Source organism: Pseudomonas sp. B21-028 (assembly GCF_024749045.1).
Taxonomy (GTDB): Bacteria; Pseudomonadota; Gammaproteobacteria; order Pseudomonadales; family Pseudomonadaceae; genus Aquipseudomonas.
This window is the reverse complement of record NZ_CP087184.1, coordinates 803,870-919,212: the sequence shown is the minus strand read 5'-3', so window position 1 is coordinate 919,212 and position 115,343 is coordinate 803,870. Positions and strand designations below refer to the sequence as shown.

At 58.0% G+C, this 115,343-nt stretch carries 84 protein-coding genes, 3 tRNA genes, 1 other RNA gene and 4 pseudogenes (2 of these 92 running past the window's edge); 27 read left to right on the top strand and 65 right to left on the bottom strand.

Annotated features, from left to right (window positions below):
• Positions 1 to 11, bottom strand: partial view of a DUF6388 family protein gene (locus LOY35_RS03970; protein ID WP_258630825.1) — the 5' end (the start) only. The gene continues 295 nt to the left of window position 1, outside the view; the window shows 11 of its 306 coding nt (coding positions 1-11); the start codon lies at positions 9 to 11; the stop codon falls past the left edge of the window.
• A gap of 297 nt (positions 12 to 308) precedes the next feature.
• Between LOY35_RS03970 and LOY35_RS03965 the strand changes: the two genes are divergently transcribed.
• A complete protein-coding gene (locus tag LOY35_RS03965) occupies positions 309 to 854 on the top strand; it encodes a hypothetical protein (protein ID WP_258630823.1) in 546 nt (181 codons plus the stop codon).
• A 15-nt stretch (positions 855 to 869) separates the two neighbouring features.
• Here the strand turns inward: LOY35_RS03965 and LOY35_RS03960 are convergent.
• The 16 genes from LOY35_RS03960 to rlmE all read right to left on the bottom strand — a co-directional run bounded on the left by LOY35_RS03960 (position 870) and on the right by rlmE (position 16,390).
• A tRNA-Thr gene (locus LOY35_RS03960) sits at positions 870 to 942 on the bottom strand.
• A gap of 125 nt (positions 943 to 1,067) precedes the next feature.
• The gene (gene pnp / locus LOY35_RS03955; RefSeq protein WP_258630822.1) at positions 1,068 to 3,173 is read right to left on the bottom strand and encodes a polyribonucleotide nucleotidyltransferase; all 2,106 of its coding nucleotides are present in this window, start codon (positions 3,171 to 3,173) and stop codon (positions 1,068 to 1,070) included.
• Between the two features lie 175 nt (positions 3,174 to 3,348).
• A complete protein-coding gene (gene rpsO, locus LOY35_RS03950; protein WP_002555121.1) occupies positions 3,349 to 3,618 on the bottom strand; it encodes a 30S ribosomal protein S15 in 270 nt (89 codons plus the stop codon).
• 142 nt (positions 3,619 to 3,760) lie between these two features.
• Positions 3,761 to 4,678: a tRNA pseudouridine(55) synthase TruB gene (truB, locus tag LOY35_RS03945; protein ID WP_258630820.1), complete on the bottom strand. Its 918-nt coding sequence runs from the start codon at positions 4,676 to 4,678 to the stop codon at positions 3,761 to 3,763.
• 3 nt (positions 4,679 to 4,681) lie between these two features.
• Positions 4,682 to 5,077, bottom strand: coding sequence for a 30S ribosome-binding factor RbfA (gene rbfA, locus LOY35_RS03940; RefSeq protein WP_041024990.1), 396 nt, complete (start codon positions 5,075 to 5,077; stop codon positions 4,682 to 4,684).
• Positions 5,078 to 5,236: 159 nt separating this feature from the next.
• Positions 5,237 to 7,765 (bottom strand): translation initiation factor IF-2, encoded by a 2,529-nt coding sequence (gene infB, locus LOY35_RS03935; protein WP_258630819.1) that lies wholly within the window; start codon positions 7,763 to 7,765, stop codon positions 5,237 to 5,239.
• Between the two features lie 27 nt (positions 7,766 to 7,792).
• Positions 7,793 to 9,274 (bottom strand): transcription termination factor NusA, encoded by a 1,482-nt coding sequence (nusA, locus tag LOY35_RS03930; protein ID WP_024779944.1) that lies wholly within the window; start codon positions 9,272 to 9,274, stop codon positions 7,793 to 7,795.
• A 59-nt stretch (positions 9,275 to 9,333) separates the two neighbouring features.
• Positions 9,334 to 9,792 (bottom strand): ribosome maturation factor RimP, encoded by a 459-nt coding sequence (rimP, locus tag LOY35_RS03925; protein WP_258630818.1) that lies wholly within the window; start codon positions 9,790 to 9,792, stop codon positions 9,334 to 9,336.
• A gap of 139 nt (positions 9,793 to 9,931) precedes the next feature.
• Positions 9,932 to 10,008: transfer RNA gene (locus LOY35_RS03920), tRNA-Met, on the bottom strand.
• A 99-nt stretch (positions 10,009 to 10,107) separates the two neighbouring features.
• Positions 10,108 to 10,193: transfer RNA gene (locus LOY35_RS03915), tRNA-Leu, on the bottom strand.
• Positions 10,194 to 10,214: 21 nt separating this feature from the next.
• The gene (gene secG / locus LOY35_RS03910) at positions 10,215 to 10,598 is read right to left on the bottom strand and encodes a preprotein translocase subunit SecG (RefSeq protein ID WP_258633471.1); all 384 of its coding nucleotides are present in this window, start codon (positions 10,596 to 10,598) and stop codon (positions 10,215 to 10,217) included.
• A gap of 4 nt (positions 10,599 to 10,602) precedes the next feature.
• Positions 10,603 to 11,358 carry a triose-phosphate isomerase gene (gene tpiA, locus LOY35_RS03905; protein ID WP_258630817.1) on the bottom strand — a complete coding sequence of 252 codons (756 nt, stop codon included), beginning with the start codon at positions 11,356 to 11,358 and terminating at the stop codon, positions 10,603 to 10,605.
• A gap of 66 nt (positions 11,359 to 11,424) precedes the next feature.
• Positions 11,425 to 12,762, bottom strand: a complete 1,338-nt coding sequence (glmM, locus tag LOY35_RS03900) for a phosphoglucosamine mutase (RefSeq protein WP_258630816.1) — start codon at positions 12,760 to 12,762, stop codon at positions 11,425 to 11,427.
• A gap of 16 nt (positions 12,763 to 12,778) precedes the next feature.
• Positions 12,779 to 13,630, bottom strand: a complete 852-nt coding sequence (gene folP / locus LOY35_RS03895) for a dihydropteroate synthase (RefSeq protein WP_258630814.1) — start codon at positions 13,628 to 13,630, stop codon at positions 12,779 to 12,781.
• A gap of 8 nt (positions 13,631 to 13,638) precedes the next feature.
• The gene (gene ftsH, locus LOY35_RS03890; protein ID WP_258630813.1) at positions 13,639 to 15,549 is read right to left on the bottom strand and encodes an ATP-dependent zinc metalloprotease FtsH; all 1,911 of its coding nucleotides are present in this window, start codon (positions 15,547 to 15,549) and stop codon (positions 13,639 to 13,641) included.
• 190 nt (positions 15,550 to 15,739) lie between these two features.
• The gene (gene rlmE, locus LOY35_RS03885; protein WP_258630811.1) at positions 15,740 to 16,390 is read right to left on the bottom strand and encodes a 23S rRNA (uridine(2552)-2'-O)-methyltransferase RlmE; all 651 of its coding nucleotides are present in this window, start codon (positions 16,388 to 16,390) and stop codon (positions 15,740 to 15,742) included.
• Positions 16,391 to 16,494: 104 nt separating this feature from the next.
• Here rlmE and LOY35_RS03880 point away from each other — a divergent pair, with 104 nt between their 5' ends.
• Positions 16,495 to 16,803, top strand: a complete 309-nt coding sequence (locus tag LOY35_RS03880) for a YhbY family RNA-binding protein (protein ID WP_024779952.1) — start codon at positions 16,495 to 16,497, stop codon at positions 16,801 to 16,803.
• 10 nt (positions 16,804 to 16,813) lie between these two features.
• On the opposite strand, the gene LOY35_RS03875 is transcribed toward LOY35_RS03880, so the two are convergent.
• The 8 genes from LOY35_RS03875 to grpE form a co-directional block, all read right to left on the bottom strand.
• The gene (locus LOY35_RS03875; RefSeq protein WP_258630809.1) at positions 16,814 to 17,218 is read right to left on the bottom strand and encodes an MFS transporter; all 405 of its coding nucleotides are present in this window, start codon (positions 17,216 to 17,218) and stop codon (positions 16,814 to 16,816) included.
• A gap of 28 nt (positions 17,219 to 17,246) precedes the next feature.
• Positions 17,247 to 17,723 carry a transcription elongation factor GreA gene (gene greA / locus LOY35_RS03870; protein ID WP_024779954.1) on the bottom strand — a complete coding sequence of 159 codons (477 nt, stop codon included), beginning with the start codon at positions 17,721 to 17,723 and terminating at the stop codon, positions 17,247 to 17,249.
• A 2-nt stretch (positions 17,724 to 17,725) separates the two neighbouring features.
• Positions 17,726 to 20,947: a carbamoyl-phosphate synthase large subunit gene (gene carB, locus LOY35_RS03865; RefSeq protein ID WP_041024999.1), complete on the bottom strand. Its 3,222-nt coding sequence runs from the start codon at positions 20,945 to 20,947 to the stop codon at positions 17,726 to 17,728.
• 105 nt (positions 20,948 to 21,052) lie between these two features.
• A complete protein-coding gene (gene carA / locus LOY35_RS03860; protein ID WP_258630806.1) occupies positions 21,053 to 22,189 on the bottom strand; it encodes a glutamine-hydrolyzing carbamoyl-phosphate synthase small subunit in 1,137 nt (378 codons plus the stop codon).
• A 256-nt stretch (positions 22,190 to 22,445) separates the two neighbouring features.
• Positions 22,446 to 23,252 (bottom strand): 4-hydroxy-tetrahydrodipicolinate reductase, encoded by an 807-nt coding sequence (gene dapB, locus LOY35_RS03855; protein ID WP_024779957.1) that lies wholly within the window; start codon positions 23,250 to 23,252, stop codon positions 22,446 to 22,448.
• A gap of 9 nt (positions 23,253 to 23,261) precedes the next feature.
• Positions 23,262 to 24,386, bottom strand: coding sequence for a molecular chaperone DnaJ (dnaJ, locus tag LOY35_RS03850; RefSeq protein ID WP_041025002.1), 1,125 nt, complete (start codon positions 24,384 to 24,386; stop codon positions 23,262 to 23,264).
• A gap of 285 nt (positions 24,387 to 24,671) precedes the next feature.
• Positions 24,672 to 26,588, bottom strand: coding sequence for a molecular chaperone DnaK (gene dnaK, locus LOY35_RS03845; protein WP_139648193.1), 1,917 nt, complete (start codon positions 26,586 to 26,588; stop codon positions 24,672 to 24,674).
• A 101-nt stretch (positions 26,589 to 26,689) separates the two neighbouring features.
• Positions 26,690 to 27,256 (bottom strand): nucleotide exchange factor GrpE, encoded by a 567-nt coding sequence (gene grpE / locus LOY35_RS03840; RefSeq protein ID WP_041025004.1) that lies wholly within the window; start codon positions 27,254 to 27,256, stop codon positions 26,690 to 26,692.
• A gap of 241 nt (positions 27,257 to 27,497) precedes the next feature.
• Between grpE and recN the strand changes: the two genes are divergently transcribed.
• Complete coding sequence (gene recN, locus LOY35_RS03835) at positions 27,498 to 29,171, top strand: DNA repair protein RecN (protein ID WP_258630805.1); 1,674 nt, start codon at positions 27,498 to 27,500, stop codon at positions 29,169 to 29,171.
• 67 nt (positions 29,172 to 29,238) lie between these two features.
• Here the strand turns inward: recN and fur are convergent, their stop codons facing one another.
• Positions 29,239 to 29,643 (bottom strand): ferric iron uptake transcriptional regulator, encoded by a 405-nt coding sequence (gene fur / locus LOY35_RS03830; RefSeq protein WP_258630804.1) that lies wholly within the window; start codon positions 29,641 to 29,643, stop codon positions 29,239 to 29,241.
• A 97-nt stretch (positions 29,644 to 29,740) separates the two neighbouring features.
• Between fur and LOY35_RS03825 the strand changes: the two genes are divergently transcribed.
• Complete coding sequence (locus tag LOY35_RS03825; RefSeq protein ID WP_041025007.1) at positions 29,741 to 30,265, top strand: outer membrane protein assembly factor BamE; 525 nt, start codon at positions 29,741 to 29,743, stop codon at positions 30,263 to 30,265.
• Positions 30,266 to 30,324: 59 nt separating this feature from the next.
• On the opposite strand, the gene LOY35_RS03820 is transcribed toward LOY35_RS03825, so the two are convergent.
• The 3 genes from LOY35_RS03820 to LOY35_RS03810 are packed head-to-tail and all read right to left on the bottom strand — an operon-like array spanning position 30,325 to position 32,478.
• Positions 30,325 to 30,627: an RnfH family protein gene (locus LOY35_RS03820; RefSeq protein ID WP_258630802.1), complete on the bottom strand. Its 303-nt coding sequence runs from the start codon at positions 30,625 to 30,627 to the stop codon at positions 30,325 to 30,327.
• Complete coding sequence (locus LOY35_RS03815; protein WP_258630801.1) at positions 30,624 to 31,067, bottom strand: type II toxin-antitoxin system RatA family toxin; 444 nt, start codon at positions 31,065 to 31,067, stop codon at positions 30,624 to 30,626. Before LOY35_RS03815 ends, LOY35_RS03820 begins: the two co-directional genes overlap by 4 nt.
• Positions 31,068 to 31,074: 7 nt before the next feature.
• Positions 31,075 to 32,478, bottom strand: coding sequence for a sodium-dependent transporter (locus LOY35_RS03810; RefSeq protein WP_258630800.1), 1,404 nt, complete (start codon positions 32,476 to 32,478; stop codon positions 31,075 to 31,077).
• 118 nt (positions 32,479 to 32,596) lie between these two features.
• On the opposite strand from LOY35_RS03810, the gene smpB reads away from it, so the two are divergent.
• The gene (gene smpB / locus LOY35_RS03805) at positions 32,597 to 33,079 is read left to right on the top strand and encodes an SsrA-binding protein SmpB (RefSeq protein ID WP_041025010.1); all 483 of its coding nucleotides are present in this window, start codon (positions 32,597 to 32,599) and stop codon (positions 33,077 to 33,079) included.
• Positions 33,080 to 33,207: 128 nt separating this feature from the next.
• Here the strand turns inward: smpB and LOY35_RS03800 are convergent, their stop codons facing one another.
• A complete protein-coding gene (locus LOY35_RS03800; RefSeq protein WP_139648183.1) occupies positions 33,208 to 33,975 on the bottom strand; it encodes an FCD domain-containing protein in 768 nt (255 codons plus the stop codon).
• 263 nt (positions 33,976 to 34,238) lie between these two features.
• Here LOY35_RS03800 and LOY35_RS03795 point away from each other — a divergent pair, with 263 nt between their 5' ends.
• From LOY35_RS03795 to LOY35_RS03760, 8 genes are all read left to right on the top strand, one after another.
• Positions 34,239 to 35,933 carry a lactate permease LctP family transporter gene (locus tag LOY35_RS03795; protein ID WP_258630796.1) on the top strand — a complete coding sequence of 565 codons (1,695 nt, stop codon included), beginning with the start codon at positions 34,239 to 34,241 and terminating at the stop codon, positions 35,931 to 35,933.
• A gap of 150 nt (positions 35,934 to 36,083) precedes the next feature.
• Positions 36,084 to 36,908 carry a (Fe-S)-binding protein gene (locus LOY35_RS03790; RefSeq protein ID WP_258630794.1) on the top strand — a complete coding sequence of 275 codons (825 nt, stop codon included), beginning with the start codon at positions 36,084 to 36,086 and terminating at the stop codon, positions 36,906 to 36,908.
• Positions 36,905 to 38,362: a LutB/LldF family L-lactate oxidation iron-sulfur protein gene (locus LOY35_RS03785; RefSeq protein ID WP_258630792.1), complete on the top strand. Its 1,458-nt coding sequence runs from the start codon at positions 36,905 to 36,907 to the stop codon at positions 38,360 to 38,362. The genes LOY35_RS03790 and LOY35_RS03785 overlap by 4 nt, the downstream gene beginning before the upstream one ends.
• Positions 38,359 to 39,030 (top strand): lactate utilization protein, encoded by a 672-nt coding sequence (locus LOY35_RS03780; protein ID WP_047699380.1) that lies wholly within the window; start codon positions 38,359 to 38,361, stop codon positions 39,028 to 39,030. Before LOY35_RS03785 ends, LOY35_RS03780 begins: the two co-directional genes overlap by 4 nt.
• The gene (locus LOY35_RS03775) at positions 39,027 to 41,894 is read left to right on the top strand and encodes an FAD-binding and (Fe-S)-binding domain-containing protein (protein ID WP_258630788.1); all 2,868 of its coding nucleotides are present in this window, start codon (positions 39,027 to 39,029) and stop codon (positions 41,892 to 41,894) included. The genes LOY35_RS03780 and LOY35_RS03775 overlap by 4 nt, the downstream gene beginning before the upstream one ends.
• A gap of 95 nt (positions 41,895 to 41,989) precedes the next feature.
• Positions 41,990 to 42,271 (top strand): hypothetical protein, encoded by a 282-nt coding sequence (locus LOY35_RS03770; protein ID WP_258630786.1) that lies wholly within the window; start codon positions 41,990 to 41,992, stop codon positions 42,269 to 42,271.
• Between the two features lie 84 nt (positions 42,272 to 42,355).
• Positions 42,356 to 42,749: a transfer-messenger RNA gene (gene ssrA / locus LOY35_RS03765) on the top strand.
• A gap of 187 nt (positions 42,750 to 42,936) precedes the next feature.
• On the top strand, positions 42,937 to 44,202 hold the full coding sequence (locus LOY35_RS03760) for an integrase domain-containing protein (protein WP_258630784.1): 1,266 nt from the start codon (positions 42,937 to 42,939) through the stop codon (positions 44,200 to 44,202).
• 165 nt (positions 44,203 to 44,367) lie between these two features.
• Here the strand turns inward: LOY35_RS03760 and LOY35_RS03755 are convergent, their stop codons facing one another.
• The 5 genes from LOY35_RS03755 to LOY35_RS03735 all read right to left on the bottom strand — a co-directional run bounded on the left by LOY35_RS03755 (position 44,368) and on the right by LOY35_RS03735 (position 48,950).
• Entirely contained in the window at positions 44,368 to 44,637 is a 270-nt protein-coding gene (locus tag LOY35_RS03755; RefSeq protein ID WP_258630783.1) for a hypothetical protein, read from the bottom strand.
• Positions 44,634 to 45,614, bottom strand: a complete 981-nt coding sequence (locus tag LOY35_RS03750; protein WP_258630782.1) for an integrase domain-containing protein — start codon at positions 45,612 to 45,614, stop codon at positions 44,634 to 44,636. Before LOY35_RS03750 ends, LOY35_RS03755 begins: the two co-directional genes overlap by 4 nt.
• Positions 45,598 to 45,951, bottom strand: a complete 354-nt coding sequence (locus LOY35_RS03745) for a hypothetical protein (RefSeq protein WP_258630781.1) — start codon at positions 45,949 to 45,951, stop codon at positions 45,598 to 45,600. Before LOY35_RS03745 ends, LOY35_RS03750 begins: the two co-directional genes overlap by 17 nt.
• Entirely contained in the window at positions 45,938 to 47,344 is a 1,407-nt protein-coding gene (locus LOY35_RS03740) for a YfjI family protein (RefSeq protein WP_258630779.1), read from the bottom strand. Before LOY35_RS03740 ends, LOY35_RS03745 begins: the two co-directional genes overlap by 14 nt.
• A 1,069-nt stretch (positions 47,345 to 48,413) precedes the next feature.
• The gene (locus LOY35_RS03735; RefSeq protein ID WP_258630777.1) at positions 48,414 to 48,950 is read right to left on the bottom strand and encodes a LasR-specific antiactivator QslA; all 537 of its coding nucleotides are present in this window, start codon (positions 48,948 to 48,950) and stop codon (positions 48,414 to 48,416) included.
• Positions 48,951 to 49,495: 545 nt separating this feature from the next.
• Between LOY35_RS03735 and LOY35_RS03730 the strand changes: the two genes are divergently transcribed.
• Entirely contained in the window at positions 49,496 to 49,828 is a 333-nt protein-coding gene (locus LOY35_RS03730; RefSeq protein ID WP_258633470.1) for a hypothetical protein, read from the top strand.
• Between the two features lie 401 nt (positions 49,829 to 50,229).
• Here LOY35_RS03730 and LOY35_RS03725 read toward each other — a convergent pair whose 3' ends face one another.
• The 5 genes from LOY35_RS03725 to LOY35_RS03705 form a co-directional block, all read right to left on the bottom strand.
• Positions 50,230 to 51,039, bottom strand: a complete 810-nt coding sequence (locus tag LOY35_RS03725) for a hypothetical protein (RefSeq protein WP_258630775.1) — start codon at positions 51,037 to 51,039, stop codon at positions 50,230 to 50,232.
• Between the two features lie 2 nt (positions 51,040 to 51,041).
• Positions 51,042 to 51,923, bottom strand: a complete 882-nt coding sequence (locus tag LOY35_RS03720; protein ID WP_258630772.1) for an HAD family hydrolase — start codon at positions 51,921 to 51,923, stop codon at positions 51,042 to 51,044.
• 49 nt (positions 51,924 to 51,972) lie between these two features.
• Positions 51,973 to 53,061 (bottom strand): BsuBI/PstI family type II restriction endonuclease, encoded by a 1,089-nt coding sequence (locus tag LOY35_RS03715; RefSeq protein WP_258630769.1) that lies wholly within the window; start codon positions 53,059 to 53,061, stop codon positions 51,973 to 51,975.
• Positions 53,061 to 54,866, bottom strand: coding sequence for a class I SAM-dependent DNA methyltransferase (locus tag LOY35_RS03710; RefSeq protein ID WP_258630767.1), 1,806 nt, complete (start codon positions 54,864 to 54,866; stop codon positions 53,061 to 53,063). Before LOY35_RS03710 ends, LOY35_RS03715 begins: the two co-directional genes overlap by 1 nt.
• Positions 54,867 to 55,169: 303 nt before the next feature.
• A complete protein-coding gene (locus LOY35_RS03705) occupies positions 55,170 to 56,267 on the bottom strand; it encodes a TauD/TfdA family dioxygenase (RefSeq protein WP_258630766.1) in 1,098 nt (365 codons plus the stop codon).
• Positions 56,268 to 56,307: 40 nt separating this feature from the next.
• On the opposite strand from LOY35_RS03705, the gene LOY35_RS03700 reads away from it, so the two are divergent.
• The 3 genes and pseudogenes from LOY35_RS03700 to LOY35_RS03690 all read left to right on the top strand — a co-directional run.
• On the top strand, positions 56,308 to 57,390 hold the full coding sequence (locus LOY35_RS03700) for a hypothetical protein (protein ID WP_258630765.1): 1,083 nt from the start codon (positions 56,308 to 56,310) through the stop codon (positions 57,388 to 57,390).
• Between the two features lie 4 nt (positions 57,391 to 57,394).
• Entirely contained in the window at positions 57,395 to 60,709 is a 3,315-nt protein-coding gene (locus LOY35_RS03695; protein ID WP_258630763.1) for a UvrD-helicase domain-containing protein, read from the top strand.
• Positions 60,710 to 61,053: 344 nt separating this feature from the next.
• Positions 61,054 to 61,581, top strand: a pseudogene (locus LOY35_RS03690) (integrase arm-type DNA-binding domain-containing protein); the annotation flags it as partial.
• A 190-nt stretch (positions 61,582 to 61,771) separates the two neighbouring features.
• Here LOY35_RS03690 and LOY35_RS03685 read toward each other — a convergent pair.
• From LOY35_RS03685 to LOY35_RS03665, 5 genes and pseudogenes are all read right to left on the bottom strand, one after another.
• A complete protein-coding gene (locus tag LOY35_RS03685) occupies positions 61,772 to 62,956 on the bottom strand; it encodes a hypothetical protein (RefSeq protein ID WP_258630762.1) in 1,185 nt (394 codons plus the stop codon).
• Positions 62,957 to 63,026: 70 nt separating this feature from the next.
• Positions 63,027 to 63,529: pseudogene (locus LOY35_RS03680) on the bottom strand (lysis protein).
• Positions 63,530 to 63,584: 55 nt separating this feature from the next.
• Complete coding sequence (locus LOY35_RS03675) at positions 63,585 to 63,719, bottom strand: hypothetical protein (RefSeq protein WP_258630760.1); 135 nt, start codon at positions 63,717 to 63,719, stop codon at positions 63,585 to 63,587.
• Between the two features lie 59 nt (positions 63,720 to 63,778).
• Complete coding sequence (locus LOY35_RS03670; RefSeq protein WP_258630757.1) at positions 63,779 to 64,417, bottom strand: Wzz/FepE/Etk N-terminal domain-containing protein; 639 nt, start codon at positions 64,415 to 64,417, stop codon at positions 63,779 to 63,781.
• Positions 64,418 to 64,867: 450 nt separating this feature from the next.
• Positions 64,868 to 65,779 carry a LysR substrate-binding domain-containing protein gene (locus LOY35_RS03665; protein ID WP_258630754.1) on the bottom strand — a complete coding sequence of 304 codons (912 nt, stop codon included), beginning with the start codon at positions 65,777 to 65,779 and terminating at the stop codon, positions 64,868 to 64,870.
• A gap of 154 nt (positions 65,780 to 65,933) precedes the next feature.
• Between LOY35_RS03665 and LOY35_RS03660 the strand changes: the two genes are divergently transcribed.
• The gene (locus LOY35_RS03660; protein WP_258630752.1) at positions 65,934 to 66,347 is read left to right on the top strand and encodes a tautomerase family protein; all 414 of its coding nucleotides are present in this window, start codon (positions 65,934 to 65,936) and stop codon (positions 66,345 to 66,347) included.
• Between the two features lie 55 nt (positions 66,348 to 66,402).
• Here LOY35_RS03660 and LOY35_RS03655 read toward each other — a convergent pair whose 3' ends face one another.
• Positions 66,403 to 66,858: a helix-turn-helix domain-containing protein gene (locus LOY35_RS03655; RefSeq protein WP_258630750.1), complete on the bottom strand. Its 456-nt coding sequence runs from the start codon at positions 66,856 to 66,858 to the stop codon at positions 66,403 to 66,405.
• Between the two features lie 155 nt (positions 66,859 to 67,013).
• Here LOY35_RS03655 and LOY35_RS03650 point away from each other — a divergent pair, with 155 nt between their 5' ends.
• Together LOY35_RS03650 and LOY35_RS03645 are read left to right on the top strand one after the other, a co-directional pair.
• Complete coding sequence (locus tag LOY35_RS03650) at positions 67,014 to 68,237, top strand: MFS transporter (protein WP_258630749.1); 1,224 nt, start codon at positions 67,014 to 67,016, stop codon at positions 68,235 to 68,237.
• A gap of 31 nt (positions 68,238 to 68,268) precedes the next feature.
• Entirely contained in the window at positions 68,269 to 69,159 is an 891-nt protein-coding gene (locus LOY35_RS03645; RefSeq protein WP_258630747.1) for an EamA family transporter, read from the top strand.
• Here LOY35_RS03645 and LOY35_RS03640 read toward each other — a convergent pair.
• From LOY35_RS03640 to LOY35_RS03605, 8 genes are all read right to left on the bottom strand, one after another.
• On the bottom strand, positions 69,156 to 70,094 hold the full coding sequence (locus tag LOY35_RS03640; protein ID WP_258630745.1) for an AraC family transcriptional regulator: 939 nt from the start codon (positions 70,092 to 70,094) through the stop codon (positions 69,156 to 69,158). The two genes, LOY35_RS03645 and LOY35_RS03640, sit on opposite strands and share 4 nt — an antisense overlap.
• A gap of 21 nt (positions 70,095 to 70,115) precedes the next feature.
• Positions 70,116 to 70,949: an oxidoreductase gene (locus LOY35_RS03635; protein WP_258630742.1), complete on the bottom strand. Its 834-nt coding sequence runs from the start codon at positions 70,947 to 70,949 to the stop codon at positions 70,116 to 70,118.
• Between the two features lie 118 nt (positions 70,950 to 71,067).
• Positions 71,068 to 72,549: a leucine-rich repeat domain-containing protein gene (locus tag LOY35_RS03630; protein ID WP_258630741.1), complete on the bottom strand. Its 1,482-nt coding sequence runs from the start codon at positions 72,547 to 72,549 to the stop codon at positions 71,068 to 71,070.
• Positions 72,550 to 72,633: 84 nt separating this feature from the next.
• Entirely contained in the window at positions 72,634 to 72,975 is a 342-nt protein-coding gene (locus tag LOY35_RS03625; RefSeq protein ID WP_258630739.1) for a DUF6124 family protein, read from the bottom strand.
• Between the two features lie 361 nt (positions 72,976 to 73,336).
• Positions 73,337 to 74,293, bottom strand: coding sequence for a tetratricopeptide repeat protein (locus LOY35_RS03620; RefSeq protein WP_258630737.1), 957 nt, complete (start codon positions 74,291 to 74,293; stop codon positions 73,337 to 73,339).
• Positions 74,294 to 74,626: 333 nt separating this feature from the next.
• Positions 74,627 to 75,661: a hypothetical protein gene (locus LOY35_RS03615; protein ID WP_258630735.1), complete on the bottom strand. Its 1,035-nt coding sequence runs from the start codon at positions 75,659 to 75,661 to the stop codon at positions 74,627 to 74,629.
• A gap of 638 nt (positions 75,662 to 76,299) precedes the next feature.
• Positions 76,300 to 76,632 (bottom strand): hypothetical protein, encoded by a 333-nt coding sequence (locus LOY35_RS03610; RefSeq protein ID WP_258630731.1) that lies wholly within the window; start codon positions 76,630 to 76,632, stop codon positions 76,300 to 76,302.
• Entirely contained in the window at positions 76,629 to 81,869 is a 5,241-nt protein-coding gene (locus LOY35_RS03605) for a hemagglutinin repeat-containing protein (RefSeq protein ID WP_408981245.1), read from the bottom strand. Before LOY35_RS03605 ends, LOY35_RS03610 begins: the two co-directional genes overlap by 4 nt.
• Before the next feature lie 560 nt (positions 81,870 to 82,429).
• Between LOY35_RS03605 and LOY35_RS03600 the strand changes: the two genes are divergently transcribed.
• Complete coding sequence (locus LOY35_RS03600) at positions 82,430 to 82,702, top strand: hypothetical protein (protein WP_258630728.1); 273 nt, start codon at positions 82,430 to 82,432, stop codon at positions 82,700 to 82,702.
• Positions 82,703 to 82,750: 48 nt separating this feature from the next.
• Here the strand turns inward: LOY35_RS03600 and LOY35_RS03595 are convergent, their stop codons facing one another.
• From LOY35_RS03595 to LOY35_RS03565, 7 genes are all read right to left on the bottom strand, one after another.
• Positions 82,751 to 82,951, bottom strand: a complete 201-nt coding sequence (locus LOY35_RS03595; RefSeq protein WP_408981271.1) for a hypothetical protein — start codon at positions 82,949 to 82,951, stop codon at positions 82,751 to 82,753.
• A gap of 101 nt (positions 82,952 to 83,052) precedes the next feature.
• Positions 83,053 to 83,376: a DUF6572 domain-containing protein gene (locus LOY35_RS03590; protein ID WP_258630726.1), complete on the bottom strand. Its 324-nt coding sequence runs from the start codon at positions 83,374 to 83,376 to the stop codon at positions 83,053 to 83,055.
• A gap of 689 nt (positions 83,377 to 84,065) precedes the next feature.
• Entirely contained in the window at positions 84,066 to 84,701 is a 636-nt protein-coding gene (locus tag LOY35_RS03585) for an SMI1/KNR4 family protein (RefSeq protein ID WP_258630723.1), read from the bottom strand.
• Positions 84,702 to 84,704: 3 nt separating this feature from the next.
• Complete coding sequence (locus LOY35_RS03580; RefSeq protein ID WP_258630721.1) at positions 84,705 to 92,402, bottom strand: DUF637 domain-containing protein; 7,698 nt, start codon at positions 92,400 to 92,402, stop codon at positions 84,705 to 84,707.
• Between the two features lie 39 nt (positions 92,403 to 92,441).
• Entirely contained in the window at positions 92,442 to 94,148 is a 1,707-nt protein-coding gene (locus tag LOY35_RS03575; RefSeq protein ID WP_258630719.1) for a ShlB/FhaC/HecB family hemolysin secretion/activation protein, read from the bottom strand.
• An 858-nt stretch (positions 94,149 to 95,006) separates the two neighbouring features.
• Positions 95,007 to 95,855: a phosphatase PAP2 family protein gene (locus tag LOY35_RS03570; protein WP_258630717.1), complete on the bottom strand. Its 849-nt coding sequence runs from the start codon at positions 95,853 to 95,855 to the stop codon at positions 95,007 to 95,009.
• Between the two features lie 24 nt (positions 95,856 to 95,879).
• Complete coding sequence (locus LOY35_RS03565) at positions 95,880 to 96,551, bottom strand: histidine phosphatase family protein (RefSeq protein ID WP_258630715.1); 672 nt, start codon at positions 96,549 to 96,551, stop codon at positions 95,880 to 95,882.
• Positions 96,552 to 96,812: 261 nt separating this feature from the next.
• Here LOY35_RS03565 and LOY35_RS28505 point away from each other — a divergent pair.
• A pseudogene (locus LOY35_RS28505) lies at positions 96,813 to 97,826 on the top strand (methyl-accepting chemotaxis protein); the annotation flags it as partial.
• 42 nt (positions 97,827 to 97,868) lie between these two features.
• The gene (locus LOY35_RS28500; RefSeq protein ID WP_408981244.1) at positions 97,869 to 98,732 is read left to right on the top strand and encodes a methyl-accepting chemotaxis protein; all 864 of its coding nucleotides are present in this window, start codon (positions 97,869 to 97,871) and stop codon (positions 98,730 to 98,732) included.
• 53 nt (positions 98,733 to 98,785) lie between these two features.
• Here the strand turns inward: LOY35_RS28500 and LOY35_RS03555 are convergent, their stop codons facing one another.
• Both LOY35_RS03555 and LOY35_RS03550 read right to left on the bottom strand, forming a co-directional pair.
• Positions 98,786 to 99,205, bottom strand: a complete 420-nt coding sequence (locus LOY35_RS03555; RefSeq protein ID WP_258630711.1) for a type II toxin-antitoxin system VapC family toxin — start codon at positions 99,203 to 99,205, stop codon at positions 98,786 to 98,788.
• Complete coding sequence (locus LOY35_RS03550; protein ID WP_258630709.1) at positions 99,202 to 99,447, bottom strand: FitA-like ribbon-helix-helix domain-containing protein; 246 nt, start codon at positions 99,445 to 99,447, stop codon at positions 99,202 to 99,204. The genes LOY35_RS03555 and LOY35_RS03550 overlap by 4 nt, the downstream gene beginning before the upstream one ends.
• A 242-nt stretch (positions 99,448 to 99,689) precedes the next feature.
• Here LOY35_RS03550 and LOY35_RS03545 point away from each other — a divergent pair, with 242 nt between their 5' ends.
• From LOY35_RS03545 to LOY35_RS03530, 4 genes are read left to right on the top strand one after another with little or no spacing between them, the layout of a single operon-like run.
• On the top strand, positions 99,690 to 102,248 hold the full coding sequence (locus LOY35_RS03545) for a Tc toxin subunit A (RefSeq protein ID WP_258630708.1): 2,559 nt from the start codon (positions 99,690 to 99,692) through the stop codon (positions 102,246 to 102,248).
• Between the two features lie 32 nt (positions 102,249 to 102,280).
• Positions 102,281 to 106,858, top strand: a complete 4,578-nt coding sequence (locus LOY35_RS03540; RefSeq protein WP_258630707.1) for a neuraminidase-like domain-containing protein — start codon at positions 102,281 to 102,283, stop codon at positions 106,856 to 106,858.
• Positions 106,855 to 111,303, top strand: a complete 4,449-nt coding sequence (locus LOY35_RS03535; RefSeq protein WP_258630704.1) for a SpvB/TcaC N-terminal domain-containing protein — start codon at positions 106,855 to 106,857, stop codon at positions 111,301 to 111,303. The genes LOY35_RS03540 and LOY35_RS03535 overlap by 4 nt, the downstream gene beginning before the upstream one ends.
• Positions 111,300 to 114,071: an RHS repeat-associated core domain-containing protein gene (locus LOY35_RS03530; RefSeq protein ID WP_258630701.1), complete on the top strand. Its 2,772-nt coding sequence runs from the start codon at positions 111,300 to 111,302 to the stop codon at positions 114,069 to 114,071. The genes LOY35_RS03535 and LOY35_RS03530 overlap by 4 nt, the downstream gene beginning before the upstream one ends.
• 19 nt (positions 114,072 to 114,090) lie before the next feature.
• On the opposite strand, the pseudogene LOY35_RS03525 reads toward LOY35_RS03530, so the two are convergent.
• Positions 114,091 to 114,219, bottom strand: a pseudogene (locus LOY35_RS03525) (VOC family protein); the annotation flags it as partial.
• An 8-nt stretch (positions 114,220 to 114,227) separates the two neighbouring features.
• Positions 114,228 to 115,343, bottom strand: partial view of a D-aminoacylase gene (locus LOY35_RS03520; RefSeq protein WP_258630700.1) — the 3' portion only. The gene runs 333 nt beyond the window's last position; the window shows 1,116 of its 1,449 coding nt (coding positions 334-1,449); its start codon lies beyond the right edge, outside the window — the gene reads right to left on this strand; the stop codon is at positions 114,228 to 114,230.

The following is a 115,343-nucleotide window of genomic DNA, read 5'->3' as shown; positions in this document are numbered from 1 at the left end:
TTAGCCGTCATGTCGTTCTCGCTGATCGAAGGAATGGAAGATGGGACTGGATCATCAAGGATCTCTCTGACACAGAACCGCTGGCAGCGCGGTTTACCTGGTCCTTGGAACCATTCGTGGATCATTTGAAAACTGCTGGGCAATGCTCATGCAGGCAACGAATATAGGATGTTTTGTTGATGATTTACACGGCTCTTTACATCTGTCCCACAAAAATCTCGTCCCCTGTCAGCAGGAGGCCAAGGAACATATATCAGAACCCCCAGTCATAGCGATGTGCCACATCGGCACCTCATAAGGATTCTGTGATGCGCAGCTTTCCAACGTTACCGTCTATTCGGCTTGTTACCGCGACCCTACTGCTCGGCAGCCTGACATTGACCAGCGCCGCGCAAGCGGCTGTTGAAATCTCGTCCAGTTTTCCAGAGCCATCCGATGAGATTTCGGCCCTTCGCAGCTCCTTTGGCAACGACGTTTTCTACAAAACCGGTATCAGCATCGATAACTTGAAGGACACGCGGCAAACCGCCAAGGCCAACGCCACTGAGCTGGAAAGCCAAAAGCGCACCCTCGCCGAGCAGGCCCGCCAGATCGAAGAGCTCAAACGCAACGGCGGTTCCAGTTCCAATTCCAGCAGCCGGGAAATTGAAGAGCTCAAACGCACCGTCAAGGAACAGGAACGCGACCTGAACGACCTTGGCAAGCAAGTGGAAGAGCTCAAGCGTAATAGCGGTTCCAGCTCGGGTTCGAGCAGCAGCGAAATATCGACGTTGAAAGGAAAGATCAGCGATCAGGATCGCGAGATGGATCAGCTCAAGCGCATGGTTGAGGAGTTGAGCAGGAAGGTGAAGTAAGGAGAGAGGAGATCTTGCCCGAGACAGGAATCGAACCTGCGACCTTCGCGTTACGAGTGCGCTGCTCTACCGACTGAGCTACACGGGCGGTGAGCTAACCTAGCATCCAGTCCCGTGGCCAGGCAACCTGTGCCGCAGGGATTTTCCACACACAGCAAAACGCCCCGAACCAGTCGGGGCGTTTTGCTGTTCAGCGGTCCGGCGAAGGGGTGATTAAACGCCCGATGCCTTGGCCGCCGCCACGTCCTTGATGGACAGTTTGATACGGCCGCGGTTGTCCACGTCCAGTACCAGCACTTCCACTTCCTGGCCTTCTTTCAGGATGTCGGTCACCTTCTCGACGCGAGCATCGCTCAGCATGGAGATGTGAACCAGACCGTCCTTGCCCGGCAGGATGTTGACGAAGGCGCCGAAGTCGACGATGCGCTCGACCTTGCCGACGTAGATCTTGCCGATCTCGGCTTCGGCGGTGATGCCCAGGACGCGCTGGCGTGCTGCTTCTGCCGCTTCCTTGGTTTCGCCGAAGATCTTGATCGAACCGTCGTCTTCGATGTCGATCGAAGCCTTGGTTTCTTCGCAGATCGCACGGATGGTCGCGCCGCCTTTACCGATGACGTCACGGATCTTGTCGGTGTCGATCTTCATCGCGATCATGGTCGGAGCGTTTTCCGACAGCTCGGTGCGGGACTGACCGATCACCTGGTTCATCTGGCCGAGGATGTTCAGGCGCGCTTCCAGGGCCTGGCCCAGGGCGATTTCCATGATCTCTTCGGTAATGCCCTTGATCTTGATGTCCATCTGCAGTGCGGTTACGCCCTTGGCGGTACCGGCCACTTTGAAGTCCATGTCGCCCAGGTGGTCTTCGTCACCCAGGATGTCGGTCAGGACGGCGAATTTCTCGCCTTCCTTCACCAGGCCCATGGCGATACCGGCAACCGGTGCCTTCATCGGCACGCCAGCGTCCATCAACGCCAGGGAAGCGCCGCAGACCGAAGCCATGGAGCTCGAACCGTTGGACTCGGTGATTTCCGATACCACGCGGATGGTGTACGGGAACACGGCGGCGTCCGGCAGCATGGCCTGGACGGAACGACGGGCCAGGCGGCCGTGGCCGATTTCGCGGCGACCGGCGCCACCCATACGGCCGCACTCACCCACCGAGAACGGAGGGAAGTTGTAGTGCAGCATGAACGGGTCTTTCTTTTCGCCTTCCAGGGTGTCCAGCAGTTGCGCGTCACGGGCGGTGCCCAGTGTGGCAACGACCAGGGCCTGGGTTTCGCCACGGGTGAACAGCGCCGAACCGTGGGTCTTTGGCAGCACGCCGACTTCGATGTTCAGCGGACGTACGGTGCGGGTGTCACGACCGTCGATACGTGGCTTGCCGTTGACGATGTTCTCGCGAACGGTCCGGTATTCGATTTCACCGAAAGCAGCCTTGACGTCGGCAGCCGATGGCTGGCCTTCTTCGCCGGACAGCTTGGCAACGATCTGATCCTTCAACTCGCCCAGGCGTGCATAACGGTCGGCCTTGACGGTGATGGTGTAGGCCTGGGAAATCGCTTCGCCGAACTCGGCACGGATCGCGCCCAGCAGCTCGGTGGCTTCGGCTTGCGGAGCCCAGGTCCAGGTTGGCTTGGCGGCTTCGGCAGCCAGTTCCTTGACGGCGTTGATCACCACCTGGAACTCGTCATGGGCGAACAGCACGGCGCCCAGCATCTGGTCTTCGGTCAGTTCCTTGGCTTCGGACTCAACCATCAGCACGGCTTCGGAAGTACCGGCAACGACCATGTCCAGGCTCGAGGCTTTCAATTGCTCGTAGGTCGGGTTCAGCAGGTAGCCGGTGCTTTCATGGAACGCAACGCGGGCAGCGCCGATCGGGCCATCGAAAGGAATGCCGGAGATGGCCAGCGCAGCCGAGGTACCGATCATCGCAGCGATGTCCGGATCGGTCTTCTTGCTGGTGGAGACGACGGTGCAGACAACCTGCACTTCGTTCATGAAGCCTTCTGGGAACAGCGGACGGATCGGACGGTCGATCAGTCGGGAAGTCAGAGTTTCTTTCTCGGAAGGACGGCCTTCGCGCTTGAAGAAACCGCCAGGAATCTTACCGGCGGCGTAAGTCTTTTCCTGGTAGTGAACAGACAGAGGGAAGAAGCCCTTGCCTGGATCGGCTTGCTTGGCACCCACTACGGTCACCAATACGCTGACGTCGTCGTCAACGGTGACCAGCACTGCGCCGGAGGCCTGACGGGCGATACGGCCAGTCTCGAGGGTAACGGTCGACTGACCGAACTGGAATTTTTTGATTACCGGGTTCACGGTGTCCTACCTTCTTTGTGGCTCTTGGGGAACTTGTCTTCTTGCGAAATTCTTGGGCAGTGCGGGGAATCGGCCCAACGACTGTCCAGATAAAACTTGAGGCTGGGAGCCTGCCGGTTGCCGACGCAAAGCGCAGGCAACCGACAGACCACCAACCTCATAGCGCAATCGCTTATTAGCGACGCAGACCCAGGCGACCGATCAAGGCGCTGTAACGACTTACGTCCTTACCCTTGAGGTAATCCAGCAGCTTACGACGCTGGTTTACCATGCGGATCAGACCACGACGGGAGTGGTGGTCTTTACCGTTGGCCTTGAAGTGACCTTGCAGTTTGTTGATGTTGGCGGTCAGCAGTGCAACTTGCACTTCTGGCGAACCAGTATCACCAACAGCTTGCTGGTAGTCGGTCACGATCTGAGCTTTTTCTTCAACGCTGAGTGCCATGTGGCTTTCCTCTTGTGAGGTACCGTTTCCGGGGAAACCGTACCAACAGGCCAGGGACAGATCCCTGTATCTATAAATGAGTAGTGACCGTGCCTGTTAACAGCCACACTCGCCCGCCTGCTGTTACACTGGCGGGTTCCGGTCATTCCGACCGAATCAATCGACGCGGCGCAATGCGCCCGTCTTCGCTCACTTCACCGATACCGATGAAGCGACCGTTGTGATCCTGTACCCGGACCATGCCGAACTTCGGCGCATCCGGGGCGCGCACCGGCTGGCCGTTGAGCCAGTAGAATGCGCTGTGTTCCGAGAACTGCAACAGCGGCCAGTCCAGCAGCCCACTGTCCGATGGCATCAGGAAGCGGTCGACCGCTTCGTTGCCGCCTTCGGCATGTACCGCCTCGAGCTCCTCCAGCGTGACCGTCTGGGCCAGCGTGAAGGGGCCGGCCTGGGTCCGGCGCAACTCCGCCACGTACGCACCACAGCCGAGCTGCTCACCAATATCCTCCACCAGGGTCCGGATATAAGTGCCTTTGCTGCAATCCACGGCTAGCCGCGCAGTATTACCGGCAAAGGCCAGCAATTCCAAGCGCGCAATAGTAACAGAACGTGGTTCACGCTCCACTACTTCGCCTGCACGGGCCAGTTTGTACAAAGGTTGCCCATCACGCTTCAGGGCGGAGTACATCGGCGGTATCTGACTGATTTTCCCACGGAATCCGGGCAGCACCGCTTCGATATCAGCCTGACCAACGGTCACCGGGCGCTCGCGCAGAACCTCACCTTCGGCATCCGCCGTGGTAGTGGTCTTGCCCAGTTGCGCCAGGGTTTCATAACCCTTGTCGGAATCGAGCAGATATTGTGAGAACTTGGTCGCCTCGCCGAAGCACAGCGGCAGCACACCGGTGGCCAGCGGATCGAGGCTGCCGGTATGCCCGGCTTTCTCGGCATTGAGCAGCCAGCGAACCTTCTGCAAGGCGGCGTTGGAGGTGAACCCCAACGGCTTGTCGAGCAGGATGATGCCGCTGACGTTACGACGGATACGTTTGACCTGAGCCACCGGTTACTCCTTGGTGTCTTCGGGTTCAGCCGCGTGCTGACTGTCTTCAGCCACGGCACGCTCGATCAACGCTGACAGATGCGCGCCCCGGGCGACGCTTTCGTCGTAATGGAAATGCAGCTGTGGAACACTGCGCAGCTTCATTTCCCTGGCCAACTGCATGCGCAGGAAACCGGCGGCCGAGTTGAGCACCTTGATGCTCTGGGCGACGTCATCGGCGCCGTCCTGGCCCATCACCGTGATGAAAATCTTTGCATGACCGACGTCACGGCTGACTTCCACAGCGGTAATGGTGACCAGGCCGACACGCGGGTCTTTGACTTCGCGACGGATCAGCTGGGCCAGCTCGCGCTGCATCTGATCGCCGATTCGTTGGGTACGGCTATATTCTTTTGCCATGTCTTGCTACCTGTTACTGCCCCACGGTGAAACCCGTGAGGTCTGAAAGCGGCAAACGCCCGGCCTGACAAAAGCCAGACCGGGCGTTGCGTTTAGAGTCCGCCAGCGAAGCAGCGCATGTTCATGCGGCTACTCGATGCGGCTCTTGAAGTGCGCGAGTCAGAGGCTGCGAGCAACCTGGACCTTCTCGAAGACTTCGATCTTGTCGCCGACCTTGACGTCGTTGTAGCTCTTGACGCCAATACCGCATTCCATGCCGGCACGTACTTCGGAAGCGTCATCCTTGAAGCGACGCAGGGATTCCAGCTCGCCTTCGAAGATCACGATGTCTTCACGCAGTACACGGATCGGACGGTTACGGTGAACGACACCTTCGATCACCATGCAGCCGGCGATTGCACCGAATTTCGGCGAGCGGAACACGTCGCGAACTTCGGCCACGCCCAGGATGTTCTCTCGCACGTCGCTGCCCAACATACCGGTCAGGGCTTTCTTGACGTCTTCGATGATGTCGTAGATCACGTTGTAGTAACGCATATCCAGACCTTCCTGCTCGACGATCTTGCGAGCACCGGCATCGGCACGCACGTTGAAGCCGAACAGTACCGCGTTGGAAGCCAGTGCCAGGTTAGCGTCGCTTTCGGTGATACCACCGACACCGCCGCCGACCACGCGCACTTGCACCTCGTCGTTGCCCAGGCCGTTCAGAGCGCCCTGCAAGGCTTCCAGCGAACCACGGACGTCGGATTTGAGGACGATGTTGAGCGTCTTCTTCTCTTCCTGGCCCATGTTCTCGAAGATGTTTTCCAGCTTGCCGGCGTGAGCGCGAGCCAGTTTGACTTCGCGGAACTTACCTTGACGGAACAGAGCCACTTCACGGGCTTTCTTCTCGTCAGCCACAACGCTCATCTCGTCACCAGCGTCCGGCGTACCGTCCAGGCCGAGGATCTCGACCGGGATAGCCGGACCGGCTTCCTTGATCGGCTTGCCGTTCTCGTCGAGCATGGCGCGAACGCGGCCATAGTTCGAACCGACCAGTACCATGTCGCCCTGACGCAACGTACCGTCCTGAACCAGGACCGTGGCCACCGGACCGCGGCCCTTGTCCAGACGCGATTCAACCACGACACCACGACCAGGGGCCGATGGAGTGGCGGTCAGTTCGAGCACTTCGGCCTGCAGCAATACCGCTTCGAGCAGTTCGTCGACGCCGGTACCCATCTTCGCCGAAACCGGAACGAATGGCGTGTCGCCACCCCATTCTTCCGAGGTCACGCCGTGAACCGACAGCTCGCTGCGGATGCGATCGAGATCGGCGCCCGGCTTGTCGATCTTGTTCACCGCAACCACCAGCGGCACGCCAGCTGCCTGGGCATGCTGAACGGCTTCGATGGTCTGTGGCATCACGCCGTCGTCGGCCGCGACCACCAGGATCACGATGTCGGTCGCCTTGGCACCACGGGCACGCATGGCGGTAAACGCGGCGTGACCCGGGGTATCGAGGAAGGTGACCATGCCACGATCGGTTTCAACGTGGTACGCACCGATGTGCTGGGTGATACCGCCGGCTTCGCCAGCAGCTACCTTGGCACGACGGATGTAGTCGAGCAGCGAGGTCTTACCGTGGTCGACGTGGCCCATGACGGTCACGACCGGCGCACGAGGAACCGCTTCACCTTCGAACTTCAGGGACTCGGCCAGGGAATCTTCCAGGGCGGTGTCGCTGATCAGGGTCACTTTGTGGCCCAGTTCTTCGGCAACCAGTTGGGCAGTTTCCTGATCCAGTACCTGGTTGATGGTGGCCGGCGTACCCAGCTTGAACATGAACTTGATGATTTCGGCAGCCTTGACCGACATCTGCTGGGCCAGATCGCCCACAGTGATGGTCTCGCCGATCTTCACTTCACGCACGACAGGGCCGGTCGGGCTCTGGAAACCGTGGGCGTTGCGTTTCTTCAGCTTGGCCTTGCCGCGACCGCCACGACGGAAGCCATCGCTTTCTTCGTCGGTAGTGCGTGGAGCAACGCGTGGCGCCGGCGCCTTTTCCTTGACCGAAGCACGATGCGGAGCGTTCTTGCGCTCGCCATCGCCACCGCCACGACGGCTTTCGTCGGCACGTGGTTTGTCCGGACGACGCGGCTCGTCGCGCTTGCGAGTGTCAGCCGCAGGGGCAGGAGCTGCCTCCAGGACCGGAGCGCTTTCACGTACGGGCTCAGCCACCTGGGCAGGCGCCGCGACGGCTTCCGACGGAGCGGATTGCGCAGCGGTTGATGCAGGCTGACGACGCGCTTCTTCTTCGGCGCGGCGCTTGGCTTCTTCTTCAGCCTTCTGGCGCGCGGCATTTTCTACTGCGCGACGTTCATCCAGCTCGCGTTTGCGCTCGGCTTCGATTTCTTCCGGGCTGCGCTGCACGAAAACTTTCTTCTTGCGTACTTCCACGCTGATGCTTTTGCTACCGGCAACACGCAGGGTGCTGGTGGTTTTACGCTGCAGAGTGATCTTGCGCGGTTCTTCCACTTTCGCCTTGTGACTGCTCTTCAAGTGGGTCAGCAGGGACTGCTTCTCACTGTCGGTCACATGTTCCTCGGCGGCGGTGTGCGGCAGACCTGCCTCACGCATCTGCTGCAACAGGCGCTCTACCGGTGTTTTGACCTCATCGGCCAGTTGTTTCACCGTGACTTGCGTCATGCACTTCTCTCCTCAGGCCGCGCCTAATTACTCGAACCAGTGGGCTCGGGCGGCCATGATCAACTTGCCGGCACGATCATCGTCAATGCCGTCGATGTCGAGCAGATCGTCAATAGACTGCTCGGCCAGGTCTTCGCGGGTAATTACGCCGCGCACCGCCAGTTCCATCGCCAAATCCTTGTCCATGCCCTCAAGCGAGAGCAGGTCTTCGGCCGGATGGGCGTCTGCCAGCTTTTCCTCAGTAGCGATGGCTTTGGTCAACAAACGATCCTTGGCCCGAGCACGAAGCTCGTTGACGATGTCTTCGTCAAAGCCGTCGATGTTGAGCATTTCCTCCACCGGCACGTAGGCAATCTCTTCCAGGCTGGTAAAGCCCTCATCCACCAGTACCTGCGCCAGTTCCTCATCGACTTCGAGCTCTTCGATAAAGTTGCGCAGAATGTCACCGGTTTCAGCTTGCTGCTTGGCCTGGATGTCCGATTCGGTCATCACGTTCAGGGTCCAGCCAGTCAACTGGCTCGCCAGACGCACGTTCTGACCACCGCGACCGATGGCCTGAGCCAGATTGTCTGCGCCAACGGCGATGTCCATGGCATGGGCATCTTCGTCAACGATAATGGCCGCCACTTCTGCTGGCGACATGGCGTTGATCACGAACTGAGCCGGGTTATCGTCCCAGAGAACGATGTCCACGCGCTCACCGCCCAGTTCGCCGGATACAGCCTGGACACGTGAACCGCGCATGCCGATACAGGCACCTTGCGGGTCGATGCGCTTGTCCTTGGAGCGGACCGCGATCTTGGCACGCGATCCCGGATCACGGGAGGCAGCCATGACTTCGATCAGGCCTTCGGCGATTTCCGGTACTTCGATGCGGAACAGCTCAATCAGCATTTCCGGCGCGGTACGCGACAGAATCAGCTGCGGGCCGCGGTTCTCGGTGCGGATTTCCTTGAGCAGCGCACGCAGTCGCACGCCTACCCGGAAAGTTTCGCGAGAGATGATGTCTTCACGTGCCAACAGCGCCTCGGCGTTGTTGCCCAGGTCGACGATCACGTTGTCGCGGGTGACCTTCTTCACGGTACCGGAGATGATCTCGCCCAGTTTCTCGCGATAAGCGTCAACCACTTGCGCGCGCTCGGCTTCGCGAACCTTCTGCACAATGACCTGCTTGGCAGTCTGTGCAGCGATGCGACCAAACTCGATGGACTCGATCTTCTCTTCGACTACATCACCGACCTTGGCGCCAGGATGCGTTTCTGCAACCTTGCTCGGCCAGGTTTCGATAGCCGGATCATCCAGGTCGGCTTCCTCGACCACCGTCCAGCGACGGAAAGTTTCATAGGAACCGGTGTGGCGATTGATCTCCACACGCAAATCAACTTCGTCTTCAAACCGCTTCTTGGTAGCAGTGGCCAGAGCCAGCTCCAGCGCTTCAAAAATAACGTTAGCCGGTACGCCCTTTTCATTGGATACCGACTCAACAACCAGCAGTACTTCTTTGCTCATCGTACGCCTCGCCTTTCGCAAGCCATTGGATCCGCGGGATCCGCAGTATCTGGCACGTATCAGTCAAAACTGGGAATAATGTTGGCCTTGTCGATCATATCGATCGGCAACAGGAACTCATGGTCATCTACCTGCACCACGACGTCCTGCTCTTCTACACCGCGCAGAAGGCCTTGAAAGTTGCGTCGACCCTCAAAGGGCGAGCGCAGCTTGATCTTCACTTGTTCACCGGCAAACGAAGCGAACTGTTCAAGGCTGAACAGAGGGCGTTCCATGCCGGGCGAGGAAACCTCAAGGGTGTATTCGGAGCTGATTGGATCTTCAACATCCAGCACACCGCTGATCTGACGGCTGACGATGGCGCAATCATCCACCAACACGCCGCCTTCCTTATCGATATAAACGCGCAACAGTGAGTGGCGACCTTGAGCCGAAAACTCAATACCCCAGCATTCATAGCCAAGGGCCACGACCACCGGGGCCAACAAGGCCTGCAACTGTTCTAGCTTGCTCGACACCTGAACCCCCTCGTGCATGTTTGTGCATGCTGTGCAAATAAAAAAAAATGGGCGAATCGCCCATCCCTGAAACGCCGTCGAACAGCGGCGTTATAAAGTGTCCAGCTAACAAAAAGCCCCTTGGAAGGGGCCCTGAAACTGGTTGCGGGAGCCGGATTTGAACCGACGACCTTCGGGTTATGAGCCCGACGAGCTACCAGGCTGCTCCATCCCGCGACAAAGCTGGGGCGGAAGTATACGACCGATCCCTTACAGGGTCAATGTAACCCTTCCACCTACAGGAAAGCCCGCTATTGCGGGCTTTCCTGATTCAATTGGTACCGAGAAGGGGACTCGAACCCCTACACCCTATGGGCACAACCACCTCAAGGTTGCGTGTCTACCAATTCCACCACCTCGGCAATACAGCGTTTGAAACCTTCTTACTTCTGCTCTTGAGCTGGAGGCACGTCAGTCGCCGGGTTGGCCGACTTTTGCTCTTGAAGCACCGGAACATCATCAGAAGCCGGTTGTTGCTTTGGCGCTTCCAACACCGCCGGGCTTGGCAAACCTACTTGAGTCAGCTCATGAGCTTTCTCTTTAGCAAAGTAACCTAACCCTAAGCTGGTCAAGAAGAAACCGGCGGCAAGTATAGCAGTAAACTTACTAAGAAAGGTAGAGGAACCTTGGCTTCCGAACACAGTATTTGAAGCACCTGCACCGAAAGACGCACCAGCATCCGCACCTTTACCCTGCTGCAGCAATACCAGAGCAACTACGCCCAATGCACCCAGCAGATGAAAAACGACTACGACTGTTTCCAGCATTTTTTCAGTTTCCCGCGGCGCGACAGATCGCACCGAACTCATCTGCATTCAGGGACGCTCCACCAATGAGCCCCCCATCGATATCCGGCATGCCGAACAGTTCGACCGCATTGGCCGCCTTCACGCTGCCGCCGTATAGAAGCCGCACACCTCGTGCCACTTCAGAATTTTCTGCCGCCAACTGGGCGCGGATGGCGGCGTGCACATCCTGCGCTTGTTGCGGCGAAGCAGTCAGCCCGGTGCCAATGGCCCAGACCGGCTCGTAAGCTATGACTGCCTTTGCAAAAGCACCGACACCCAGGTCTTCGATGATGCTGCCCAGCTGACGCCCGACAACTTCAAGGGTCTTGCCGGCTTCACGCTGCTCGAGGGTCTCCCCTACGCACAACACCGGAATCAGACCGCAGGCCTGAGCCGCTGCAAACTTGCGAATCAGGGCCTTGTCCTGCTCACCCATGATCATGCGGCGCTCGGAGTGCCCGACAAGAACCAGGGAACACCCTGCATCCACCAGCTGACTTGGCGCAATTTCACCTGTCAGCGCACCTTGCATGGATTCCACCGCAGAATTCTGCGCGCCGATCGAAATCGACTTGCCCTTCAAGCCATCAACCACTTGATTGATATACAGGCAAGGCGGGAATACCGCGACATCAACACCGCTTGGCAAGGCCAGATGACGAAGGCCATTGATCAGCTCAGCGACGCTGGCGCGGGTACCGTGCATCTTCCAGTTACCAGCTACCATAGGGCGACGCATGCTGTACCTCGTCGGTCAAAGTGGGCGCAGATGTTACCCAACCGTTTCATGACTGGCAAGCCGAATTCAGGCAGAAACTTCAGTTACAAGCTTCGCCAGTTCTTCGGCATAACCGCGAACCTGTGCTTCGTCCTCGCCTTCGACCATGACACGCACCAGGGGCTCGGTACCGGACTTGCGCAACAGCACGCGCCCACGCCCCGCCATCGCCTGGGTCACGCGCTCGCTGGCCTGCTGGACCGTCGCATGCTCGATGGGGTTCGCCCCGCCACCGAAACGCACATTGATCAACACCTGCGGACATTTACGCAACGACTGGCGCGACAGTGCGAGGCTCTCGTTGCGGGCCTTGAGCGCCATCAATACCTGCAGAGCAGCAATAATTGCATCACCGGTGGTGGTGTGATCGAAGCACACGATATGACCGGAGTTCTCGCCTCCGATGACCCAGTTGCGCTCCAGCAGCTCCGAGATGACATAACGATCACCCACGTTAGCCCGCACGAATGGGATATCCAGGTCCGCTAGCGCCAACTCGAGCCCGAGGTTGCTCATCAGCGTGCCGACCACCCCGCCCTGGAGCTTGCCGCGTTCGTGCAGATCCCGTGCGATGATGAACAGCAGCTCATCGCCATCGACGACAGTCCCGGTGTGATCCACCATCAAGACCCGATCACCGTCGCCATCGAAGGCGATCCCGAGATCGGCCTGTTCGGCCAGGACCGCTGCCTGCAACGCGTCGGTATGGGTGGAACCACAGTTGTGGTTGATGTTCAACCCGTTAGGCTGGGCGGACAGCACAACCACCTCAGCGCCCAACTCGCGAAATACACTCGGAGCGACTTTATAGGTCGCACCGTGGGCGCAATCGACGACGATCTTCAACCCCGTGAAACTGGTACCGGTCGGCACGCTGCCTTTGCAGAACTCGATATAGCGACCCGAGGCATCATTGATCCGCGATACTTTGCCGATCTTGCTCGACTCAACCACCGTCATCGGTGTATCCAGCAGCTCTTCGATCATCAGCTCGACTTCGTCTGGCAACTTGGTGCCCTTGCCGGAGAAAAACTTGATGCCGTTGTCGTCATGAGGGTTATGAGAGGCACTGATCACGATACCCGCCTGTGCATGGAACGTACGCGTCAGGTAGGCAATGGCTGGTGTCGGCATCGGCCCCAGCAACATCACATCGGCGCCCGCCGAGGTCAGGCCGGCTTCGAGAGCCGACTCGAACATATAGCCGGAAATTCGCGTGTCCTTGCCGACCAACACCTTGCAGGCGCCCATCTTGCGGAACGCCATGCCGGCAGCCCAACCGAGCTTGAGCATGAAATCAGGGGTAATAGGGTATTCGCCGACCCGACCACGGATACCGTCGGTGCCAAAGTATTTCTTGCTCATAAGTGCTCCGTCATTCTTATTCGGCTGAATCTACCGCTGCGATCATCCGCACCACATCCATCGTTTCGGCCACATCATGCACCCGCAATATGCGCGCACCTTTTGTAATAGCCAGGGCCGCAAGAGCGAGACCACCAAACAGCCGCTCGCCCACCGGACGCCCCAAGGCATTGCCTATCATGCTTTTTCGCGACACCCCGACCAACAGCGGTCGACCCAGGGCGTGCAAGGCATCCATATGCTTGAACAGGCTCAGATTGTGGTCCAGGGTCTTGGCAAAGCCGAAACCGGGATCCAGCACCACCCGTTCGGCGGGAATGCCCGCCAGCGCGCACTGATTCATGCGCTCGGCCAGGAACTCGCCGACCTCCCTGGTTACATCGTCATAGTGAGGGTCGTTCTGCATGGTGCCCGGCTCGCCGAGCATGTGCATCAGACACACCGGCAACCCGGTCGCCGCCGCGGCATCCAGGGCTCCATCGCGCTGCAGGGAGCGGACATCGTTGATCAAGCCCGCTCCCAGGCGAGCCGTCTCACGTATGACCGCCGGCGTAGACGTATCGACCGAGATTATGACATCCAGTTCGCGGTGTATACGCTCGACCACCGGCGCCACTCTTTCCAGCTCCTCGACAGGCGAGACAGCCCGCGCACCCGGCCGGGTCGACTCGCCGCCGACATCGATCAGCGTCGCACCGGCTGCCACCATGGCCTCTGCATGCCGCAGAGCAGCATCGAGCTGACCATACCGGCCGCCGTCGGAAAAGGAATCGGGAGTGACATTGAGAATGCCCATGACATGCACATGGGCCAAATCAAGAACCCGGTTGCCGCAAGGCAACCGGGTCGAGGACAGAACAGAAGTCATTTCAAGCCTTAGACATCAGCAGCGGGACCGCCGATCGGTGTTTCCGGGCGCTCGCCCTGCACCGCCGGAGGCGTACCAGGAGTCCCCGTACCACCGGTCCAATCCCGTGGCTCACGGGGCGGCCGACCCGACATGATGTCATCGATCTGTTCGGCATCGATGGTTTCGTACTTCATCAGGGCATCCGCCATGGCATCGAGCTTGTCACGGTTGTCCGTGAGGATCTGCTTCGCGGTGCCGTAGCACTGGTCGATGATGCTGCGCACTTCGGAGTCGATCAGCTTGGCCGTCTCACCGGAGAAACTTGCATGCTGGCCGCCGCCGCCACGGCCGAGGAACACTTCGCCTTCTTCTTCGGCATACATCAACGGACCGAGCTTCTCGGAAAGACCCCACTTGGTCACCATGTTCCGTGCAATCTGGCTGGCGCGCATGATGTCGTTCGACGCACCGGTGGTGACACCGTCGAAGCCCAACGTCATTTCTTCGGCGATACGACCACCGTAGAGCGAACAGATCTGGCTGATCAGCGCCCGCTTGGACAGGCTGTAGCGATCTTCTTCCGGCAGGAACATGGTCACACCCAGCGCACGACCGCGGGGAATGATCGACACCTTGTAGACCGGATCATGCTCCGGCACGACGCGCCCGACGATGGCGTGACCCGCCTCGTGGTAAGCCGTGTTCTGCTTTTCCTTCTCCGACATGACCATGGATTTGCGCTCGGCGCCCATCATGATCTTGTCTTTGGCCAGTTCGAACTCTTTCATCTCCACGACGCGCTTACCAGCGCGAGCGGCGAACAGCGACGCTTCGTTGACCAGGTTCGCCAGGTCGGCACCGGAGAAACCCGGTGTGCCGCGAGCGATGACCGCTGGCGCGACATCGTCACCCATCGGCACTTTACGCATGTGGACCTTGAGGATCTGCTCACGACCGCGGATATCCGGCAGCCCCACCACGACCTGACGGTCGAAGCGGCCCGGACGCAGCAGTGCAGGGTCGAGCACGTCTGGACGGTTGGTGGCAGCAATGACGATGATGCCGTCATTCATTTCGAAACCATCCATCTCCACCAGCAACTGGTTGAGGGTCTGCTCACGCTCGTCATGACCGCCGCCCATGCCGGCGCCACGGTGGCGACCGACAGCGTCGATTTCGTCGATGAAGATGATGCAGGGCGCGTGTTTCTTGGCCTGCTCGAACATGTCGCGAACACGGCTGGCGCCTACGCCCACGAACATTTCAACGAAGTCAGAACCGGAAATAGTGAAGAACGGTACCTTCGCTTCGCCGGCAATGGCCTTGGCCAGCAGGGTCTTACCGGTACCCGGTGGGCCGACCATCAGCACACCGCGGGGGATACGACCGCCCAGGCGCTGGAATTTACCCGGATCGCGCAGGAATTCGACCAGCTCGCCCACTTCTTCCTTGGCTTCGTCGCAACCTGCGACGTCGGCCAGGGTGGTCTTCACCTGGTCTTCGGAAAGCAGCCTAGCCTTGCTCTTGCCGAAACTCATCGGGCCGCCCTTGCCGCCGGCACCACCCTGCATCTGGCGCATGAAGAACATGAACACCGCGATGATCACCAGGATCGGGAAGCTGGCCACGAGGAGCTGGGTCCAGATACTTTGTTGCTCAGGCTGCTTGCCTTCGACCACGACATGGTTATCCACCAGGTCGCCGATCAGACCATTGTCCTGGATGGCCGGACGAATGGTCTTGAAGTTGTCGCCATCGGTACGCTTGCCGGTGATGACATAGCCATCGACGGCAACGCGCTCGACCTTGCCATCCTTGACCTGCTGAATGAAGTCGGAATAGTTGAGGGTCTGCGGCTCGTTAGGGCTGGAGAAGTTGTTCATCACGGTCACAAGGACAGCGGCGATGATCAACCACAGGATCAGATTCTTTGCCATATCGTTCAATTAACTACCCTCTGAAGCTGGCTCCGCTATCGGTGCGAGCTTCGCATGATATTCACCGGCCTAACTTACTACATTACCTACGACTCTGGCAGGCGCCGTCTGTAACCCTTTGTGAAACCTGCCGCATCATTTTCGGTATACGGCGTTTGCAAGGCGAAACAAAAAAAACTATCGGCGTCTTTCAAAGACGCTCATCACTGCCCGAACCTTCTCCTCCGCGAAAACCTCGCGCCAACAGATACTGTTCGCGGGAGCGGTCACGGGACGACAATGGCTTGCGCATCTGCACCTTGTCGAACAGTTTGCGGATGCCCTTGTGGTATTCGTCGAAGCCCTCCCCCTGGAAGACCTTGATCAGAAAATCACCGCCCGGACGCAGAACCCGCCCGGCAAGATCCAGGGCCAGCTCGCTGAGAAACATCGCACGAGGCATGTCGACAGCCGCTAATCCACTCATATTGGGGGCCATATCGGAAATCACAAGGTCAACCTGTGTATTTCCGACAGCCTCCAGGATATTTGCCAGGACGGCGTCTTCCGTGAAATCACCCTGGATGAAGGTCACATCGGGGATGCTGTCCATTTCCAGGATGTCGGAAGCGATCAATCGTCCTTGACCACCGATCAGACGACTGGTCACCTGGGACCACCCGCCCGGCGCGGCGCCGAGGTCGATTACGGTCATGCCGGGACGGATCAAACGATCCTTTTCCTGGATCTCGAGCAATTTATAGCTGGCACGAGAACGATAGCCGTCCTTCTGCGCCATCTTGACGTATGGATCGTTGAAATGCTCTTTGAGCCAGTTCAGGCTAGTCTTGGAACGGGCCACAGGCCACCTCTACATAAAACGGGTCGTGATTAAGTGGGCGGTCCCGGACTCGCTCGGGTAAACTGGCCGCCGCTTTTTACAAGATCAGACGCAGGGGTCAGATTATGCCGCTCACTCAAGAGCAGAAGAAACAATACAAATCCATTGGCCACCACCTGAAACCGGTTCTGATTGTGGCGGACAACGGCTTGACTGAAGGTGTACTGGCCGAGCTGGAGCGCGCATTGAGCGATCACGAGCTGATCAAGATCAAGCTCAACATCCTCGACCGCGAAGCCCGCCTGGCTGCCATCGCAGAACTGTGCAAGACCGGCAAGGCGGACCTGGTACAGGTCATCGGTAAGATGGCATTGCTTTATCGCAAGAACTTCAGCGTCAACAAGCAGCTGTCGAACGTTCACCGCTTCAAATAATGCCAAAGGGTCAGGGGTGCGCTTCGCGCGCCCCGCCACTCCATCCAGGCACCGGCTGCAACACCAGCACCAACCCGGAAAGCCCCAGCACCACGTAGCTGAACACCCGCCATTGGCTTGCGTCCGGCCAGCCGAGACTCACCGCCAGAAACATTCCGCAGGCATACAACGACATCAGCAGCAATTGCCCACGAATGTCGCGCCATAGGCTGGCACGGCCCTCGGCCTGAACCAGCACCAAAACCTGGAATGTCACACAGACCGCTGAAAACGCCATCATCAGCGCCGTCAGCATGCCCACAATTTCGTCGATCAGCAGCGGTGCCAGGCCGATTCGGCCCAGCACCGGCAGCAGACCGATGTGCAGCAGCCAAAGGCCGCCGACCCACAGCATCTGGGCAAGCTGCCAGAGCATGGCGCCCGCACGCAGCGGGCGCCTTCGTTCAGACGTGGCGGACTTCGACAATCTCATACTCGATGACGCCACCGGGCGTCTTCACTGCCACCACATCGCCCTCTTCCTTGGCAATCAAGGCACGAGCGATCGGTGAACCGACGGAAATCTTGCCCAGCTTGATGTCAGCTTCATCCTCACCCACGATCTGGTAAGTGACGCTTTCATCTGTCTCGACGTTGGCGATTTCCACGGTGGTGCCGAAGATCACCTTGCCGGTGTGGGGGATGGTGGTGACGTCAATGATCACTGCGTTCTGCATGCGACCTTCAATGTCACGCACCCGCGCCTCGACCATGCCCTGCTCTTCACGAGCGGCATGGTATTCGGCGTTTTCCTTGAGATCGCCCAGCTCACGCGCTTCACCAATGGCCTGGCTCAAGCGCGGGCGCTCGACCTTGGTCAGGAAAGCGTGCTCTTCTTCCAGGGCCTTCGCGCCCTGAACAGTCATCGGGTACTTGGTTATGCTCATGCCTTCAATCCTGCATGTAGATCCTGCAAGCGACGGACGGTCTTCTCGGGACCGAACTTGAGCGCTTCGCAGATCGCTTCGCCCGCAGCAATGGTGGTGGTGCAGTAGATCTTGTGCTGCAGCGCATTGCGACGAATGGAGTAGGAGTCGGCGATCGACTGACGGCCTTCAGTGGTGTTGATGATCAGCGTGACTTCGTCATTCTTGATCATGTCGACCACATGCGGACGCCCTTCAGTCACCTTGTTCACGCGGCGCACTTTCAGGCCCGCCGCCTCGATCAGCCTGGCGGTACCGGCAGTGGCGACCACTTCGAAACCCAAGTTGATCAGATCACGGGCCACGCCTGCAACCAGTGGCTTGTCGTCATCACGCACGCTGATGAACGCCGTGCCGCCAGTCGGCAGGACTTCGCTGGCGCCCATCTGGGCCTTGGCGAAAGCTTCGCCAAAGGTGTCGCCAACGCCCATCACTTCACCGGTGGACTTCATCTCCGGGCCGAGGATCGGATCGACGCCAGGGAACTTGGCGAATGGGAACACGGCTTCTTTCACGCTGTAGAAGTTCGGAATGATCTCCTTGGTGAAGTTCAGTTCCGCCAGGGTCTTACCGGCCATCACGCGGGCAGCGATCATTGCCAGGGAAACACCGATGCACTTGGAGACGAACGGCACGGTCCGGGAAGCGCGCGGGTTCACTTCGATGACGTAGATGTCTTCGCCCTGAAGCGCCAACTGCACGTTCATCAGGCCGACCACACCCAGTTCCAGGGCCATTTTCTTGACCTGCTCGCGCATCTCGTCCTGGATGTGCGCCGGCAGCGAGTAAGGTGGCAGCGAGCATGCGGAGTCACCGGAGTGAACACCGGCCTGCTCGATGTGCTGCATGATCGCGCCGATCACCACGTCCTTGCCGTCGCAGACCGCATCCACGTCCATCTCGATGGCGCAGTTGAGGAAGTGGTCCAGCAGCACCGGGCTGTCGTTGGACACCTGGACCGCTTCACGCAGGTAGCGCTTGAGTTCTTCTTCCTGGTAGACGATTTCCATTGCGCGGCCGCCCAGTACATAGGACGGACGCACCACCAACGGATAACCGATCTTGGCGGCGGCACGAATCGCTTCGTCTTCGCTGCGCACAGTGGCGTTTGGCGGCTGACGCAGGTTCAGGCGCTCGACCATCTGCTGGAAGCGCTCACGGTCTTCGGCGCGGTCGATGGCGTCCGGGCTGGTACCGATGATCGGTACGCCAGCGGCTTCCAGGGCACGCGCCAGTTTCAACGGAGTCTGGCCGCCGTACTGGACGATCACGCCTTTCGGCTTCTCGACACGAACGATTTCCAGCACGTCTTCCAGCGTCACTGGTTCGAAGTACAGACGATCGGAGGTGTCATAGTCGGTGGACACGGTTTCCGGGTTGCAGTTGACCATGATGGTCTCGTACCCGTCGTCGCGCAGGGCCAGTGCGGCGTGTACGCAGCAGTAGTCGAACTCGATGCCCTGGCCGATGCGGTTGGGACCGCCGCCCAGGATCATGATCTTGTCGCGCGTCGATGGCGCGGCTTCGCACTCTTCTTCGTACGTGGAGTACAGGTAGGCAGTGTCGGTGGCGAACTCGGCCGCGCAGGTGTCGACGCGCTTGTAGACCGGGAACACTTCCAGCTTGTGGCGATGAGCGCGCAGGCTCTTCTCGGTCACACCCAGCAATTTGGCCAGGCGCTGGTCCGAGAAGCCCTTGCGCTTGAGGCGGAACATCATGTCGCGGTCGATGCTGGACATGCCCAGGGTCTTGACCTTCTCCTCTTCCTTGATCAGATCTTCGATCTGCACCAGGAACCAAGGGTCGATCATGTTCATGCCGAAGATCTGCTCCACGGTCATGCCGGCACGGAAGGCATCGGCCACGTACCAGATGCGCTCGGCGCCCGGTACGGTCAGCTCGCGCTTGAGCTCGCTCATGCTTTCCGGGTTGCTCAGGTCCAGCTTCGGATCGAGGCCGCAGACACCCACTTCCAGACCGCGAAGGGCTTTCTGCAGAGACTCCTGGAAGGTCCGGCCGATGGCCATGACTTCACCGACCGACTTCATCTGGGTGGTCAGGCGGGCGTCGGCCTTGGCGAATTTTTCGAAGGCAAAGCGTGGCAGCTTGGTGACGACGTAGTCGATGGACGGCTCGAAGGACGCCGGGGTCTTGCCACCGGTGATGTCGTTCGACAGCTCGTCCAGGGTATAACCCACGGCCAGCTTGGCGGCGACCTTGGCAATCGGGAAACCGGTGGCTTTCGAAGCCAGGGCCGACGAACGGGAAACCCGCGGGTTCATCTCGATGACCACCATGCGGCCAGTATCCGGGCAGATGCCGAACTGGACGTTGGAGCCGCCGGTTTCCACGCCGATCTCACGCAATACCGCCAGGGAGGCGTTACGCAGGATCTGGTATTCCTTGTCGGTCAGGGTCTGAGCCGGTGCGACAGTGATCGAGTCACCGGTGTGTACACCCATCGGGTCGAAGTTTTCGATGGAGCAGACGATGATGCAGTTGTCCTTTTTGTCGCGGACAACTTCCATTTCGTATTCTTTCCAGCCGATCAGGGATTCGTCGATCAGCAGTTCCTTGGTCGGCGACAGGTCCAGGCCACGGGCGCAGATTTCTTCGAACTCTTCGCGGTTGTAGGCGATGCCACCACCGGTACCGCCCATGGTGAAGGACGGACGGATGATGCACGGGAAGCCGAGCTTCTCGAGAACCGCGTTGGCCTCTTCCATGCTGTGGGCGATGCCCGAGCGTGGGCATTCCAGGCCGATGGCTTTCATCGCCTTGTCAAAGCGCGAACGATCTTCGGCCTTGTCGATGGTGTCGGCGTTGGCGCCGATCATTTCCACACCGAATTTTTCCAGGACGCCTTCGCGCTCCAGGTCCAGGGCGCAGTTCAGCGCCGTCTGGCCGCCCATGGTCGGCAACAGCGCATCGGGGCGCTCTTTCTCGATGATCTTGGCAACGGTCTGCCACTTGATCGGCTCGATGTAGGTGGCGTCGGCCATGGCCGGGTCGGTCATGATGGTGGCCGGGTTGGAGTTCACCAGGATGACGCGATAACCCTCTTCGCGCAGGGCCTTGCAGGCCTGGGCGCCGGAGTAGTCGAATTCGCAGGCCTGGCCGATCACGATCGGGCCAGCGCCGAGAATCAGGATGCTTTTTATGTCTGTACGTTTTGGCATGGGTTTGTCACTCAAATCCGCAGGTCAGTCGGCTAGGCCGTCGAACAATCTTTGAAGCGCCCGCGGGGGCCGCCGCACTCGGGGCCGCCCTCGGGCTTCACGCGGTCAGCGTCGCTTGGCCATCTCATTGATGAAGCGATCGAACAGCGGCGCCACATCGTTCGGGCCCGGGCTCGCTTCAGGGTGGCCCTGGAAGCTGAACGCGCTCTTGTCGGTGCGCTCGATGCCTTGCAGCGTACCGTCGAACAGCGACTTATGGATCGCGCGCACGTTGGCCGGCAGGGTCGCTTCATCCACTGCGAAGCCGTGGTTCTGACTGGTAATCATCACTACACCGGTGTCCAGGTCCTGGACCGGGTGGTTGGCACCGTGATGACCATGCCCCATTTTCAGGGTCTTGGCGCCCGACGCCAGAGCCAGCAGTTGGTGACCGAGGCAGATGCCGAACACCGGGATCTCGGTTTCCAGCACATCCTTGATCGCCTGGATCGCGTAGTCGCAAGGCTCAGGGTCACCCGGGCCGTTGGACAGGAACACGCCATCGGGGTTGAGGGCCAGCACGTCAGCCGCAGGGGTTTGCGCTGGCACCACGGTCACGCGGCAACCGCGCTCGACCAGCATGCGCAGGATGTTCACCTTGACGCCGTAGTCGTAGGCAACCACGTGATACGGCAGCTCGGACGCTTCGATCGTTGGGTGGCTGTCGGTCTTCAGGTTCCAGACCGAGGAACGCCACTCGTACTGCTTCTGGGTGCTGACGACTTTCGCCAGGTCCATGCCCTTGAGACCCGGGAAACCCTGGGCGGCGGCGATGGCGGCTGCTTCGGAGATATTGTCGCCGGCCATGATGCAGCCGTTCTGCGCACCCTTCTCCCGCAGGATACGGGTCAGGCGACGGGTGTCGATACCAGCGATCGCCACGACGTTGTTGGCTTTCAGGTAATCGGACAGGGACATCGTGTTACGCCAGTTGCTCGCAACCAGCGGCAGGTCGCGGATGACCAGGCCGGCAGCCCAGACGCGGTCGGACTCGGCATCTTCCGGCGTAGTGCCGGTGTTGCCGATGTGCGGATAAGTCAGGGTAACGATTTGCTGGGCGTAGGAAGGATCGGTAAGAATTTCCTGATAGCCGGTCATTGCGGTGTTAAACACCACCTCACCAACGGTCTGACCGTCGGCTCCAATGGCTTCGCCGCGAAAAATGCTGCCATCAGCAAGGGCGAGTATGGCTGGCTTAGTCAAGAAGACCTCCCGTAAATAAAGCCTGAAAGGGCGATCGCAGGTTGTAAAAAAGCGGAGTGACGTATGGACACGTCACCCCGCTTTTTTCACTGAATTATTCTGCGCGCTTTTAGTGGACACACTAAAGCTGTAGCTTACAGAAAAAGGCTTTTTTGGTCCACCGCTAATGAGCCTTAAAGACAGGGGAATGCGACAGGGCGTCGCGAAGCGGTGCAAAACGGGGTCCAGTATACCCTGAACCCCGCTCTCATTGACATCAACGCAGGTCGAGTACGTCCTGCATATCGTACAAACCAGGCTCGCGACCATCCAGCCATAGCGCGGCCCGGACAGCCCCCTTGGCGAAAGTCATCCGACTGGATGCCTTGTGGGTGATCTCCAGGCGCTCGCCCTCGGTGGCGAACAGCACCGTATGATCCCCCACCACATCACCGCCGCGTACCGTGGCGAAACCAATGGTCTCCCGCTCACGGGCACCGGTATGCCCTTCGCGCCCGTACACGGCCACGGCCTGCAGGTCGCGTCCCAGCGCATCGGCAATCACTTCACCCATGCGCAGGGCAGTCCCCGAAGGCGCGTCGATCTTGTGCCGGTGATGCGCCTCGATGATCTCGATATCGGCGTCATCCCCCAGAACCCGAGCGGTCAGGTCCAGCAACTTCAGCGACAGGTTCACACCGACACTGAAGTTCGCCGCGAACACGATCGGAATGTCCTTGCCTGCATCGGCCAGCAACTGCTTCTGCGCAGCGTCCAGCCCCGTGGTGCCGATGACCATGGCCTTGCCGTTCTTGCGGCAGATGGCTAGGTTCTTCAGCATCACTTCCGGCAAGGTGAAATCGATCAGCACATCGAACTCGTCGAGCACTTTTTCCAGGCCACCGGACATCGGCACACCGATGCGTCCCAGCGACGCCAACTCACCCGCATCGGCACCGACCAACGTGCTGTCAGGCCGAACGATGGCAGCCGTCAGGCCGGAGAGCGGCGAGCGCTGCTGCACCGCCTCCACCAACGCCTTGCCCATGCGCCCAGCGGCGCCCATCACAGCTATACGTCGCATGCGACCTCCTTACAGATCGCCGAAGAAGCGCTTCACGCCTTCGAACCAACCGGTGGTTTTCGGCGAGTGGCTGTTGTCGTCCGCCAGCGAACTGCGGAACTCTTCCAGCAACTCACGCTGGCGCCGGCTCAGGTTGACCGGCGTCTCGACCGCAACGCGGCACATCAGGTCACCCGCACCGCCACCGCGCACAGGCGCGACGCCCTTGCCACGGATCCGGAACTGCTTGCCGGTCTGCGTGCCCTCAGGAATCTTCAGCTTCACGCGGCCGTCGAGCGTCGGAATCTCCAGCTCACCACCCAACGCGGCATCGACGAAACCGATCGGCACTTCGCAGAACAGGTGCTTGCCGTCACGCTGGAAAATCGAGTGCTCACGCACGTTGATGACCACATACAGGTCGCCGGTCGGGCCGCCCTGGGCACCCGCCTCGCCTTCGCCGGACAGGCGAATGCGGTCACCGGTATCGACGCCGGCCGGCACTTTCACCGACAAGGTCTTGTATTCCTCAACGCGTCCTTCGCCATGGCAGGAATCGCATGGATCGGAAATGATCTTGCCCTGGCCATGGCAACGCGGGCAGGTCTGCTGCACCGAGAAGAAGCCCTGCTGCATGCGAACCTGACCGATACCGCCGCAGGTCGGGCAAGTGACAGGCGAGGAGCCCTTCTTGGCGCCCGAACCATCACACGGCTTGCAATTGACCAGCGTCGGCACGCGGATATTGACGGTCGTGCCACGCACCGCCTCTTCCAGGTTCAACTCCAGCGTGTAGCGCAAGTCGCTGCCACGCTGGGCGCCACCACGGGCACCGCCGCGACCGCCACCGAAGAAGTCGCTGAACACATCGCCAAAGATGTCGGAGAAGTTCTGGCCGCCAAAACCGGCACCGCCGCCACCCATGCTCGGGTCGACACCGGCATGCCCGTACTGATCGTAAGCCGCGCGCTTGCTGGAGTCGGACAGTACTTCGTAAGCCTCGTTGGCTTCCTTGAACATCTCTTCCGACGCTTTGTCGCCGGGATTACGGTCCGGGTGGTGCTTCATCGCCAGGCGACGATAGGCTTTTTTCAGATCCGCCTCGCTGGCCCCCCGCTCGACACCCAATACTTCGTAGAAATCACGCTTTGCCATTAGTCTTTGCACTCTTATAGGACGTCCGGCAAAGCCCTCCTGAGCCTCGCCCAACTCGTTGAGCCCCATACAGGCCCGGACCCAACCACGTCGATTCAACGATCCTGGTCTAAGGCGTCATACGAAAAGCAGGAGCTTTCCCGATCACGCCACCAGCATCCGAACGCTGTCGCATGCTGTAAAAATTCATGGATTCCAGACACGCCAACGCGGGAGCAAGCTCCCGCGCGGCGACATCCTACCAGCCACCGCACAAACGCAGTCAACCGGCCGACCAACAAGCGATTACTTGTGGTCTTTCACTTCTTCGAACTCAGCGTCGACGACGTCGTCGGCCTTCTCAGCCGATTCGCCTTGTTGCGCGGCGCCTTCAGCTGGCTGAGCCTGTTCGGCGTACATCTTCTGGGCCACTGGCGCGGAGACCTTGGACAGCTCTTCGATCTTCGCTTCGATGGCAGCCTTGTCGTCGCCTTTGACGGCAGCTTCCAGGGCAACCACGGCCGCTTCGATGGCAGTTTTCTCTTCAGCGGTCACTTTTTCGCCAGCATCGGCGATCATCTTGCGAGTCGAGTGCACCAAGGCATCGCCCTGGTTGCGGGCACTGGCCAGCTCTTCGAACTTGCGATCTTCCTCGGCGTTGACTTCAGCATCGCGAACCATTTGCTGAATTTCTTCCTCGGACAGGCCGGAGTTGGCCTTGATCACGATCGACTGAGTCTTGCCGGTGGCCTTGTCTTTCGCGCCGACGTGCAGGATGCCGTTGGCGTCGATGTCGAAGGTCACTTCGATTTGCGGAACGCCACGTGGCGCTGGCGGGATCTCGGCCAGGTCGAACTTGCCCAGGGACTTGTTCTGGGCAGCCTGTTTGCGCTCGCCTTGCAGGACGTGGATGGTCACGGCGCCCTGGTTGTCGTCGGCCGTCGAGAACACCTGGGATTTCTTGGTAGGAATCGTGGTGTTCTTCTCGATCAGCGCGGTCATCACGCCACCCATGGTTTCGATACCCAGGGTCAGCGGGCTGACGTCGAGCAGCAGGACGTCCTTCACATCACCGGCCAGAACGGCGCCCTGGATGGCAGCCCCCATGGCAACGGCTTCGTCAGGGTTCACGTCTTTACGTGCTTCCTTGCCGAAGAAATCGGTCACCAGCTTCTGCACCAGCGGCATACGGGTCTGACCGCCCACCAGAATCACGTCGTTGATCGAGCCAACGTCGATACCGGCGTCTTTCATCGCGATGCGGCAAGGTTCGATGGTGCGCTGAACCAGGTCTTCCACCAGCGCTTCGAGCTTGGCGCGGGAGATTTTCACGTTCAGGTGCTTAGGACCGGTGGCGTCTGCAGTGATGTACGGCAGGTTCACGTCGGTCGACTGGCTCGAGGACAGTTCGATCTTGGCTTTTTCAGCGGCTTCTTTCAGGCGCTGCATGGCCAGCGGGTCACCCTTGAGGTTCATGCCGCTTTCTTTCTTGAACTCGTCGACGAGGTAGTCGATCAGGCGGATGTCGAAGTCTTCACCACCGAGGAACGTGTCGCCGTTGGTAGCCAATACTTCGAACTGGTGCTCGCCATCGACTTCAGCGATTTCGATCACGGAAACGTCGAAAGTACCGCCACCCAGGTCATAAACGATCACGGTGTGATCGCCCTTGGCCTTGTCCATGCCATAGGCCAGGGCAGCCGCGGTCGGTTCGTTGATGATGCGTTTTACATCCAGGCCCGCGATACGGCCGGCGTCTTTGGTCGCCTGGCGCTGGCTATCGTTGAAATAGGCAGGAACGGTAATAACGGCTTCAGTCACCGCTTCGCCGAGGTAATCTTCGGCGGTTTTCTTCATTTTCTTCAGGATTTCAGCCGAGATCTGTGGCGGCGCCATTTTCTGGCCGTTCACTTCAACCCAGGCGTCGCCGTTGTCAGCCTTGGCGATCTTGTAAGGCACCATCTTGATGTCTTTCTGAACGACTTCTTCGTCGAACTTGCGACCGATCAGACGCTTCACCGCATACAGGGTGTTATGCGGATTGGTCACTGCCTGACGCTTGGCCGACTGGCCAACCAGAATCTCGCCATCGTTGGCGTACGCGATGATCGACGGCGTAGTGCGCGCGCCTTCGGCGTTCTCAATCACTTTGGCCTTGCCGTTTTCCAGCACGGAGACGCACGAGTTGGTGGTCCCCAGGTCGATACCGATAATCTTGCCCATGTTAACTCTCCCGGAACTTGGATTTTGTTGCCGCGGCAGTGGTGGCTAACCGCGGTAGCACTTAAACGCTTGACTTCTTAATGGGGCCGCTGCGCCCGATTTCAAGCCTGCTCGTCAATAGAAGGTGAAACCGGTGCGGGCGTCTTGCTGACCACGACCATGGCCGGACGCAACAGACGACCATTGAGCAGATAACCTTTCTGGAAAACCTTCAGAACGCTGTTTGGCTCGACGTCGGCACTTTCCTGCATCGCCATGGCCTGGTGATGCTCGGCGTTGAAGGGTTCGCCGTGGGGATCGATGGCTTCGAGCTGATAGCGCTTGAGGGTGTCCTGGAACATCTTCAGGGTCAGCTCGATACCTTCACGCATCGGACGAATGTTCTCGTCGTCCGGATTGGACAGCTCAAGACCGCGCTCCAGGCTGTCGATGATCGGCAGCAGGTCGCCGGCGAAGCGCTCCAGGGCGAATTTGTGAGCCTTTTCCACATCCTGCTCGGCGCGACGGCGGACGTTCTGCAGGTCGGCTGCTACACGCAACGCCTGATCCTGCGCACCGGCCAGTTGCTCTTCGAGCACTTGTACACGGGCCGCCAGATCACCACCCGAATCCTGGGAGGTCTGATTGGCCTCTTGGTTTTGCGTATCCTGCGTCTGTTCGTCAGCCATAGTTTTCTCCTCTCAACTTCGTCCGCGAGCTCGACTCGCGCTTCTGCCCCCGTATATGGGGCCGGGTTTTCCGGCTTCAAGGGGCGCCCGACGAATTAACCTTACAAAAAGCAATTGCATACCTATTACCTGCCGCGCTAAGAAATTCGCTTCATCAAGCAAATCGAGCTAAGCGAGGGCATTGTCAGCCCGAAACAAAACACTGTATAAATAACCAGACCTAACGCCTGGGAGCGGCTTTATGCTGGTGCACCTGTCCGTACACAACTACGCCATCGTCGAACACCTCGACCTCGAACTTGACCGAGGCATGAGCGTGATTACCGGTGAGACCGGTGCCGGCAAGTCGATCATGCTCGATGCCCTGGGCCTGACACTGGGTGATCGCGCCGACAGCGGCGTCGTACGCCCCGGAGCAGACAAAGCCGACATCCTGGCGACCTTCGACCTGGTCGACATCCCCGAAGCCAGCGCCTGGCTGGCCGAGCGCGACCTGGACACCGATGGGCTGTGCATCCTGCGCCGGGTCATCACCACCGAAGGCCGCTCCCGAGGCTACATCAACGGCACTCCCTGCCCCCTGGGTGACCTCAAGGCCCTCGGGGAACTGCTGATCGACATCCACAGCCAGCACGAACACCAGTCGCTGCTCAAGACCGACACCCATCGTCGCCTGCTCGATGAATATGCCGGCGCCACGGACCTGGCCCGCCAGGTCCAACTGGCGGCCCAACGCTGGCGGCAGACCCGGCAGGAGCTGGACCGGCTCTCCAACTCCGGCGACGAACAACGTGCCCGCCACCAACTGTTGAGCTACCAGCTCGAAGAGCTGGAGAACCTGGCCCTGGGGGAAAATGAACTGGAGGAGCTGGAGCAGGAACACAAGAACCTGACCAACGCCGAAACCCTGCTGGGCATCTGCCGGCAAGTCGTCGAGCAATGCAGCGAAAATGATTCGGGCAACGTACTCAATGCACTGACAGCGAGCCTGAACCGACTCTCCAGCGTGAACAATTCCGTCGGTGCCCTGAGCGAAGCAACCAACCTGCTGACCAGCGCGCAGATCCAGGTCGAAGAGGCCGTGGGGGAGCTCAACCGGTTCCTCGATCATTTCGACGCCGACCCGGCGCGCCTGCAATACCTGGAAGAGCGCCTGGACACGATCTATACCCTGGCCCGCAAACACCGCATCCAGCCCACCGACGTCATCGAACTGCAGCAGCGCCTGCTGGAAGAACTGGAAACCCTGAATGCCAATGACGAATCCATCGAGCGCCTGGGGGATGAACTGGCCTCCTATGCCCGTCATTACCAGGAGAAAGCCAAGGAGCTCAGCGAACTGCGCCGCACGGCCGCCACCGGACTGGCCAGCGCGGTGGAGCAGGAAATCCAGCGCCTGGGCATGCCGGGAGGACGCTTCACCATCGAACTGCGCCCCAACACAGGCGACGAACTTCAGCCCAACGGGCTGGAGCAGGTCGAACTGCTGGTCAGTGCCAACCCAGGGCAACCCCTCAAGGCGTTGGCAAAAGTCGCCTCCGGCGGCGAGTTGTCGCGAATCAGCCTGGCCATCCAGGTCATCACCGCGCAAACCTCACGCGTGCCGACGCTGGTATTCGACGAAGTGGACGTGGGGATTGGCGGACCGACCGCGGAAATTGTCGGCCAATTGCTACGCAGGCTGGGGGAGCGCGGCCAGGTGCTGACGGTCACTCACCTGCCTCAGGTCGCCGCACAAGGGCATCAACATCTATTTGTCCATAAAGTGCGCGGCGAAGACGCCACCCGTACCGCAGTGTCCAAGCTGAGCAAGAGCGAGCGCGTTGAAGAAGTGGCAAGGATGCTGGGAGGGATCGATCTCACCAAGGAATCCCTCGCCCACGCGAAAAAAATGGTCGTCGCGGCGAAATCCTGAAGAAGCCGGGACAATCACCCAAATGAAAGAAGGCGACCCTGAGGTCGCCTTCTTTCATTACCCACGCTTACTTTTTCTTGCGTACATGCAAGACGAGATGGTGATCGATCAGCTCGAAGCCATACTCTTCAGCAATTGCGTTCTGCAGTTTTTCGATTTCAGGACTGATGAACTCGATGACCTCACGGGTTTCCACATTTACCATGTGGTCGTGGTGCTCCCCATCCGCCAATTCGAAGACCGCATGACCGCCATCGAAATTATGGCGAGCCACGAGGCCGGCAGCCTCAAATTGGGTCAGAACACGGTAAACCGTGGCCAGACCGACGTCCTCGCCTGCTTCCATGAGGGCCTTGTAGACGTCTTCGGCACTCATGTGCCGCTGCTCAGCGGAGTCGAGCATTTGCAGAATTTTGACCCTTGGCAGTGTCACCTTGAGGCCGGCTTTGCGTAGTTCGCTATTTTCAACCATGGTCAGCTTTCTCGCGATGCTGCTTCGCAGCTTCTCTTAATGCGGGTATGATCGGCGTTTACGTTGTCCCAGCCAAGATAGTGGAAGTCGCCCACCGATGCAAAACACCAAGCTCTTGCTAACCAGTTTCACCTTCGTGGGACTGCTCGCACTCGCCGGTTGTTCATTCCCCGGGGTTTACAAAATCGACATCCAGCAGGGCAATGTCGTGACGCAGGACATGATAGACCAGTTACGCCCGGGAATGACCCGCCGGCAAGTACGGTTTATCATGGGTAACCCCCTGCTGACCGACACGTTCCACGCCGATCGCTGGGATTATCTCTACAGCTTGCAGCCTGGCGGCGGTGAGCGCCAGCAGGAGCGCATCAGCGTTATCTTCAACGCCAATGATCAACTCGTCAGCCTGTCAGGCGATTTCATGCCTGGCGTGAGTCGCGACGAGGCCATCATGGGCAAGGACAGCGGCACGACAGTCACGCCGGCCGAGAACGGCGAGAAGGCGAAACCGGAAAAACCGGTCAAGCCAGGTTCGTTGCTGGACCAGATCCAGAAGGATGTGGACAGCGTCGAAACCGTCCCCGTCCCGACGCCAGAACCGCTGGATACCACGCCGCAATAAATTGCGACATGAAAAAACCCGGCATGCCGGGTTTTTTATTGCCTGCAATCCAGGTCCGATTATTGATTCGGCTTACGGGCCTGAGCAGCCTTGGCCGCGCGCAGGCGACGGATTTCCTTCGGATCCGCCAGCAACGGCCGGTAAATCTCAAGTCGATCACCCGCCTGGACCGGCTGGCGCTCTGGATCGGCAATCACCTTGCTGAAAATCCCCACCGAACACGTGGCCAGGTCGAGCTCCGGGAATTCATCGGCAATGCCCGATGCAGCCAGCGCAGCGCGAACCGTCGTGCCTTGCGGCACTGTAAATGTCCGCAAGACCTGACGCTGGACGGTGGCATACACCACTTCAATCTCGATCAACGCTTGAGCTCGGCATTCTGCTTGGCACGCTGGCAGAACGCGTCGACCAGGGTGTTGGCCGCCTGATTGAACAACGGCCCCAGCGTGGCACGCACCAGCGGGCCCGCGTAGTCGAACGACAGATCCAGGCTGATCTTGCAGGCCTTCTCCCCCAACGGCTTGAACACCCAGATACCGTGAAGTTGGTTGAAAGGCCCTTCTTCCAGGTTCATTTCGATGGACCGACCCGGCACCAGGGTATTGCGCGTCACGAAATGCTGGCTCAACCCGCCCTTGGCGACGTTGAGGCTGGCACGCATATGGGTCTCGGAGCTCTCGAGCACCTCGGCGGACGAGCACCAGGGCAGGAACTGCGGATAACTCGCCACATCGTTGACCAGGTCGTACAGCGCCTGCGCCGGATAAGGCAGCAAGGCCGAGCGTTGAATATGTGTCGTCATGTAAGCGTCACTTCCACAGCTGGGTGGCAAACACCACGAGGATGCCGATCGGGGCCACGTAGCGCATCAGGAACAGGCTCAAGGCGAACAATACCGGGCTGCGCAGCGACAATTCATCGCGTACGGCTTCCCGGCCCATGATCCACCCTGCAAATACCACGAAACACAAACCACCCAGTGGCAGCATGATTCGTGATGTAAAGAAATCAATCACGCCGAAGAAATCCAGCCCTCCGGTTGCCCCCCATTGGTAGAGGCGGAACAGGCCGTCTTCGTTCACGAAAAACTTGGCCTGCTTCCATATATTGAAGGAAAACACCGTCCCCAGTCCCACAAACCAGCAGGTGAAGGCCAGCCAGAACGTCACCCAGCCGCGACGGATCCGGGTCCGCTCGACCAGGTAGGCCACCATGGGCTCCAGCAGGGAAATCGCCGAACTCCAGGCCGCGATGGCAACCAGGACGAAAAATATCACACCCATCACCTGGCCGAACGCCATGTTGCCGAAGGCAAAGGGCAGGCTGACGAACATCAGGCCCGGTCCCTCGCTGGGATTCAGGCCCGCCGCAAACACAATCGGAAACAACGCCATACCCGCCATCAGCGACACGAAGGTATCCAGCAGCGCGACACCGACGACCGTCCTGGTGAGGGAGGCGCTCTTGGGCATGTAGGCGCCATAGATCATGATCGAGCCAACCCCGACGCTCAGGGAGAAAAACGCATGCCCCATGGCCGGCAGCAAGCCATCCAAAACTTTCTCCGGCTTGAAGTCGAACATGAAGTGCAGGCCCTCCATGAAGTGCCCGGTGGTCATGCTGTAGCCCAGCAGCACCAGGATCATCACGAACAGCAGCGGCATCATGATCCGCAGACTGCGCTCAAGCCCCGCGACCACGCCCTTGGCGATCACCACGGCGGAAAGCAACATGAAGACCGTGTGCCAGAGCGTCAATCTCAAGGGGTCAGAAATGACACCGCCAAAGTAGGCGCCCACCTGCTCGGGCGCCACGCCTTGAAAGTCGCCGCGCCCCATGTCGATGATGTAGTCCAGCGACCAGCCACCGACCACGCTGTAGAACGACAGGATCAGCAGCGCCGTAACCATCCCGGCGAAGGCTCCCCACGACCACTTGGGTGAGTGCCCCGCCTCCCGGGCCAGCACCTTCAAGGCATTGGCCGGGCTTTGCCGGGCGCGGCGACCGATCAGGGTCTCGGCCAGCATCACCGGCGCGCCGATGAGGGCGATGCACGCCAGGAACATCAATACGAAGGCACCACCACCGTAGACGCCGACCATGTAGGGGAATTTCCATATACTACCCAGCCCCACGGCCGAGCCGGTCGCAGCGAGTATGAAGACCCAGCGGCTAGCCCAACTGCCGTGGACAGAAACCTTGTCTGTCGACATCGTGATCACGCCCAAGCGTTCAAAAAAGAGGCCGCATTGTCCGGGATTCACTCAACGTGCTCAAGCGTGCAGCTTCACCGTAGCCGACACGCACGCAACTGCCTATAATGCCGCCCCTATGGCTAAACAGAAGAAACACCCCACAGGGACCATCGCGCAAAATAAAAAGGCGCGACACGACTACTTCATCGAACAGCGTTTCGAGGCTGGCATGGTCCTGGCCGGCTGGGAAGTAAAGAGCTTGCGCGCAGGCAAGGCGCAACTGGTCGACAGCTACGTGCTGCTCAAGGATGGCGAAGCCTGGCTGCTGGGCAGCCACATCACGCCATTGACCACCGCCAGCACCCACGTGATCGCCGACCCCGTGCGCTCGCGCAAGCTGCTGCTCAACAAGCGCGAACTGGAAAAGCTCTTCGCTGCCGTACAGCAGAAAGGCTACGCCTGTGTCTGCACCTCGCTGTACTGGAGCAAGCACCTGATCAAGTGCGAGATTGCGCTGGGCAAGGGCAAGAAGGAATACGACAAGCGCGATACCGAGCGTGAGCGCGATGCCGGTCGCGAACTGCAGCGTGCGGTGCGCAACAAGGGCAAGGAAGATTAAGCCCGCACAAAATCCAATGTGGGAGCGAGCCTGCTCGCGATAGCGTATCGTCAGTCGACATCGATGTTGACCGACTCACCGCCATCGCGAGCAGGCTCGCTCCCACAGGGTTATCAAAACCCGGCTGGCTACATCCCCTTGCGCCGCTCTGCCCGCGCCACTCGCTGGACTTCCTGGCGCACCTCCTCCAACACTTCCTGCACATACAGAATATGTCGGCTGGACACTTCCCGCGCCTGCTCGGCGTGCCCGTCCATGATCGCCTGGTACAACTCCCGATGCTGGCTGATCAGCATGTCGCGGGTTTCGCTGCGCTGCTTGTACATGCCGCCGATGTTGGTCACCACATTGCGCTTGAGCAGGTCGAACAACCCACGGATGGTATGCAGCAGGACCGCGTTATGGCTGGCCTCGGCAATCGCCAGGTGGAACCGGGCGTCCGCCGCGCCCTCCTCCGCCCGACTCACTTCATCGTGGCGGGCATAGCAATCCTGCAACTCATCGAACGCCGCCGTCAGCCGCTCGCGATCCACCTCCGTGGCCCGCAACGCCGCGTAATAGGCACAGGATGCTTCCAGCGTATGCCGGAACTCCAACAAGTCGCGCTGCGCTTCGGGATTGCTTTCCAATAGCTGCAGCAGTGGATCGCTGAACGTCGAGCCCAGCGATTCCACCACGTAGTTGCCGCCGCCCTGTCGGCTGACCAGCAAGCCTTTGGCCGTCAGCTTCTGGATCGCCTCGCGCAATGAAGGACGTGAGACGCCGAACTGCTCGGCCAGGGTCCGCTCGGCCGGCAGCCGCTCGCCGGATTTCAGCGTGCCCTCAAGAATCATTCCTTCAAGCCGCTCGACAATATCGTCAGACAAACGGCGCTGACGAATCTGATCAAACCCCATAACTCGACTCTCCACGATCCCGGCAGCTCGCCGGGCTCTCTATTCTGGCCCATCCGGGCCCTGCCCACACCTACCAGAGGCCATTTAGGCAAACAGATCAGATCCGATCTGCGCCGCTTATTCGACGAAAGTTTCAGGGAGGCAAATTGACACACGACAGCCAAGGCTTTTACCCTAGCCGACAGCGCTTGTAAATTGGTATTACCAATTAACCAAAACCGCTGACCAGTGCCTGACCAACAACAATTAGGGGCTCACCCACCATGCAAACCTGGCAACAGCTTTACAGCCCGCTCGGCAGTCTCGGCTTGTCCGCACTTGCGGCCGTTATTCCCATCGTATTTTTCTTCCTGGCCCTGGCGGTGTTTCGCCTCAAGGGGCATGTGGCGGGAAGCATCACCCTGGCCTTGGCGATTGCCGTGGCAATCTTTGCCTTCAACATGCCAGCAGACATGGCCTTCGCCGCTGCCGGCTACGGTTTTGCCTATGGCCTGTGGCCCATCGCCTGGATCATCGTCGCCGCCGTCTTCTTGTACAAACTGACGGTCAAGAGCGGCCAGTTCGAGGTCATCCGCAGCTCGGTGCTGTCGATCACCGATGACCAGCGCCTGCAAGTGCTGTTGATTGGCTTTTGCTTCGGCGCCTTTCTGGAAGGTGCCGCTGGTTTCGGTGCACCCGTGGCGATTACTGCCGCGTTGCTCGTGGGCCTGGGCTTCAACCCGCTGTATGCCGCCGGCCTGTGCCTGATCGCCAACACCGCGCCCGTGGCGTTCGGCGCCCTGGGCATTCCGATTATCGTGGCCGGCCAGGTGACCGGGATCGACGCGGTCAAGATCGGCGCCATGACCGGACGCCAGTTGCCACTGCTGTCACTGTTCGTGCCGTTCTGGCTGGTATTCATGATGGATGGCCTGCGCGGCGTGCGGGAAACCTGGCCGGCGGCGCTGGTGGCAGGCTTGAGTTTCGCCATCACCCAGTACTTCACCTCCAACTTCATCGGCCCGGAACTGCCAGACATCACCTCGGCCCTGGCCAGCCTGATCTCGCTGACGTTGTTCCTGAAAGTCTGGCAGCCCAAACGCAGCGCAGGTGCACAGATTGCCGGTGCCACATCCGACGCAACGGTGATCGCCAGCGTCGGTGGTTTCGGCCAACCGCGCAGCACCGTGGCTTCGCCCTACAGCCTGGGGGAAATCATCAAAGCCTGGTCGCCCTTCCTGATCCTCACCGTGCTGGTCACGATCTGGACCTTGAAACCGTTCAAGGCAATGTTCGCCGCCGGCGGCTCGATGTACGCCTGGGTGTTCAACTTCGCCATCCCGCACCTGGATCAGATGGTGATCAAGGCTGCTCCCATCGTGATCAACCCCACCGCCATCCCGGCCGTGTTCAAACTTGATCCGATCTCGGCCACCGGCACGGCGATTTTCTTCTCCGCACTGATCTCGATGCTGGTGCTGAAAATTAGTCCAAAGACTGGTCTTACCACTTTCAAGGAGACCCTGTTTGAACTGCGCTGGCCGATCCTGTCGATTGGTATGGTGTTGGCCTTCGCCTTCGTCACGAACTACTCGGGCATGTCGTCGACCATGGCCCTGGTGCTGGCCGGCACGGGCGCGGCGTTTCCGTTCTTCTCGCCTTTCCTGGGTTGGCTGGGGGTGTTCCTGACCGGTTCCGATACCTCGTCCAACGCCCTGTTCAGTTCGCTGCAAGCCACCACCGCGCACCAGATCGGCGTCAACGACACGCTGCTCGTGGCGGCCAATACCAGTGGCGGCGTAACCGGCAAGATGATTTCGCCGCAATCGATCGCGGTGGCCTGCGCAGCCACCGGGCTGGTGGGCAAAGAGTCGGATCTGTTCCGTTTTACCCTGAAACACAGCCTATTCTTTGCAACGATCGTCGGCTTGATCACGTTGGCCCAGGCCTACTGGTTCACCGGCATGCTGGTGCACTGAGTCCTACAAGCTGCATGGAAAAAACCGACGCCGGAACACCCTCCGGCGTCCGCTATCGACAACCGGGTCTGCAAGGTTGCTGAAAGATTTGATCTCTATATTCAGCAGCCTCAGCGGACGGATAACCGGGACCACCCGGAGACACGCCTGATGAGCGAGCTTTTTTACAACGCCGTGCCGAACGCGACCCGTGTCGCCCCGCCATTGCCCGAGCCTCGGCAGTACCCCAGCGAAAAACCGCAACGGGTCTACCTGTTCGGCACCTGCGTGGTGGACCTGTTCTACCCCGAAGCCGGAATGGACGCGATCCATCTTTTGGAGCGCGAAGGAATCCGGGTGGAATATCCGCAAGGGCAAACCTGCTGCGGGCAACCGGCATACACCTCGGGCTATACCGAGCAGGCGCGGACGGTGGCGCGGGCGCAACTGGCGTTGTTTGCCGGAGACTATCCGGTGGTGGTGCCTTCGGGTTCCTGCGCCGGCATGATGCGCGAGCATTACGCCGACCTGTTCAAGGATGAGCCCGAGACGCTCAAGCAGGTCCAGGCCCTGGCTGCTCGGACCTTTGAGCTGGCCGAGTTTCTGTTGTTCGTCTGCAAGGTGCAGCTTCAGGACAGCGGCGCACCGGTGAAGATTGCGTTGCACACGTCCTGCTCGGCACGGCGTGAAATGAATACCCACCTGCACGGCCGCGCGTTGTTGGCGCAGCTACGCAATGTGGAGCGGGTCGAACACAGCCACGAAAGCGAATGCTGCGGCTTTGGTGGGACCTTCAGCGTTCGCATGCCGGATATTTCCGGCGCGATGGTGGCCGACAAGACCCGGGCGTTGAAGGAATCCGGTGCACACAAGATCGTCAGTGCCGACTGCGGCTGCCTGATGAACATCAACGGCGCACTGGAGAAACAGAAGGAGGCGCTGCGCGGCCAGCACTTGGCGAGCTTCCTCCGGCAACGTACCGGAGGTGTCGCATGAGCACGCCGACGCTGATTCCGACCGTTGAGCTGCCGGAAGATTTTCGCGCCCGCGCTCACAAAGCCCTGGGCGACACGCAATTGCGAAACAACTTTCGCAGTGCGATGGATTCACTGATGACCAAGCGGGCAACGTCCTTCAGCGATGCCCACGAAAGAGAACACCTGCGAGTGCTCGGCAATGCCGTCCGCGCCCGTGCGTTATCGAAGCTGCCCGACCTGCTCGAGCGGCTTGAAAGCAACCTGACCCGCAACGGTGTGACTGTGCACTGGGCGGAAACGGTGGACGAAGCCAACGGCATCGTCCTCTCGATCATCCGCGCTCACGAGGCGCGGCAAGTGATCAAGGGCAAATCGATGGTCAGCGAAGAGATGGAGATGAACCATTTCCTCGAGGCTCGGGACATTGAATGTCTCGAATCCGACATGGGGGAATACATCGTCCAGCTCGACCACGAGAAGCCTTCACACATCATTATGCCGGCGATCCACAAGAATGCCGGTCAGGTCGCGTCCTTGTTCCACGACAAACTCGGCGTGGAGTACACCAAGGACGTCGACCAACTCATTCAGATCGGTCGCAAGGTCTTGCGGCAGAAATTCTTCGAGGCCGACATCGGCGTGTCGGGCGTCAATTTCGCCGTCGCCGAAACCGGCACCCTGCTGCTGGTGGAAAACGAAGGCAACGGCCGGATGTCCACCACCGTGCCACCGGTGCACATCGCCGTGACCGGCATCGAAAAAGTGGTGGAGAACCTGCGCGATGTGGTGCCGCTGCTCTCGCTGCTGACTCGCTCGGCCCTCGGCCAGCCGATCACCACCTACGTCAACATGATCTCCGGCCCGCGCAAGGCCGACGAACTGGACGGACCCCAGGAAGTGCACCTGGTGCTGCTGGACAACGGTCGCAGCCAGGCGTTTGCCGACAGCGAATTGCGCCAGACCCTGAACTGCATCCGCTGCGGGGCCTGCATGAATCATTGCCCGGTCTACACCCGAATCGGCGGTCATGCCTACGGCGAGGTCTACCCGGGGCCTATCGGAAAAATCATCACGCCGCACATGGTCGGCCTCGCCAAAGTGCCGGATCACCCGAGCGCCTCCTCACTGTGTGGCGCCTGCGGTGAAGTGTGCCCGGTGAAGATCCCGATCCCAGCCCTGCTGCGACGCCTGCGGGAAGAAAACGTCAAGGCGCCGGACAGCCCGAATCAAGTGATGCGCGGCCAGGGCAGCAAATATTCGCCCAAGGAACGCTTCATCTGGAATGCCTGGGCCCGGCTCAACAGCTCGCCACGGCTGTATCGGTTGTTCGGCTTTCTCGCCACGCGCCTACGCGCCCTGACGCCCAGCAACGTCGGCCCCTGGACCCAGAACCACAGCGCCCCCAAACCCGCCGCCCGCTCGCTGCACGACCTGGCCCGCGAACACCTGAAAGCCCAGGGAGACCACCGATGAGCGCCAGGGACAATATCCTCGCCAAGCTGCGTAAAAGCCTGACCGGCACCACCCCGGTTGCCGACCATTTCGACGTCGATCTGGTCACGCAAACCTACCGCTACGCGCCCGAAGAACGCATCCCGCAGTTGCGCAAGCTGATGGAAGCGGTGCACACCGAAATCCACCTGACGTCGGGTGAAGGCTGGACAGCGCTGCTGGCACAGTTGCTGCGCGACCGGCAATTGCCGAGCCTGCTGATTGCTCCAACCACGGCGCACGGGCAAAAAATTACACAATTCTGGGCGAATAATCCTGACCTGCCGGCCCTCAAGGCCTACAACAGGCCGGTCGAGGAATGGAAAGCCGAGCTGTTCAACGACACCCCGGCCAGCCTGACCGGAACCCTCGGTGCCATCGCCGCGACCGGCAGCCTGATTCTGTGGCCAACGCGAGAAGAACCACGGCTGATGAGCCTGGTGCCACCCGTACATTTTGCCCTGCTCAAGGCCAGCGAGATCCGCGATAACTTCTATGAAGTGCAGCAGGAATTCGAATGGGCCCAGGGCATGCCTACCAACGCGCTGCTGGTGTCAGGCCCTTCGAAAACCGCCGACATCGAACAAGTCCTGGCCTACGGCGCCCACGGCCCCAAGGATCTGGTGGTATTGATTCTGGAGGACCAATGACTCTTCCGGCCCCGTTCCTACATGATGTACAGCAACTGATCCCACAAAAGCGCCGTTTCGACGATCCACTGTCGGCTTTGGCCTTCGGCACCGACGCCAGTTTCTACCGGCTGATTCCGAAACTGGTGATACGGGTCGAAAGCGAAGACGAAGTGGTCGCCCTGCTGAAACTGGCCCAGCGCGACCACGTCCCCGTCACCTTCCGCGCGGCCGGCACCAGCCTGTCGGGACAAGCCATCAGCGACTCGGTGCTGATTGTGCTGGGGGATAACTGGAACGGCCGCGAGATTCGCCAACAGGGCACGCAGATCCGTTTGCAGCCGGGCGTGATCGGTGCCCAGGCCAATGCCTGGCTGGCACCGTTCGGACGCAAGATCGGCCCGGATCCGGCGTCGATCAACGCCTGCAAGATCGGCGGCATCGTCGCCAACAACGCCAGCGGCATGTGCTGCGGCACGGCGCAGAATACCTATCACACCCTGGCCGGCATCCGTCTGGTACTGGCCGATGGCACACGCCTCGACACCGAAGACGACACCAGCGTGGCCGCGTTCCGAGCCAGTCATGGCGAACTGCTGGAGCGCCTGGCGAGCCTCGGTCGCGAGACCCGTGACAACACCGAACTGGCTGCCCGAATTCGCCACAAATACCGTCTGAAAAATACCACCGGCCTGTCACTCAACGCCCTGGTGGATTTCGACGAGCCTGTGGATATCTTGAGCCACCTGCTGGTGGGGTCCGAAGGCACCCTCGGTTTCATCAGCGCGGTGACCTACAACACGGTGATCGACCATCCGAACAAGGCCTCGGCGCTGATCGTGTTCCCGGACGTGGAAACCTGCTGCAACGCCGTCACCGTGCTGAAAAGCCAGCCGGTATCGGCCGTAGAGTTGCTGGACCGTCGCAGTCTGCGCTCGGTCCAGGACAAGCCAGGCATGCCGGATTTCGTCCAACATCTGTCGATCAATGCCTGCGCCCTGCTGATCGAATCCCGCGCCGCGTCCTCGTCTCTGCTCCAAGAACAACTGGCGCGGATCATGACCTCGCTGGCCGGTTTCCCGGTGGAAAAGCAGGTCGACTTTACCGAAGACCCGAAGGAAAACGCCCGACTCTGGGCCATCCGCAAGGACACCTTTCCGGCGGTAGGCGCGGTGCGCAAAACCGGGACCACGGTGATCATCGAAGACGTGACCTTTCCGGTGGAACAGCTAGCGGCGGGCGTGAACCGCCTGATCGAACTGTTCGATAAACATCACTACGACGAAGCGATCCTTTTCGGACACGCACTGGAAGGCAATCTGCACTTTGTCTTCACCCAAGGCTTCAACAACCCTGAAGAAGTCGCACGCTACCAGGCGTTCATGGATGACGTGGCACAGTTGGTCGCGGTGGAATTCGGCGGTTCGCTGAAGGCCGAGCACGGCACCGGACGCAACATGGCGCCCTTCGTCGAACTGGAATGGGGCAGCGATGCCTACCAGTTGATGTGGCAACTCAAGCGCCTGCTCGATCCCAACGGCATCCTCAACCCGGATGTGGTGCTCAGCGAAGACCCGCAGATCCACCTCAAGCACCTCAAGCCGCTGCCGGCCGCCGACGAAATCGTCGACAAGTGCATCGAGTGTGGTTTCTGCGAACCGGTGTGTCCATCCAAGGACCTGACCTTGAGCCCACGCCAGCGCATCGTGATCTGGCGGGACATCCAGGCAAAAAAGCGCGCGGGCATCGACACGTCCGAGCTGGAAACGGCCTATCAATATCAAGGCATCGACACCTGCGCCGCCACCGGCCTATGCGCCCAGCGCTGCCCGGTAGGCATCAATACCGGCGACCTGGTGAAAAAGCTCCGCGGCCGTACCGCAACGCGTACGAAAACCGCCGACTGGCTTGCGAGCAACTTCGCCCTGGCCCTGCAAGGAGCACGCTTTACCCTGCACGTTGCCAACGGCGCCCGCATGTTGCTGGGGGCACCACGGCTGGCCCGACTGTCCGGTGGACTGAACCGATTATCCAAGGGTCAGGTTCCGCAATGGACCAACGCCATGCCACAGCCGGAAAGCCCCATCCGCTTCAGCCCGGCCGTCTCGGACCAACTTCCGAGAGTGGTGTACCTGGCGGCCTGCGTGTCGCGGGTCATGGGCCCTGCGGCGGGAGATAAAGAACAGGTTTCGCTGTACGAAAAAACCCGAAAACTGCTGGAAAAAGCCGGTTACCAAGTGGTCTTTCCCGACAACGTGGACAGCCTTTGCTGCGGCCAGCCGTTTGCCTCAAAAGGTTACGCCGAACAAGCCGAGCACAAACGCCAGGAACTGATCGGAGCTCTATTGCACGCCAGCCGCGGCGGCCTCGATCCCATCTACTGCGACACCAGCCCCTGCACGTTGCGGCTGGTGCAGGACCTCGGCGAAGTGCGCCTCGACCTGTACGATCCCGTGCGCTTCATTCGCACGCACCTGATGGAGCGCCTGGAATTCAGCCCCCAGGAGGAACCGATTGCCGTGCATGTCACGTGCAGCACCCAGCACCTTGGCGAGAGCCAGGCGCTGATCGATCTGGCGCGCAAATGCAGCAAACACGTCGTCATCCCGGAAGGCATCCACTGCTGCGGTTTTGCCGGAGACAAGGGCTTTACCACACCGGAACTCAACGCCCACTCGCTGCGTACTCTCAAGGACGCAGTTCAATACTGCACCGAGGGCATCTCCACCAGCCGCACCTGTGAGATTGGTCTGACGCAACACGGTGAAATCGATTACCACGGCCTGGTGTATCTGGTTGACCGCGTCACCCGGGCCAAACCCGCCGGCGGTGAAGGTTCATCTGCAGGGCCCGACGAAAAATCGAATTCCTGCGCTTCGCTGTAGTCACTTGAATAGGCCCGGCTCTGTCGGGCCCTACGACAACGACTCGGCCTGACCGTGAGCGGCAGCACCGAGACCACACGTTCAAGGAGATACACATGAAGCACACCGCATTTGCTGGCTTGTTCATTTCCGCTGCACTGTTGGCCTCTCCGGTGTTTGCAGCCGACCTCTGCGAGACCAATCTGACCAAGATCCGAAATGACATGGTCAGCACGAAGCAGTTAAGCGAAAGCTTGAAGACCGAGCTGGACACCGACATAAGAAATGCCGAGCAGGCTCACCAAAAAGGTACCGAGGAAGGCACCAAGGATTGCATTGCAATCACCACCCAAGCCATGCAGAAGCTGGATAACAACGCCAAAGGCGATCCTCAGTAACATCGCCCCCGGGTTGGCCTCAGCCAAGTATTGGCGTACACTGCACATGCCTGTCACTCAACAGCTCGACCGAGTGACAGGTTCGGGGCCGTTTAGGATTCGACGCCGGTTGCGAAACTTTAGGTGCATGCCGAGTTGGTAACAGAACTCGTAAATCCACTGTTGCAACTTCCTATAGTTGCCAATGACGAAACCTACGGGGAATACGCTCTCGCTGCGTAAGCAGCCTTAGCCCTTCCCTTCTGGTACCTTCGGGTCCAGCAATCATCAGGGGATGTCTGTAAACCCAAAGTGATTGTCATATAGAACAGAATCGCCGTGCAGTACGTTGTGGACGAAGCGGCTAAAACTTACACAACTCGCCCAAAGCACCCTGCCCGTCGGGTCGCTGAGGGTTAACTTAATAGACACGGCTACGCATGTAGTACCGACAGCGGAGTACTGGCGGACGGGGGTTCAAATCCCCCCGGCTCCACCACTTCATCATCTAAAGACGTCCACGGACGTCTTTTTTTGTGCCTGAAATCCAGCAAATACAAGGATTTAGCGGCTATTGAGGTCTTTGTAGCTTCTTGGAGTTCCAGAAGTTTTGGTATTCCATACGGTATTCCAGCCCCTCCGGTGCTAACCTTTGGAATACCAAATCAGTGTCTGAGGGAAATCTCATGCCTGCTCAAACCCTACGTCTCTCCGATCGACAGCTTAAGGGAGTCAAACCCGCGTCCAAGGATTACGTCCTCACCGACGGGGACGGTTTGCAACTCCGAGTACGCAGCAACGGCTCTCTGCTGTGGAATTTCAACTACCGGGAACCGGTGACTAAGAACCGAATTAACATGGGCCTGGGTACCTACCCAGAGCTTTCGCTGGCGAACGCCCGAAAGATGGCAGTGCAAGCCCGTGAGCTGCTCGCCCAAGGCATCGATCCGAAAGTGCAGCGCGATACGATAAATGAGGCCAAGCGCGCAGAAACGGAACACACCTTCGAGAACGTAGCCACTGCCTGGTTCGAACTTAAGAAGGACTCGGTCACGCCGGCCTATGCCGAGGACATTTGGCGGTCGCTCACGCTGCATGTGTTCCCCGACTTGAAGACGACGCCACTCGCGAAAATCACTGCGCCGATGGTGATCGAGCTGCTCCGTCCAATCGAAGCGAAAGGCAGCCTAGAGACGGTCAAGCGCCTTAGTCAGCGGCTTAACGAAATCATGACCTATGGCGTAAACTCCGGCCTGATCTTCGCCAACCCGCTCAGTGGTATACGGGCTGTTTTCAAGAAGCCCAGGAAAGAAAACATGGCCGCGCTCCCGCCCGAAGAGCTGCCCGAGCTCATGCTGGAACTCGCAAACGCCAGTATCAAACGCACGACCCGTTGCCTTATCGAATGGCAGTTACATACCATGACTCGCCCTGCAGAAGCGGCTACTACCAGTTGGGCAGACATCGATTTTGAAAGGCGTGTCTGGACCATCCCTCCTGAGCGGATGAAAAAGCGCCGCCCGCACAGCATCCCGCTAAGCGATCAAGCCATGGCATTGCTGGAAATACTCAAGTCCCATAGCGGTCATCGAGAGTATGTCTTCCCGGCAGACCGAAACCCACGTACTCACGCCAATAGCCAGACCGCCAACATGGCGTTGAAACGCATGGGTTTTCAGGATCGCTTGGTCAGCCACGGCATGCGCTCAATGGCCAGCACCATCCTGAACGAGCACGGGTGGGATCCCGAACTGATCGAAGTCGCGTTGGCGCATGTCGATAAAGACGAGGTTCGAAGCGCCTACAACCGGGCGGATTACATCGAACGCCGGCGTCCGATGATGGCTTGGTGGAGTGAACATATCCAGAAGGCGGCCACCGGCAGCCTGTCGGCAGCCGCGATCAATCACACCAGAGAGCTTAACGTAGTACCGATACGCGGAGTATCCTGAGACCGGGTAGCACCGGCGAAAAACCCTGTAACCGCGTCGTACAGCATGGCAACAGACTTCACGACTATCGCCAAATTTCTCTTACGCCTGCGCTCCTTAGTCAAAGTCCCTGAGTATGGGAAGGCTCCGCATTCCCATACTCAGGGACTCACGCTTGAAGACCTATCAGCCAACCACGACTTGCGCCTTTCTGCGGCGGATCAACTCTGCTGTTAATTCGTAGTAGTAGATGGTCGCTGGCGCTGAGCAGCGCAGAGAGTGCTCCAAAAACCACCTCACGTGCTTTTCCTTCCAGGACCAGGGAGTCGCGTATCCCCAGCGCTCTCGAATCGCCTTTTGCATCTTTTCCGCCTGTCTGATGTGCCGCTGTCGCGTGGCATGCGCACCTTTGAGCACGGGACGCAGAAACAACGCCATGTCGAACTCGGATGTCATCGCCGACCTCCGATGTAGGCACTCACCACATCGATGCGGTTATGTCCCAACTCCTGGCTGATCTGCTGGCGGGCTTGCCGATCAAGCTCTCGATCTTCTCGATGGCCACGACCTCCATCGACGGGTGCAGCGAAGCCAGTCAATTGTTCGTAACGCTCACAGGCGTACGCCGCTCGCAGTTCATGAAAGCCTTTCAATCCATGCTCATGCAGAATGTCCCGCGCAGGACGCACAACTGTCTGTAAGAAGAGCTTGTAGCTTTCGTCGGGCGCTAATAGATTCCGACTGCCGTTGGGTGAGGCCTCGCTGGCCCTCTCAAGGGCACCGCGGACTTGATCCGTGACCACGATCCAACGTGGCGCTGATGCGCCTGATCGACCGCCTTTGGTGCCTTCCTGGATATTGATTTTTCCCAGTTTCCGGGCCTCACGTTGCAGTCGGGGCAGGTCCGCCAGGATCGCTTCACGCAGGCGCATGCCGACCTCACGAGCCAGGTGCACAATTGCGCTTACTCGTTGCTGGCCGTGCTCTGACAACGCCTGTGCGATCTGCTCGACCTTCACACGGCCTTGGCCCTGCGGCGCTTCACTGCGCACGCCTGAGCGTTGCAGGCCCAGCGCCTTACTCGGGCTTGGAATTTTGACGTAGTGATCACCGCGCAGCGCGGCCATCGTTCGGTTGACGCTGGACAGGCGGTTCTGCGCGGTGGCAATGCTGACGTTGCCCTGATCAACCTGCTCACGCACGTGGACGGCGTACCGCATGAGGATCTCGCGATCAACCTGTCGCGCATCATTGAGCCTGGGACCTTCATCGGATCGGCACCAACGCACGAATGCCTGCCAGCGATCGCTATGGGCTTTGACGGTCGCAAAATGGCCGTCACCAAATAGATCTTTCAGGGCTTGCGGTCCGGCATAGCTGAGCTGGCGACCGAAGCCGAAATTGCGTCCCGCTCGCTTACCGACCCGAGCCATTTTCCTGCTCCTGATCGACCGCAGCGAGCTCATGCAAAAGGGCTCGCCAGTTCTCACCCACGACGGCAAGCTGGGCCCAATCAGTAGGGCGAAAACACAACGTGTTGTCGGTGACGTAGAGATGCGCGCCCTCCTCTTTCAACCGTTGGATAATGTCCGTCGTAACTGTGTTGGTTGTACGGAGAGTGGCGACATCGGCGACAGCGGCGACAACCCTTGTTCTGCCGGGCTTTGAGCCTGGCGACAAAATGGCGACACTGGCGGCGACAAAACGCGCTTTAGGTTCCTTTTGGCGTCGCGCCAGGTGATTGCGCAGTGCTTCGTCAAGATTGAACATGGCGCACCTCGAAGGTCTGGCCATCAGTGATCAGCCACTGATGATCAATCAATTCGACCAACAGCTTGGTGGCATGACGGCTACTCTTACGGGCAAAGCGGGGGCCGTTGCGGTTTAGCTCTCGAACACTGAAACGCTTCCAACCCTTGACCTGTAGCCAGCGCAGCAACCGATCCGCCTCTTCCCTTACCCGGCATACCGGCTCCTGCTCGGTGAGGCGCTGAATTTCGGTGAGGTAGTAGCCCATCAAGGTCGAGGCCCGTTGGATATGGTCGACCTCCACGACACTGCTCTCCTCAACTACGGCCAGAATGCCGGCGACGCGCAACAGGTTGTCTGCTGCCTTTGATCCACTGGGCCGCACATTGGCCAGCTCGCCAAACTCACCCAACTGGGCCTCGATGGCGTCATGCAGATCAATCCAGCGACGACGAGCCAGTGGACTGAGGCTCAACGTTGAAAGCAACAGAGCACCGTCAGCCGAAAGTGACCACGGCTGATGAAACAGGGCCGAAAGGCGCTGGTGATATCGCTTCAGGGCGGGATCTTTGGACAAGTCGACGGCCTGATAGCTACGTTGCCCGGCAAGGCTAGTGGGCCAGGTCATCAGGCAGCGACCAAGGATGCCTTGCCCCTGCAGCAAAGGATCGCTGAGCAACTGCATCGCCAAGTACGGTTGTAACATCAAGTGCAGACTCAAACGCCGGTCATAAGCCCGTAAGCTTTCCCCGGCCATGGAGCGCGCACGATCAATCGGACTGCCATCCCAGAGTGACGACAAGGTCGTGACCGCTTTCAAACGGTTATCCCGACTCATGGTGGTGCTACCGAGGAATTGTCCTCCCTCATCGCAGAACAGCCCCATGCTGGGCAAGTCATGACAGAGCCCCTTGATCAGCGCCTCGATAGTCGGGTCCGTGGTGATGAGCCTAGGGGCTGAGGGCTCCTCCTCTACTAAGGCGCGGTTTGCAGAGTCAGGATCGCCAGGATTAATACGCTGAGCCTGTTTTTGTACGGAACGGTATCGAGCAAGTTGTTCGCGATAGCGTTGCCACTGCTCACGTTCCCATTGCCGTGCAGGCAGCAAGGAACATCGGTCTGCTGCCGTTTTACGATCACCGGATGCGGCCACCGTAATCAGGTACAGCGACAGCGGATAATTTCTCCCATCGAGCTGTAAGCCCGCATGACCTTGGGTGGCCAGAGCCGAAGCAGCCAGCACCGATTGAGCGGCCAGTGCCTGGGGCACGCCGATCACCTCGGCCATGCGCTCGACCGCAGGCCCAAGAATCCCTCCCAGTGCCTGCACCGGATAAGGCTTGGCCACGGGGTTCGACTCAATCAGTGGTCGAGGTGGTCGTGGTAATTCGAGCTTCGGTTCTAACAGCTGCATGGGCCCTCTCCTCGTTCATTGCTGGTTGTCCTCACATAGCCCCGCCACGGGTGTTGAGTGTTATCAGGGATCAAGGCCCCTGCGACCTGTGAGGTGTTCACTGACGCGGAACGGACGGCTCCTTACGACCGGGAGCGAGGGCATGAACCCATGAATCTGACCTCCTTGGCGCATCCGAAAATGCGGGCGGGTGGAGGCTGTGCCGACTGACGTGTTCGGCACCTGGAGATCCTGGGTGGGAGAAGGCAACGACGTAGACACCTGGGGCATGCCTGACTGTCAGTCAGGTGCAGCCCTTCCATAGGCTGCGGCACCGGTGCTTGTGTCGTTGCGGATGGCGACGAATCGGAGTTGTCAGGCCGATTGTCACGAGGAGAGTTGCGGCAATGCCATGTACGACGTGGCTTGCAGCAGTGGTACGAGCGCCCGTCTCTTTCCAGGAGAAAGAGACGGGCGAGGTCTGGCGCAGCGAGGTGTGCCAAGAGGTGAGGTTGCTGCAATGCAGCGAGGTAGGTCCATCGTCTGCCGCAGTGGGCAGATTGATCGAGTAGGCATCCATCACTCTTGGGGAGTGACCGTGCGAGCCGCCGGACGCTAATCGCACTTGGGGAAGAACCACCACGCAAGTGGCGTAGCCTTAAAGGTTCTGGCTACCTGGGCAGGTGCTGTCAACGACAGCGATCCGTGCGCCAATTTTTATACCCACTCGAAAAGGCGGTCAAGCGTCACGGCCAAAGCGCTGAGAAAGTGGCGACTGTCGCCACTTCTGTCGCCACGTTCCAGGCCACGTGCTGCATGGGTTGTCGCCGGCGTCGCCGCTGTCGCCACACCTACATCCATGCCCAACGAAAAGATTCGCACACACACTGAAATGGCGCTGCGCTCGATAGAGATTGCAGGGAATTACTGACGGGTGAAAGCAAGCGTGGCGTTAATCAAATTTGAAAATGAGAGGGTGGAACGCGGCGGCTTCGAGAAAAAGCGAGTGAACCCTCCGATCGGCGCGATCAAAGATCGCTTGATCGGAGGGTTTGGCGGGAGGAGCAAATCTTAAACGTCAATTACAGGCTCAGGCATCAAAGCGGGTTGATTGGGAAGTGACGGCCTCACGTCGCACGATCAGCGTCTGCTGCAACCGCAGCAAAAAACCTGCTTCGAATGCCTCTTGTGGATCACCTGGGCGATGACCTTTTCGGTGCTGAGACAGCGCCCACCATAACGGTAGTGATGAGCCTCCAAGCCAAGTCTCTGCGCAACGAACACCCTCCTTTATCACCGGAGCGAACTCATCGCCCCACGGGGTTTGAATCGCGGGAGCCCCTTCAGCAGACGGGACAGAGACATACTCATGGATCTGCTGATGAACGCGTTGAGCTGGAATCCCAGTTAAATTCCGGAATGCCTTGTCGTACAACACAGCGGCGTCATCCAACAGCTCTACAGCCAGCTCAACGTCTTGCGGAAAATGAAGCAGAATACTCTGGGCTCCATTAAGCCGGAGAGTGGCAGCCTGCCGCAGTTTAATCGCTGCACCTTCAGGGGTAAGCGATGAAGTATCGATGCTGCTGGGTTTGGGGAGGCCGATTAGAAGCGAAAGATCAAACATCACGGAATCCTCCGAGATGGTTTTCAGATTGAATCAAATCGCCAAGGCGGCGCACGAGCTTAAAAGGGGGACATGCCATTTTCCTTATCTCCTTCGTGTAATTAAGGAGCTGCCAACCGCCGTTGCGACACGATTGGGTGGCAGACCGTACGGGGGTCGCAAACCGGCACACGAAGGAAAACCGGCCAGGCATAAGCCTGCCCCGCACGGCCTGCCATAGAAATGCCGTAGTCAGACCTAATAGAGCGCCAACTACTTTGCTTTCGCTATGGCGCGGAACCGCACCTTCGTGTGTGTTTGCGGGTTGCGACACCCGGTCGCGGGATTGACCGCGACGGAACAAAGCGTAAATGCGAAGCAGCGACAACACAAGCATGAGTGTCAATAAGCGCCGAATTCGAACGAGAGCTCCGGGCGAAAGCTTACGTTCGTCGGCATTAAGTGGCTATGGCAGGTCAGATACCATGCAACTTCTTCATATTTCCGAAGCCCCCCAAAGTGATAGAATCGGTAACGCTATTCACGTCACCCTATCGAGAAATGGTATGACTACAGATCTGACGGAAGAAGAAATGCGTCGGGCGCTATTCGGTGAGCCTGAGGCCCCTGCATTAGTAATCAACACGCGTGTGCAAGACACTTCATCGGAAACCGTGATCGCTGAGCCGACAAAGGCAGTGAAGAAAAAGAAACTATCAAAAACCTTTACCCCCAGATTGAGAGTCACACTGAGGGTGGGGAATGAATTCGAAGGCGAGATGCACGAGATCGTACATGAGGCCGATACGCTCAGTTCCCTAGTTGCAGAGCAAGAAGCTGCAAAGTTAGCAAAGAAGAAATTCAGGTTTGTGGAAGTTATATCGGTCAGCTCGATGTAGGCGTGCCCGCAAGTTACCTATCAACCGCATTCCATTACAACAACTCACCCGACAGACCAGACCGTGTTGAGTGAACCCTTAAATCTCAATATCGAAAGCAGTTCGTAGGCTTAAAAACTAGCGCTCCATGCAAAAGATCAAGTCCTAGTTGAACGCTAGCTCTTCTCCACGGCCTAGGGTGACGACTTGCAGAAAACGGCCAACAGCGGACACTCAAAGGTGCCTACGAAACCAGAGCGATTCAGAAAACTAATTCAAAGCACTTTAACATCAACTGCAATAAACAAATAAACATCAATATTAAATGACGTTTACTTACTGCCAGATGTGGCTCCCGCAGATACACCTGGTGGAGTATCTGCCCAGCTTTCAATATGATCATTAGCTGCATCATATTTTGATTATGGCGAGCCTTCGGACTTCTTATCCGCATGCCCCTCAGGAGCATCAACCTTAGATGGCGGAGCAACGCCCGGCGCTTTATCAACCTCAGAGTTATCTATGTTGGACTTAGCAGCTGGCAAAATTTCATTACTTTTAATAGCTCTTTCTGTCTCTTTCAGCGAATTCAACTTTCCTTCGCCTGCCTGAGAACGTCCATTCCCCGCTACCTTGCCGATGGACTCAACGACCGGAGTCTTTATTAATGTAGAGGGCGATGAGGATTTCAGTTCTACACCGCCCATATACGCGATGAGAAGTGCGGTCAATGTTAAAGCAACCATCACCGACTTGTAAAAAAACTCAATTTTACCATCTGAATGTAGTTTTCCGGTGGTCTTAAGCTTGGGATGGCTGACTATCCATCCCGCAAAAACTTTCGCGAACCCCCGAGGTTCATACGGGCTTTCGTCACCAATAACCTTCGTGAGATTTAATTCCGGAATAGTTCCAATTCCGAGCTTCTCAATCGCGACACCCTGTTTAACAGCACCAACCAGCAACCGGTGATACCAGTATCTGTCCATAAAATAGAACAGATAAGTACCAAGCACACCAAACAAAGGCACGACCACAGCAAACTGGATAACAACGCGTCCTGCCTCCAGCCCAATTTTTTTATCTAATAAAAAACCAAGAGAGGCAAAAAGAGCTAGGATGATAGTTACAAACATCCCACGAATACGCATCCCTATGTCGTTGAAATGAATTTGAACATCTATGACGGCCTTCCAGACCTCAATAATTTCTGCTTCCCTTTCCCGTGACATACTTATCCCCGCACATCAAAAAAAGATTTAAAGTCAAAAATCGACAGAAGCTCCGAAAATCCTTCATTCAAGACAAAGCTTGGCGAAACGTGTTCACGCTCCCTAATCTTCTGTTCTCGTTCAACCTCCGCTGGTGTCCAATGCGTTACTTCTTGGAGCAACTTATACTCTTCGCGTTTATGTGCTACGCCGTATTTCGCCCACACGCTATCAATTCCGCAATCATTGGCCATGGCGATATCCTTCATCAAGCTATCGCCAATGTAGACACACTCTGAGGTTTTCAAGCTCAAATCCGTCACTATCCACTGCAGCACATCGACATCAGGTTTTTTTGAGCCCTTAGGTGTGTGATGTTGGATGGTAGACTTCAATTCATAATGTTCCGCAGGATAACGCCTAGTCTCCCCAACATTATCAGGAACAATATGATCCTCAGGACAGAATATATAGTCAAAAACTCCATCCAGCCCTAGTTTTCTAACCCTATAGTTAGAGTAAAAAGCCATAGACTCAGTGTAACCTACAATTAAAGTTCCCCGTCTTTTCAGCTCTTGGAGAGTTTCAGCGACGCCAGGATAAAGGACTAGATATTCCTTCCTCTTTTCCCGAAATGCGTTCACTGCCGGAGCAAATACCTCCAGAGCATTTCGTCCAGCAAGAAACTTTTGCAGAGACGGTAGCTCTTCAATTAAAAAGGAATACTCTGACGTACCATGTTTCTGATGGACAATAGATATTTCCGGTAGCAGCTGACTTCTAGATACACCACTTATGGCTACAAGTTCTTCAAGCATTGCTGAAAAGCACCGTACCCATAACTCGACCCAGTCGAATAGCGTATTATCCAGATCAGTGATCAGTACCTTTTTCGTCGAAGACATTTCAAACCCCGATCGCCGTCAACGGCGGACAAATACATTACAAAAGTGCTTACTCATCGCCACTCATACTTAGGGCGCCAGCGGACTTAGGAGTCAATCCTCCGCCCTCCTGAAACAGAACAATATTGTCTGGCTCACTCATAAACCAAACATATGCCCCCCACGCTAATCCTGTGATCGTTTTCTTGAAGCCTGGTGACTCCCGATCCGCGTAAGCGGTGAGAAACACGACTTGCGAGCGCTCAAACCCGCCCTTATCGGTGAGTTCGAAAAGTGCCCTTTGACGTCTCGGTGTTATAGCGCCATCAGTAGCAACTACTTCCACAAAAATTATAAGCGGATCTACTGGACCGAGATCCACAAGAATTAAGTCCGGAAGATCTTTTTTCGCAACAATATCGAGTCCTATTGTAGTCGCCAACTTTACGTCCTGAACAGCGACTTTGTTGCTGGACTCGCTAAGCCATAGTACTCCCGGCTGCTTCAAAAACCTTGATGCAAAAACTTCGACCACTGCTTTTGAAATCAATGAACTGGGACCAGGCGACAAAGTTCGAGTGTCGCCATTTGGAAATTGGACGGGCACACCGGTCTTCCCCGCGGTTCCCATTCGAAGCAACGATACTCTGGCGAGGGCGCTTGGAGTAAGATTTTTGGCTTGCCAAGCCAAAATCGCTTGGGCTAAGGCTGAATCCTTCAAAGCAGGATCAAACAAATCAACCAAGTCTTTATTCAACGCGTATCGCGGTCGGCTTGATGTGGTTGGAACGTCAGTCCGTTCTACAACAGCACCTACGATGATTAATCCTTCTCTGAGAGTTTCGTCTCTTATGGGCTCACGGGTATTGTCGGCGTACCACCGTACGCCCTCAATGTGAAAGCTCTTTTTTAGCATGTTTGAACGGTACGCTAGCCTTTCATCATCTGAAGACATCTTCGACTGAAGATCGGTCATCCTATACACATGGATAGGCCCGAGATAGACGTCTGTACCTTCGATTGCCCCTATATACAAAAAAGTAAAAATCGTTTTAGCGGATAACTCACGAATACAATAGTTTCGTTGTGCTATTCCCTCAGGAAATATGGCTGGCAGACGCTCGGCCACCAACTCCCACGTAGCGTACTTCGGAAGCATCATGCTTTCCTTGCATATAATTTATCACACGCTGCATCAACAGCCTCTTTAGAAGCAGACGCGGCAACCAATTTTTTCAGCCCAGCTAAAGCGCGGGGAGATGGCAGCGGTAAAGACTCAAGCTCGTATGCCGATACTGCCACTGAACCGCTAATACATCTAAATGCTGCATCCGCAGCCCTGCTATTTAAAAAAGCAGAGATAACATCTGCGCTTACAACCGGATTATCACCTAGCGGGCGAACCATATTAAGATGATTCTCGATAACCACCCCGCCATATATAGCTATAAACTCTGCTGGGAGTAGTGCCGCAATTAATCTACGAGCCTGTTCTTTGGCGGTGGTTCTTTGGAGCAACACGCAAGGACGAGTAACTAGCAAACTATCATTACCCCTTTCAAACTTGAAGAAAGGCGCATGATTTTTTTTCTCTGCTCGAAATACAAACCTACCGTCTGAAGTAATCGCTTCTGCCCATATAAGCGGATATCGATTCGCCCCAGGAGCTGATGCGAGCTGATTTTTATGTCTATTCCAAACCAAGGGGCCGGTGCTGACCGTATACCCCCAATCGACCAGCCGTGAAGACATTTTTGCCATTTTACCGACCAGCGCACTTTGCGTCTGATTCCTAGGCATAATCCATGGCATGGATAAATCGTTAGGCAGATCTACGCTCGCAACTTGAGTTACTTCCAACCCGCCAATGGACAAAGAGATCTCAGACACCCGCACTGGCATAGCATGCTTGCTTGCCTTATATATTGCGAGGGCGGTTTCTTGAAGCACATCATCGAACACATTTTTCCGTGCCTCAACGAAGTCGATCGCTACAGGGGGAGCGTTATCCCCCATAACTTGCCTGAGGTTCTTGAAATAGACCCCCGACAGAAACGAAGTAGGCGTTACATATGCAATAGTGCCGCCAGCCTTGACATTCCTCAACGCGAAATCGGTAAAAACGCCGTATAAATTTGCATGACCATGGAGAGAGCGTCTATATAGCTCTCGAATATCTGGGTCAAGCTTTGCCTTACCATATGGCGGATTTCCAATTACAAGGTCAAATGGTTCAACTGATTCGACCTTCCGTAGTGAGTCACAGACCGTCACAACTACAGGCAGACGAGTACCTGCTAATCTAGTTACCGGTAGCACGACCGCGTCTAAAGTGACCTGACTGAGCCAAGCTGCAAACGGATCTATTTCGTAACCCCGCAGCCGACTAGCTATACTTCTGATCGTGATCTTCGGACTACAGTTTTTTAGACTATTTATTATCCGCGCTGCAATTGGCGCTAAAAAAGCTCCTCCCCCGCAGGCAGGATCGAGTACGCGACAGGATTCCCAGTTTAGGCCTGAGGCAGATGCCTGGTCGATTAACCGTTCGGTGAGAGCTGGGGGAGTATAAAATATTCCGTAGTTGCTCCTATGCTCCGAGGGGAGCATACCTGTGTAAATCAGGCCGATCTCGTAAGCTGCGGTTTCCGTATCAAACCTTGCGGCAGTTTTTCCGATTGCCTCCGCGAGCGAGACAGCCGTCTCTGGAAGGTCTACCGTTTCGAATGCCTCGATCTGTTCCCGCAGCTCTGTCAGTTCGCAAGTGCTACCAGCCAGGGATTCCCACCAAAATTTGACTAGAAAAGAGCCAAACGAGCGGGCGACAGCTAGCTGGAGCGACTCTGGGAAAGTGCTGACAAACGCTCGCGCCATCGCTTTTGCGGAAGCCAACGCTTGATTAGCCGTTTCTGCCGCATGGTGCGCCTCAAGCAATGCTGCTGAGGCCTGCGCGCCTTTTGCCATATTCCCTCCTCTCTATTGGGCCGGATTCTACCCGATGGCGCTCATAACCTGGCGCTTTACCTCACCAAGTAAATGCCAATATGAATCAATTTGCTGAAAGCTGTGTGGACGCCCTCGGGCAGATAACAGGGGCACGACAACTGTATAAACATACAGCAACAAGCGAAGTGTGTCGTGCTCATCCTGTAAGGTGGGAATATTTGCTAGCACAGATGCATGTCATCCACTTCCTGGCTGCCCATGGATGTCTAGTCCTGAAATAGGTTTACACCTATTTCACCCCAACGCCCCCGCCACGATCACTTATGGAAAAAGAATATGCGTGCTACCTGACTGCCATTGGGATGGCTCAAGGCTGGTGGTATCCAAGCCATAGGTGCGGAGCAGCCAACGGGACTTCGCTCCATACTCCTCGCCAACCTCAGATCGGCCATGAAGGCAAATCCTGTTGTTGACCAAAACGATATCTCCGGGGGCGAGAGGATAAGCCTGCGTAGATTCCTTACAGGCGGCTTCGAATGCATCCATTGCCGATTTGGCGGCCACGCTGTCCTCGGTATCAGTTTGTGTCGAGCTGTGGCTGTATCTGATCCACGGGACACCTGCCACCCAGAAAAGCACCTGAGAATCCTCCACGAGAAGATCAAATCCATATAGCTGCTTCAAGCGTTTTCCGAAGGTAAACTGCGGGCCAACGATATATTGTGGCTTTGTCAGCTCCGAAATCTGAGTATCGGTCAGCTTACTCAATACCTCCCGCAGCGGCATCACCGTAGTGGACACGTCCTTTGGGTTACGCAGCCCGCACAGGCAAACGAAATCTGGAGAAGGTGCAATCCGCGGATCGTATGGATGCTGCTCGCCTCGGATTGGGAACCAGACCCCGTCAGTATGCCCTTTCATGGACTTCTGTGATTTTTCCGACTCATACCCTTCACCTGGCTTTACGACCAAATTGACGAAAAGCGCGCCGCCATTTTCTGAGCCATAGGAAATAGTGCTTGAGTCTAAAGCCACGTTCGCAGCAATGGCGGATGCGCGCGCGAGAACCGTTGCTTCTGAGGCTGGGACAGGCAAAAAATCCAAAGGCGTATCTGGCAGGTCATCCGGGTCGAAGACACCTATAAGGAGCATGCAAGGCACTTCCCACGCATGAGCAAGAAGGTCACCGCGTGTCACACCGCTATGAGCAAGAAGTTGGACAACCTCAGGCAACAATTTACGACCGAGAGTGACTGGGTCACTCAGCTGTTGTAGAGCATCGACAAACGTCAGTCGGCCTCTCCATGCCGTAACAGCAGCACGAATGGCTGCGGAAAAATGAGCGTTGATCAATTGTGTCCCTACCAGGTGAGTGATATAAAGTTGATACGGCAGCGCGTTACCCGTAACGCTCACCATCGACCAGCCCTTCCTGACCAGTCCCCATAGCTAAGTTTTCATGAAAAATCACGATGTTACTGCTTCCAATTGTCTCAGGCACTGGGCCCATTGGCTAGACGGCCTTGCGGATCAGATAACTGCAAAGACCAGTGCCGACCATTGGCAATGCATTGTTGACCTGCCCTCGGGGCGAAATGTCGTTGGCGTTGGTGATGATGCATCGCTCGCTGTGCGTAATCTGCTAAAAGAACTGGTAGAGCAACTCCCTGCACCGCCTGTGATGTTTGAACGCGGCAGCGCAGAGGATGTCCCACTCCCGATATTGGCGGCACAGCCGACAAACCAGGAGAAACCTATGCAACCTAAGGATGTGGGTCAGCGTATGGACACCAAAGCACGCCGTGAAACGATCGGCGTCACAACGAAGAAATCCTTCCATGCAGCCATTGGTCAGCTGGCCCAACAACGTGCGGTGTCGAAAGCAGAGCTCGCCCGTGACTTACTCCGGGATGGTCTGGAGCGATTTGAGCGAGACATGGAGACGAAGAACCCTTCGAGTCTTTTGCGCAACTACGAGCAAGCGGCCAAGTCATACGAGGGTGACACTGAACAGTGGGTGATACGGCTGGACCGCCCCTGGGCCAAGTGGGTAAGAATGACCGCGAAAGAGTTCGAGAAATCGACCTCTCAGATAGCCTGTTTTCTATTGGCAGAATCTCTGCGGCACGAGCAAGCCCAGCCAGCCACAGCCGTTCAGTCGAAAATACCGAGCGCACCTTCACCGGCCGACCTTGAACAATCAGTGATAGTGATCAATTCTTGGTTGCCGCCAAAACGCGCCCGAGACCTTGCCTTTCGCTCAGGTCTGGGAAATCAACGCGATCTAATATGTCAGGTGCTTCAAGGGGAGATTATTGCTCCAGCGAAGGTGATTGGCTCTATATCCACGCACACTGAAGTCCCCATCGAGTTATTGGTCGCAGGCTTTGCAAGCAACTTTCAGAACCGCACGGTGCCGATGTTCAAGGCGACCCATGGGAAACCTCAGTTGGCCGCCGCTCCTCACTCCTGGAGCGATGCCGTGAAAGCGTTAAAGCTTCCAGCCGATGAAGAGCAGGCCCTTCTAGCACTAGAGAGTTGAGACCTTGAACCCATTCGACAGAGCGCGCCTTAAGGCCGTCGAAATTAGAAAAACCTTGGCCGGCGCGTCCCTATCGGATCAGCTCACCTCAAAGCAGCTTCTGGATACCACGACGATTGAGGATGAACTCGACCTCGTGATCGCACTATTGCCGCCTGGCCATTTCAATTTGGCCGGTGCAGATGGGGTATTAGCCAGAGAAAAATACACTGTCTACGTTCGAAACGATAAATCATGGCCCGAAACTGCGTACCTGATAGCTCATGAAATCGGGCATTGGTTTCTGGACGCTGATAAGCCCGCGATAACGGTGGCTCACCTATCGGCAATGACCGCCTCCCAAGGCAACCCCGCCCTTCTCACCGTCGAAGCCTACGGCGCGCGCGAACGGCAGGAACTCCAAGCAAACGTGTTTGCCCGAGAACTACTGTTGCCGCGACAAGCAGCACGCGCCCTTTGGGTCAGCGGCATGAATGCCAAGGCAGTGTCTACCTTCCTTAAGGTGCCGCTGGAGGTGGTAAGGCTTCAACTCTTTGATGCACTCCTACTACCGGATCTGCCCATAACTCCAATGTCTGCCCTTCCACCGATGACTCAGGCGCAGGCCAATGCCGCGCATGCATCGGAACGATTTGTGAACGTGGTGGCTGGCCCAGGCACCGGTAAAACGACGACACTCGTCCATCGCATCAAGCACTTGATCGAGCAAGGAGTACCCCCCAGCAAGATTTTGGTGCTGACTTTCACCAACAAAGCGGCACACGAACTGGTGGAGAGGATGCGGGCCTCGGCCATCCCCGGGGCTTCTGATGTCTGGGCAGGCACCTTCCATGCATTTGGCCTGGAGTTTCTGCGCAAGTATCATGATCTGTTCCAGTTGAACGCCGACGTTGGCATGGCCGACAGGCTGACCAAAGTGCGGCAGATGGTGCGGCTGCTCCCAACGATCTCGCTGCAGTATTACGTACGACTCCAGGATCCCTATGAGTGGCTTCCAAAAGTCTTGGATTACGTTGACCGACTCAAGGAAGAGCTCGTTTCCGTTACTGATTATCGAGCGCGGCTTGCTGCACTGCCGGCACCGACGCCAGATGTTGCGCAACAACAGGCCGACATCGCCGTTGTCTACGAGGCTTATGAGGCAGAGTTGCGTGCCAAGCAATTGGTGGATTACACAGACCTAGTCGCACTGCCAACCCTGCAAGCACGCAAAGACCGCGCCTCTGTCAGCCAGTACATTGATCACTTCGATCACATTTTGGTCGACGAGTACCAAGACGTCACACATGTGATGGTCGAATTCATACGAGAACTCGCAGTCAACGCTAAGTCTGTCTGGGTCGTAGGTGACGTGCGCCAAGCGATTCACCACTGGCGGGGCGCATCGATCCAAAGTTTGATGAAGTTTGACAGTGCCTTTCGACGCAACGCCCCCCACGCATCGGTAGCCACTTATAACCTAGATATCAACCGTCGTAGCACTCCGGAGATTCTCAAACTATTCAGCCATACCGGGCGTGATCACAAACTACAGACCCGGCTTCCGCTCCAGCCAGTCAATGCGCACCGCGCCTCGATCGATGCCAATCCCATATTGTTCGAGTGCACCTCCATCGATAGCCAGGCTCAGACCTTAGCGAATGTTATCGGCAAGCTTTCAACGATGGGGGTGAACTATCGGGATCAGGTCATCATCAGTCGCAGCACTGCGAACATTGAACGAACTGCAGAGGATCTATCCGCCCGCGGGATTCCCTATCTCTACATTGGCGATGTACACCAGCGTACAGAGATCAAGCGCCTTATCTGCCTGATGCAGCTTCTATGTACACGGCAACCTCGCTCACTGGTCGGTCTGCTTCACGAACCAAATCTAGCGTTCTCGATTGCTGACATGAAATTATTGATGGACAGCACCTCTCCAGGTACTGGAGTTGGACTGCAACGTGGCAAGTGGATAGGCACGCAAGGATTGGGGTTGTCTATAGTAGGAGAAATAGCACGTGTGGAGCTCGCCAAGCTTCTAGCCGGTTTTGATCGGCATACCAATCCTTGGGATTTTGTCTGTACGCTGCTTCTTGATCGACGTTTCGGCCTGCCCAACCCTGCTGACACAAGCATGAATGCCCATACTGAGCGCCTGGCTTTATGGTTGTTTGTGTATGCGGTGCGCAACAATGACGGCAACACCAAAGAAACCAGGTTGTCTCCATTTCTGCTTAGAGAAGACTTGCGTCGGCGTATCAATGAGAAGCTTGCCGACCGCGGCGTACCGCCCGAGGCCCGCGCACTGAACGCTATCACCTTGATGACGGTTCATGGCAGCAAAGGACTTGAATTTAATGCCGTCCATGTGACCGACGTGGACAAGGCCGCGTATGGTGCAGAGCAAGCTTGGGATTACGATCCTCGTTCGACGCTGTTAATACCGCCCGAGGTGCTTAATAGCACCCAGGCGGAGCATAACTTCGAGGAAGCTGTAGAGCGAAACAACCTGTTATACGTCGCACTGTCGCGCGCGCGCGACCGACTTTTTCTATATGAGACGAACCCTAAAGACCGACCTTCATCGCTTTCCAGAGCAGGTTCGCTACTGGAGCGTTACTCGGGGGCTGTACCCCCACCACCGGTTGTCCCTCCCCCACCAGTTGCTGCTTCAACTGCACCATTGGTGGTCAATTACGGTGCGTTCGAGTCCTACATCAGTTGCCCCTTACACTACCACTATCGGTACGAGCTCGACCTAACAGCTGAGCAGGATATCGACGTATCCATCCGCGCCCGCTGGGCTGTTATGGAAGCGCTTCAAGCCACGCTCAAAGGCGCAACAGCGCAAACTGCATTCGAGACCGCATGGGCGTCCCATGATCTACCTGCTTATACCCTTGATAAAGCGTTGTATTCAGATGCTGTCAAAGCCTGCAGTAAGGGTCTACAAATCATCAAGGACACGGGTGGGGTAATCATCGAAGGCCTGCATGCCGATGTCGCCGGCGTTCGGATTGAGCTGCCCTGGATGTTGCAGGCAAAAGGTAGCCGGGGGACCGAGCTTCATTGGTTGCGAACGCACGCTGGTGTAGATACGACGTCCCGGCATCTCCGTCCGCTGATGCTGGCGATGACAGCCATGAAGGTCAATCTGGGAACGGTACATTCGTTGATTAGCGAAAAATCTAAAGCGGAACCCCCATCAAAGGATCCGCGAGCAACCGCCGTACACAAAATGGCCCATCAATTTGCAGCAGGCTATCGGGGAGCAAAAAAAGGGTGGCTCTGCCGCCGCTGCCCGTATCTGAGCATTTGCGAGAATCGACCCTAGTTTGGCCTGACGACAAGGTGGTTACTCCTCCACCTAGTCAATTTGGTATGACCGAGTAGAGTCCAGTATTCCAATTGGTATTCCAACCAAAAATATAAACCAGTACTAATGATTACAAATCAATAGGATACAGATCAGGTTCAGATTACCCCGGCCCACCATTTCATCATCTAAAGACGTCCACGGACGTCTTTTTTTGTGTCTGAAACCCAGTAAATACGGGGGTTTCAGCGCCATTGGGCTCCATAGCACTTCACGCAGATCCATTTTGAAATGTATTCCAAGACGTATTCCAAGCCCATGGCTGGTAAATTTTGGAATACACGAACAGCGTTGGAGTACCCATGGGCGCCCAAGCCACACGCCTTTCAGACCTGAAAATCAGAGCCGCCAAACCCAAAGCCAAGGACTACATACTGACCGACGGCAACGGCCTCCAACTGCGAGTCCGCACCAATAGTTCAAGGCTATGGAATTTCAACTACGTCCATCCCGTGACGAAAAAACGGATCAACATGGGACTGGGTACGTTCCCTGAGCTAAGCCTGGCCCATGCGCGAAAGCGCACCGTTGAGGCAAGAGAACTGGTTGCGCAGGGACTGGACCCGAAAGAGCAGCGCGATGCAGATCGCCAAGCGAAGAAAGCCGCGACAGAGCACACCTTTCAGAACGTCGCGACGGCCTGGTTTGAACTGAAGAAAGACTCCGTGACAACCGCTTACGCCGAAGACATTTGGCGCTCGCTCACGCTGCACGTCTTCCCGGATTTACATGCGACTCCGATTTCTGAAATCAGCGCTCCCCAGGTCATCAAGTTGCTTAAGCCACTTGAGACCAAAGGCAGCTTGGAAACGGTCAAGCGCCGATCCCAAACCCAGAGAAGCCCGCCCAGTCCGGGCCTCTCTGTTTCTGGGGCATCGAATGTTGTTAAATATCGCTATTGATTCATGTGAATAAATCCATGCCTCAGCAACTTTTCAGCAGTATGTCTCCGCCGTCCTGCCGAACAAACACAATCTACAGCCGTCGACTGCCCCTTCACCGGAATCCATTCGCCTCAATCTATGCCGTAGGCATGATTAATATTTCAGCGGAGAAATCCCTGGTTGTTTTGATCGTTGGATTTTTCAGCGCCATGATGAATGGCTGTCCGTTGATGCTTACCTGCGCTGGCGATGAGAAACTGCCACGCTCAACCAATACATCTATTTGACCTGTCGCTAATTGCTTCCTGACCAACCCCCCATTACTTGGGGAGTAAATAGCAGACCGACCATCTGCTGCTATTGCCGAGCCTCCGGCATAGGTGTGTACAGCCACATCAGAGACTTCATCATTAGACAGGCATTGCTTGTTTTTTACGTCGACAAAAACAACTCTGCCGACACCGGATTTTCCATCGTCGCTCATCTTGGTATAGGAAACCGATACAATATTTTCAGAGATCCATTTAGTTTCAAATGGAACCGTATCGGCCAAAGCTGAATCACCCAGGTAGATAGGGATCTCTGTTTTTGTTTTGAAGGCATCGCCTGTAATAACAACAGTTAAGCCTTGATGCCGCTTTTCAGCGGCAGAGTAAATCGCGTAGGTCATCGCGCACAGACCGCTATGCGATACTGACAAGGGTGTAGAGTAGGGGAATGTTCCAGGCCCTAGCCCGGCTATTTGTATGGCTTCATCCCAAGTATCGCCACCGTCTTCCGAGCTTCGTGCTACAACCTTTCTCCACTCTCCCGCAGAGTATTTGCCGACACGCTCCTGCAGGGTGTGCAGCAGTACAATTTTTCCAGACGGGAGGGCGGCCAGCGAGACATATGTTGATCGCCCAGGGTCAATAACTCGACCTTCTTCCCACTTGTCGACTGTTTCACGGTTAGAAGCTCTGAAAAAATAAAGCGGCGATGCGTGATTGCTGGCGCATGCAATGATATGCCCAGCGTATTTGCCTGACGGGACCTTCAAGAGCGACGGCGAGCCATGATCGCTTGCATCATCGAAGTGATGAAGTTTGTACGCTCTGCCTGCAATCAGCTGGTCATTCACCTCTGACACCAACACTTCGCCGGCCGGATTGACATAACCAATACAAAATCCTCCAGCAATTTCAGCTATGGCCGGGCGGTTATACCAGAGGCTGTATGCGTCTTTTATGATCAGCGGTCTAGGAGAGTAGCTGCGGCCAAATAAAATTGAGGGGAATGCAGAAATAATCCCTGCCGATATCATGAAGCTTCTACGGTCCATCACCTCAACACCCCATCAGAAAAGCTAAATTATGACACCCTCCGCCGCGGTTGCTACAAGCTTGCTCGGCTCAATTTTTTCCATCCACCCCCAAAATATAGGTTTGGCATGCCTTCAGCGCGATGAGTCCACGGTCGCCGTCGTCGGTGATAGCGACAATTCTTTGAGCATGCGCTGGGTCAAGTTGAGCTCGACGGGCTCCATAAACTACGCCGCTGGCGCCGGAGGGGGCAGGCACTAGACTGCTGCTGGCCGGATCCTCGAGGAGGACTGACAGCCGCAGATCAGAAGTGGCAAGATGATCGCGCAGGCGAGCTTGATTTGTTTGAGCATCGCTCAACTCCTTGTAATGCGTTTTGTTCGCTGGCCGATAACCGCTGCTCAAGCGCAAAGTGCCTGGGCCTGCTCCGCCTGGACCTGGGCCGCGACCGCGCTGCTGATTTTGTTCAGGTGGGACCGGTGCAGACCGGTCTGCGTCACCAGCTTCCCCTCATAGCGCCAGTCCTGGGCTTTCCACGCAGCACCGAATGCCAGCAGCACGGCCACCAATGCGCCAAAAGCCCAAGCCTTCATACCCACGGGTTCATGGTACGTCCTTGAAGAACAAGGTGATTGCCCGGCATAGAGTCTAGGTCGCGTCCTTGGCCCAGGCCGGCGGCTTCGGCATGGTGATTGCGTAATAATGGGTAGCACCTTTGGCCAGATCCAGCTCAACGCCGGAGATCATCAGCTCCGCCGCGCAACGCTGGTCGGCAGATGACAAAGGTAGGCCTCAGAAAACAACCGAACAAGTAGCTACATTTCTCTTACCGATATTTACAATCAAGCGGCCTCACGCATCCGCCGAACCCCTTCTTTAATAGCACCAATGATCAATGCCATGAGAGTAGAAATGAACGTAACAACAAGCATGTTCTTATACATCTTGCCACTGTGAGGAAGCTCCGTAGTGCTGACTTCTGATGAGTAGGTCATTGACGAGAGAGAGGCATCCTGCAACATACTTAAAACTTGAATTTTGGTAGAATCCGTCACCTTCAACAGATCCAAATATTTAATGAACTTTCTTTCCTGTCTTTGATATATGTTATTTTGCACCGCAACCATTTCACTCACAGAAAACTTAACTTTTTGAATTGATTCTTCACGCCCCCCTGCAATAGCTGAGACCTCAACGATACGGGTATTTTTTATAGGTTTTATTGTGGCAACTTGAGAATACTTGTACACTATCATTTCGGGATTTTCGAGCTGACTAGATACGTCCACCCCTACATTCAAATTATCTCCTATCGTTACCCTTGCCACGCTCATATACAATGTCGGTCTGGTTATCGCATAGCCCAGACCTCCGACAAACAACACAACGAAAACCCATGCAATGGTCCGTACCTGCCGAGCGAAAAACTTAAAAAATTCGCCCAATGAAATTTCATCTTTAGAAAGACTTGTTATCGTCATTCCTTATTACCCCCTCAACATGAATAGACGGCAACTTTCAGCAGCAAGGCTTGAGTCAGAAGAATTAAAAGCTCACTATCAATGTTAATCAGGCTTAGTGAGGCTTAGTGAGGCTTAGTGAGGCTTAGTGCTTTGGAGAATTTTAGCTACCTGCATGTGCGACACACAGAGCGAGCGACATCATTTTGACATGATACATGATGTCATTTACTAGGGCAATGCCTAGTCGATCAAGAATTCTTGGAGGGTTATTTCTAGCGATGTAGAAAAATGCTTGAGACGCCGTTTCAGCACGCACGTTGAGCAAAGGGTATAACAGTAAGAATCGGATGGCTGTTTATAACAGCCAGGAGAAAGGTCAAATACTAACTTCGCCAAAACATTAGAACTTCAGAAACGACAGCCCCGCCACGAGCCCCTCAACCAAAACATACAGCGGCAACCCAACGACTAATCTGACGGTGGGCCGAAGCATGAGCGTAGAAAGCCACCCCGTCCCACCTCCCCCACCAACCACCCACAAAACAACTCCAACTTCTTACTACCCTCCGAACCCCACTTCGCCACATACCAATAGCTGCTCTGATGAAACCCAAACGGTGCCAACAACCGGCCAAGACGAACATCGTCAGCCACCAGGTGCCAGGGCGCGACGCAGATTCCCAGCCCGGCAATCGCGGCCTCCAACGTGAAATAGTAATGCTCGTACTCCAAGCCGGCCGGGGCGGTGGCCTGGTAGCCAATCGCATCCCCCCAGCTCGCCCAGGCATTCGGGCGCGTTTTGGTGTGCAGGAGTGGGTACCGGAAAATCGAACTGAGTTCAGTCAACTGGATACGCTCGGATAACACGGGTGACAGGACGACGCCCAATCGCTCGGGGAATAGCAGGAGGGTGTTTTCCTGATCATCCAGCGGCCCTTGCTCAGCCGTGATCATCACGTCATACCGATCACGCCCCGTATCGGTCGTGTCGCCTGAGGAGCTCAAGCGAACCTTGATGTCCGGGTATTTCACGTTGAAGTCGAACAGGCGGGGGATCAACCATTTGACCGTGAAGGTGCTGAAGCAGGAGACGTCCAGAGTACCCGTCGCGGTGTCCCTGATTCGGTTTACTGCGGCTTCGATCTGATCCAGCGCAGCCGTGAGGTCTGGCAGGAGTTCTTTGCCGGCGGCGGTGAGTTGCGGTTTGTTCTTGGTGCCCTCGAACAGGTCGATTCCAAGACTCAGTTCCAGCTGGCGTACCTGGCGACTCACTGCTCCGGGCGTAACCGAAAGTTCATCGGCGGCAGACGTCATTCTTCCCAGTCGAGCGGCGGCCTCGAAGGAGCGCAGAGCATTCAATGGGGGGAGGCGACGTTTCATTAAGTGACTTTAACTCAATTACTTCGGGCCCATAAATCGTTTTCCTGGCCTGCCCCGTTTTTTGCAGAATCCCCCTGCCCTAGCACGGTCGGCTGCCTTTCCTGGGCTGCCGAACCTGCAAGAGCACATCCCAAAGCAATTGAGAGAGCCTCACATGCCATTCGTTCGAACAGCCGTCATCAAGGGCACCAGCCAGCAGCAACGCCAACTCATCGTCGATGGCATTCATCAAGCGCTGGTCGAGAGCATCGGCATGCCCGAGGATGAACTGTTCAACCTGGTCACCGACTATGATCCGGAGCAGTTCTTCTACAGCCGCACCTTTAATGGCGTCGCTCGTTCAGACAAGCTCGTCGTGATTGAGATCACGATGCGCAGGGGGCGCAGTGACGCCATGAAACGGGACCTGTACAAAAAAATCGCTGACCATCTTGGCGCTCAAGCGCAGGTTCGTCCGCAGGATGTTTTCATCTTCATGCATGAGAACGACTATTCGGACTGGTCGGTGGGCCTGGGCAAGTTTGCGATGGCGTTGGTGCAGCAAACCGGCGATGCCTCTGTCGTGTAGGGGCGGGTTCGGTTGCCCTCTCTGACGGACGCGATTGCCTCAGGGGCTTGGCCGGTCAGGTATTCCGCTTGACGACCCGACGGTGACAATCTTGCGCAGCCAATACCCTGCCCGCCTTTGAACGGACCGTGATGGTCTCGACTGGCTCCGACGAGTCGTTGTCCAGCAGCACCGAATAATGCTCGCCCTTGTTGAAGAGGAAGCGCTCTCCCCACTGGCGCATGCTCACCACAATGGGAAACACGGAGCGCCCCATCTCGGTGAGTACATATTCCTTGTAGGCGCTGCCGTCGGACGCCGGTTGGACTTCGAATATCCCCAACTCGACCAACATCTTGAGTTTTACCGCCAGGATGTTCTTGGCAAGGCCAAGGCGTTTCTGGAACTCGCTGAAGCGTCGAACATCATCGAAAGCGTCGCGGATGATCATCAGCGCCCAACGATCTCCGATGGCTTCAAGGGTCCGCGCCACGGGGCATTCGCTCTGCGCCAGCAGTGCCTGTCTGGCCATGATCTCTCCCACCTTCCTGGACAACATGTTGATGAGGACGCTCTAGCGCCGGAAAAACTGGTTGCATATTAAAACCTGGTTTGTTAGAAAACAACGAATCGGTTTTGTTTTGAAACCAGCCTAAAGAAGACGTTTAAGCTGAGAGGCCTTGGAACATGGACGTCGAAGCCGAAAGAACAGTAGGAGCCAGCACACAGCTCCCTCGGGCAGGTGCAGCCACCCTCAGCCGTCATCAGACACTTCTCTTCGCCGTCACCTGCGCGATGGCTGTGGCCAATGTCTATTTCGCACAGCCGCTGCTGGAGTCGATGGCCACCAGCCTGTCGGTTCAACCCGGCACTGTCGGTGTGGTAGTCACGGCGACTCAGGTGGGCTATGCGGTAGGCCTGCTGTTCATCGTGCCCTTGGGCGATCTGCTGAATCGCAAGAAACTCATTCTGACGCAGCTGTTGCTGTCGGCCGTGGCCTTGTGCGCGGTAGGGCTGGCGCAAAGTTGGGGCATGCTGCTCGGCGCGATGGTACTGGTCGGCCTGATGGCCGTCGTGGTGCAGGCGTTGGTCGCCTATGCCGCCTCCCTGGCGAGCCCGGACCAGCGCGGCGAGGCCATCGGCACCGTGACCAGTGGCGTGGTCCTGGGCATCCTCCTCGCCCGCTTCGTCTCTGGCGTAGTCGCCGACCTGGCCGGATGGCGGGGTGTCTACTTCGGGTCGGCAGTGTTGATGGTGGGCATGGCATGGCTGCTGTACCGAACCATGCCGGCATCGGCAACATCGCCGGCCAGGGGTAGCTACTGGCAGTTGCTGCGCTCGGTGTTGCGGTTGTACCGGACAGAGCGGACGCTGCGCGTCAGAGGCACCTTTGCCTTGCTCATATTCGCGGCATTCAGCGTGCTGTGGACCGCCATGGTGCTGCCGCTGAGCGCGCCGCCACTGTCGCTTTCACATACCCAGATCGGCTTGTTCGGTCTGGCCGGAGTGGCGGGAGCCCTGGCCGCGGCACGCGCAGGGAGATTGGCCGACCAAGGGCTCGGCAATCGCACCACAGGCATTGCTCTAGGGTTATTGACCTTGTCGTGGTTGCCCACCGCGTTGGTTGAAAGCTCATTGCTGGGCATGGTGGTCGGGGTCGTCCTGCTGGACTTCGCCGTGCAAACCGTTCATGTGACCAACCAGAGCCTGATCTTCGCGGCGCGGCCCGATGCGCAAAGCCGCCTGGTGGGGGCCTACATGTGCTTTTACTCAGTCGGCAGCGGTTTGGGCGCGATTGCTGCCACTTACACTTACGCACACTTCGGTTGGGTGAGCGTTTGCCTGTTGGGCGCGGCCATCAGCGGCGTGGCCCTGTTGTATTGGCTGTACTTGCAGCTGACGTCAGCGTGACAACGCTCACCTTCATCAAGGCGAATCATCAATGAAACCATGGCACTTAGCGTTGGCTGTACTGATCACGGCAATCTGGGGAATCAATTTCTCTGTGATCAAACTGGGGTTGGCCACCGTGGATCCGTTCATCCTGGCGGGCATCCGTTTCAGCCTTTGTGCGCTGCCGGCGATCTTCTTCATCCGCAAGCCCGATGTGCCCTGGCGCTACCTCATCGGTTACGGACTGGTGTTCGGCATCGGCCTGTGGGGGGTGGTCAACCTGGGCATCAAGGCTGGACTCTCGGCAGGCATCGCCTCCCTGATCCTGCAATTCAGCGCGTTCTTTACCCTGCTGCTAGGCGGATGGGTGTTCAAGGAAGCACTGACCCGTTTCCAAGTGCTGGGCATGCTGATCGCCCTCGGCGGGCTCTTGTGCATCATCATGATCAGCGACGGTTCGGTCAGCCTGCCGGGGGTGTTTCTGGTGTTGGTTGGCGCAGCCTCATGGAGTGTCGCCAACATCATCAACAAGAAGGCCAGTACTCGGGATGTCTTCGGCTTTCTGGTCTGGTCCAGCGCCTTCGCACCGATCCCGTTGTTCGCCCTCGACTATGTGATCAACGGCAGCGCCGGCTATAGCTCATTCATCCAGCAAGTAGACACGACCGCCGTGCTGTCGATTCTGTTCCAGGTCTACCCCAATACCCTGTTCGCCTATTGGATATGGAACTCGTTGCTCAAGACCTACCCGGTGTCCACGGTGGCGCCATTGTCGTTGCTGGTGCCGATTTTCGGGATGCTCGGTTCGGTCTTCGTCTTCCACGAAAGTGTGCCGTTGAACAAAGTGCTGGCGGTGGTGCTGATCGTGCTCGGCTTGGCCGTGGGTCTTTATGGACAGCGTATTTTCAACGCCATGTTTGCCGTTCCGAGCCCACGCTAATGCGACGAAACATAACCGGACGACCCGGACGGCGCCGGCAAGGCATAAGTCGCCTTCATCCATTCGATCTCAGCCTGGGGCGCCCGACCGAACAGGCGCTTGAACTCACGACTGAACTGCGAGGCGCTTTCGTAGCCGACGTTGAACGCCGCCGTCGAAGCGCTCATCGCGTTGCGCAGCATCAGCAGCCTCGCTTGATGCAGGCGCGTCGACTTCAAGTACTGCATGGGTGAGGCGTCCGTCACGTTGCGAAAGTGCAGGTAAAAGGTGGGCACGCTCATGTTGGCTTCCCGGGCAAGCACCTCGACGCTGAGGCGTTCCGCGTAGCAACTGTGGATTTTCCGGATCGCGCGGGTGATCTGGCCGAAGTGCCCTTGGCGACTCAACGCGGCGCGCATCGAGCCTCCTTGCTCGCCGGTCAGGATGCGGTAGTAGATCTCCCGTATCAGCGACGGCCCGAGTATCTGCGCTTCGCCCGGATGGCTCATGGCCTCAAGAAAACGTAGTGTCGAGGCACACAACTGATCGTCCATGGGCGAGGCGTACATGCCCTTGGGCGGGGCATCGCTTGGGCCGAGGGCTTCGTCGACCTGCAACATCAACTCGCTGGCCAGTTGCAAGTCGAGGCGCATGTAGACCGCCAGCATGGGCTCGGCTTCGCTGGCGTCGGTTTCCATAGTAAATGGCACGGGAACCGACACCACCAGATAGTGCTGGGCGTCGTAGACGTAGACGTCATCGCCCAGATAACCGCGCTTGCGGCCCTGGCAGAGGATCACGATACCGGGGTCATACAACACCGGCGTACGCGCCAGCGGCCGGTTCGAACGCAGGAAACGGATGTCCTCCAGCGCGCTGAGATTGTAGCCCTCGACCGGCGCCAGTTTTTCCATCAACTGCACCATGCGCGAAGTGCGTGAGTCGGCCTCAGTCATCGACATCCTCCTGCTTGCCGGTCAACCGTCGGTCGAACGGGTGAGCGCTTCCCATTGATCAATCTCGTTGGCCGCACGGCTCAACTTGGCCCGCACCAGGCTCAGCGCATCGCTGCCCAACAACAGGTGCGCAGGTGGCGTCGGGCTGGCAATCACTTGCAGCATCGCTTGCGCAGCCTTCTGCGGATCGCCGAGCTGCTTACCGCTTTTCTCCTCGCGTGCCCTGCGTACCGGATCGAAACTGGCGTCGTAGTCGTCAATGCTACGCTCCGTGCGGCGCATCGAACGACCTGCCCAATCCGTTCGGAACGAGCCGGGCGCGACGGCTGTGACGAAGATGTTGAACGGTCGCAGTTCCTGGCTCAGCGTATCGGAGATGCCCTCTAGGGCGAACTTGCTCCCGCAGTAGTAAGCGATTCCCGGCATCGTGATAGTGCCACCCATCGAAGTGATATTGAGAATGTGACCGGCACGCCGCGTACGGAAATAAGGCAAGAACGCCTTGATCACCGCCACTGCGCCGAACACATTGACGTCGAACTGACGCCGCATCTCCTCCAGTGGCGACTCTTCGAGAATACCTTCATGCCCGTAGCCGGCATTGTTGACCAACACATCGACCGGACCATGAGCGGCCTCCGTCGCCGCGACAACGCTGTCGATCCGGTCGAAGTCCGTGACATCCAGGATAACGCCGTGGGCACGATCCGCTGAAAGCGCTTCAAAGGCCTGCAAGGCCGCCTCACTGCGCACGGTTCCGATGACACGGTGACCCGCTGCAAGTGCCTCCCGGGCCAGGGCGTTGCCGAAGCCACTGCTCACGCCCGTGATGAATAGGGTTTTACTGTTGTGCATGGCGAGCTCCAATCGATAGGTACGGGGTTATGGTAGCTATCAAGAAATGGGGCACCTATGCCGGTTTGCCTGGGAGCCTTGCCTATTTCTATCGAGGCCCGGATTTAAAGTACGAGCATCAAATACCAGGCCCACTCACGTAGGCCGACAACCGTGCCAAGCGATCCCACCCCTCTACGCTGATCCCCGAGCCATTGCGCAACGACAACCTCTCCAACGGCAACCGCTCCAGCACCGACACCATGGCTGACGTGAGCTGCGACTCCCCCGGCCCCGCCTCAAGGGTCAGGTCCCGCAACGGCAGCCCCGCAAGATGGGCGACGCCGGCGTCGGTCAGCCACGGGCTTTCATATAAGCCGAGACGTCGCAGCGGCATGTCACGCAGACAAGCCAGGTCGGCATCACGCAGGTTCAGGCCACTGATTTCAAGTTGCTCCAACGGCAGGCCCAGCTCGGTCAGCTTGCGCAATGTCTTGCCATCCATGCCCTGACAGAAACTGAGACTCAGCCGCTTCAGCGGCAGGCCGGCCAGTTGCTTCAGCATCTTCCAGCTCACCCCGTTCAACGACAGGTCCAGCGATTCCAGGCCGAGCCCCTCCAGATCACGCAATGTCTGCGCGTCGATGCCTTGCACATCGGAAAGCCCCAGATGCTTGAGTGGAAACCCGTGCAGCACGTCCAGGCGCTCGATCACCTGGCGTGAGCATTTGAGATCCAGATCGGCAAGCGGCATGCCTTCGAGTCCCTCGAAGTCGTCCTCGCAGAGGTACGCGGAATGCAACGAAAGCCGTTCGATCGGCAGCTCGCGGATGGCATCGAGCAGGCTGTCCGAGGCGTAGCAGTCATCGAGGCTCAGCGAGCGCAAAGCCGTCATATCGGCAAGCCAGGAAGGATCCTGCAAGATGGCGCCGCTTGAGCTGATGGTCAGTTGTTCGAGTGGATGCGCGCACAAGTGCCGCATTCCCGCTGAAGTCAGCTCTCCGGCGCATTTCAAGGTGAGTGAGCGCAACTTGAACGACGACAGCGCCCGAAGGCCGTCGTCCGTGAGGTCATCGCAACTGTTCAATGACAACTCTTGCAGCCTGCTGCCGCCCAGTTGCCTGAGGAAATTGTCGTCGAAGTCTTCGCCGTAGGTGTCCAACTTGAGGCAGCGCAGCCGTTCGAGTGACGGCAGACTGGTCGCGTCATCGTCGCGGGCAAAGCTGCTGATCTCCAGATGTTCCAGGGCAACGCCCGGCAAACGCCGCCATATATCCGGACCGCAACTGAACCTCGGGCCGTTGAGTACCAGCGTGCGCAACGGCAGCCCGGCCAGGGCGTCAAGCCAGTGTGGCTCGGCGTTGTCCAGCTCCACATGGTCCACCGGCAGTCCGCGAAGCTGCGACAACAAGGGGCCGGGGCGATTCCTGTGAGGCGAGGTGTTCAACTGGGCAATCACGGCCATGGCGGCCGGATCGCAGAGGCCGGCGGCAACGCGCAACCCCTCCAGCGAAACCTCCGCCGTCTCAAGCAGATCGCGGTAAAGCGCGGCACGCGCGGCAATGTCATCGGGTGCGGTGGCGAGTTGGGCGATCAGGGCACTGCGGTTGAGGGTCTGCACGGTCTATGCGTCCGAAGTGAGCAGGTTGCGTATGCTGCCGCAAAAAACGGGTTTGATCATCGACCAAACCCAAACTTTAAGTTTCTATCGAGGATCGACGGTATCCAGTGCCCGGTTTGCCAGGAGCTGGCCCAGCTCGATCAACTGCTGCAGCCCCAGGGCAAAATGCCGCCGAGAACCTTCCAGGTCGAACGCCAAGTCACCGGCCATGGCATTGGCGGAAGCCAGGGTTTCGCTGAGGTTGGCCAACAGGCTTTCGGCATCGACGCCATCCACGATGGTGAAGAGCTGGTCGGGGGATGGTTTCTCGTCGGGTTGGGCGGGTTTGGGGTTCAGGTAGGAATCGATGACGCGCTCGGCGTTGGCGTCGGCAGCGATGTCCAGATGCAGTGGTGGGACGGGTGGGTCTGGGATGAGTTTGTCCATGGGGTGCTCCTAACGTAGGTGGAAGCCGCCACGTTCGCTGCTAAACGAGTGGGTGGCAGCCGTGCGCAGGTTAGCAGACCGGTACGTTAGGAAACCGGCGCACCCGAGGATGCCCTGCGCACAGCCGCCATGAGGATTCGGACGTAAAACTGCCCGCACTCATGATGATTGCCATGCGCCTAACGTAACTTCCGAGCTGCTAAACCCGACCGCTGAATGGGCAGCGGTGGATGAAGACTAGGCACCGAAAACGGCAGGCGCAAGGGGTTGGGATTTTCTAGGAAATGTCCTGCAAGTCAATGGGAAAGGTCTTTATACAAAGTGTTTCGTTCTCTTTGAGTCGACCATTTCATACGAACCATTAACGCGGGAATAGAACGATAGGCGCCATGAAGTCTAATGTTTCCTGATCCACCGGCGTCAGATAGGGATCTTTCATGGCCACGTCCCTCAACGCAGACACCACGATGGTGTCGACATTTGGATCACCACAACTTTTGGCCAAGTAAACCTCTGGGTTGGGGCGCCCAGTCGAGAACCTATAAAGAACCTTGACCGTCCACGTCTGACCGGCTTGACGGAGTTCCCTGACTGCCCGCGAAAACCGCAACTTGGAATGCTGGACGTCTGCAAGCCCGCGGGCCCATAGTTGGTTGTATTTCTGCATCTGCTCAGCATCGAGCTCCATCCCTCGGACTAGAAGCAGTCGAGCTGCCTTCCAGGCAGGATCGCCATATTTTTGGGTAGCATCAATGTACAGCTTCAAAGCGCCCGGCAAATCTTGCACACCGCCCTCACCCCGCTCCATCAGCTTCCCCAGTTCCACCACACCGGCTACGCCCGCCCGGCTGTAGTAGTCCCGAGCCTTCACGGCATCGACCGGTTCATCAATTCCGTCCCGAGCCATGCGCCCGAGCTCCACATAAGCATATGGATCGGTCGGTGCCGCTTGCTGGTAGAGCGCCTTGGCTTTGATAGGGTCGCGAGGAACGCCGTTTCCGCTTTCATAAAACGTCCCTAGCACATGCTGGCAAATCGCATTGCCACCGTCACTGGCAACCATGACGAATTGTAAACGTGCGGGCGGAACGGTTTTGTAATACCTGGTGAAGTAGCAGGCCTCGCCTTGGCTGTCCTCCTGCGGGTAACCGAATGAGCCAAGCGGCACATCAGGATTGTGCGTTTTAGTGAGATAACGCTCCATCGGCGTGGTGCGGGTCGCCTTAAGGTACCCGACCGTCCTCTCCCCCAGGCCTTCCAGACTCTGGCAACCGCCAAGAAGGACCGTCAGGCCGATTGCTGCAATATTTCTGGTCATGCGGCTTCCGTTTCCATACGCATAATGTGGTTTGTTCATGGAGATAAACAAGGACTGGCCCTGAGCGGTCAGGGATTATCAGGAACAGACCACGAATAAAGACGAGCAGACTTCCAGCCATCTCATAATCGTGGTCTGCCCCTGAGTCATCCTCTGCAAGTACTCCTCTGCCAAGGACGCCGCCTGGGCAGCTTGGGAAAACAATTTAAGTCAGACCTTGATCGACTGAGTAAAAGCCCAGCCAAATTCAACAGCACAGCTAAAAGGAGCAGATTTATTTGCAACCTAGCAAATAAATCTAACTCATTGCCCTCTGCTACCTAGTTACACAAATCAAAAGTTGAAACGGTCGTCAAAGACAGCCTGCGCGCCTATTTTCACCGTACACTGCCGTGCAACTTCGACGGCAATCACCTTACCTAACAGTGGAGCCATGGCCTTGTAGAAAACCTTATCGCAGGCTGCGTCCTTGTTGAAGGGCTGGGAGCGGCCCTCCGCATCAGCAGTAACGTGACACCCCGCCACTAAATCAGCGGGCAAATCTTTTAAGGCCACAGGCTTTGACGGAGTGCCCGCCTGCGCTTCGACTATTTCATCACAACTGCCGCTTGCGACTCCTTCCTTAACGGGTTTTGTGAAATCAACTCGCTCGTAATCCGTGCCACTGAAAACGGTTTGGCCGTTGACGCTAACGCGATATTGCGAAGGCTGAAGCACAATGGACTTGATGCAGAAATTTGTTATAACGGACTGATTGTTGACCGAGGTAGTTGCCGACTTGCACCCCGGCACGGCATTGGCGAAGCCATCGTCCTGTGAGTTAACGACTACAGGGATACGTTCCTGAGGCTGCGTGGTGTCATAGACATGCAGTTCACAACCACCCCCAGCGGACTGAAACTCCACCAGATAAACCTTGCTTTTCTCTGGCGTGAACGTGGTGCTGACCGGGCCACAGCGGTCACCACGGTTGATACTCTCACCACTGGCGTAACCCGATACCTTGAATGGCTGATCGGGATCAGCTAGTACCTCCAGCTGAGGAAAGTGCTTCAGGGTCGCGCTGTGGGCCGCTTCGTTAAGCTTGGCAATCCAGCCGAAGACTTTGCCGCGACCGGAATCCACCACGATTCCCTGCACGTCCATGCGCTGGTCTGGGTCCGCTGCGCGTCGGATAGAAAACTCTACCGGGATGACAGTGCCTGTCGCTTTCATGATGACCTTGGCGTGCTGGTCGTCGGCGGTCACTTTATTTTGTTGGAACTGGATGCCGTTTTTGAGCAGGGTGGGGGAAGAGTCTCGGACGTTGGATTTGCAGCCTACCAATGTCAGGACGAGACTCAGTAATAGCAGGGTAGTTTTTTTCACGTTTGCTCCATGCTTGTCATTAATCCGACAAAAATCAAAAAAAGATGCCGATTTATCAAACCCTAAAAAACAAGCTCGCTCCCTCTCCAATCATTGTTCCACCATCTATCCCGGAAGCTTTGATGTGCCCCTTTAAAAAAACGCCCCCGAATAGCTCTGCTACAGGAAGCCAATTCAAATAAGCCCATCCAGAGCCGCACTCAATTTTTTACCCATGGAATATCTAACTTACAGAGCTCAATAACTTTTCTTTCTCAGTTCATTCGTCATCTAGACACCCCAGCAGCAAGTGCAATATTCACACCCCCGAAGAAAGAGGTAGATTTATTTACCACTTAAGCAAAATAAATAAATCAGCCCTTTCTCTCAAGGATTCTGGACAAACCTCAACTTCCAATAATCTCCACCACTAACCCAATATCGCTCCCTATCAGGTATTAAAAAATTAAAATCTGAAAACTTGGAAAACCAGTCTGAATAGGCAAGCTCCTCATGAAATCGGCCACTATCCATATGCATGTATATTTTTCTATCAAAATTAATATAAAACATCGGCAATCTAGATGCTAACAGCCCAGCATTTTTAAAATCATCTGCATCCAGCCCCGCTCCTGACAAATAATACTCCTCAACTCGTTTTAACAGTTTCGCTGCGTTGCAACCCCACCTACATCAAGGATCCGCTGAAGATCATCACTAGCTAGCACACCGTCACTAACGCCGCTCACATACTGCAGAAAATTATCGGACGTCAGCTTTAAAACCCCCCCTCTAAACTGCTCGCACGATTGTGCATATTGCTCCGGCGTTATATAACCTTTATCTAAATACCCAAGGTAATTTTTTTCCGCATCAAGCGAGAAGTTATATTTATAATCCAAAACCCAATAGCACACCCCTTCATTAACAAAAAAACAAATGCTTTTTTCTCCATCCCGTAAATCTTCAAGCAGTTTTTGATCAAAATTCATTTTCCAAACTCCTTCAAAAACGCCTCTTGAGAGTAGACACGAGCGTTACTCGAGTTTTTCTCAAGCAACGACTCCCACATTTTAGGGAGTTCCAGAGCAGTACCTGGCTTACTAGGATCTACGATTTTAGGTGCCGATGGATCTCGTGGGATACCTGGGATCGGTTCCTGCGGTATCGCATTAGCCATAATTTCCCTATGGAGATTAGCATCCACATCAAACACAACTACAGAGCCGTCTTGACGCCTATTGGTTAAATAATAGTTGGCATGATCGGCGTTTCCAACGCTTACACAAAGCTGCCCGACGCAGCCAGGATTGATGCTAATGCTTCCATCGGCGTTCGCCGTGATGCGATATTGACTTGTTGCATTGCCAGCACCACCACCTTCGACTCTGAAGTATTTTTCAGTCTTAGGTATTTTTCCTTCCGCACCAAGAGTATTAAAAATCTCCAACTGCTGCGCAAGCTTGGCCTCAAACTGCCCCACCTCAGCGACCTTCCCCACCGCTCCCACTTCGCCAGGCCCAGGAATCATCAACGTAGCTAGGTCAAGGGTATTCTTCGTCGTTCGCAGCGCCTGACCGTAGCTGTTGTTTTGCAGCTTGAGGACAAAGTCCTGGCCATCCTGGTTGACCATCCAGCCACCAACGAAGTCCTGTGGCTCTATAAATGGATCCAGCGCGTTGTTCGCAACCTCCAGCACGTGGCCCGTAAGAAGGTCGTTCCCCATCGAAGCCATTGATTGAACGGTGGACCACAGGCTTGTACCCAAACCGGCGAGCGATCCTTTGGCTCCATCAAACGCCCCGTTCTTTCTGTCGCTGAAATCAAGATTCAGTTTGTAGAAATTAACCAGATCAGTGGTGCCATACGAGTCGGGGTCACCGAGATAAGCAATATTGATATCGGCATTCTTGAATTCCGATGAGTGCGTCTTGTTGTAGTTCTTTATCAGGGCCAACGTTTCGCTGGAGGTATAACCCTTATTGTCGTTCTCCAGAGCTCCAACTGTGGTGTCATACCGTCCAGCCAACGGCGCCAATGCTTTGCCCAGATACTCCAATGTGACAGCATCAAACTGGTTGTCCGTTCCACCAATCGTCTTGTTCCAGTCCTCACCTATATAAAACGCAAACGCTCGCGCCATCCGCTGCTCGGCCTCGGCCTGACTGATGCCTAGACGGGCAGCCAGAACCGGCGCTTCCTGCTCGATCAAGCGCGCTTCAGTGGGATGGACCTGGCGGTTGTATCTTTCCACGTTACTCGCAATGGTCGCGCCGCTAGCCTGTGCGATGCCGCCTTTGCCTACCGCCGCCCCCAAGCCTGCCGCCAGCAAGACATCGAAGGCATCTCGGCTGTCAACACCTACACCGCTGTCTTTAAGCACCTTGTCCAGGGCCGGCATGATGGCCGCCGAAGTACCGGCACTCAGTGCGCCCCCGGCGGCGGTGCCGCTGGACAAGCCTTGTGCAGCGCCGGCCAAGCTATGGAGCAAGACGCGCGCAGCACCGCCCTCACCCCAGGCGGTCTGAAGTGTTTTGTCTTTCTGGCGCGTCGCTTCTGCCAATTGCTGGTCGGCGTAGTCGCCAATTTTCTTGTATGTGTCGGCGGCTGTGGTGTTAGCCACAACCCCCAACGCCGTACTACCCCCAACGCCGCCCAGACCCGCTGCAATCAAGCCCGCGGCAATATCAGCCATGAAACGCTTGTCACCGCCCACATCCCAACTCTTGGCATCGGCAATCGCAGCATTGCGTTCTTGCTCGGTCGACGCGGTTCGAGCCCTTTCACTCGCGGCCTGTTGCTGCGCGCTGGCGACCTCGGAGATGACCGTCTTGGATAAAGCAACGGTGCTTTGGATCAGCTCGATCCGCTCCTCCATCGCTTTTTCATCTGGACGGTCCAACCGCGAATTGGCGTTGTCGGTATCTCGGCTCAACCCCACGAGGTCATTGACCCCGGCCGCATTGCGGACGGTGATCGTGCCCTCGCTGACAGCACTGCGCGTGGTGCTGTGGTCGGAATCCTTGAGCGACAGCGGCACGCTGCCACCAAAGGTGGTACCTGGCTTCAAATCGCCATAACCGCTGCCATAAGAAGCGTTGAAGCCCGCGGACTGGCTCTTGATTTCACTGACGTTCTTGATGTCGCTGACGATCAGTCTGTCCGTGCTCAAGCTGTTCTTGTCGGCCGTGGCCTCGCTGGCAATCACCGCGCCTTGCAGCACGGTGTTCTTGCCCACGGTGATGTTGTAGCCATCCTTGCCGGCGAACAGACCGCTCTGATCAGTCACCGCCTCGTACTTGCTGTTCATGTTGCTGGCGGCGATGTTGGCGGTCGCCGTCACCGTTTCGCCGTAGCAGAACGGCGGTACACAGATGCTGGCACCAAAGCCGCCGCTGGTTTGCTTGTTCTTGTGCTCGGACGTGTCTTGCCGCGAGGTGATGTTCAGGTCGCCGCCAACCAATGCCAGGATGCTGTCGGCATGGATCTGTGCGCCAGCCAGGGTCGTGTCATTTCCGCTCTGCAGTTTCAGCGAACCCGTATCCAGGGTGCTGTTGACCTGCGTGACGTCGTGACCGCTCCCCTTACCTTTGGCGAGCTGGGCCCCGAGGTCGAGGGTGAAACCGTTCTGCGAGCCGATGTTGAAGCTGGCCCCGATGGCGGTCTTGTTGTTGCTGCTATGGTTCTCACGATCTTCGGTGTTCTGTGCACTCTCGAACGTGATGTCGTTCTTGGCCAGCAGCAGCGTATCGGCCGCCTTCAGCTTACTGCCGATAACATGGATATTCCCGGCGGTTCCGGCAGCCTGGCCCGATGCAACGATGAGCAAATTGCCGCCGCTGTTGACGGTGGTCTGTTTGGCGGTGGTGCTGTCGTATCGAGTACTGCTCTTGCTATGGGTATTAGCCAGTTCCGTGCCGATCTTGAACACGGCGCCGCTGCTATTTGGGCTGCCACTAGCGGCCGCTGAAAGATCGTCAACCCGATCACCCATGCCGTTGAGCGCCATCAGCGCTTGTGCACCCTTCACAGCCTTCAGACGGCCATCATCAGCTTTCCGCGCAGCCTTTGCGTTGTCCCGAATGCTCTTTACCGTATCGACAATCATCCCGCCCACTACACGTCCCACGGCAAGGCTGCTGGACTTATCGGTGGTGCGCTGGCTGGCAGTTTCCATACCGGCAGCCAAGGTGACGTTGGAGCCCGAGAGGGTGGTGTTCTTGGTGCTGACCAGATCGCTGGCTACCACACTGAGGTCGCGTCCGGCAGACAGATCGATGCTGCCCTCGCTTGAACCCACCGTACTACCCGTCAAGGTAGTTTCATCAGCCGTACCATTGTGCTTCTGACGGTTGATGAACAGATGCTGATTGCCCGTCATGTCATCCAGGCCCAGCTTGTTCCCCGTCAGCACTCCAGTCAGGTCACGATTCTTTTCCTTGTGCATATCGGTACGCGAGAAGGTGCTCCGCGCCGCGTCGATGGTCAGGTCGCGCCCGGCCTGCACGCTCAGGTCACCGGTACTGACCAGGGACGAGCCTGTGACTTTCACATCCTGTCCGCCCGCAACGGTGACCGTCTCGCCAGAAACCATGCTGCCCACCGCAGTGGTGCGTTTCTCGTCGACCTTGTCCTGGATCTTGCTCGACTTGAACCCACCCCAACTGCTTTTGCTTTGCTTGCGCTCATGACGAGCGCTGTCGGAGTCCGTCGCGGCGAGTACCTGAACATCGTTACCCGCGACCAGTTTCGCTGCGCCTTTTTCGGCCGTTACGGCGCTGCCCGCCAGCAATAGGTTTTCGCCCGCTACCAATGTGTTGTTGCCACCGGAGCTGACCAGACTGCCGACATTGGTGGTGCTCTGCGTTTCATCGAGGCGGAACTTCTTGCTCGTCGAAGTCTTCTTGGTCTTGCTATAGAAGCTGTAGTCCTGATCTTCAGCGGTCTTGAGGGCCAGGTTTTTGCCCGCCACCAAATAGGCCTCATTCCCCGCGCTGACCGTACTCGCCACCAGCGCCAGGTCTTGTCCCGCGCTCAAGGTCACATCCCCGCCCGCGTTGAGCGTGGTGGACACCTGCTGGACATGGTCCTCGATGCTCTTGACCTTCTTGCTCTGGCCAAAGGAGTGCTGCTCATTAGCCGCAACCCCCAAAGTCAGATTGTTCGTGGCCACCATGGCCACGTTTCGCTTGACGTCGATTTCGCTCGCGGCCGTTTTTAGGTCGGCACCCGCAGTGGCTTGGAGATCGCGCCCTACAGAGACGCTGGAGCCATACTGGGTAATGTTCGAATCGCGATGCTTGGCACCGTGGGTATGGCTACTTGATTGCTCGGCAGCCGTAATCTTCAAATCCCGGGCAGCGCGCAAGGTGCTGTCATTACCACTCTTCAACACACCGCCCACGTTTTTGAGATCGCGCCCGGTACCCACGCTCAGGTCATGACTCGCCTCGATCCGCGCCGCGCTGTCGACGAAATCCCGCTGCTCAGTCTTGTAGCCCGTGCCGCTGGCATGACGGGTGACAGTCCTCTCGTTGGTCACATCACCCGCGAGCGCAACAACACCGACATCCCGGCCGACGATAACCCCACCAGCCCGGTTAGTCAGATCATTACTCGCCAACGCATCCAGCCGATTCCCCGCCTCCAACAACCCACTGTTGACCAGGCTGTCATTAGCCGTGGCAACCAGGTTATTCGACGCCCGCAACGTCCCGGCGTTGTTCAGGTTCTTACCGGCAATCAACGTGACGTCGCTGCCCTGGATCAATGCCCCATTCGGCGCCAGCCGATGGTTGGCGTTCGCCAGGTAAAGCACCGGCACCAGCACCTGCTGGCCGTTCACCGTCTGGGTTTCCATCCAGACGATGTCGTGGGTCAGCGCCGCGACCTGTTCGCCGGTCAGGCTTACGCCCAAGGACAGGTTGAGGGCGTCCTTGCTGGCGATGGCGTTGTTCATCAGGTACTTGAACATGCCTTCATCGGAGGTCTGGCCGTCGAGGAAACGCTGGCCGGTGCGGGCGATGACGGCTTGCTGGATCAGGCGTTGTTCGTAGAAACCGTCGCCCAGGCGCTTGGCGGCGTCGTCCGGATCGTAGCCGAGGTTGGACAGCAGGTAATCCGAGCTCATGAACCGGCGCATGTCGGTCAGCGCCGGGTTGGTTTCGATCAGGTACTTTTGCGGGTTGGCCTGGAACGAGCGGTCCGGCAGGCCGCGCACTTGATTCAGGCCGCTGCCTTGGGTCGGGGTGCCGGTGCCTTGGTTCAGGCGGAACAGGCCGTTCTGGCCGGTTGGCAGATCGAAGCCGGGCAGGGTGACCGGGTTGACCTGCTGTTGGGCCAGGTCGGGTGAGAGCTGTTGGTTGACGGTGATGCGGGTAGAGATTTTTCCATCGGCGCCGGTGTCGGTACGCGGGCCGGCGCCGACGTTCATTGGTGAGGTTTATGCTCAAGACCAAGGTGGACGACTACCTGCGGTCCTCTTCATAAAAATCCTACGCGCCGCTCAGAAACAAGCGCCTTGCAGCACCAGAAGGATGAAGTCTATAGTCCGCCCGTCGCCCAAATGGCGATCGGATTTGGCGATCCGTTGACCGTGTGCGAAAGCTTCCCGCTTACTTGCAGGAATTTTCGTATCCGTACCGCTGCTTTATGGCAGTTGTGCGCGGGAGACCTTCGGGTCTGCCGGAACTCGGTCCCGGTTCGCCAACCTGCGTACAGCTGTCACCCATTCGTTTGGCGACGATAGATGGGTGATGGGCTCCACTACCATTGACCGAGACTTAAAACATGAAACGATACATGCCCATTACCGGTATCGACTGCGTTCCCGCAACCTTACTCATCGACACCGAAGCCCCACTCGACGTCCTCTTCGAAACTGCCGACTACCGTATTCGCACCGTAACTCAGGTGTTGGAGAACATCGCTTTTCGTTCCGATATCAGCTCCGACACCGTAGTGCTTTCTGATTTCTGCAAGATGCTTACGGTATCGTTGCGCGATGGGTGTGATGTGATGGATGTTATTGGCAGGCGCTTGCGAGCACAGGCAGCGGAGTAATGAAAACGGGCGACTTGTGGGTCGCCCGCTTCGCGTTCACAAATCGAATCAGAGGCCTGATGCGCTCGCGACGGGAATACGCTCCTGCGGCTGAGTGACATCGTAGACGTGCTGCTCACAACCTGCCTCGATGATCACGAACTCCACCAGGTAAACCTTTTGCGTCGCTGGCTTGAAGGTAGAACTCAGCGGACCACACGCATAAACACCCCGCTCGGCATAACGATAGGAGACTACGATTAAAGACAAGCCAATTTCCAGTCAGCTCATAATCGTGGGCTGTCCCTGGGGGTGTTCGTTTCCTCGCATATACATCAGCACCGACAACGGGATAGGTGCCACCTCTCCCGTCAACCAAACTCAGAAACCCGATAAACAAATCCAACCCCGGCCTCTTTCACTATAGATCCAACTCTACTTAAAAACTCCTTACCCGTTGCATTTGGGGAACACTTACAAATAACGCTTATAACAACCTCACGACCTTTTGAATCAGGGTATACCTCAAGCAACTCCCCACCCTCAATAAAACCAAGATATAAATTAAGCTTTTCCTGAAGCAGCAATAAATGTTCATCATCCCACTCTAAATGATCACTTATTGTCAGAAAAACCTTCCCTGTCTCTTTATCAACACCCATGGCATCAATAACACCAGCTTGTTCAATTGACATACAGTCTCCTTAGGGTCTAACCACATTCACCGTTGTAGGCGGAATTTTAGTGCCTCCTGGAAACCCCGGCTTCCCTTTACCTACAACAACTGCGCCTGACTCTTGACTCTCAGGAAAAGCTATTTTTTGATTTTTTGTCAGTGGCGCCGTTTCCGACGCCTTGCATTCTGTACAAACAATATTTCCATCTACGTCCCTACCCATCAAATCAATTCGGGTTTTAGTTCCACTTTGAGTTTTGACGGTCACCTGCTGAACTACTCCGACCTGCGTTTCTTGAAGCGTCTCCATAACTTGTGCTTCAAAGGCATCTCCAGCAGCTTTATTTTTAACTAGCTGACTGGATACACCCTTTATTGTGCTCTCCCCCGCAAGGCCGATTGCACCTTTTGCCTCCCCCCTACCCCCCGAAACCAGGACCGAAGCCCCACAAACGCCGCCGCACCTCCCAAACCGGACAAGGCTGGTATAGCGCAACCGACACCGGTGACACAAGCCGGCGTGCTGGCTATTGCGTCGCCAAATCCCGCGGCGGTTGCCCATAAAGCAGGGCCAGCGAGTAAAGGGAAGGAATAAGCAGACAGCTAAATAAAAGTCGAAAAATCAAAAGCCAGATAAAACAACACCGGCACGAGGCCGGTGTCAGATCGAGTATGACTTTATATAAATCTGTTACCAGCCATCAAAAATCATCTGTCAATATTTAATCTAATCTGGGCACCGTCCGGCAGTTCTTTAATTTGACTGGCTATATCAGCTCTAAATCTCATCCCCTCTACAGCATCAGCCATATACAAATTATCCAGCACAAACTCACCACCCAGTACGAACGGAACCTTAGGTAACAAACGTTTCCCGGCAGGGAGCTGACCGTTCTGCTTTTGCCATTGGTGCGCTAACGGATAGCCCGTAAGTACCTCATAATCACTGAGGAGCATTTGCGCCCAGCTTTCAATATCATCAGCCAAGTACTCTAACGAGCCTGTTTCTGGGTCAAAAATATAGACCTTGCTATCTTTAATGCAGAACTGCCCACCAAAAATATCTTCAGCAAAAAAAAGACAACCATCGGCCAGGCCTTTGTAGCCGCTACGCCACAGAGCACTCTCGTTCCAATCACAAATACCAATTTCGCTCTGGCTAGAGTGTGTTGGAAATACATGCAAAGCGCTTTCTAGAGCATAAAAGCCATTCCGCTGACACAGCATGCCCAAAAGTTGATCAGCTAAAGCTCCTCCCAATCCACGCAATTGCCCTAACATTTCCGGCTCATGCTCGCTCAAAGATGAACTTGCGTTCAATAACAATTTATCCAAACTAGCCATATTCTAATCCACCACGTCTATTCGAACTTTCGTTCCGTTTGGCAACCCTCTACATTGAGCACCAATACAAGCACCAGCCCCACGGTTGTCGCTAGGGCTGATATGTCTTACAGAGGCCCCTTGACCACCTTCTTGAAACATTGCAGGTGGATACTCATCACGGTCAAGACCTGGTTTGGTTTCAATACCGCGCAAGGAATCACGCCTATTTGACGCCGTATTCGTGCGATCTATGGTCAGAGTGTCAGGCTTACCCGCGTCAATAGCGTCTTCAATGTGTTGTGCTGACTCAGGGAAGCGGCTTTTGCTGACTATTACAACCTTTTCGACATCACTTTCAGCGGCACCTACCCCTTTTGTCCCACCCCCCTTAACCCCCGAAACCAGGACCGAAGCCCCACTTCCATCCAGATACTTCCCCACCCCCTTGAGCAGCGCTATTTCCAACGCAGCCTTGGCGGCCTCGGTTCCATAGTCACGAAGCGGGTTTACGTCACCTGGGTAGGTAGCACTGCTGAAAGACGCAAGAACCTTGCTTCCTTGAGTGTAGTCGTAGGGAGCAAACAGCTGTCCGGTGGCCTGCCACCCATCAGCAAACGCCGCCGCACCTGCTAAACCGGAGAAGGCTGGTATAGCGCAACCGACACCGGTGACACAAGCCGGCGTGCCGGCTATTGCGCCGCCAAATCCTGCGGCGGCAGTCATCGCGCCGATTACCGCTCGGCTCGTGAGGGCTGATTCCCTGGCTTCCTTATCATTAAGCAGCAGATCATCATTGACTCGATCCCAGCTCGAATATTCGTCGAAGGCACCGGTAGCGAAAAGCTTACCCTGAGCATCCTGGAAACCCTTCCCGTCCGCTTCAAGTGCTTTAACGTCTTGGTAGTGAGGATCATCCACAGGAACCGAAGCAGAGCAATGAACCAAAGCACACGCAGCAGCTTTAAGTTCATACGCTTTTTCTGGTGATTCCTTTTGCAGCTTTTCAAGCGCAACTGTTTCTTTCTGGTGAAGCTGACGGTTGTATTCGTCAGCCATCAACGCAACCCATGAGGCTTTCTCGACGTCACCGCCAGCAAGTCCGGCGGCCGTCAAACCGACAACCTGAGAAAACGCCTGCCGTAGATCAGGTTGTGTATCGAAGGTGGTGTTGAGAGCTTGAGCCATGGCTTGACTGGCACCTGCCGCGATAGCGCCGGTCTTGAAGTCTCCACCCGTTGCGCTGGAAATCGCCCCTCCCGCCAATGCGTGCATGGCAGTACGAGCAACGCCACCTTCGGCCCACATGGCCATGCCCGTAACATCACCGGAGTTCTTCGCGGCCTGCCAATGGTCTTGCGCATAACCACCGACAAAGTTGAATGTTGTGGCGGCTGCGACGTTACCCGCCTGATAAATCAACCCGTCACCGATGTTCTCGCCGAAACTTCCTCCATTGATGGCTGTTTTGATGACACCGCTCGCAACACCTTGAGCCCCGGCATGCAGTGCAAAACCACCAACGCCTTGAAGCGTATTTAAATCAAAACCTTTTGTGAGGTTATTGAACGGCACTGTATTGCCACCAAGCGCGGGGTCGATAACGCCCTTGGTAAAACCGGCCGTGACCCCAGCAATAACATAGCCCTTCAGGCTTTCTGATGAGAAGACATCCTTGAAGGTCGCGCCTAAATCACCCTTGTTATTGATCGCGCTGACCGCCGTTTGCGCCACGGCAGCTGAAAAACTCGCTGTTGCTGCGGCCGATGCAGCAGCACCTACAGTCGCTACCGTTGCAGTCGATGCACCTGCTGCCGCTGCCGCTCCGGAAGCTGCCGCGCTGGCAGATGCGCCCACTGTCGCCGCAGTTGCTGTGCCGGCCGTTAGCACGGTAACGATGATAATGATCGCCAGCATCGCGCCCTGCCCCAGGCTCGAATGGCTGTACTTAAACGACTCGTGAGTCTCTTTGATCAACCGCCAATCCACATCGCCACGCTGCTCGGCCTCCTTGAGCCACGCCAGTTTCGGATCAGCCTTGACCATGGCGTCGATGGTCTGGCTAACGGTTTTCTGATTGATGTGCTTAACGTCGATGTGCAAGCCGTCGGCGGCTTTGATTGCCAAGCTCCCATGAGCCTGCAACTGGCTCTGAATCAGGGTTTCGTCGGTGTGACCTTTACCCTTCATCGAGTTCCAGGCCAGGCTGGAATCGCTCTTTGTGTGGCTTTCCTGACTAAGGTTCTTGACGCCCTCAAAGGTAATCGAGCCGTCACTCTGCAATGTCAGGTCATTTCCACTTGTCAGTTTGGCCGCCTGATAACGCTGATCACCCCCACTGAGCAATATCAAATCGCCCCCGGCAGTGATCTCACTACCGATATGCTTTACATCGGTCACCTCATCACGCTGTGTCTTCTTACTCCCCCATCCGCCCTTCTTCTTCATGTCATACAGCGAATAGTGGTAGTTCTGCGCAGCCAACAGCTCAAGCTTGCGCCCTGCCACCAGATAGGCTTCCTTCTCAGCCTTCACCTTGCTGGACACCAGCGTCAGATCCTGTCCGGCACTCAGCGCAACGCTGCCCCCAGCAGTCACGGTCGAAGACACCTGATCGACGTGATCTTCCTGACGGGTGACCTTCTTGCTCTTGCTGTAGGAGTGCTGTTCATCCGCCGCCGAAGCCAGGGTCAAGTTCCCTGCGGCTGCCATGGCGATGTCGCGTTTGGCATCGATCTGGCTGGCGACGACGTTGAGGTCGCGTCCGGCGTTGGCGGTCAGGTCGCGACCGGCCTCAAGGCTGGAGCCGTATTGCTTGATGTCTTCGTCGCGATGACGACCGCGGGTGCCGCTGGTGATGCGTTCGGCGGCGACGAGATTGACGTCGCGTTTGGCGTCGAGAATGGTGTCGTTGCCACTTTTCAGCACACCGCCAACATTGTTGATGTCGCGCCCGGCGCCGACGGTGAGGTTGTTGGCGGCCTCGATACGAGCGGCGCTGTCGATGAAGTCGGTGCGCTCGGTGCGATAGCCGCTGCTGCTTTCGTGAGTGGTGACGGTGCGCTCGTTGATCACATCGCCAGTCAGGGCAACAACATTCACATCCCGGCCAGAAATAACCCCACCAGCCCGGTTAGTCAGATCATTACTCGCCAACGCATCCAGCCGATTCCCCGCCTCCAACAACCCACTGTTGACCAGGCTGTCATTAGCCGTGGCAACCAGGTTATTCGACGCCCGCAACGTCCCGGCGTTGTTCAGGTTCTTACCGGCAATCAACGTGACGTCGCTGCCCTGGATCAGCGCTCCATTCGGCGCCAGCCGATGGTTGGCGTTCGCCAGGTAAAGCACCGGCACCAGCACCTGCTGGCCGTTCACCGTCTGGGTTTCCATCCAGACGATGTCGTGGGTCAGCGCCGCGACCTGTTCGCCGGTCAGGCTTACGCCCAAGGACAGGTTGAGGGCGTCCTTGCTGGCGATGGCGTTGTTCATCAGGTACTTGAACATGCCTTCATCGGAGGTCTGGCCGTCGAGGAAACGCTGGCCGGTGCGGGCGATGACGGCTTGCTGGATCAGGCGTTGTTCGTAGAAACCGTCGCCCAGGCGCTTGGCGGCGTCGTCCGGATCGTAGCCGAGGTTGGACAGCAGGTAATCCGAGCTCATGAACCGGCGCATGTCGGTCAGCGCCGGGTTGGTTTCGATCAGGTATTTTTGCGGGTTGGCCTGGAACGAGCGGTCCGGCAGGCCGCGCACTTGATTCAGGCCGCTGCCTTGGGTCGGAGTGCCGGTGCCTTGGTTCAGGCGGAACAGGCCGTTCTGGCCGGTGGGCAGGTCGAAGCCGGGCAGGGTTACCGGGTTGACCTGCTGTTGGGCGAGGTCAGGTGAGAGCTGTTGGTTGACGGTGATGCGGGTTGAGATTTTTCCATCGGCGCCGGTGTCGGTACGCGGGCCGGCGCCGACGTAGTTGTAGCCACCACGGATGACTCTGCTGTCGGCGACGCCCTGGACGCGAACATCGACGGGGCCGCCGGACTGCATGATGGCGGCGTAGGTCTGGGTATCGTGAGACAGGGCCCGGCTGCTGCCGAATTGCAGTAGTTCGCGCTCGGTCGTGCCGATGAAGCGGCTCATGTCGGCTTCCAGGCTGCCGAGGTTAGCCGTGTTGTAGCCGGGGCTCTGGAACCAGTATTTGTTGGTGAAGTTATTGGCGAAGGTACGCCAGCCGCCGGGGCTGCGCGTGCGCTCGGACATGAAGGTGCGCGAGGTTTCGGTGTCGTGGGTTTCGATACCGACGTTATCCAGGCTATCGAGCTTGGCGATGAGGGAACCAGCCGCGCCGATGGTGCTGCTGCGGTTGCTCAGGCTCTTGGCCTGGATATTCAGGTTGCCGCCGGTGGTGATGCTGGACCCGGCACTGGCCTCAGTCACTTCGAACTTGTCTCGCTGGATAATCTGCCAGACATGGTTTTGCTTGCCGCCCTCACAGTCCCCGGCATTGACGCCTTCCCGGCAGGCGACCTCGCGGATCGACGCGGTGTAGATGCCGGCGTCGTTGGTGGTCAATAGGGTTCGCACGTTTTCAATCGTGCTGGCCGCCAGGCTCATGTTGCCTTCGCTTTGCAGCGAGCCGGAGCTGTTGACGATGCTGGAGGCGAAAGTACCCAGGCCATCGCGGTCGATGCTCAGGTTGCCCAGGCTGTAGATGTCGGCGTTGAGGTTGGTCAGGCTGTCGACCTTCAGGGCCATGTCGGCACCGCTGAAGATCAGGCCGTTTTCGTTGCGCAATGCACCGGTGCCAACGCTCAGCAACCCGGCACCGCCCAGAGTGCCCTGGTTATTGATGCCCTGCGCCGTGACATTCATGCCCGCCGCCGAGGTCACGCGGCCACGGTTATTGAACAAGCCATCGGCATGCACGGTGGTTTCCCCGCCGCCGGCGACACTGGCGTTTTTCTCAAGATCGATCAGTGCAGCCTTGAGGCCCAAGGTGCCCAGGCTGCTCAAGCGGCCGTTGCCCGCGTATTGGCCGGTGAGCTGGACATCGATCAGGCCATCGCTGCCGATCAGGCCGTCGTTGCGCCAGTCGATCCCGGTGCCGGTGAAACTGTTGGCGCTGAGCAACTGGCCGGTGGCGGTCTGGGTCAGGTGGTTGACGTTGACGGTGAGGTGTTCGGCCTGGATCGAGGTGCTGTTGGTCCAGCTGTCGGCTTCAAGCACCAGGGTGCCGTAGGTCATCAGGCTGCCGCCGGCGGCGCCCAATTGTGTGAGGTTCAGGCCGAATGCGCCGGCACCGATGTGGCGCAGCTTGCCGCTCTGGTTGTTCAGGCTGCCGAGGGTGAAGCCGACGTCGTTACTGACGGTTTCCAGGGTGCCGTTGCTGTTGTCGAACAGGCCGCCGATGGAGAACACGGTGGTGCTGTTGCGGCCGAAAGTGCGCAGTTGGCCGTTGTGGTTGACGAGGCTGGCCGCGAGGATATCCAGGCTGCTTTCGCCTTCGATGATGCCCTTGGTGTTGTCCAGGGCACCGTTGAGGTTGAGGTCGATCTGGCCGGCACTGATCTGGCCGCTGCTGTTATCCAGGTTCAGCGCGTCGACCTTCACCTTGCCACTGGCATAGAGACCGCCGTTGCTGTTGTCGAAACGGGCGCTGCCGGTATTGAGTACGGCGTCCCCAGCCTGCGCCGCGATGCGTCCGCCGTCGTTGAACAGCCCGGCGAGGGCGTCGAGGGTCAGGCCTTTCGCCTGGATCGTGCCGCCACGGCCATTCAGGTCATGGCCGTTTTTCAGCACGCCGCTGACCTGCGCCTCCAGCGCAGCCTTGACGCTGGACAGCACACCGCCGCGGTTGTCCAGGTTGGTGGCGAAAACATTCAGGTTCGCGTCCTGGGCGATGATCGAGCCGGCCTGGTTATCGATGTCGCCCGTAATGTCGACCTTCACCAATCCCTTGCCTTGCAGGGTGCCCTTGGCATTGTCGAGGCTGGCGGCGGTCACCTTCAGCTCGGCTTTGCGGCTGGCAATCAGGCCATTGTTGCCGTTTTTGATCGCCCCTTTCGTGGCGGTCACGACCAGGTTGCCGTTGGCGGCGACAGTGCCCTTGTCGCGGTTGTTCAGGCTCCCCGCCTTGAGGGTCATCAGGCCTTGGGTCGACAGTTCGCCGCCCTGGTTGTTGACAGCGCCGGTCGCGCTGATATCCAGCTGCTTGCCGGTCATCACCAGGCCGGTGAGGTTATCCAGGCTGCCGAGAACCAGTGTCGCGGTGTTCAGGCTCGACAGTTCACCGGCATTGTTATCCAGATGGCCCGCCGTCACTTGCAAGGCGCCTTGGCTATTGATCAGGCCGCCGCTGCCGTTGAGCACTTGATCGGCCTTAACGTTCACCTCGCTACTGCCCAGGATGCGACCTTTGGCGCGGTTATCCACGACCTTGGCCGTGACGGTGGTCTTGTTCTGCCCGCTGAGCGTACCGCCCTGGTTGTTCAACGTATCGGTCATGGTGACCGTCAGGTCGCGACTGGCAGCGACCGTTTTGCCGTCGTTATTCAGTTGTTTGGCGATGAGGGTGACGTCGCCGCGGGTATTGCGCGTGTTATCCGCATTGACCCCAGCCTCGATGATCCCGTTGTTGCGGAGGGTGCCGCCGCTGTCCAGGCGAATACTGTCGCGGGCCACCAGGTTGTTCTGGCTCGTCAGGTCGCCCTGGGTTTTCACGGTCAACGCGGTGCCGGCGTAGACCGGTCCCTGGGCGTCGAGGCTGGCGGCCGTGACGTTGACTGCGCCGGCGGCAGCGGTCTGGGCCAGGCTCAAGTGTCCATTGGCGTCGAGCTGGATATCCCCGCCACTGGCGATCAGCTTGCCGTCCAGCTTCACCCCGACACCAGCCTCGGTGCCCACCAGTTTGATGGCGCCTGCGTACATGCCGCCCAGGGCCGAGGAATCGATGGCGAGTTGCGGTTTGGCGCTGCCGTCATCGGCGCGGGCGGTGGCGTTGAGGGTGGTGGCGGCGACGTCGTTGCGGCCGGCGACGATGGTCAGGTTTTTCGCCTGGATCTCGGCGTTGATCTTGGCGCTGCGGGTGATGATTTCGAAGCGGTCGACGTTGTTGGCGTTGAGGCCCGCACCTTCGACGGTGACGCTGCCCTGGTCGACCTGATAGCGGTCCAACCGGCCATTCTCAATGATCGGTTTACCGGTGGTCAGGGTCGCCTTCGGGGTGTTGATGAAACCGCAACCGTTACAGGTAATGCCGTAGGGGTTGGCGACGATGACGTGGGCCGACCGCCCCGCCACTTCGGTGTAGCCGCGCAACTGGCTGGGGCTGCCGCCGTTGACTTCATTGAGAATGATCCGGGCCGCCGTGCCCTTGAGGTTCGGGTTGCCGAGGATGATCCCGCCCAACTGCGTGGATTGAGCGGGGTTGGTGGCGTTGTTGAGAATGACGCCGTTGCTGCCGACGTTGTAGTCCTTGAACTGGTTGTGGGACAGACCGCTGCCGTTGGGCTTGGCGATGTTGACGATGGGCACGCCGTTGCCCGCCTGGCCGAGGCTGGTGCCCGGCGCACTGACGACGATGCCGCCCGCCTGGGCCCACATCGGCTGCCAGAACATGACGTTGGCCAGCAAAAACGCCAGGCCGCGCTTGGGCATGCCCCAGAACGAGTCGCGTTTTTTCAGGGCAGCGGAAGGTTGGCGGGCCAGCAAGGCGTATTGGCGGTCGTCCATGATCAGGTCTCGTTGTTACAACATTTAAAAGGGCAGAATTTAAAAAAGAGCTTCCACGCGGAAATAGATCGGCGCTTCGCGCTCGGTCAGGGCAGCCGGGCGTTCCAGGGAGTGAGCAAAGGTGACGCTGGCACTCAGGTGCTCGCCGCGGGCGAACAGCTCCACCGAGTTGCTCGACATGCGCCCGCTCGGTTCCTTGTTGTAGTGATTACCGCGTATCACGCCTTGGTCGTAGCCGAGGCTGGTGCCGTACTCGGCGAACACCGGGCGCAGCCATTGCAGGGTCACCGGGCGACTCCAGCGCAGGTCGTTGCGCCAGTAGCCACCGCTGTCGCCGGCCAACGATTGATCCTTGTAGCCCCGAATCGAGGACTCCCCGCCCAGGCTCATGCGTTGCGGGCTGAACAACGGGTCCTCGCTGCGCTGGCCGGTCATCAGGCTGCTGAAGCTGAAGGACTCGCCCCACAGCTGGAAGGGTTGCAGGTAGCTGACGGTGGCGGTGTATTTGCGGTAGCGCGCATTTGGCAGTCCGCGGCCCGGGTCATGGTCGCCCTGGGCATCGAACGCGCCGATGCCTTGCTGCATGCCCAGGTCCAGGTTGACGAAAGCACTGCCGACCCGGCGACCATGGTTGATGCCGAACTGCGCTTCGCTGATGCGATTGCTGCTGTCGCTGAGCTTGCTGTCTTCAATGAAGTTGTTGCTGCGCAGGTAGGCCAGACCGGTGTTGAGGGAGGTCTTGCTCAAGGCGTCGCGATGGATGACGCGCTCGACCAGCAACTGATGGTTCTGACTGTCGCCGCTCTGCTTGAAGTTGAAACCGTTAGCCGCGATCTGTGAGCGGTATTCGCTCTGGCTGTAGGTGTAGCTGACGTTCCACCAGCCAAACGGCAGGTTGTAATAGAGCATGGCGTTTCGCGAGGTGTGCTGGTGATCGCTCATCGCGTCATGACCGCCGCGCAGCATCAACTGATCGGCCAGGCCCAGCGGGCTGTCCCACTCGAAGCGGGTGCCCCACTGCTGCTCGCCGGTGCTGCGCTGGCCGTCATTGCTGCGCGACAGCCCGGCACGCCAGGGCTTCTGCGGGGTATTTTTGACCAGCACTTCACTGCCGCCGACGTTCTGGCCGGGGGTCAGCTCCATCTGCGCCTGGTTCGACGGCAGGCGATTGAGCTGGTCCACCATCTGCTCGATTTCCCGCAGGTTGACCAGCTCGCCGGTCTTGCCGGGAAACGACATCGCCAATTCACGCTCCGACAGGTGGCTGTTCTCGGCGCCTTTCAAGCCTTCGAGCCGGCCCTCGACCACCAGTACTTGCAGGTGACCAGCGGACAGATCCTGCTGCGGCAAGTAGGCACGACTGGTGACTAGGCCTTTTTCGATGTAGTGGTCGGTGATGACTTTGAGCAGTTCGTTGAGCTGGGGCACGCCCAGGCATTGACCGATGTAGGGCTTGAGCAGCCGCTCGCGCTCGCTGGCCGAAAGGCTGTCGGCGCCCTTGAGTTCGATGGTCTTGATAGGGAAGCAACGGGTATCGGCCGGCGCGCTCGGCTGGGTCGGTTTCGCTTCCTTACCGGGGAGATCCTTGAGCTCCTCCAGACGACGACGCTGCTCTTCGAGCAAACGATTCTGACGCTCGCGGATCAGGTCGGTTTCACCAGGGGTGGGGGCGGCGTGAACCAGGGTCAGCGGAGACAGGCACAGCAAAGCCAGGCACAACCTCGCCCAACGGGCGGGTGAGAACATGTTCGATCCCTCGATACGGAAGTGACAGCATGCTCGCGAGCCGACCGAAGACAAGTCTCCAGTGCTGTTTTCGAAGGTGCCAGGCGTTCCAGGCTGCCTCGAAAACCGCTCACGCTGCTGATACGCAAAACCACGCGCACACCAGACCCTGCACATCGACTTCGGTTCAAGGGGGAGGGAATTTTCTGTTAAAAAAAGAGACGTGTCTCACAAGATGCGTCGTAAATCTCGACTGTAGAGGAGCCCACAAAGAAGGGCTGCTGGGCAGCCCAGCGGGAGCAAGCTCCCTCGCCACGGATTTGTCGGCCTGTCCCAGAGAGAGGTCAGGCACCACCGAACCTGTGGGAGCGAGCCTGCTCGCGATGGCGTCGGTACATTCAATGAGATGTGGACTGACACCCCGTCATCGCGAGCAAGCTCGGCTCCCACAAGGGATCCAGGGCGACACACGGATTTTCGTTCACAACAGGTCGCTGTGGGAGCTGACCTTGCTCGCGATGGCGTCGGTACATTCAATAGAGATGTTGACTGACGCGCAGTCATCGCGAGCAGGCTCGCTCCCACAAGGGATCCAGGGGCGACACACGGATTTGCGTTCACTGCAGATCCTGTGGGAGCTGAGCTTGCTCGCGATGACGGCAGATCAGTCAACATCAGCAATGAAGGTCAGTCCGCCTTCGCGAGCAGGCTCGCTCCCACAGGGGGGTTCGACAGGCCTGTACCAAGGAAAGGTCGTGGCGAGAAATCGCATGAACTTTTCTTCACCCTGCGCACGGCTGTTATTCGGTAAAGTCCCCTCGCTCATTCAAGAAACTAAGGTTTAGCCCGCTCTCCCGCGGGCTTTTTTTTGTCCGCGATTCATGCACAGGACTGCGCACCACCCAGCCCAGGCAGGCCTTTCGTACCCTGCAACGAAGCCTTGGTCGATACAGGTTGTTCCAAGACTGTGCGCCCATAGAAGGCCAACGCCATCAGCCAACAACTCAACCAGACGAAGATCCCCGCCCAAAAGGTGTGGGACATGTAGTGCCATCCCTGTAGAACTCGCGTTGTGCCATAGACAAATCCCAAGGCCAGCGCGCCGTACATCAGCGCTTTCGAGTGACGCCAGCGGTAGCGGCGTGCGACGAAATACAGCGCCAGCATGGTGAAGCCTCCAGAGGCATGACCGCCGGGCCAGCAGCGGCCGTCACCGGCAACCTTCAACAGGTTGAAGTTCTGATACCACTCTTTGTGTTCGATCTTGCCGGCGTATTGGGTGGTTTCCACCGGGCAGTACACGCTGGTATGGCCCTTGAGGTAATGAATGACCCCGGTGCTGAGGGAAAATGCGAAGACGACGTAGAGGAAATCACGACGGTGCTTGTGGGCAAAACGCAGCGGCTTGCTCAGCCTGAGGGTGTCCAATAGATGAAGTAGTGCTGGGCGTTTTTCCGGATTGAACAGGGGCCAGAACAACGATAACAGCGCACCAATAATGGCCGCCTCGCCGGTCCAGTTGGGTATGACCCTGGCCCACTTATGGGTGATTTTCTCGAACAAGTGCACATGCTCCAACGGGAACACTTGGTGTACTGGGTCGTAGAAGAAATTGCTGATGGCGATGTCGATGCGGGTCATGTCGAACAGCAGGAACACCACTGCGGCACAGAGCAGGGGAATTCCGAGATTGAGCCCATAGAAACGGGCGCTAGCAGACGTCAGCATGGGCTGTCCTAATCGTGGGAAAAGTTACTGAAACGTCACCGAGCGCCAGTCAGACGCTTCGATAAAACCGAGCAACCGAGGCGCTTGTGGCTTGGCGGTAGAAACAAACAGCGAAGCACCATAGCCAAACGTCGAAGTCGGACGTTTGAGCGAGGTTTCCAATGCCTGCATACATTCGCTATGGGTCACCAGAATCAGGTTGTGCCCGGCCACCTTGTGGGCCAAGGCGTTGCGCAGCAGGTCACGCCGGCAGTTGATCAGCCAATCGTCTCCAGCACTCACCTTGTTGAACATGTAGCCCGCCGTCTGGGCCGTGCGGGTGGCCGGACTGTTGTAGATGTCGGTGTTGTCCAGGCCCAGTTGCTCGAACCGGGCGCCAAGACCTACCGCGACGGCACGGGCCCGGTCAGTGATGCCGGCAGGGTCGCTCAGGCACGCAGCCTTGGAGTGATCGCAGCGCTCGACATGGCGCACCAGCACGATCATTTCCCCCTTTGCCCAGCCTTCGGCCAACGTCCGGGCGCCGGCGACATTGCCATGGGCCAGGTCCGGCAACGCCGCCGGGCTCAGCAACCAGAGGGTCAATGGAATCACCAGCAGCGCAGAGGCCAGGACGACCATGGCGTTTCGGTAGCGGGCAAACCGGCTTGTCTCGATCGAACGCGTCAAGCCGAAAAAACTCAGTCTCAGTTCCACATCAAGCCGCCCCGACGGCATACACCCCTGTCATTCAATGGCGTGACAGTAGAGGCGGCGGCGTAGGCAGGCAGTGAAATGGATGTGAAAAAAAGCTTGGTACGCCCGCCGAAAATTCGGTGAATAGCTGGGTGCCGGAAAAAATCTTTCAGATATCGAAGCGGCCGCCGATACAGGCCTGTTTCCTATTTTGCTGGCTTAACAACAACAATCTTCCAGCCAACCGACGATCAAGCAGCACAACGTTCCTGGAGGAATTTGATGAATAGCTGGTTTGGCAACATTAGCGTCAACATGAAACTGGGCCTGGGCTTCGGCCTGGTGCTGCTCCTGACCTGCATCCTGGCCGTGACCGGCTGGAACAGCCTGGGCGGGCTGATCGACCGCAGCAACTGGATGAGCGACATCACCCAGCTCAACGCAGGGCTGACCAAACTTCGGGTCACTCGCCTGCAATACATGCTGACCAACGGCGACGAGACGGCCGCACAGAATGTGCAGACCACCCTCGATGGTTTCGTGGCGCAACAGAACGCGCTGCTGAGCAGCTTCAAGAGCCCGGAGAACGTCAAGTTGCTCAAGGCGCAGAGCGCGACCATCGGCGCCTATCAGACGTCCCTGAACAAAATGCGCAGCGCCTACCGCACCGGCAACACCGCCCGCGATGCCATGGGCGCCAACGCCGAAACCGCCTACAGACTGATCGAAGTGATCGGCGCCGATGTGGCGCAAATGGCCCCGGGCGATGAGCGCTTCGAACAGTTCCAGGTGATCACCCAGGCGAAGCAGGCGTTTATGCTGGCCCGCTATGAAGTCCGTGGCTACACCGCCAACAGCAACGCCGATACGGAGCAGAAAGCCGTCGGTCAACTGGACGCCGCCATCGCTTCGCTCAAACCGCTGAATCTGCGTTTCGCCAGCACTCGTCAAGCTGAACTGCGTCAACTGGAAAACGCCCTGAGCCAATACCGCAGCGCCTTGCAGGCCTTCAAGTCGGCCACTGCCGACGCCGTGCAGGCGCGCAAGGAAATGACCGAGCAGGGTGCGACCATCGTCAACCAGAGCGAACAGCTGTATCAGATCCAGCTCGACCGCCGCGACGCCGAAAGCGCCCAGGCCCGCACGCTGCAACTGATCAGTACGTTGCTCGCCCTGCTGGTGGGGATCATTGCCGCCGTGATCATCACGCGGCAGATCACCCGGCCGCTGAGCGAAACCCTGACCGTGGTCGAACGCATTGCCAATGGCGACCTGTCGCACAACATCATTGTCACCCGCCGCGATGAACTCGGCGTGCTGCAACAGGGCATCGCCCGCATGGGCGTGACGTTGCGTGATCTCATCAGCGGCATCCGCGATGGCGTGACCCAGATCGCCAGCGCCGCCGAAGAACTGTCCGCCGTCACCGAGCAGACCAGCGCCGGGGTCAACAGCCAGAAAGTCGAGACCGATCAGGTGGCGACCGCCATGCACGAAATGACCGCCACCGTGCAGGAAGTGGCCCGCAACGCCGAAGAAGCCTCCCATGCAGCGGCCGCGGCGGACGGCGAAGCCCGTGCCGGCGACCAGGTGGTCAGCGAAGCCATCGCGCAGATCGAACGCCTCGCCAGCGAAGTGGTACGTTCCACCGATGCCATGACTGTGCTGCAACAGGAAAGCGACAAGATCGGCAGCGTCATGGACGTGATCAAGGCCGTGGCCGAACAGACCAACCTGCTGGCCCTCAACGCGGCGATCGAAGCGGCGCGCGCGGGTGAAGCCGGTCGCGGTTTTGCGGTCGTCGCCGACGAAGTCCGTGGCCTGGCCCAACGCACGCAGAAGTCCACCGAGGAAATCGAAGGCCTGGTGGCCGGTCTGCAGAACGGCACCCAGCAAGTGGCGGCCGTGATGAACAACAGCCGCAGCCTCACCGACAGCAGCGTGGCCCTGACCCGCAAGGCTGGGGTATCACTGGAGAACATCACCCGCACGGTGTCGAACATCCAGTCGATGAACCAGCAGATCGCCGCCGCCGCAGAACAGCAAAGCGCCGTGGCCGAGGAAATCAGCCGCAGCATCATCAACGTGCGCGACGTGTCCGAACAGACCGCCGCCGCCAGCGATGAAACCGCTGCCTCCAGCGTGGAACTGGCGCGACTGGGTAATCAGTTGCAGATGATGGTGAGTCATTTCCGGGTTTGAATCATGAAAAACGCCCATTTCCGGCAGGAGATGGGCGTTTTTTTTGGCATGACTCAAGCGTTCCAGGGGTTGATGATATCAATTCCTGAGAATTCGAAATCTCTGGTATTTCGGGTTGCAATCGGCGCTCCGTGAGTCCGACAAATAGCGGCAATTTGCGCATCGGCCATGCCTGCTGCCCTCCCCTTGGCCTCACATGACGCAACGAGGGTTGCATATTCGACCGCTGCATCGGCATCAAAGGGCAGGATCCTGCCGGCAAAATCCTCTTCAAACATTGCCATTGCATGAGACTCAAGCTTTTGCTTGCGCTTGCTAAAGGGTAGCCGGGCGATGCCATGAAGAATCTCTGCTACCGTAACAGCGCAAATGACCAGATCCATAGCAGGCTGCAAATCGATCCAGGCCAATACGTTGGCGTTCGGCTCCGCACGCATGAACTCAGAAATGACATTGGTATCGAGCACTATCATTCAGAGAGATCCACCGCAGTGGCTTTTTCGTCACGCGAAGGCAGATCCAGATCAACACCTCCCATAGCACTGAACCTGTTCCGGATACGACTTCCCAACCCTCCTTCCGGGTTCACCCTTGCCAATGCCCGCCCCAGAATCAGCCGGGCCTCCTCCTCCATAGAATGACCGTTGTGGGCTGCCGCGATGCGCAGTTGCTCCTTGATCCGATCGTCCAAGTTTCTAATAGTGATGCTGGCCATAACGCCTCCGCTATCAATGAAATCATTGATATCAACCTAGTTTAAAAACGCTCACCTTGTCCAGCCACTACTCGCCAATCAGCCGGTAATCCTCTCGGCCGCCCCAGCTATTAATCAACCCGCACGACGCATCGCCATTTCGTACACATCTTCCCTTTCAGTCCTACCGTCTTTTTCTGCACGTTCCTGTACGGTTTTCTCCTGAACACGCACCTTCCGTTCGAACAGGAGATAGACCGCAAATGGATGTCAGCAACGACTCGCTGTTGCACAGGCTCGTCGCCTTCCCCAATGACGAGGACGCCGTAAAAACCAGCTTCAGAACAGCCATGGAGCGCATGGGGTTGAAGTCGGTCTTCGACATCGTGCGCATGGGCAAGACATCGTTCGCCCTTGAATTCGCCAAGTATTGCGACGCGGATGCCGGACAGGTCTATGACAACGCTGCGAGCTATGCCGGGCAAATCAGTCGGCTGTACCAGGAGCATCGCGTTTCGACCGGGAAGGATGCCCAGAGGCGTGTCCGGCGCAGCCTGGGTTCGGACTCGACGTCAGCGTCCGCCGGTTATCAGGCACTCTTTGAAGAAAACTGGGATCAGTTCTGCAACGAAGGCGACATCGCTGCAATCGACTCGCCCGTGGCGTACCTGCGGGCCTTGTATCTGTTTGCCAGGCAATTGGAGCAACTCCCGGCGGCATCCGCACAACCCGCCAGGATCACCCTGGAGGAGCGGCGCCCGGACCTCAGGAAACTGACGCTCGATCGACAAAGCGCCTTCGCTACGCGTCCGATGCTCGACATCATCAATGACACCCTGCGCAGCAACATCGAGGCGTACCTGGTCGATGAAGGCAAGAACAGGACAGTCCGGCAGGTGCTGGCCAGCGAGCGCTATCCCTTTTCGCTGCCCTATAACCTGCACCATCACCAGTGTCTGCTCGGGCTGGGGGCAGGCAAGCCCGCACTGGGCGAGCTGAACTATCGGATCAGCCTGCAATTGCCGTTTTCACGGGGCAGCTCAACCTACGGCAGCGTAACGACGTCTCATCTCAACGGGCAAATACTGCTGTCCGGGCTCAGTCCGGAACAACAGAACCTGCTACTCGCGCCGATTGCCTCGATCGCCAGGTCAGACCCACTGAAGAAGAGCTACGGGACCCGAAACATAACGAACCTGGGTCAGCTGGAATTTTTCAAGGAGCGCACCGGGCTGACGACGGAGCAAGTAGAGCAACTGTTGGCGCAAGGCAGCTACAGCCCCAGGTCTTCAATCAATAGCCCAGACGCCAGGCAGACCGGCTATGGCGCCAGCTACATCAACGGGCCGGAACAGAGTTCCGTCCTGGGCATTGCAACCCAAGGGGAGATGCAGGTCTTCATCCACCACTCCCATGAGCGTTTCGACCGAACCCAGCGAATGATCCGCCTGCATCGCTGGACGGGTATCCCCGTTGCCGAACTGGACACGCTGATCGCCAATGCCCAGCGCTCCGCAGGGAATGACACGCTCAACGCCAACACGTTGCGCACACTTGGCGTCTATCGGTACCTGAATCAACGCCATGGGATCGCGCCTGAGGAGTTTGCCTCTTTGCTGCACGACATGCCGGTTGAGGCTTGCGGCGACCGTCTACCGTTGTTCGATCAAGTGTTCAACCGCACCCGACTGTTTGAAAGCCCCGTGTGGCAACTTCCCGAGAGTTTCCTGACCGCCACGGACCAGCAGACCCTCAGCTATCTGAGCGCCGGTCTCGGGCTCCCCACGACCCAGGATTCGCTGCTGTTGCTTGTGCGACAGAGCGAGAAATACCTGGGCTCGCCGAAACACGACTTGCCCACGGTTTCCTCACTCTATCGCCAGGCCCGTATCGCTCGGATGCTGGGTCTATCCCCCCTTGAATGCACTGAACTGGCCCGTTTATTGGGAGGGGATGAGTTCTGCAAGGCGCTGGTAACCGGGCGATTGCAAACGTCGGAATCCGCGGGATCGGACATTCTCGACGTGCTGATGGCGTTGGATTGGGCCGTCGACTGGCTCAGGCAGAACGAGCTCGATGTGCTGCGCTGGTGTCGTCTGTTCGACGAACCGGAAACGAGCTTGCCACTCAATCAGAACCTGGAAAAACGACTGGCGAAACTGCAAGCGGACGCCAACGCCAACCACGACCCACGGCACCTGATTGAAACCCTGCTGCATGACGTCACCGACCTTGGCGCCGAATACGTCCCTTGCGTCATGCGAATGGCCGACACCGACGCGATGGCGGTCGTCGCGGCCATCAAAGCCGCACCGGGCATCATGTCCCGTCTGTTGGCAGTGGTACTTCGCACCGCCGAGGCTTGCCAGCATCTGCACCTGGGCAGCAGCACACTGGAAGCCTTGATGGAAAACCCGAGCTGGCTGACCTCGAACGCCTCCAGCCGCCTTACCCCTCAAACACTGTATCTGCTCAAGCGCTTCAGTCATTGCGCCCGTCATCAGGCGCAGTCGGAAGCGAACCTGCTGCACTACCTGCAAGTTGCCAATCAGAACGGGCAGTACGCGGAAAAAGAAGCCAACAGCCTGCTGGCCAGCCTTCTGAACTGGAGCACCGAAGAAGTCAGTCGCCTGACGGCGCAGTTGGAGCCAAACCGTGCGCAGTCAATGGAAGCAGTGGATTGGATCATGCGCTGCCAAGCGTGCTGCGTCAGCACGGGGCTGTCCGCCGACCTGCTGCTCAAGGCAACTGCGCTGAAGACCCTAAGCCCTGCATCGGATTGGGAAACCGTCGGGGAAGCATTGATCGCTGCCTGCCATTGACCGGCGCCCCTTTCAACATTCAAGGACCGAATATGACCGTTGCCATTAGGAAGCAGCTCGATGAAAGCCTGCGCGATGCACTGCTGGCGTTCTATCTGAACAAGGTCGCACCTGACCGGGACAAGGTGAAAACCTACAAGATCAAGACGGCCCGGGACCTCTACGAATACTGGCTGCTCGATGTACTGGTCAGCCAGGACGTGCCCACTACCCCCGTCGCCTGCGCCATTGCCAGCCTGCAGCAGTACATCAACCGCATACTGATGAACCTGGAGCCCGGGTACGACCCGACCGGTATCAGCGCCGAGCTTACGCACACATGGCGCGATGAGATGCTGCAGTACCCAATCTGGGCCGCCCATCAGAAGCTGCTCTACTTCCCTGCGACTTATCTCGACCCCGCCCTGAGAGCCAATAAAAGCGCCAACTTCCAGCAATTGGAAAACGCCCTCAGTCAGAACCAGATTCATCCCGCCGCGGTTCAATCGGCGGTCATGGCTTACCTGGCGCGCTTCGAAGAAGTCGCCAACCTGAATATCCTTAACGGCTACATCGATGGCGATGATTTCGCCAACAGCACCTACTATTTCATTGCCAGATCCCGCACCGAAAACAGCTACTTCTGGCGCTCGCTGGACATGGCCCAGCGCCCGCTCGCTGGCGCGCCGCCACAACCGCCGGCCACCGCGCCCAAGCTGGACCAACCGGATCCATACGCCTGGTCGGACTGGGAAAAAGCCGACGTGCCCATCCCTGAGCATGCGGCCGAACACTTGGTGCGCCCGGTCTGGTTCAACAATCGCCTGTTCGTGACCTGGGCAGAATGTATCCATCAGGATCCCTCGGCCTCAAGCCGCGCGCCTTCGCAGGACAACACAACGCCACCGGCCAAGCATCACCCGCTGTTGCGCCTGAGCTATTGCTTCAGGAAACAGGATGGCAGCTGGAGTACGCCGCGGGTTGCCCTGCAAGGCTATTGCCAGGACAGGACGCTGGGCAGCAAGGACCTCGCGGTGATCAATACATTGATCAGAACAGTGGCCGTGCATTACCGCCAGGGTTCGAGCGACTCACTGTTCCTCGCCTTGTATGGCTATGAAACGCAGGCAGCGATGGACATCGCCACCGGCAACAGCCCCGCCTTCAGCAAGACGATCTGCATCGACAGGCATCTCAGCCTTGAACCGGACCGCTCAGCGGACGTTGCCGCCAAGAAGGATTTCCTGAACACCGCCGTCCAGCGCATTCAAGCCACGATTTCAGCAGACCTCGAACTGGCGGAAGCCGCCCTGCCCGGCAACTTACCCCCCACCCTGTCGGATTTCGAAAGGGCCTACCGTGATCGCATCAAACTCAGCTACTCCAGGCACGATTCCACGCTCATGTTGCACATGGCGGCAAACATCGGCATTACCAGTGCAGGGGCCATGGGATATCTGCCGCGCAACAGCATGCGCTTGAGGTTGGAGAACGCCTTCAGTCATGAACCTCGCCTCCAGATGAGTCTGGTGTTCCCTGCCCAAAGCCTGCCACAAACTCCCTACATGAGGCTTCATGAGGGTTCGAGCCTTGATCTCAGCAAATCCCCGGTCGCCCTCGACCGAAGCTTCACGGTGTCCTTCACGCACACGACTGACGCACTGAGAGACAGCGAACGCACGCCCAACATCAGTCTCTCCAGCCGGACCAGCCTTGAAGGAAAATTCATTTCCACGGATGCCGTCAGACACCTGATCAAAATCAGCCGGCGTATGAATAGAAGCTCTTCCTCCGCCACTGGGTCGGAAACCCTGACCCTGCAGACAGAGCATGCAGAACCTTTTGACGTGGAGCGCATCACCGTTCTCTGTGATGAGCCGCTGGACAAGCAGTATGTCGTCTTCCGTCAACCATCGGCCTCATTGGACCGGCCGCTGACCTACGAAGACCTGAGCGTCGTGGCCGAGTCCATTCCCGCCGAGCATTTGGCGCCGTCCTTTGATTTCGAATGGCCCGACACCGATCCCGGTGACGATGGCACCCCCCTTATTCTCGGGGTGGCGTTCGTCCACCCCTTCGAACCGACAAAAAAGCTCTACTCCGTCCTCAGGGCCATCACGCTGAAACGTCTGGTGAAAAGCCAGCAACCGCCAGAAATTACCCAGGCCACGACACCCGGCCTGGGAACCACCCAGTTCATCGATTTCGCCAAGTCCGCAATCAAAACCAGTGACGCCTCCAGCCGACGGCGTCCGCCGATCCGCTTGAATACCGTGTTCGCCGCCGAACTGATCCGGCGCACCGAAAACAGCCTCGATGAGCTGTTCGACTGGACGACCCAACACCTGCAGGAACCCTCGATACCCAACGACTCGAGCATCACGATGGATTTTCATGGCGCTTATGGCCGTTACTTCACCGAACTGTTCCTCCATGTGCCATGGCTGGTCGCCCATCGCTTGAATGTCGAGCATCAGTACGAGGACGCCGAACGCTGGCTGCGCTACACCTTCGACCCGGGTCGCAACAGGGAGGAGTGCTGGAGGAGTGCGCCCCTGATCGATAACAGTGTGCCGTCGTACGCCAATCAGACGCCCCATGATCCGCACCAGATTGCCCTCAGTCATCCCGTGCACTTCTGCAAGGCGCTGTACTTTCTGTACCTGGACATCCTGATCAACCGAGGCGATGCCGCATACCGCGCAATGACGCCCGACGGTCTCAGCGAGGCGAAGCTCTGGTACGTGCGCGTGCTCGACCTGCTGGGCCCACGCCCTGTCGTGCGACTGGCCAATCCCTGGACGGCCATCAGCCTGCAAACGTTGGTCGATACCCCCGATGACGACCTGCGCACCTTTGAGTACTCGGTGACCCGCCTGACCGACAACCGCGCGCTGGTCCTTCACGAAGGCAGCTCGCGCTCGACCCTGCCGGCTATCGATAGCCCGTACTTGCATCTGCCGTTCAATCCGCAATTGCTCAGGTGCTGGGACCTGACCGAAAGTCGCCTGCATAACCTGCGACATAACCTCGATATCGCCGGCAAGCCGCTGCATCTACCGGTCATCGCGGCGCCGCTGGACCCTCGTGCCCTCCTCAGCGCCAATGCCCAGAGCCTCTCGGATAGCTCGTCGACAGGCCTGCCGAGCGTCGCCATTCCCCACTACCGCTTCACCGTCATGCACAACCATGCCCAGAACGCCGTGGAAAGCCTCAGCCAGTTCGGCACCCTGCTGCTGTCGCTGATCGAGCGCAAGGAACAGACTCAGTTGCAGGTGTTGCAACAACAGCAAGCCTGGGATCTGGCAAAAGTCTCGCTGGACTTGCAACGCCAGGCCTTGAACATCGAGCGTCAAAACCGCCAGGCACTGCTGGCCAGCCAGGCCATTGTTCAAAACCGCAGCACCCATTACAAAAAACTGCTGGACGATGGCCTTAGTGACACCGAAACACAGGCCAGCTACTTCTACGTGGCCAGCGGCACCTTGGAGGCCGGCGCAATGGCCTGCCAAATCGCGGCGGCGGGGCTGATGATGGCGCCGAACATTGCGGGGGTCTGCATTGGCGGCAGCCGTTGGGAAGGCCCGGCGCTCGCAGCCTCCGCCGCCGCCCACAGCGCCGCGATCATCAGCCGTACGGTAGCGGCCCAACTCGACCGTCAGGCCATATTCGATCGCCGTCGGGATGAATGGCATCACGCCTACGATCAGTCACGGCTCGAACTGGCCCAGATCGACGCGCAACTGGCGCATTTCACTGAGCAGGAAACCGCCACCCGCCTGCAACTGCGCCTGGCGGAAGCGACCCTGGGCCAGGCCAAGGCCAACTACGACTTCCTCGGCAAGCGCTTCACCAGGACGCAACTGTACCAATGGCTCAACAGCCAGTTGGCCATGGTCTATCGCCAGGCCTACGACGCGACCCTGAGCCTGTGCCTGGCCGCCGAAGCCTGTTGGCGGTACGAGACCGCCGACTTCAACAGCCGCTTCATTCAACCGGGGGCATGGCATACGACCTATCGAGGGCTCGGCGCGGGCGAGTTGCTGAAGCTGAACCTGCTGAACATGCACGCCGGGTACCTGCAACGTCACAAGCGGGAGCTGGAGATTCACAAAACGGTATCGCTGCGACAACTCAAGCGCCAAACCGCTACCAGCCACCTGAACAAGGAATGGCCAGAGATGCGGGACGACCTGAAAAAAGGAGGATGTGAGTTCGAGCTGACCCATCAGTTATTCGAAGACGATTACAAGAACCAGCAGCACTACCTGCGGCGCATCAAGACCATCAGCGTGACCTTGCCGGCCGTCGTCGGCCCTTATGAAAACATCCGGGCCACGCTGACCCAAACCGCCAGCACGGTGTTTTTGTCGCCAGGTGACCGGGGTAAGGCCATGGAGAGCCGGCGCGCCAACCAGCAGATCGCCCTTTCGACAGGGATCGACGACAACGGACTGTTTACCCTGAGTTTCAACGATGAGCGCTACCTGCCGTTCGAATACACCGGTGCCATTTCCAAATGGCAGTTGACCTTCCCGAACCCCGAGGCCCAAAAGGACCTGCTTGAATCGCTGACCGACATCATTGTGCACGTGAGCTATACCGCCAGGGTCGGCGGAGGTGTGCAATGAATGAACAATCCCCACTGCCGGTCGCCGCGCCCTCACTGCCCAAGGGCGGTGGTGCCATTCAAAGCATCGGCAAAGGCTGGAACCCCGTCGGCGCCCACGGCACGGCTTCCTATGAGATTACCTTGCCCATTTCACCGGGGCGCGGCTTTGCGCCGCCCTTATCCCTGAACTATGCCAGCTCGCTCGGCAACGGTGTGTTCGGCATCGGCTGGGGGCTGTCATTACCCAGCGTGGCGCGACGCACCAGCAAGGGCGTACCGACCTATGCCGAGGATGACGAGATCGTCGGCCCCGCCGGCGTGACATGGCTACCCGAGCGTGATTCGCAAGACGTCACCGTCTCGACCCATATCGACCATTACAACGATCTGGACCTGGGCACGACCTACACCGTCACCCGACATTTTCCCAGGACCGAAAGCCGCTTCGACCGCATTGAACATTGGTCTTCGCAAAACGATAAGGCTGGTTTCTGGCTGGTACACGCCGCCGACGGCAGCCTTCACCTGTTTGGAAAGAGCCCGGCATCGCGTCGGGCCGATCCCCAGGATGCGGACCGTGTCGGCGAATGGCTACTGGAGGAGAGCCTGAACGCCCACGGCGAACACATTCTTTACCAATACCAGTCAGACGCCACCGCTCAACGCTATTTGAGCCAGGTCAGCTATGGCAACTTCAAGGCCGACGCGCATCTCTACTCATGGACCGCGGATCGGCTCGCGCCCGTGCAATGGCACTTCGAACTGGTGTTCGACTACGGCGAACGGACCACCGCATATACAGAAAAACCACTGTATGAGGGCCAGCAGTGGCAGCCCCGTGGAGATGGGTTTTCCAGCTTCGCTTACGGTTTTGAAGTCCGCACCGAACGGTTGTGCCGCCAGGTCCTGATGTTTCACCGTTTCCCCGATGAGTTGGGCGCGGCTCCCGTCCTGGTGCGGCGCCTGCTGCTTGATTATCGCCAAACGTCCTTGGGCTATCAGCACTTGAGCGCTGCCCATGAACAGGCGTTCGGCGAAGGAGAAACCACCGAGAGCCGCCCTCCCGTCGAGTTCAGCTACAGCGAGTTCAGGCTTGCGCCTGAGCCACTCGCCTGGCGGCGTTTCCCGGACATGCCGGGGCTCGACGACGGCCACACCTATCAACTGGTGGATCTGTACGGCGAAGGTCTGCCGGGCGTACTCCATCGTACCGATAAAGGCTGGCATTACCGCGAACCCGTGCGCGCCAGGACCAAAGGCAACGACGTGGTCTACGCACCGTGGCGAACGCTTCCCAACATTCCGGTGACCGACACTGCAACGCCGGTGCGGCAGGCACTGAGCGACCTCACAGGTGACGGCCGCTTGGACTGGCTCGTCGCCCGGCCGCAAGTGAGCGGTTTCTTCTCCCTCGGTGCCGATCGAAGCTGGTCGGACTTCGCCACGTTCGATGCTTTTACCCCAGAGTTTTTCAGTCCTCAAGGGCACTTGGCCGATCTGATGGGCGACGGCCTCGGCGACCTGGCGTTGATCGGCCCGCGCAGCGTTCGCCTGTACGCCAACCAACGAAAGTACGGCTTTTCACCGCCATTCGAGGTGCCTCGAGAGGAGCATGAAGACGCCCTGCCCGTATTCACCGGCTCTCCCGGCGAGCTGGTGGCTTTCAGCGATGTTCTGGGCAGCGGCCAGCAGCACCTGGTGCGCATTCGTCATAACGAAGTGAAGTGCTGGCCAAACCTCGGACGCGGACGTTTCGGCCAGGGCAGGACGCTGGACTTCCCCGGGCTTGCCTACGAAAGCTTCGACGCCTCGCGTATACGCCTGGCAGACCTGGATGGTTCCGGCGCCGTCGACCTCATCTATCTGCAAGCGGATCAGGCACTGATCTTCATGAACCGCTGCGGTCATGGTTTCGGCCCTGCAGTCGCGCTGCCTTGGCCGCAAAAGTTGCGCTACGACCCTTTGTGCCAAGTGAGCGTCGCCGACCTGCAAGGGCTCGGCTGCTCCAGCCTGATCCTGAGTTCACCGTACATGCGGTCGCAACATTGGCACTACGACTTCGTCAGCGCCAAACCCTATCTGCTCACCGCCACCAACAACAACATGGGTGCCGACCATCGCATCAGCTACCGCAGCTCGGCGCAGGAGTGGCTGGACGAAAAACATGAGAGGGTAGCGGCCAAGACCCCGCTCACCTGTCGCCTGCCCTTGGCCCTGCACCTGGTTTGCAGCCAAACCCAACTGGACGAAACGACCGGCAATCGGCTGACCCAGGAATTCGCCTATCGCCAAGGCTATTACGACGGCACCGAACGGGAATTTCGTGGCTTTGGTCTGTTGCTGCAAACCGACATCCAGGACTTCACGGCAACATGCTTGAAAAAAACCTGGTTTCATACCGGGTGCAAGGTGAATCTGCCACGTAATGGTTACAGCCGCGCAGACAAGGAAGCCCTGCCTCTCGGCAAGACACTGCTGTGCCAATACCAGACGGAGTCGCAGCAAGACCGGATCATCGCCTCGTCAGACGCAACGACCGATCTGGAAATGGCCCGCGCCTTGTCTGGTCGCTTGCTGCGAAGCGAGGTCTTCGGCGTCGATAGGCAGCTGAAAACCGCCACCTTGTATTCGGTTCAGGAAAACCGTCATGGGCTCCGCCTGTTGCAAGCACCCGACAGCGTCCGGCGTCATGCCAGGATGTTGCCGCTGCTGCTGGAGACCATCACCTACCAGTACGAAGGCCTTGCCGATGACCCGCAATGCCGGCACACCTTGAACCTGCAACACGATCTGTACGGTGCTCTGACCCACACTGTGGACATCCATTACGCCCGCCGGAAAACCATCAGCGATAGTCCCCCCTTCAGCGACGCCGACCAGCAGCAGTGGTGGCGCGATGCGCATGATCCGGCGCAGCAGCTCTACCACCTGAACGAAACCCGCGCCGAGTTCATCCACCTGCAAGCCCCCCGGCAATGGCGACTCGGCCTGCCGTATCGCCAGCGCACCCAGGCATGGCAATGCCCCAAGGCTCCTGAAGAGGGAGGGCTGGCGCCACGGGACCTCTCTTTCGAACACCTCAACGAACGCCTGCGGCAAACCGCCTGGAAAACCCAAGGCGTGCTGACCGGCCTCTCCGTGCAGCGCTACAAAGACGCGTCGAGCGCAACCACCTTGCCGGATGGCGTCGCGGATCTGCAGGCCTTGGCCGGCCACCTGGAAAGTGCCGAGCTGGATGAAACCGCCCTGGATGTCTTCCGGTTACTGCCGGAGGACAAACGCCCCAAAGAAAAAGAACTGGAACACATGGGTTATCACCGAATGACCGATTTTCTTCCCGCGACCCTGCCTCCGAGAAAACTCTGGTCAGTCAAAAGCGGCTTCGCGACCTATGCGCCACTGGAGGGTTTCTACAAGACCCTGACCGTACAGCCGAGCCAAAGCCACGGAGTGTCCGAGATCCGCTACGACAAGTACGCCTGTTTCGTCACCGCCTTCAAACTACCGGACGGCTGTACCACCCACGCGGTCCACGATTACCGCGCATTCCAGCCCCTGCGCATCGTCGACCCCAACGGTAACGTACAGGAAGGCCTGTACGATGCTTTCGGCCAGGTCCTGGCCACGTCCTTTTATGGGGATGAATACAACATCCGCGTGGGCTTCAAACCGCTCGCGCAGTTCAAACAGCCTTCGTTCAGCCGTCCGGCAGAGGCGGTCGGCCAGCCAAAGGACGCCGTGCAGGGTGCCGCGACGGCCAGCTATTACGCGCCCTTCAGCTGGATGGGTAGTGTATCGGCGGCAGCATTGGCGGACAGCGACTGGCTGACCCGTTGCGTGACCCAGGGTGACCTGTTACCCGGCGGGCACATCTGCGCGTCGGCCCGAACGCGGCTGTCGGCGCTCCAGGTATTTTCGGTCGATGAGCTGAAGTTGAAAGACGAACTCGAGGCCTCGACACGTGAACCCGTGCACGTCGCGACCCTGGTCGCCGATCGTTATCCCGACGATGAGCAGCAACAGATCCACATCGCCATCAACAGCTTCGATGGCTTCGGCCGAACGTTGCAAAGCAAGCAACGCGTGGAGTCGGGCATGGCCTATGTCGTCGATGCCAAGGGCGGTCTGGTGCTGGTGGATGGAAAGCCAAAAGAGCAGATCGCCACAGTCCGCTGGCGTGTCAGCGAGCGGGTGGAATACAACAGCAAGGGACTGGCGGTCCGCATCTACCGTCCTTATTTTGCCGATCGGCACTGCCACATCAACGATGTGTCCCTGCGCCAGTCCGGGCATTTCGACCAGCAGTTCTACGACCCCCTCGGACGCCCCAGCCACCGGCTTCTCGCCAGGAAAAATGGCCTCTGCTACATGCGCCGTCACACGCGCCATCCCTGGTACACCGTCGAGGAAGACGAGAACGACACCCTGCAAGAGGTCATGTCGGCCGCCGGAGGTGAGGCATGAACGCCCGCCTTCATCACAGGACACCCACGATCAATGTCATCGACAGCCGCGGCCTGCCCGTGCGACAGGTGGCTTATTACCGGCGCAACGCGGACGAACAATGCCAGGCACGTATTACCCGACACCACTACGATGAGGCCGGACAACGGGTGGCGCAATGGGACGCCCGGCTGCTTATCGACGCACCCGAGCCCAACCTTAAAACCGCCTACAGCCTGTCCGGCAAGACCCTACGGGTGAACAGCGTCGACGCCGGGTGGCGCCTGAACCTGCCGGGCGATGCCGGGCAGTTACTGCGCAGTTGGGATCAACGGGGGAATCATTGGCAGACGACCTTCGACAATCAATTGCGGCCGATCGTCCTGCGCGAGCAAACGCCGGGACAGAATCCGCGTACGGTCGAATGCCTGCGCTACGGGGACAGTTCGCCGACGTCCGCCGCGCACAACCTGTGCGGGGCCCTGGTTCGTCACGATGACAGCGCGGGCACCCTGTTCACCCATGGCTATGCGCTCTGCGCCGCACCTTTGCGCAAGACAAGGCATATGCGCGCCGACGCTGGACCAGCCGACTGGCCAACAGAGGAAAACGACCGTGACCTGCTGCTGGAAAAAGGTGCCGGTCATACCACGAGCTGGTGCTACGACGCACTTGCGCAGATCATCCAACAGTCCGATGCGGCGCAGCACCAACGGCGCTATGCGTTCGACCTCGCAGGCCAACTCCGTTCCGTGAGCCTGAAGACCAGAGATGCCACCACCGAACAAACCATCGTCAGCCACCTCACCTACAACGCGTTCGGCCAGGTCGAAACCCAGACGGCCGGCAACGGTGTCATCAGTCGCGCCGTGTTCGATCCCGCCAACGGCCGCCTGACCGCCCTTCGCGCGTCCCTGTCCGCCAGAACCTTGCAGGACCTGCGCTACACCTACGACCCGGTGGGTAACGTGACGCATATCGAAGACAAGGCCCAACCGGCGCGGTTCGGCAGTAACCAGCGGGTCGAAGCCATCAGCGCATTCACCTACGACAGCCTTTATCAATTGGTCAGCGCGACGGGGCGTGAAACCGCAGGCCTGACGCCTGCGTCCTTCACGGCACCCATCGACGCCGTTCAATTGTTCAACTACACCGAGCACTACGAATACGATGCCGGCGGCAACCTGACCGAACTGCGCCATGTTCGCGACCGCAATAACTACACCCGGACATTGAATATCAGCGCCACGAGCAATCGCCTCCTGTCGTGGAACACGGGTCAGTCGTCGGCCGATGTCAGGGTGGACGTCGATGCCCATGGCAACCAGCAGGCGCTGTCACCGGGTCAGGTGCTGGCCTGGAACAGCCGCAACCAACTCGACAGCGTGGTGCTGGTCCAGCGCGAAAACGCGCCCAATGACGTTGAACGCTATCACTACGATAACGCCGGCCAACGGGTGCGCAAGACCTGGACCACCCACACCGCGACGGTCACCCACACCCGTGAGGTCCGTTACCTGCCAGAGCTGGAAATTCACCGCCGCCACAACGAACGCCTGGAAGTCATCACCCTGCAAGTCGGTCGCTTCAACGTGCGTTATCTGCACTGGACCGAAGGCCGACCGTCCGGTATCGCCACCAACCAGATGCGCTACAGCCTTGGCGACCATCTGGGCTCCAGCTCACTGGAACTCGACGACCAGGGCGACCTGATCAGCCAGGAAAGCTACCTGCCCTATGGTGGCACCGCTTGGCTGGCATCCCGTTCGGCCGTGGAAGCCGACTACCGGACCCTCCGCTACTCCGGCAAGGAGCGCGACGCCAGCGGGCTGTACTATTACGGGCAACGGTACTATGCGCCGTGGCTGCAACGCTGGATCAGCCCCGACCCGGCGGGGGCCGTGGATGGGTTGAACCTCTATTGCATGGTGGGGAACAACCCGCTCAGGTTCGTCGATCACCAGGGATGGCTGAAGGATGATGTGATCGAATCGGTGAAGCGCGATGGTCATGCCCGTTCCCTGACGATGATGCAGGAGCCACCGTCAAGGAGAGGTGCCAGGGTTGGCCGAGATGACTCTGCTCCCGGACTCGCCCTCAGTCCCACCCCCAGCTTCAGCAAGACAAAGCGCAAGGACTTGGTTGTCCACTCGTTTGGCGTGGTCAAGGATCACACGGAAGGTAGGCATAGGAGCGTCTACGAATCCTACAATCTGACCGGCCCCAAATCCGGTCCGACGGGATACCGTGGAGTAGACAGCAGCTACGAAGGCAGCGCGAAAAGCGAGAGTTTCTACCTGAATTTCGGCAGCTACAGGATCGGGAATACAAGTGAATACCTGGCAGACCTGGCCGAACGATACAGCGCGACGAAAAACGACCCGGTTCATAAACTCGAGCTGGATCCCGAGCTGCTCAAGCGCGAGCCCACGCTGAGTAGAACAGCCGGCACCCTGTCTGAGCTCCAGCAACACACCCAGCATCTGATTGCGACGCATATCGAGGAATCCAACGCAATCATTCCCGTGCGCACCGGGGGACCGGGGGCCCATGGCGAGGTCCGGGTGTTGAACACCGTCGTTGCGCTCTACCCGGGCCAAGCTGAGAGGGTGCTTTCGGATACGCATCTGTTTACTGAAAAATTGACCGGTGTGACCCAACCGGAACCTTTCATTGCCTGTTTCAACTGCAGCGGCATCATCCCCGAAAGCGTCAACATCGAGACGGGGCGCCACCCCAGGAATTATCAGGCGTACAACGCGCATATCCTCTCGATCACTCGACCTTAGCGCGGAGGCTATTCACCATTCAGACCCTGATCGCATCGGTAGACACCACCCGATTCCCAAACGAATCGACCACCGTCATGTCCTGGCTGCCCCAGGGCATGGCGTGGGTTCGTGGGCGAGCGAAAGCGTATGGCTTGGCGAGCAGTTGCGCCTTGTTCATGAACCTGCCTGGCCCGCTCTCGCCAGGAACCGCCCCTCCCTGCGTCCGTTCGCCTGTCCATCGCTGTAGCTCAGAACGCCGTTGATCCACACCCCATCAATGCCTTCGGCAGCACGCTGCGGCTCTATGAAATCCGCGACATCACGAACGGTGTGCGGATTGAACAACACCAGATCCGCCCAGTGCCCTTCACGAATTTCACCGCGCTCCTTCAAGCCGAAGCGTGCCGCGGAAAGACCGGTCATTTTGTGTACGGCGGTGTGCAACGGAAAAAGCCCGACGTCACGACTGAAGTGTCCCAGCACCCGTGGGAAAGCGCCCCACAAGCGTGGGTGGGGGAACGGGTCTTCGGGCAAACCATCGGAACCGATCATGGACAGCGGATGCGCGAGGATACGTCTTACATCAGTTTCGTCCATGCCGTAGTACACCGCGCCAGCCGGCTGCAAGCGTCTCGCCGCTTCCAGCAAGGGCACACCCCATTCGCTGGCAATGTCGACAAGGTCACGACCGCTCATCGCTGGATGAGGCGTCGACCACGTGATGGTGATGGGATGGGCATCGGTCACCTGCTTGAGATCCAGCGTCGACGAGCTTGCCGCGTAGGGGTAGCAGTCACAGCCGACCGGATGGTTTCTGGCGGCTTTCTCCAGGGCTGCGAGCACCTGCGGACTACGCCCCCAATTGCCGACACCGGCACATTTCAGGTGGGAAATAATCACCGGGCTCTGTGCATGACGGCCGATCTGGAAGGCCTCGTCCATGGCTTCGAGCACCGGTTCGAATTCGCTGCGCAGGTGAGTGGTGTAGACCGCGCCATAGGCATTCAACTCTTCGGTCAGTTGCATGACTTCATCGGTAGACGCTGAAAACGCGTTGGCATAGGCAAGGCCGGTGGACAAGCCCAACGCACCGTCCTCCAGGCTTTCGCGTAATTGCTGACGCATGGCGGCGATTTCTCCCACGCTGGCCGTGCGCAACAAATCGTCCATGTGGTTACTGCGCAACGCCGTGTGGCCCACTAGCGCGGCGACGTTGACTGCCGGAGCCGCTGCTTCAACCGCGCCACGATAATCGCTGAAGCGCGGGTAAACGAACGCCTGGGCGGTGCC

Bases quoted from the DNA above. Each gene is read 5' to 3' on its own strand.
- LOY35_RS03965 (WP_258630823.1), top strand. From the start codon at position 309: ATGCGCAGCTTTCCAACGTTACCGTCTATTCGGCTTGTTACCGCGACC.
- rpsO (WP_002555121.1), bottom strand. From the start codon at position 3,618: ATGGCACTCAGCGTTGAAGAAAAAGCTCAGATCGTGACCGACTACCAG.
- rbfA (WP_041024990.1), bottom strand. From the start codon at position 5,077: ATGGCAAAAGAATATAGCCGTACCCAACGAATCGGCGATCAGATGCAG.
- infB (WP_258630819.1), bottom strand. From the start codon at position 7,765: ATGACGCAAGTCACGGTGAAACAACTGGCCGATGAGGTCAAAACACCG.
- nusA (WP_024779944.1), bottom strand. From the start codon at position 9,274: ATGAGCAAAGAAGTACTGCTGGTTGTTGAGTCGGTATCCAATGAAAAG.
- secG (WP_258633471.1), bottom strand. From the start codon at position 10,598: ATGCTGGAAACAGTCGTAGTCGTTTTTCATCTGCTGGGTGCATTGGGC.
- tpiA (WP_258630817.1), bottom strand. From the start codon at position 11,358: ATGCGTCGCCCTATGGTAGCTGGTAACTGGAAGATGCACGGTACCCGC.
- glmM (WP_258630816.1), bottom strand. From the start codon at position 12,762: ATGAGCAAGAAATACTTTGGCACCGACGGTATCCGTGGTCGGGTCGGC.
- folP (WP_258630814.1), bottom strand. From the start codon at position 13,630: ATGACTTCTGTTCTGTCCTCGACCCGGTTGCCTTGCGGCAACCGGGTT.
- ftsH (WP_258630813.1), bottom strand. From the start codon at position 15,549: ATGGCAAAGAATCTGATCCTGTGGTTGATCATCGCCGCTGTCCTTGTG.
- LOY35_RS03880 (WP_024779952.1), top strand. From the start codon at position 16,495: ATGCCGCTCACTCAAGAGCAGAAGAAACAATACAAATCCATTGGCCAC.
- LOY35_RS03875 (WP_258630809.1), bottom strand. From the start codon at position 17,218: ATGCTCTGGCAGCTTGCCCAGATGCTGTGGGTCGGCGGCCTTTGGCTG.
- carB (WP_041024999.1), bottom strand. From the start codon at position 20,947: ATGCCAAAACGTACAGACATAAAAAGCATCCTGATTCTCGGCGCTGGC.
- dapB (WP_024779957.1), bottom strand. From the start codon at position 23,252: ATGCGACGTATAGCTGTGATGGGCGCCGCTGGGCGCATGGGCAAGGCG.
- dnaJ (WP_041025002.1), bottom strand. From the start codon at position 24,386: ATGGCAAAGCGTGATTTCTACGAAGTATTGGGTGTCGAGCGGGGGGCC.
- dnaK (WP_139648193.1), bottom strand. From the start codon at position 26,588: ATGGGCAAGATTATCGGTATCGACCTGGGGACCACCAACTCGTGCGTC.
- grpE (WP_041025004.1), bottom strand. From the start codon at position 27,256: ATGGCTGACGAACAGACGCAGGATACGCAAAACCAAGAGGCCAATCAG.
- recN (WP_258630805.1), top strand. From the start codon at position 27,498: ATGCTGGTGCACCTGTCCGTACACAACTACGCCATCGTCGAACACCTC.
- fur (WP_258630804.1), bottom strand. From the start codon at position 29,643: ATGGTTGAAAATAGCGAACTACGCAAAGCCGGCCTCAAGGTGACACTG.
- LOY35_RS03825 (WP_041025007.1), top strand. From the start codon at position 29,741: ATGCAAAACACCAAGCTCTTGCTAACCAGTTTCACCTTCGTGGGACTG.
- LOY35_RS03815 (WP_258630801.1), bottom strand. From the start codon at position 31,067: ATGACGACACATATTCAACGCTCGGCCTTGCTGCCTTATCCGGCGCAG.
- LOY35_RS03810 (WP_258630800.1), bottom strand. From the start codon at position 32,478: ATGTCGACAGACAAGGTTTCTGTCCACGGCAGTTGGGCTAGCCGCTGG.
- smpB (WP_041025010.1), top strand. From the start codon at position 32,597: ATGGCTAAACAGAAGAAACACCCCACAGGGACCATCGCGCAAAATAAA.
- LOY35_RS03800 (WP_139648183.1), bottom strand. From the start codon at position 33,975: ATGGGGTTTGATCAGATTCGTCAGCGCCGTTTGTCTGACGATATTGTC.
- LOY35_RS03795 (WP_258630796.1), top strand. From the start codon at position 34,239: ATGCAAACCTGGCAACAGCTTTACAGCCCGCTCGGCAGTCTCGGCTTG.
- LOY35_RS03790 (WP_258630794.1), top strand. From the start codon at position 36,084: ATGAGCGAGCTTTTTTACAACGCCGTGCCGAACGCGACCCGTGTCGCC.
- LOY35_RS03785 (WP_258630792.1), top strand. From the start codon at position 36,905: ATGAGCACGCCGACGCTGATTCCGACCGTTGAGCTGCCGGAAGATTTT.
- LOY35_RS03780 (WP_047699380.1), top strand. From the start codon at position 38,359: ATGAGCGCCAGGGACAATATCCTCGCCAAGCTGCGTAAAAGCCTGACC.
- LOY35_RS03775 (WP_258630788.1), top strand. From the start codon at position 39,027: ATGACTCTTCCGGCCCCGTTCCTACATGATGTACAGCAACTGATCCCA.
- LOY35_RS03770 (WP_258630786.1), top strand. From the start codon at position 41,990: ATGAAGCACACCGCATTTGCTGGCTTGTTCATTTCCGCTGCACTGTTG.
- LOY35_RS03760 (WP_258630784.1), top strand. From the start codon at position 42,937: ATGCCTGCTCAAACCCTACGTCTCTCCGATCGACAGCTTAAGGGAGTC.
- LOY35_RS03755 (WP_258630783.1), bottom strand. From the start codon at position 44,637: ATGACATCCGAGTTCGACATGGCGTTGTTTCTGCGTCCCGTGCTCAAA.
- LOY35_RS03750 (WP_258630782.1), bottom strand. From the start codon at position 45,614: ATGGCTCGGGTCGGTAAGCGAGCGGGACGCAATTTCGGCTTCGGTCGC.
- LOY35_RS03745 (WP_258630781.1), bottom strand. From the start codon at position 45,951: ATGTTCAATCTTGACGAAGCACTGCGCAATCACCTGGCGCGACGCCAA.
- LOY35_RS03740 (WP_258630779.1), bottom strand. From the start codon at position 47,344: ATGCAGCTGTTAGAACCGAAGCTCGAATTACCACGACCACCTCGACCA.
- LOY35_RS03735 (WP_258630777.1), bottom strand. From the start codon at position 48,950: ATGTTTGATCTTTCGCTTCTAATCGGCCTCCCCAAACCCAGCAGCATC.
- LOY35_RS03730 (WP_258633470.1), top strand. From the start codon at position 49,496: ATGACTACAGATCTGACGGAAGAAGAAATGCGTCGGGCGCTATTCGGT.
- LOY35_RS03725 (WP_258630775.1), bottom strand. From the start codon at position 51,039: ATGTCACGGGAAAGGGAAGCAGAAATTATTGAGGTCTGGAAGGCCGTC.
- LOY35_RS03720 (WP_258630772.1), bottom strand. From the start codon at position 51,923: ATGTCTTCGACGAAAAAGGTACTGATCACTGATCTGGATAATACGCTA.
- LOY35_RS03715 (WP_258630769.1), bottom strand. From the start codon at position 53,061: ATGCTTCCGAAGTACGCTACGTGGGAGTTGGTGGCCGAGCGTCTGCCA.
- LOY35_RS03710 (WP_258630767.1), bottom strand. From the start codon at position 54,866: ATGGCAAAAGGCGCGCAGGCCTCAGCAGCATTGCTTGAGGCGCACCAT.
- LOY35_RS03705 (WP_258630766.1), bottom strand. From the start codon at position 56,267: ATGGTGAGCGTTACGGGTAACGCGCTGCCGTATCAACTTTATATCACT.
- LOY35_RS03700 (WP_258630765.1), top strand. From the start codon at position 56,308: ATGAAAAATCACGATGTTACTGCTTCCAATTGTCTCAGGCACTGGGCC.
- LOY35_RS03685 (WP_258630762.1), bottom strand. From the start codon at position 62,956: ATGGACCGTAGAAGCTTCATGATATCGGCAGGGATTATTTCTGCATTC.
- LOY35_RS03670 (WP_258630757.1), bottom strand. From the start codon at position 64,417: ATGACGATAACAAGTCTTTCTAAAGATGAAATTTCATTGGGCGAATTT.
- LOY35_RS03665 (WP_258630754.1), bottom strand. From the start codon at position 65,779: ATGAAACGTCGCCTCCCCCCATTGAATGCTCTGCGCTCCTTCGAGGCC.
- LOY35_RS03660 (WP_258630752.1), top strand. From the start codon at position 65,934: ATGCCATTCGTTCGAACAGCCGTCATCAAGGGCACCAGCCAGCAGCAA.
- LOY35_RS03655 (WP_258630750.1), bottom strand. From the start codon at position 66,858: ATGGCCAGACAGGCACTGCTGGCGCAGAGCGAATGCCCCGTGGCGCGG.
- LOY35_RS03650 (WP_258630749.1), top strand. From the start codon at position 67,014: ATGGACGTCGAAGCCGAAAGAACAGTAGGAGCCAGCACACAGCTCCCT.
- LOY35_RS03645 (WP_258630747.1), top strand. From the start codon at position 68,269: ATGAAACCATGGCACTTAGCGTTGGCTGTACTGATCACGGCAATCTGG.
- LOY35_RS03640 (WP_258630745.1), bottom strand. From the start codon at position 70,094: ATGACTGAGGCCGACTCACGCACTTCGCGCATGGTGCAGTTGATGGAA.
- LOY35_RS03635 (WP_258630742.1), bottom strand. From the start codon at position 70,949: ATGCACAACAGTAAAACCCTATTCATCACGGGCGTGAGCAGTGGCTTC.
- LOY35_RS03625 (WP_258630739.1), bottom strand. From the start codon at position 72,975: ATGGACAAACTCATCCCAGACCCACCCGTCCCACCACTGCATCTGGAC.
- LOY35_RS03620 (WP_258630737.1), bottom strand. From the start codon at position 74,293: ATGACCAGAAATATTGCAGCAATCGGCCTGACGGTCCTTCTTGGCGGT.
- LOY35_RS03610 (WP_258630731.1), bottom strand. From the start codon at position 76,632: ATGAATTTTGATCAAAAACTGCTTGAAGATTTACGGGATGGAGAAAAA.
- LOY35_RS03600 (WP_258630728.1), top strand. From the start codon at position 82,430: ATGAAACGATACATGCCCATTACCGGTATCGACTGCGTTCCCGCAACC.
- LOY35_RS03590 (WP_258630726.1), bottom strand. From the start codon at position 83,376: ATGTCAATTGAACAAGCTGGTGTTATTGATGCCATGGGTGTTGATAAA.
- LOY35_RS03585 (WP_258630723.1), bottom strand. From the start codon at position 84,701: ATGGCTAGTTTGGATAAATTGTTATTGAACGCAAGTTCATCTTTGAGC.
- LOY35_RS03580 (WP_258630721.1), bottom strand. From the start codon at position 92,402: ATGGACGACCGCCAATACGCCTTGCTGGCCCGCCAACCTTCCGCTGCC.
- LOY35_RS03575 (WP_258630719.1), bottom strand. From the start codon at position 94,148: ATGTTCTCACCCGCCCGTTGGGCGAGGTTGTGCCTGGCTTTGCTGTGC.
- LOY35_RS03570 (WP_258630717.1), bottom strand. From the start codon at position 95,855: ATGCTGACGTCTGCTAGCGCCCGTTTCTATGGGCTCAATCTCGGAATT.
- LOY35_RS28500 (WP_408981244.1), top strand. From the start codon at position 97,869: ATGGGCGTGACGTTGCGTGATCTCATCAGCGGCATCCGCGATGGCGTG.
- LOY35_RS03555 (WP_258630711.1), bottom strand. From the start codon at position 99,205: ATGATAGTGCTCGATACCAATGTCATTTCTGAGTTCATGCGTGCGGAG.
- LOY35_RS03550 (WP_258630709.1), bottom strand. From the start codon at position 99,447: ATGGCCAGCATCACTATTAGAAACTTGGACGATCGGATCAAGGAGCAA.
- LOY35_RS03545 (WP_258630708.1), top strand. From the start codon at position 99,690: ATGGATGTCAGCAACGACTCGCTGTTGCACAGGCTCGTCGCCTTCCCC.
- LOY35_RS03540 (WP_258630707.1), top strand. From the start codon at position 102,281: ATGACCGTTGCCATTAGGAAGCAGCTCGATGAAAGCCTGCGCGATGCA.
- LOY35_RS03535 (WP_258630704.1), top strand. From the start codon at position 106,855: ATGAATGAACAATCCCCACTGCCGGTCGCCGCGCCCTCACTGCCCAAG.
- LOY35_RS03530 (WP_258630701.1), top strand. From the start codon at position 111,300: ATGAACGCCCGCCTTCATCACAGGACACCCACGATCAATGTCATCGAC.